Origin of the sequence: Paracidovorax cattleyae, assembly GCF_900104515.1 — a bacterium.
Lineage (GTDB): Bacteria > Pseudomonadota > Gammaproteobacteria > Burkholderiales > Burkholderiaceae_C > Paracidovorax > Paracidovorax cattleyae.
In genome coordinates this window covers 1-109,712 of record NZ_FNJL01000011.1, presented here as the reverse complement: position 1 = coordinate 109,712, position 109,712 = coordinate 1, and the positions used below count along the sequence as shown (strand labels likewise).

At 69.5% G+C, this 109,712-nt stretch carries 104 protein-coding genes, 1 tRNA gene, 1 pseudogene, 1 CRISPR repeat array and 1 riboswitch; of the genes and pseudogenes, 73 read left to right on the top strand and 33 right to left on the bottom strand.

Annotated features, from left to right (window positions below; translation table 11 throughout):
* Positions 1-54: 54 nt before the first annotated feature.
* On the bottom strand, positions 55-360 hold the full coding sequence (locus BLR05_RS11180; RefSeq protein WP_011794643.1) for a c-type cytochrome: 306 nt from the start codon (positions 358-360) through the stop codon (positions 55-57).
* A 117-nt stretch (positions 361-477) separates the two neighbouring features.
* Here BLR05_RS11180 and BLR05_RS11175 point away from each other — a divergent pair, with 117 nt between their 5' ends.
* Both BLR05_RS11175 and ilvD read left to right on the top strand, forming a co-directional pair.
* Positions 478-720 (top strand): TIGR04438 family Trp-rich protein, encoded by a 243-nt coding sequence (locus BLR05_RS11175; RefSeq protein ID WP_092834554.1) that lies wholly within the window; start codon positions 478-480, stop codon positions 718-720.
* Between the two features lie 137 nt (positions 721-857).
* Entirely contained in the window at positions 858-2,717 is a 1,860-nt protein-coding gene (ilvD, locus tag BLR05_RS11170) for a dihydroxy-acid dehydratase (RefSeq protein WP_092834553.1), read from the top strand.
* Positions 2,718-2,803: 86 nt separating this feature from the next.
* Here the strand turns inward: ilvD and bfr are convergent, their stop codons facing one another.
* Positions 2,804-3,283, bottom strand: coding sequence for a bacterioferritin (gene bfr, locus BLR05_RS11165; protein WP_026434451.1), 480 nt, complete (start codon positions 3,281-3,283; stop codon positions 2,804-2,806).
* A 215-nt stretch (positions 3,284-3,498) separates the two neighbouring features.
* On the opposite strand from bfr, the gene BLR05_RS11160 reads away from it, so the two are divergent.
* Both BLR05_RS11160 and BLR05_RS11155 read left to right on the top strand, forming a co-directional pair.
* On the top strand, positions 3,499-4,071 hold the full coding sequence (locus BLR05_RS11160; RefSeq protein ID WP_092834552.1) for a DUF3885 domain-containing protein: 573 nt from the start codon (positions 3,499-3,501) through the stop codon (positions 4,069-4,071).
* Entirely contained in the window at positions 4,055-4,477 is a 423-nt protein-coding gene (locus tag BLR05_RS11155; RefSeq protein WP_225979196.1) for a hypothetical protein, read from the top strand. Before BLR05_RS11160 ends, BLR05_RS11155 begins: the two co-directional genes overlap by 17 nt.
* Positions 4,478-4,504: 27 nt before the next feature.
* On the opposite strand, the gene BLR05_RS11150 is transcribed toward BLR05_RS11155, so the two are convergent.
* On the bottom strand, positions 4,505-6,682 hold the full coding sequence (locus tag BLR05_RS11150; RefSeq protein WP_092834551.1) for a TonB-dependent receptor: 2,178 nt from the start codon (positions 6,680-6,682) through the stop codon (positions 4,505-4,507).
* A 302-nt stretch (positions 6,683-6,984) separates the two neighbouring features.
* On the opposite strand from BLR05_RS11150, the gene lgt reads away from it, so the two are divergent.
* On the top strand, positions 6,985-7,812 hold the full coding sequence (gene lgt, locus BLR05_RS11145; RefSeq protein ID WP_092834550.1) for a prolipoprotein diacylglyceryl transferase: 828 nt from the start codon (positions 6,985-6,987) through the stop codon (positions 7,810-7,812).
* A 38-nt stretch (positions 7,813-7,850) separates the two neighbouring features.
* Here the strand turns inward: lgt and BLR05_RS11140 are convergent, their stop codons facing one another.
* Both BLR05_RS11140 and BLR05_RS11135 read right to left on the bottom strand, forming a co-directional pair.
* On the bottom strand, positions 7,851-9,017 hold the full coding sequence (locus BLR05_RS11140) for an MFS transporter (RefSeq protein WP_092834549.1): 1,167 nt from the start codon (positions 9,015-9,017) through the stop codon (positions 7,851-7,853).
* Positions 9,018-9,063: 46 nt separating this feature from the next.
* Positions 9,064-10,086, bottom strand: a complete 1,023-nt coding sequence (locus BLR05_RS11135) for a GlxA family transcriptional regulator (RefSeq protein WP_092834548.1) — start codon at positions 10,084-10,086, stop codon at positions 9,064-9,066.
* 190 nt (positions 10,087-10,276) lie between these two features.
* Here BLR05_RS11135 and BLR05_RS11130 point away from each other — a divergent pair, with 190 nt between their 5' ends.
* From BLR05_RS11130 to BLR05_RS11105, 6 genes are all read left to right on the top strand, one after another.
* Positions 10,277-10,966 (top strand): GntR family transcriptional regulator, encoded by a 690-nt coding sequence (locus BLR05_RS11130; protein ID WP_092834547.1) that lies wholly within the window; start codon positions 10,277-10,279, stop codon positions 10,964-10,966.
* Positions 10,963-12,456: a malonyl-CoA decarboxylase gene (locus tag BLR05_RS11125; RefSeq protein ID WP_092834546.1), complete on the top strand. Its 1,494-nt coding sequence runs from the start codon at positions 10,963-10,965 to the stop codon at positions 12,454-12,456. Before BLR05_RS11130 ends, BLR05_RS11125 begins: the two co-directional genes overlap by 4 nt.
* A 79-nt stretch (positions 12,457-12,535) precedes the next feature.
* Positions 12,536-13,549, top strand: a complete 1,014-nt coding sequence (locus tag BLR05_RS11120; RefSeq protein WP_092834545.1) for a Bug family tripartite tricarboxylate transporter substrate binding protein — start codon at positions 12,536-12,538, stop codon at positions 13,547-13,549.
* A 288-nt stretch (positions 13,550-13,837) separates the two neighbouring features.
* Positions 13,838-14,629: an enoyl-CoA hydratase/isomerase family protein gene (locus BLR05_RS11115; protein WP_092834544.1), complete on the top strand. Its 792-nt coding sequence runs from the start codon at positions 13,838-13,840 to the stop codon at positions 14,627-14,629.
* Positions 14,630-14,735: 106 nt separating this feature from the next.
* On the top strand, positions 14,736-16,355 hold the full coding sequence (locus BLR05_RS11110) for a malonate--CoA ligase (RefSeq protein ID WP_092834543.1): 1,620 nt from the start codon (positions 14,736-14,738) through the stop codon (positions 16,353-16,355).
* Between the two features lie 246 nt (positions 16,356-16,601).
* On the top strand, positions 16,602-17,387 hold the full coding sequence (locus tag BLR05_RS11105; protein WP_167361241.1) for a class I SAM-dependent methyltransferase: 786 nt from the start codon (positions 16,602-16,604) through the stop codon (positions 17,385-17,387).
* 33 nt (positions 17,388-17,420) lie between these two features.
* Here BLR05_RS11105 and BLR05_RS11100 read toward each other — a convergent pair whose 3' ends face one another.
* Positions 17,421-18,377 carry a LysR substrate-binding domain-containing protein gene (locus BLR05_RS11100; protein ID WP_092834542.1) on the bottom strand — a complete coding sequence of 319 codons (957 nt, stop codon included), beginning with the start codon at positions 18,375-18,377 and terminating at the stop codon, positions 17,421-17,423.
* A gap of 223 nt (positions 18,378-18,600) precedes the next feature.
* On the opposite strand from BLR05_RS11100, the gene BLR05_RS11095 reads away from it, so the two are divergent.
* From BLR05_RS11095 to BLR05_RS11070, 6 genes are all read left to right on the top strand, one after another.
* Positions 18,601-19,833 carry a metal-dependent hydrolase family protein gene (locus BLR05_RS11095; protein WP_092834541.1) on the top strand — a complete coding sequence of 411 codons (1,233 nt, stop codon included), beginning with the start codon at positions 18,601-18,603 and terminating at the stop codon, positions 19,831-19,833.
* Between the two features lie 33 nt (positions 19,834-19,866).
* Positions 19,867-21,087, top strand: a complete 1,221-nt coding sequence (locus tag BLR05_RS11090; protein ID WP_092834540.1) for an ABC transporter substrate-binding protein — start codon at positions 19,867-19,869, stop codon at positions 21,085-21,087.
* A 109-nt stretch (positions 21,088-21,196) separates the two neighbouring features.
* On the top strand, positions 21,197-22,072 hold the full coding sequence (locus BLR05_RS11085) for a branched-chain amino acid ABC transporter permease (protein ID WP_092834539.1): 876 nt from the start codon (positions 21,197-21,199) through the stop codon (positions 22,070-22,072).
* A gap of 19 nt (positions 22,073-22,091) precedes the next feature.
* Positions 22,092-22,973, top strand: coding sequence for a branched-chain amino acid ABC transporter permease (locus tag BLR05_RS11080; RefSeq protein WP_092834538.1), 882 nt, complete (start codon positions 22,092-22,094; stop codon positions 22,971-22,973).
* Positions 22,970-23,731: an ABC transporter ATP-binding protein gene (locus BLR05_RS11075; RefSeq protein WP_092834537.1), complete on the top strand. Its 762-nt coding sequence runs from the start codon at positions 22,970-22,972 to the stop codon at positions 23,729-23,731. Before BLR05_RS11080 ends, BLR05_RS11075 begins: the two co-directional genes overlap by 4 nt.
* Before the next feature lie 11 nt (positions 23,732-23,742).
* Positions 23,743-24,444, top strand: a complete 702-nt coding sequence (locus tag BLR05_RS11070) for an ABC transporter ATP-binding protein (protein ID WP_167361240.1) — start codon at positions 23,743-23,745, stop codon at positions 24,442-24,444.
* Positions 24,445-24,466: 22 nt separating this feature from the next.
* Here BLR05_RS11070 and BLR05_RS11065 read toward each other — a convergent pair whose 3' ends face one another.
* Positions 24,467-24,913: a universal stress protein gene (locus BLR05_RS11065; protein ID WP_092834535.1), complete on the bottom strand. Its 447-nt coding sequence runs from the start codon at positions 24,911-24,913 to the stop codon at positions 24,467-24,469.
* A gap of 137 nt (positions 24,914-25,050) precedes the next feature.
* Between BLR05_RS11065 and BLR05_RS11060 the strand changes: the two genes are divergently transcribed.
* The 9 genes from BLR05_RS11060 to BLR05_RS11020 all read left to right on the top strand — a co-directional run bounded on the left by BLR05_RS11060 (position 25,051) and on the right by BLR05_RS11020 (position 33,235).
* A complete protein-coding gene (locus BLR05_RS11060) occupies positions 25,051-27,510 on the top strand; it encodes a heavy metal translocating P-type ATPase (RefSeq protein WP_092834534.1) in 2,460 nt (819 codons plus the stop codon).
* Entirely contained in the window at positions 27,510-27,647 is a 138-nt protein-coding gene (ccoS, locus tag BLR05_RS11055) for a cbb3-type cytochrome oxidase assembly protein CcoS (RefSeq protein ID WP_092834533.1), read from the top strand. Before BLR05_RS11060 ends, ccoS begins: the two co-directional genes overlap by 1 nt.
* Before the next feature lie 65 nt (positions 27,648-27,712).
* Complete coding sequence (ccoN, locus tag BLR05_RS11050) at positions 27,713-29,152, top strand: cytochrome-c oxidase, cbb3-type subunit I (RefSeq protein WP_092834532.1); 1,440 nt, start codon at positions 27,713-27,715, stop codon at positions 29,150-29,152.
* 18 nt (positions 29,153-29,170) lie between these two features.
* Positions 29,171-29,800 (top strand): cytochrome-c oxidase, cbb3-type subunit II, encoded by a 630-nt coding sequence (gene ccoO / locus BLR05_RS11045; RefSeq protein ID WP_011794661.1) that lies wholly within the window; start codon positions 29,171-29,173, stop codon positions 29,798-29,800.
* A 12-nt stretch (positions 29,801-29,812) separates the two neighbouring features.
* Positions 29,813-29,992, top strand: a complete 180-nt coding sequence (locus BLR05_RS11040) for a CcoQ/FixQ family Cbb3-type cytochrome c oxidase assembly chaperone (RefSeq protein WP_013594007.1) — start codon at positions 29,813-29,815, stop codon at positions 29,990-29,992.
* The gene (ccoP, locus tag BLR05_RS11035; protein WP_092834531.1) at positions 29,985-30,920 is read left to right on the top strand and encodes a cytochrome-c oxidase, cbb3-type subunit III; all 936 of its coding nucleotides are present in this window, start codon (positions 29,985-29,987) and stop codon (positions 30,918-30,920) included. The genes BLR05_RS11040 and ccoP overlap by 8 nt, the downstream gene beginning before the upstream one ends.
* A 117-nt stretch (positions 30,921-31,037) precedes the next feature.
* A complete protein-coding gene (gene ccoG, locus BLR05_RS11030) occupies positions 31,038-32,486 on the top strand; it encodes a cytochrome c oxidase accessory protein CcoG (protein WP_092834530.1) in 1,449 nt (482 codons plus the stop codon).
* 91 nt (positions 32,487-32,577) lie between these two features.
* On the top strand, positions 32,578-32,862 hold the full coding sequence (locus tag BLR05_RS11025) for a FixH family protein (RefSeq protein WP_092834529.1): 285 nt from the start codon (positions 32,578-32,580) through the stop codon (positions 32,860-32,862).
* Between the two features lie 85 nt (positions 32,863-32,947).
* Positions 32,948-33,235, top strand: a complete 288-nt coding sequence (locus BLR05_RS11020; protein ID WP_092834606.1) for a hypothetical protein — start codon at positions 32,948-32,950, stop codon at positions 33,233-33,235.
* Positions 33,236-33,394: 159 nt separating this feature from the next.
* Here the strand turns inward: BLR05_RS11020 and fnr are convergent, their stop codons facing one another.
* Positions 33,395-34,114 (bottom strand): fumarate/nitrate reduction transcriptional regulator Fnr, encoded by a 720-nt coding sequence (fnr, locus tag BLR05_RS11015; RefSeq protein ID WP_092834528.1) that lies wholly within the window; start codon positions 34,112-34,114, stop codon positions 33,395-33,397.
* 217 nt (positions 34,115-34,331) lie between these two features.
* Between fnr and hemN the strand changes: the two genes are divergently transcribed.
* Genes hemN through BLR05_RS10995 form a run of 4 tightly spaced genes read left to right on the top strand, consistent with a single transcriptional unit; the run spans position 34,332 to position 40,004 of the window.
* Complete coding sequence (hemN, locus tag BLR05_RS11010; RefSeq protein WP_092834527.1) at positions 34,332-35,714, top strand: oxygen-independent coproporphyrinogen III oxidase; 1,383 nt, start codon at positions 34,332-34,334, stop codon at positions 35,712-35,714.
* A 31-nt stretch (positions 35,715-35,745) separates the two neighbouring features.
* Positions 35,746-36,531 carry a sulfite exporter TauE/SafE family protein gene (locus tag BLR05_RS11005; protein ID WP_092834526.1) on the top strand — a complete coding sequence of 262 codons (786 nt, stop codon included), beginning with the start codon at positions 35,746-35,748 and terminating at the stop codon, positions 36,529-36,531.
* A 51-nt stretch (positions 36,532-36,582) separates the two neighbouring features.
* Positions 36,583-37,938: a cyclic di-GMP phosphodiesterase gene (locus BLR05_RS11000; RefSeq protein ID WP_092834525.1), complete on the top strand. Its 1,356-nt coding sequence runs from the start codon at positions 36,583-36,585 to the stop codon at positions 37,936-37,938.
* A complete protein-coding gene (locus BLR05_RS10995) occupies positions 37,935-40,004 on the top strand; it encodes a putative bifunctional diguanylate cyclase/phosphodiesterase (protein WP_092834524.1) in 2,070 nt (689 codons plus the stop codon). Before BLR05_RS11000 ends, BLR05_RS10995 begins: the two co-directional genes overlap by 4 nt.
* A 292-nt stretch (positions 40,005-40,296) precedes the next feature.
* Here the strand turns inward: BLR05_RS10995 and BLR05_RS10990 are convergent, their stop codons facing one another.
* Positions 40,297-40,737, bottom strand: coding sequence for a cell division protein ZapA (locus tag BLR05_RS10990; RefSeq protein WP_092834523.1), 441 nt, complete (start codon positions 40,735-40,737; stop codon positions 40,297-40,299).
* A complete protein-coding gene (locus BLR05_RS10985; RefSeq protein WP_092834522.1) occupies positions 40,734-40,973 on the bottom strand; it encodes a DUF904 domain-containing protein in 240 nt (79 codons plus the stop codon). Before BLR05_RS10985 ends, BLR05_RS10990 begins: the two co-directional genes overlap by 4 nt.
* 49 nt (positions 40,974-41,022) lie before the next feature.
* A riboswitch (cobalamin riboswitch) is annotated at positions 41,023-41,284 on the top strand.
* A gap of 82 nt (positions 41,285-41,366) precedes the next feature.
* On the opposite strand from BLR05_RS10985, the gene BLR05_RS10980 reads away from it, so the two are divergent.
* From BLR05_RS10980 to BLR05_RS10935, 10 genes are read left to right on the top strand one after another with little or no spacing between them, the layout of a single operon-like run.
* Positions 41,367-43,241, top strand: coding sequence for a TonB-dependent receptor domain-containing protein (locus tag BLR05_RS10980; RefSeq protein WP_377777662.1), 1,875 nt, complete (start codon positions 41,367-41,369; stop codon positions 43,239-43,241).
* Positions 43,242-43,255: 14 nt separating this feature from the next.
* Positions 43,256-44,683, top strand: a complete 1,428-nt coding sequence (locus BLR05_RS10975; protein ID WP_092834604.1) for a cobyrinic acid a,c-diamide synthase CobB — start codon at positions 43,256-43,258, stop codon at positions 44,681-44,683.
* Positions 44,680-45,315 (top strand): bifunctional adenosylcobinamide kinase/adenosylcobinamide-phosphate guanylyltransferase, encoded by a 636-nt coding sequence (locus BLR05_RS10970; RefSeq protein ID WP_092834521.1) that lies wholly within the window; start codon positions 44,680-44,682, stop codon positions 45,313-45,315. The genes BLR05_RS10975 and BLR05_RS10970 overlap by 4 nt, the downstream gene beginning before the upstream one ends.
* Positions 45,312-46,274: an ABC transporter substrate-binding protein gene (locus tag BLR05_RS10965; protein WP_092834520.1), complete on the top strand. Its 963-nt coding sequence runs from the start codon at positions 45,312-45,314 to the stop codon at positions 46,272-46,274. The genes BLR05_RS10970 and BLR05_RS10965 overlap by 4 nt, the downstream gene beginning before the upstream one ends.
* Positions 46,271-47,305: a FecCD family ABC transporter permease gene (locus BLR05_RS10960; RefSeq protein WP_092834519.1), complete on the top strand. Its 1,035-nt coding sequence runs from the start codon at positions 46,271-46,273 to the stop codon at positions 47,303-47,305. The genes BLR05_RS10965 and BLR05_RS10960 overlap by 4 nt, the downstream gene beginning before the upstream one ends.
* Positions 47,306-47,309: 4 nt before the next feature.
* Positions 47,310-48,110 (top strand): ABC transporter ATP-binding protein, encoded by an 801-nt coding sequence (locus BLR05_RS10955; RefSeq protein WP_092834518.1) that lies wholly within the window; start codon positions 47,310-47,312, stop codon positions 48,108-48,110.
* A gap of 55 nt (positions 48,111-48,165) precedes the next feature.
* Complete coding sequence (cobO, locus tag BLR05_RS10950; RefSeq protein WP_092834517.1) at positions 48,166-48,735, top strand: cob(I)yrinic acid a,c-diamide adenosyltransferase; 570 nt, start codon at positions 48,166-48,168, stop codon at positions 48,733-48,735.
* A 24-nt stretch (positions 48,736-48,759) separates the two neighbouring features.
* Positions 48,760-49,521, top strand: a complete 762-nt coding sequence (bluB, locus tag BLR05_RS10945; RefSeq protein WP_092834516.1) for a 5,6-dimethylbenzimidazole synthase — start codon at positions 48,760-48,762, stop codon at positions 49,519-49,521.
* Complete coding sequence (cbiB, locus tag BLR05_RS10940) at positions 49,454-50,542, top strand: adenosylcobinamide-phosphate synthase CbiB (RefSeq protein ID WP_092834515.1); 1,089 nt, start codon at positions 49,454-49,456, stop codon at positions 50,540-50,542. Before bluB ends, cbiB begins: the two co-directional genes overlap by 68 nt.
* Positions 50,539-51,612, top strand: a complete 1,074-nt coding sequence (locus BLR05_RS10935) for an aminotransferase class I/II-fold pyridoxal phosphate-dependent enzyme (protein WP_092834514.1) — start codon at positions 50,539-50,541, stop codon at positions 51,610-51,612. Before cbiB ends, BLR05_RS10935 begins: the two co-directional genes overlap by 4 nt.
* Positions 51,613-51,648: 36 nt before the next feature.
* On the opposite strand, the gene BLR05_RS10930 is transcribed toward BLR05_RS10935, so the two are convergent.
* Positions 51,649-53,163, bottom strand: coding sequence for a phospholipase D-like domain-containing protein (locus tag BLR05_RS10930; RefSeq protein ID WP_244160085.1), 1,515 nt, complete (start codon positions 53,161-53,163; stop codon positions 51,649-51,651).
* 224 nt (positions 53,164-53,387) lie between these two features.
* Entirely contained in the window at positions 53,388-54,671 is a 1,284-nt protein-coding gene (locus BLR05_RS10925; protein ID WP_092834513.1) for a type III effector, read from the bottom strand.
* 335 nt (positions 54,672-55,006) lie between these two features.
* Between BLR05_RS10925 and BLR05_RS10920 the strand changes: the two genes are divergently transcribed.
* The 5 genes from BLR05_RS10920 (at position 55,007) to cobT (ending at position 60,003) form a co-directional block, all read left to right on the top strand.
* Positions 55,007-55,804 carry a HipA family kinase gene (locus tag BLR05_RS10920; RefSeq protein WP_092834512.1) on the top strand — a complete coding sequence of 266 codons (798 nt, stop codon included), beginning with the start codon at positions 55,007-55,009 and terminating at the stop codon, positions 55,802-55,804.
* Positions 55,791-56,177 carry a DUF3037 domain-containing protein gene (locus tag BLR05_RS10915; protein WP_092834511.1) on the top strand — a complete coding sequence of 129 codons (387 nt, stop codon included), beginning with the start codon at positions 55,791-55,793 and terminating at the stop codon, positions 56,175-56,177. Before BLR05_RS10920 ends, BLR05_RS10915 begins: the two co-directional genes overlap by 14 nt.
* A 171-nt stretch (positions 56,178-56,348) precedes the next feature.
* Positions 56,349-57,161, top strand: a complete 813-nt coding sequence (gene budC / locus BLR05_RS10910) for a meso-2,3-butanediol dehydrogenase (RefSeq protein WP_092834510.1) — start codon at positions 56,349-56,351, stop codon at positions 57,159-57,161.
* Positions 57,162-57,395: 234 nt separating this feature from the next.
* The gene (locus BLR05_RS10905) at positions 57,396-58,877 is read left to right on the top strand and encodes a cobyric acid synthase (RefSeq protein WP_092834602.1); all 1,482 of its coding nucleotides are present in this window, start codon (positions 57,396-57,398) and stop codon (positions 58,875-58,877) included.
* Positions 58,878-58,929: 52 nt separating this feature from the next.
* On the top strand, positions 58,930-60,003 hold the full coding sequence (gene cobT / locus BLR05_RS10900; protein ID WP_092834509.1) for a nicotinate-nucleotide--dimethylbenzimidazole phosphoribosyltransferase: 1,074 nt from the start codon (positions 58,930-58,932) through the stop codon (positions 60,001-60,003).
* On the opposite strand, the gene BLR05_RS10895 is transcribed toward cobT, so the two are convergent.
* Both BLR05_RS10895 and BLR05_RS10890 read right to left on the bottom strand, forming a co-directional pair.
* Complete coding sequence (locus tag BLR05_RS10895; protein ID WP_092834508.1) at positions 60,004-60,387, bottom strand: hypothetical protein; 384 nt, start codon at positions 60,385-60,387, stop codon at positions 60,004-60,006. It abuts the gene before it with no gap.
* Between the two features lie 16 nt (positions 60,388-60,403).
* The gene (locus BLR05_RS10890; protein ID WP_092834507.1) at positions 60,404-61,060 is read right to left on the bottom strand and encodes a hypothetical protein; all 657 of its coding nucleotides are present in this window, start codon (positions 61,058-61,060) and stop codon (positions 60,404-60,406) included.
* Between the two features lie 288 nt (positions 61,061-61,348).
* Here BLR05_RS10890 and BLR05_RS10885 point away from each other — a divergent pair, with 288 nt between their 5' ends.
* From BLR05_RS10885 to BLR05_RS10860, 6 genes are all read left to right on the top strand, one after another.
* Positions 61,349-62,428 (top strand): ABC transporter ATP-binding protein, encoded by a 1,080-nt coding sequence (locus BLR05_RS10885; RefSeq protein ID WP_092834506.1) that lies wholly within the window; start codon positions 61,349-61,351, stop codon positions 62,426-62,428.
* A gap of 62 nt (positions 62,429-62,490) precedes the next feature.
* Positions 62,491-63,777, top strand: a complete 1,287-nt coding sequence (locus tag BLR05_RS10880) for an ABC transporter substrate-binding protein (RefSeq protein ID WP_092834505.1) — start codon at positions 62,491-62,493, stop codon at positions 63,775-63,777.
* Positions 63,778-64,041: 264 nt separating this feature from the next.
* Positions 64,042-64,917, top strand: a complete 876-nt coding sequence (locus BLR05_RS10875; RefSeq protein ID WP_013594038.1) for an ABC transporter permease — start codon at positions 64,042-64,044, stop codon at positions 64,915-64,917.
* Positions 64,917-65,804 (top strand): ABC transporter permease, encoded by an 888-nt coding sequence (locus BLR05_RS10870; RefSeq protein ID WP_092834504.1) that lies wholly within the window; start codon positions 64,917-64,919, stop codon positions 65,802-65,804. The genes BLR05_RS10875 and BLR05_RS10870 overlap by 1 nt, the downstream gene beginning before the upstream one ends.
* Positions 65,801-66,619 (top strand): GntR family transcriptional regulator, encoded by an 819-nt coding sequence (locus BLR05_RS10865; RefSeq protein ID WP_092834503.1) that lies wholly within the window; start codon positions 65,801-65,803, stop codon positions 66,617-66,619. The genes BLR05_RS10870 and BLR05_RS10865 overlap by 4 nt, the downstream gene beginning before the upstream one ends.
* Entirely contained in the window at positions 66,616-67,395 is a 780-nt protein-coding gene (locus tag BLR05_RS10860) for an aspartate/glutamate racemase family protein (RefSeq protein WP_092834502.1), read from the top strand. Before BLR05_RS10865 ends, BLR05_RS10860 begins: the two co-directional genes overlap by 4 nt.
* A gap of 21 nt (positions 67,396-67,416) precedes the next feature.
* Here BLR05_RS10860 and BLR05_RS10855 read toward each other — a convergent pair whose 3' ends face one another.
* Both BLR05_RS10855 and BLR05_RS10850 read right to left on the bottom strand, forming a co-directional pair.
* Positions 67,417-68,058, bottom strand: coding sequence for a hypothetical protein (locus BLR05_RS10855; RefSeq protein ID WP_244160084.1), 642 nt, complete (start codon positions 68,056-68,058; stop codon positions 67,417-67,419).
* A gap of 106 nt (positions 68,059-68,164) precedes the next feature.
* A complete protein-coding gene (locus tag BLR05_RS10850; RefSeq protein WP_092834500.1) occupies positions 68,165-69,493 on the bottom strand; it encodes an MFS family transporter in 1,329 nt (442 codons plus the stop codon).
* 350 nt (positions 69,494-69,843) lie between these two features.
* Here BLR05_RS10850 and BLR05_RS10845 point away from each other — a divergent pair, with 350 nt between their 5' ends.
* The 3 genes from BLR05_RS10845 to xopE all read left to right on the top strand — a co-directional run bounded on the left by BLR05_RS10845 (position 69,844) and on the right by xopE (position 72,694).
* Positions 69,844-70,872 carry a YcjF family protein gene (locus BLR05_RS10845; protein WP_092834499.1) on the top strand — a complete coding sequence of 343 codons (1,029 nt, stop codon included), beginning with the start codon at positions 69,844-69,846 and terminating at the stop codon, positions 70,870-70,872.
* Positions 70,873-70,913: 41 nt separating this feature from the next.
* Complete coding sequence (locus BLR05_RS10840) at positions 70,914-71,432, top strand: GNAT family N-acetyltransferase (protein WP_225979205.1); 519 nt, start codon at positions 70,914-70,916, stop codon at positions 71,430-71,432.
* A 200-nt stretch (positions 71,433-71,632) separates the two neighbouring features.
* Complete coding sequence (gene xopE, locus BLR05_RS26765; protein ID WP_167361243.1) at positions 71,633-72,694, top strand: XopE/AvrPphe family type III secretion system effector; 1,062 nt, start codon at positions 71,633-71,635, stop codon at positions 72,692-72,694.
* Between the two features lie 123 nt (positions 72,695-72,817).
* Positions 72,818-73,116: a CRISPR direct-repeat array (repeat unit 32 nt; unit sequence GTTTCAATCCACGCGCCCGCACAGGGCGCGAC).
* Positions 73,117-73,340: 224 nt separating this feature from the next.
* Here xopE and nth read toward each other — a convergent pair.
* On the bottom strand, positions 73,341-73,979 hold the full coding sequence (gene nth / locus BLR05_RS10830; RefSeq protein ID WP_013594046.1) for an endonuclease III: 639 nt from the start codon (positions 73,977-73,979) through the stop codon (positions 73,341-73,343).
* A 126-nt stretch (positions 73,980-74,105) separates the two neighbouring features.
* Here nth and BLR05_RS10825 point away from each other — a divergent pair, with 126 nt between their 5' ends.
* The 4 genes from BLR05_RS10825 to BLR05_RS10810 all read left to right on the top strand — a co-directional run bounded on the left by BLR05_RS10825 (position 74,106) and on the right by BLR05_RS10810 (position 77,104).
* Complete coding sequence (locus BLR05_RS10825; RefSeq protein ID WP_092834497.1) at positions 74,106-75,302, top strand: aminotransferase-like domain-containing protein; 1,197 nt, start codon at positions 74,106-74,108, stop codon at positions 75,300-75,302.
* A 3-nt stretch (positions 75,303-75,305) separates the two neighbouring features.
* On the top strand, positions 75,306-75,530 hold the full coding sequence (locus tag BLR05_RS10820; RefSeq protein WP_092834496.1) for a SlyX family protein: 225 nt from the start codon (positions 75,306-75,308) through the stop codon (positions 75,528-75,530).
* A gap of 97 nt (positions 75,531-75,627) precedes the next feature.
* Positions 75,628-76,626: an aldo/keto reductase gene (locus BLR05_RS10815; protein ID WP_092834495.1), complete on the top strand. Its 999-nt coding sequence runs from the start codon at positions 75,628-75,630 to the stop codon at positions 76,624-76,626.
* 91 nt (positions 76,627-76,717) lie between these two features.
* Complete coding sequence (locus BLR05_RS10810) at positions 76,718-77,104, top strand: DUF6172 family protein (protein ID WP_092834494.1); 387 nt, start codon at positions 76,718-76,720, stop codon at positions 77,102-77,104.
* Positions 77,105-77,156: 52 nt separating this feature from the next.
* Here BLR05_RS10810 and BLR05_RS10805 read toward each other — a convergent pair whose 3' ends face one another.
* Positions 77,157-78,509, bottom strand: coding sequence for a DEAD/DEAH box helicase (locus BLR05_RS10805; protein WP_092834493.1), 1,353 nt, complete (start codon positions 78,507-78,509; stop codon positions 77,157-77,159).
* A gap of 194 nt (positions 78,510-78,703) precedes the next feature.
* Between BLR05_RS10805 and BLR05_RS10800 the strand changes: the two genes are divergently transcribed.
* Positions 78,704-79,069, top strand: a complete 366-nt coding sequence (locus tag BLR05_RS10800; RefSeq protein WP_092834492.1) for a translation initiation factor Sui1 — start codon at positions 78,704-78,706, stop codon at positions 79,067-79,069.
* A gap of 13 nt (positions 79,070-79,082) precedes the next feature.
* The gene (locus BLR05_RS10795; RefSeq protein WP_092834491.1) at positions 79,083-79,304 is read left to right on the top strand and encodes a DUF3820 family protein; all 222 of its coding nucleotides are present in this window, start codon (positions 79,083-79,085) and stop codon (positions 79,302-79,304) included.
* 27 nt (positions 79,305-79,331) lie between these two features.
* On the opposite strand, the gene BLR05_RS10790 is transcribed toward BLR05_RS10795, so the two are convergent.
* Positions 79,332-79,799 (bottom strand): group III truncated hemoglobin, encoded by a 468-nt coding sequence (locus BLR05_RS10790; RefSeq protein WP_244160082.1) that lies wholly within the window; start codon positions 79,797-79,799, stop codon positions 79,332-79,334.
* A gap of 240 nt (positions 79,800-80,039) precedes the next feature.
* Between BLR05_RS10790 and BLR05_RS10785 the strand changes: the two genes are divergently transcribed.
* Positions 80,040-81,029 carry an SMP-30/gluconolactonase/LRE family protein gene (locus BLR05_RS10785; RefSeq protein ID WP_208606003.1) on the top strand — a complete coding sequence of 330 codons (990 nt, stop codon included), beginning with the start codon at positions 80,040-80,042 and terminating at the stop codon, positions 81,027-81,029.
* Positions 81,030-81,070: 41 nt separating this feature from the next.
* Here the strand turns inward: BLR05_RS10785 and BLR05_RS10780 are convergent, their stop codons facing one another.
* The 5 genes from BLR05_RS10780 to BLR05_RS10760 all read right to left on the bottom strand — a co-directional run bounded on the left by BLR05_RS10780 (position 81,071) and on the right by BLR05_RS10760 (position 85,547).
* Positions 81,071-81,910, bottom strand: a complete 840-nt coding sequence (locus BLR05_RS10780; protein WP_092834490.1) for a VOC family protein — start codon at positions 81,908-81,910, stop codon at positions 81,071-81,073.
* A gap of 66 nt (positions 81,911-81,976) precedes the next feature.
* Complete coding sequence (locus BLR05_RS10775) at positions 81,977-82,423, bottom strand: cupin domain-containing protein (RefSeq protein ID WP_092834489.1); 447 nt, start codon at positions 82,421-82,423, stop codon at positions 81,977-81,979.
* Complete coding sequence (locus BLR05_RS10770) at positions 82,424-82,885, bottom strand: DoxX family membrane protein (protein WP_092834488.1); 462 nt, start codon at positions 82,883-82,885, stop codon at positions 82,424-82,426.
* Positions 82,882-84,441, bottom strand: a complete 1,560-nt coding sequence (locus tag BLR05_RS10765; RefSeq protein WP_092834487.1) for a GMC oxidoreductase — start codon at positions 84,439-84,441, stop codon at positions 82,882-82,884. Before BLR05_RS10765 ends, BLR05_RS10770 begins: the two co-directional genes overlap by 4 nt.
* A gap of 149 nt (positions 84,442-84,590) precedes the next feature.
* Positions 84,591-85,547, bottom strand: coding sequence for an HTH-type transcriptional regulator ArgP (locus BLR05_RS10760; RefSeq protein ID WP_092834486.1), 957 nt, complete (start codon positions 85,545-85,547; stop codon positions 84,591-84,593).
* Positions 85,548-85,617: 70 nt separating this feature from the next.
* Between BLR05_RS10760 and BLR05_RS10755 the strand changes: the two genes are divergently transcribed.
* On the top strand, positions 85,618-86,280 hold the full coding sequence (locus tag BLR05_RS10755) for a LysE/ArgO family amino acid transporter (protein ID WP_092834485.1): 663 nt from the start codon (positions 85,618-85,620) through the stop codon (positions 86,278-86,280).
* A gap of 295 nt (positions 86,281-86,575) precedes the next feature.
* On the opposite strand, the gene BLR05_RS10750 is transcribed toward BLR05_RS10755, so the two are convergent.
* On the bottom strand, positions 86,576-87,469 hold the full coding sequence (locus BLR05_RS10750; protein ID WP_092834484.1) for a LysR family transcriptional regulator: 894 nt from the start codon (positions 87,467-87,469) through the stop codon (positions 86,576-86,578).
* A 98-nt stretch (positions 87,470-87,567) separates the two neighbouring features.
* Between BLR05_RS10750 and BLR05_RS10745 the strand changes: the two genes are divergently transcribed.
* Positions 87,568-88,938, top strand: a complete 1,371-nt coding sequence (locus BLR05_RS10745; protein WP_092834483.1) for an MFS transporter — start codon at positions 87,568-87,570, stop codon at positions 88,936-88,938.
* Between the two features lie 12 nt (positions 88,939-88,950).
* Positions 88,951-89,686, top strand: a pseudogene (locus tag BLR05_RS27490) (LysR family transcriptional regulator); the annotation flags it as partial.
* A 210-nt stretch (positions 89,687-89,896) separates the two neighbouring features.
* Here the strand turns inward: BLR05_RS27490 and BLR05_RS10735 are convergent.
* The 5 genes from BLR05_RS10735 to mfd form a co-directional block, all read right to left on the bottom strand.
* On the bottom strand, positions 89,897-91,108 hold the full coding sequence (locus tag BLR05_RS10735) for a tyrosine-type recombinase/integrase (protein WP_092834598.1): 1,212 nt from the start codon (positions 91,106-91,108) through the stop codon (positions 89,897-89,899).
* Between the two features lie 245 nt (positions 91,109-91,353).
* The gene (locus tag BLR05_RS10730; RefSeq protein ID WP_092834482.1) at positions 91,354-92,142 is read right to left on the bottom strand and encodes a MetQ/NlpA family ABC transporter substrate-binding protein; all 789 of its coding nucleotides are present in this window, start codon (positions 92,140-92,142) and stop codon (positions 91,354-91,356) included.
* Positions 92,143-92,298: 156 nt separating this feature from the next.
* Complete coding sequence (gene serB / locus BLR05_RS10725) at positions 92,299-93,012, bottom strand: phosphoserine phosphatase SerB (RefSeq protein ID WP_092834481.1); 714 nt, start codon at positions 93,010-93,012, stop codon at positions 92,299-92,301.
* 98 nt (positions 93,013-93,110) lie between these two features.
* Positions 93,111-93,785, bottom strand: a complete 675-nt coding sequence (locus BLR05_RS10720) for a hypothetical protein (protein ID WP_092834480.1) — start codon at positions 93,783-93,785, stop codon at positions 93,111-93,113.
* A gap of 82 nt (positions 93,786-93,867) precedes the next feature.
* Positions 93,868-97,359 (bottom strand): transcription-repair coupling factor, encoded by a 3,492-nt coding sequence (gene mfd, locus BLR05_RS10715; RefSeq protein ID WP_092834479.1) that lies wholly within the window; start codon positions 97,357-97,359, stop codon positions 93,868-93,870.
* Between the two features lie 154 nt (positions 97,360-97,513).
* Between mfd and ispD the strand changes: the two genes are divergently transcribed.
* Together ispD and ispF are read left to right on the top strand one after the other, a co-directional pair.
* On the top strand, positions 97,514-98,338 hold the full coding sequence (gene ispD / locus BLR05_RS10710; RefSeq protein ID WP_208606002.1) for a 2-C-methyl-D-erythritol 4-phosphate cytidylyltransferase: 825 nt from the start codon (positions 97,514-97,516) through the stop codon (positions 98,336-98,338).
* Positions 98,339-98,359: 21 nt separating this feature from the next.
* Entirely contained in the window at positions 98,360-98,857 is a 498-nt protein-coding gene (ispF, locus tag BLR05_RS10705) for a 2-C-methyl-D-erythritol 2,4-cyclodiphosphate synthase (RefSeq protein WP_092834477.1), read from the top strand.
* Here the strand turns inward: ispF and BLR05_RS10700 are convergent.
* Both BLR05_RS10700 and ompR read right to left on the bottom strand, forming a co-directional pair.
* The gene (locus tag BLR05_RS10700) at positions 98,838-100,355 is read right to left on the bottom strand and encodes a sensor histidine kinase (RefSeq protein ID WP_092834476.1); all 1,518 of its coding nucleotides are present in this window, start codon (positions 100,353-100,355) and stop codon (positions 98,838-98,840) included. The genes ispF and BLR05_RS10700 overlap by 20 nt on opposite strands.
* A gap of 108 nt (positions 100,356-100,463) precedes the next feature.
* Positions 100,464-101,195 (bottom strand): osmolarity response regulator transcription factor OmpR, encoded by a 732-nt coding sequence (gene ompR / locus BLR05_RS10695; protein ID WP_011794721.1) that lies wholly within the window; start codon positions 101,193-101,195, stop codon positions 100,464-100,466.
* Positions 101,196-101,427: 232 nt separating this feature from the next.
* Between ompR and BLR05_RS10690 the strand changes: the two genes are divergently transcribed.
* Complete coding sequence (locus BLR05_RS10690) at positions 101,428-102,147, top strand: SIMPL domain-containing protein (protein WP_092834475.1); 720 nt, start codon at positions 101,428-101,430, stop codon at positions 102,145-102,147.
* 54 nt (positions 102,148-102,201) lie between these two features.
* On the opposite strand, the gene BLR05_RS10685 is transcribed toward BLR05_RS10690, so the two are convergent.
* On the bottom strand, positions 102,202-102,987 hold the full coding sequence (locus BLR05_RS10685; protein ID WP_092834474.1) for a 3-hydroxybutyrate dehydrogenase: 786 nt from the start codon (positions 102,985-102,987) through the stop codon (positions 102,202-102,204).
* A 69-nt stretch (positions 102,988-103,056) separates the two neighbouring features.
* Between BLR05_RS10685 and BLR05_RS10680 the strand changes: the two genes are divergently transcribed.
* The 6 genes from BLR05_RS10680 (at position 103,057) to BLR05_RS10655 (ending at position 109,597) form a co-directional block, all read left to right on the top strand.
* A complete protein-coding gene (locus tag BLR05_RS10680; RefSeq protein WP_092834473.1) occupies positions 103,057-104,028 on the top strand; it encodes an alpha/beta fold hydrolase in 972 nt (323 codons plus the stop codon).
* On the top strand, positions 104,025-106,286 hold the full coding sequence (locus tag BLR05_RS10675) for a RelA/SpoT family protein (protein ID WP_092834472.1): 2,262 nt from the start codon (positions 104,025-104,027) through the stop codon (positions 106,284-106,286). The genes BLR05_RS10680 and BLR05_RS10675 overlap by 4 nt, the downstream gene beginning before the upstream one ends.
* A gap of 78 nt (positions 106,287-106,364) precedes the next feature.
* Positions 106,365-106,441, top strand: a tRNA-Val gene (locus BLR05_RS10670).
* A 469-nt stretch (positions 106,442-106,910) separates the two neighbouring features.
* The gene (radC, locus tag BLR05_RS10665) at positions 106,911-107,447 is read left to right on the top strand and encodes a RadC family protein (protein WP_092834471.1); all 537 of its coding nucleotides are present in this window, start codon (positions 106,911-106,913) and stop codon (positions 107,445-107,447) included.
* A 437-nt stretch (positions 107,448-107,884) separates the two neighbouring features.
* On the top strand, positions 107,885-108,448 hold the full coding sequence (locus BLR05_RS10660) for a ParB/Srx family N-terminal domain-containing protein (protein ID WP_092834470.1): 564 nt from the start codon (positions 107,885-107,887) through the stop codon (positions 108,446-108,448).
* 177 nt (positions 108,449-108,625) lie between these two features.
* On the top strand, positions 108,626-109,597 hold the full coding sequence (locus BLR05_RS10655; RefSeq protein WP_107204746.1) for a HamA C-terminal domain-containing protein: 972 nt from the start codon (positions 108,626-108,628) through the stop codon (positions 109,595-109,597).
* The last annotated feature ends 115 nt before the right edge of the window (positions 109,598-109,712 follow it).

Here is a 109,712-nt window from a genome sequence, read left to right as displayed (position 1 = left end):
GAGGGCGGCAATCCGGCAGCCACCCTGCCGTGGCTGCCTGCCGCGGAAGACCGGTTACTTGAGCGACAGCACCCAGGCCGCCAGCTTCTTCGCGTCGGCCTCGTTCACCTGGGAGTTGGCCGGCATGGGCACCGGTCCCCACACGCCCGAGCCACCCTTCATGATCTTGGCGGCCAGCTTGTCCACGGCATCCTTCTGGCCGGCGTACTTGGCCGCCACGTCCTTGTAGGAAGGGCCCACGAGCTTCTTGTCCACGGCATGGCAGGCCATGCAGTTCTTGGCCGTGGCCAGGGCCTGGTCGGCCAGGGCCGGCGCGGCAGCGGAGAAGGCCAGCAGGAGGAGGGGGAGCGTGCGCTTCATGGGGGGCTTTCGTGTGGGTTAGTATGCGGCTCAATGAAATTGTAGTGGGCGGGGTTGACGTGCCATGGCGGCTTTACGCGGCCCACCCGCGCCCTCCCTGCCGGAGTTGCCACCATCATGTATACCCTGGCCCTCGGAATCCTGCTGGTCGTACTCAAGTACCTGGAGATCGGCCCGGTCGCCCAGTGGAGCTGGTGGTGGGTGCTGTCGCCGTTCGCCGTCACCGCGGCCTGGTGGGTCTGGGCGGATGCCACGGGCTATACCAAGCGCCGCGCCATGGAGAAGATCGACCGGCGCCGCCAGGACCGCATCGACCGGCACAAGGAAGCCATGGGCGTGAAGCCGCGCAAGCCCCGGTGAGTGCCGGGGCCGGCTCCGGGCGCCTGCCGTGACTGCCGCGGGGCCGCGATAGGCATGCCGCCCGGCGGGGGAAGGCACTGGAGGATAATTCCGCGTCGCCAGGCGACCGTCCCTCCAACCGCTTCCCCCGATCCACGATGCCCGCATACCGTTCCAAGACCTCCACCGCCGGACGCAACATGGCCGGTGCCCGCTCCCTGTGGCGCGCCACCGGCATGAAGGACGAAGACTTCAGCAAGCCGATCATCGCGGTGGTGAACTCGTTCACCCAGTTCGTGCCCGGCCACGTCCACCTGAAGGACCTGGGCCAGCTCGTGGCCCGCGAGATCGAGGCCGCCGGCGGCGTCGCCAAGGAATTCAACACCATCGCGGTCGATGACGGCATCGCCATGGGCCACGACGGCATGCTGTATTCGCTCCCCAGCCGCGACATCATCGCGGACTCGGTCGAGTACATGGTGAACGCGCACTGCGCCGATGCCATGGTCTGCATCTCCAACTGCGACAAGATCACGCCCGGCATGCTGATGGCCGCCATGCGCCTGAACATCCCGGTGGTGTTCGTCTCCGGCGGGCCCATGGAGGCGGGCAAGACGCGCCTGGCCAACCCCGTCACCAAGACCATCGAGTTCAAGAAGCTCGACCTGGTGGATGCGATGGTGATCGCCGCCGACGACAAGTATTCCGACGCCGACGTGGCCGAGGTGGAGCGCTCCGCCTGCCCTACCTGCGGTTCGTGCTCGGGCATGTTCACCGCCAATTCCATGAACTGCCTGACCGAGGCGCTGGGCCTGTCCCTGCCCGGCAACGGCACCGTGGTGGCCACGCATGCCGACCGCGAGCAGCTCTTCAAGCGCGCCGGCCGCCGCATCGTGGAGCTGGCCCGCCAGTACTACGAGCAGGACGACGAGCGCGTGCTGCCGCGCTCGGTGGGCTTCAATGCCTTCGAGAACGCGATGACGCTGGACATCGCCATGGGCGGTTCCACCAACACCATCCTGCACCTGCTGGCGATCGCCCGGGAAGCCGGCATCGACTTCACCATGGCCGACATCGACCGCCTCTCGCGCGTGGTGCCGCAGCTGTGCAAGGTGGCTCCCAACACCAACAAGTACCACATCGAGGACGTGCACCGCGCCGGCGGCATCATGGCCATCCTGGGCGAGCTGGACCGCGCGGGCCGCCTGCACACCGATGCACCCACGGTGCATGCCCCCACGCTGGGCGACGCGCTGGCGCAGTGGGACATCACCCGCACGCAGGACGACGCGGTGCGCACCTTCTACATGGCCGGCCCCGCCGGCGTGCCGACCCAGGTGGCCTTCAGCCAGAACACGCGCTGGCCCAGCCTGGACCTGGACCGCGCCGAGGGCTGCATCCGCTCCGTGGAGCATGCCTTCTCGAAGGAAGGGGGCCTCGCCGTGCTGCGCGGCAACATCGCGCTGGACGGCTGCGTGGTCAAGACGGCAGGCGTGGACGAATCCATCCACGTGTTCGAGGGCTCGGCCCACGTGACCGAGTCGCAGGACGAGGCGGTGGAGAACATCCTGGCCGACAAGGTCAAGGCCGGCGACATCGTCATCGTGCGCTACGAAGGCCCCAAGGGCGGCCCCGGCATGCAGGAAATGCTCTACCCGACCAGCTACATCAAGTCCAAGGGCCTGGGCAAGGCCTGCGCGCTGCTGACCGACGGGCGCTTCTCGGGCGGCACCTCGGGCCTGTCGATCGGCCACTGCTCGCCCGAGGCGGCGGCTGGCGGCGCCATCGGCCTGGTGCAGAACGGCGACCGCATCCGCATCGACATCCCCAACCGCACGATCGACGTGCTGGTCTCCGACGAGGAACTGGCCCGGCGCCGCGCCGAGCAGGATGCCAGGGGCTGGAAGCCCGCGAAGCCGCGCCCGCGCAAGGTGTCGGCGGCGCTCAAGGCCTATGCCAAGCTGGTGATGTCGGCCGACAAGGGCGCCGTGCGCGACCTGTCGCTGCTGGACGACTGAACGGCCGCCGTCTTGCGGGCAAAAAGAAAGCCGCACCGGCGACGGAGCGGCTTTTCATGGGCAGACCGTTGCGGGTGCGACCGGAATCAGGGCGTGCCGGAGGCAGTCTGCGACTGCAGGTAGTTCTGCAGGCCCACGCGGTCTATCAGGCCCAACTGCTTTTCCAGCCAGTAGGCGTGGTCCTCTTCCGTGTCCTTGAGCTGCGCGAGAAGGATGTCGCGGCTCACGTAGTCGCGCACGCCCTCGCACAGATGCACGCCCGTCTGCAGGGCGGCGCGCACCTCGTATTCGGTGTCCAGATCCTTGCGCAGCATCTCCGGCACCGTGGTGCCCGGCGTGAACTCGCGGGGGCGCATGTCGGGCAGGCCGCCCAGGAACAGGATGCGGCGCAGCAACGCATCGGCGTGCTGGGTCTCTTCCTCCATCTCGTGGTTCAGGCGCTCGTAGAGCTTCACGAAGCCCTGGTCCTCGTAGATCCGCGAATGGATGAAGTACTGGTCGCGCGCGGCCAGTTCGCCGCGCAGCAGATCCTTGAAGTAGTCGATGACCTGAGGATTGCCCTGCATGGTTTGCTCTTTTCCTTGTTCTTGTGAGGCAGGGAGTATCGCGCCGTTGCGTGGCTTTGTCGCACAAAGCCCCCGGGGCGGCAGTATGCATGCGTACGGGGATCAGAATCGTTCGCGTTGGAGGGGTTCATCGCATCATCGAGAGGGCCATCCTTTTTCCTCCGTTCCGGGATATCGGACAGGTCGCTTTCCGAAAATCACCGTCTTTTCAAAAAATGATCGTTGATCCGCTCTCCTGGTGGTTGTCCGCATTTCCGCACATTCCCCCGGTCGGGCACCTGCTGCGAGATGGCCTTGCCGCAAGGTGGGCACGTTTCCATTCGCTGCCCGGGTCAAGGCGGTATCCGGACGATGAGGCGGACTTTGCAGAACTGCTGATGCGGCACCTGGCTGTTGCGGGCGAGTTGTTTACATCCGGCGAGACGATCTATGTGTACCGATGCCATCAGGGAGAGCCCAGGTTGAAGGGCCGGAGCCGGCACCAGATCGCGGGGCGCCAGCTGAGGGACCGCGCCATCCGGTTTCCTGCTGTGGAGAGGCCGGTGCTCAACGGGGATTACTATTTTGTCCGCTCCCTGGCCACCGCATGGAAGCCCGACTTTTTCGAAGTGCTGATCCGAAAGGGCGCCCAATGGGAACTGGCGGGCATCACATTCGTTTCGCCGCGCAGCGGGAACCTGTACTGCCCCTACGATGGCGGCATGGACGTGTTCTGTTTTTCCGTGGAACCATCGCTGCTCGAAGAGCGGTACCGCACGTGGATGTCCGGGCATGCGAGCCGGCTCTGATCCCGCTGGCGCGCAGGTGGCCGGCAGGGTCTTCAGGGCCGTGGAGGCGTTCGCCGCGGCCGTGCCGATCACGATCGGATGGATGGCCCAGGCCTTTGCCGCTACCGCGCCGTATCCGCTGGACTGGCCCCATGCCCGGGAAACGCTTCTCTACCGCTCCTGCGGCTGCGCCGATGCCTGCTGGGTGGCCGAAGTCCGGGACGCCCGCACCCGGGCATTGAAGGCCCGCCTGCGGTGTGGTTGCGAGACGCTGCACTACCAGCCGGCTCCGCGTGCACCCGAGGCGACACTTCCCGGCGGTTGCGGGCCCATCAATGGCAGCAGCGACAAGCCCGCGGCGATCCGCGAGCGGCTGGAGCAGCTGCGGAGCAGTTCCGGCCCGCCGCAGCGGCCGGCATCGCCCTGAGGTGCCGTACCCGCGGAGTCCCACCGGTCAGAAATCCACTGCCGCCGACAGCATCAGGGTGCGTGGTGCGCCCACGGTCACGTAGTTGCTGACCACCCAGTAGTTCTTGTCGAACGCGTTTTCCAGGCTCGCGCGGAAGACCACGGGCTTGTTCGCGACCTTGGTTGCGTAGCGTGCGCCGATGTCCAGGCGCGTCCAGTTGCCGACGCGCAGGCGGTTGGCGGCGTCGGCATACACGGACGAGGTGTGGATCACGCGGCCGTTGAGAGAGAGGCCCGGCACCCAGGGCGTGTCCCAGTCGAGACCGAGGTTGAAGGTGCGGCCGGGCACGCCCGCGGCGTCGTTGCCCTGGTTGACGCCACCCGCGGTGCGCGTGAGCTGCGCATCGTTGAAGGCGGCGCTGGCCATCAGCCGCAGGCCGCGCTGCACCTCGCCATAGGCCGTCAGCTCCACGCCGCGGTTGCGCTGCTCGCCGCCGAAGCTGTAGATGTTGGTGACCGGGTCGGTGAAGGCACTGGGCCGCTTGATCTGGTAGATGGCGGCCTGGGTGGTCAGGCGGCCCCAGTCCACCTTCACGCCCACTTCGTGCTGCCTGGATTTCTGCGGCGCGAAGGTTTCGCCCGCGTTGGCGGTATCTACGCCGGCCGTGGCACCGCGCGTAAGGCCGGCGGTGTAGTTGGTGTAGAGCGAAATGTTCTTCGCGGGTTTGAACACGAGGCCGGCGAGCGGCGTGACGGCGCTCTTCCTGTAGTGGCTGGTGGCGGCGCCGCTCGCCGGGTTGAAGTTGTCCTGCTCCATGCTCTGGTCGCGCAGGCCCAGGGTGACGAGGAAACGATCGTTCGCGAACGACATCGTGTCGGCAATGGCGATGCTGTGCTGTTTCGTGACCGAGCTCTTGCCCGGCGCCCCGCGCGCCACGGTCATCGGGGGCAAGGGGGCGGGGTCGTACAGGCTGGAGGGCACCGTCCTGCCCGAAGTGGCGTAGAAGTAGCCGGTTTCCTGGTCGAGGTAGTTCACGCCCAGGGCCAGCGTGTGCTTGACGTCGCCCGTGGCGAAGCGGGTGCGCAGGCCGGCGTCCGCCGCCTTGGATTTCGTGTACTGGTCGTAGTAGGCGTTCGAAACGTTGAAGGCGCCCGCGGCGTTCGGGCGGCCGCTCGGGAAGGTCTGCTCGTAGTCGAGGTCGGTGTAGCCGATGCCGCCGTACACCGTGGTGCTGTCGGAAACGTCATGCTCCAGGCGCGACATCACGGTCTTCACGTTGTCCTGCAGCTTCGTGCCGGGGTAGAAGTTGAGGCGCGCGTCGGGCACGGCCGGCACCGCGGTCGCCGTGCCGGCGAAACTGGTCTGGGGCCGGAATTCCTTGGTTTCGCCGCGCGTGGCGAAGGCGTCCAGCGACCAGCGCGTGCGGGCGCCGGCATAGTCGAGGCCGATCGAGCCGAGGTTGAGGTTCTGCCTGCCGCCGTCGATGTTGCCCTCGCCGCCGCGCACGAGGCCGTTGACGCGCACACCCCACTGGTTGTCCTCGCCAAAGCGGCGGCCCACGTCGACGTGGGTGCCGAACTGGGCTTTGCCCATGTAGGTGCCGGTGACGCGGGTCAGCGGAATGTCGGAGGCGCGCTTGGTCACCACATTGATGCTGCCGCCGATGCTGCCATTAGGGCCGACGCCGTTGGCCAGCGCGCCCGGGCCCTTGAGCACTTCCACACGCTCGATCATCTCGAGCGGAACGCGCGTGGAGGGTGCCAGGCCGAACAGGCCGTTCATGCTGATGTCGCTGTTGGAGACGGTGAAACCGCGGATCTGGAAGTCGTCGCCGAAGCCGCCGCGCGAGGTGAGCGTGCGCACCGAGGCGTCGTTCATCACCACGTCCGCGACGCTGAGCGCCTGCTGGTTCTGAATCAGCTCCGAGGTGTAGTTGGTGGTGCTGAAGGGAACGTCCATGAGGTCGGTCGTGCCCAGGATCCCGAGGCTGCCGCCGCGAGCGAACTGGCCGCCCGCATAGGTTTTCTGCAGGCCGCCGATGGCTTCGGCCTGTTCGGAGACGACCACCTCCTCCAGCCGCCTGTCGCTGGTGGACTGGGCCGCGGCACCGACGGCCGCGACGGCGATCCCGGCACCCAGGCAGTGGCGCAGCAGGCGAGCGAGCGGGGTGGGCGTGAAATGGAAGGCGGTGCGGGAGGAGGCCGGGCGGCGCTGGATGGTCATGTGTTGCAGGGAAATGCTGGCGTGGAACGCGAGGGCTGGGCATGCCGGCGGCATGTCCGGAGACGGAGCGAGGCGGAAAGGAGTGCGACAGCTGCGTCCCGGTCCGGTGAGGCCTGAAACAGGCAGGAACGGATGCATGAATGAAGAAAAAAATGAGAATTGTTATCAATTATTTTCTGCATCCGGGCGCCGGGCTTCTTCCTTTCGGAAGATTCCATTTCCGGCTCGACCGTGGGCGGGCTCCGGTGGCAAGGACTGCGGAGCCTGCCGGGCCTGACGCGGCGGGCACAATACCGCCCACCATGCTCATGTACCCGCACATCGATCCCGTCGCCCTGCAGATCGGGCCGCTCGCCATCCACTGGTATGGCCTGACCTACCTGGCCGCGTTCGGCCTTTTCATGTTCCTGGGCACGCGCCGGCTGCGGCACGAGCCGTACGCCTCGCTCGCCGGCACGCAGGCCTGGACCCGCAAGGACGTGGAGGACATTCTCTTCCTGGGCGTGCTGGGGGTGGTGGCGGGCGGGCGCCTGGGCTATTGCCTGTTCTACAAGCCGGGCTACTACCTGTCGCACCCGCTGGAGATCTTCTACATCTGGCAGGGCGGCATGAGCTTCCACGGCGGGCTGCTGGGGGTGATCGCATCGATGGTGTGGTTCGCCCGCTCGCGCCACCGTTCCTGGCTGCAGGTGGCGGATTTCGTGGCGCCGTGCGTGCCGACGGGGCTCGCGGCCGGTCGCGTGGGCAACTTCATCAATGGCGAACTCTGGGGACGGTTCTGCGATCCGTCGCTGCCCTGGGGCATGGTGTTCCCGCAGAGCGGCTCCATGCTGCCGCGCCATCCCTCGCAGGTGTACCAGTTCCTGATGGAAGGGCTGCTGCTCTTCGTGCTGCTGTGGCTCTACGCCCGGCGCGAGCGCCGGCAGGGCGAGGTGGCGGCGGCGTTTCTCGTCGGGTACGGGTTCTTCCGCTTCATCGCGGAGTATTTCCGCGAGCCGGACGCGTTTCTCGGCATCCTGTCGCTGGGAATGAGCATGGGGCAGTGGCTCTGCGTGCCCATGGTGTTGGCCGGGGTGCTGCTGTGGGTGTGGGCGCGGCGGCAGCCGGCGCGCGTGGCGCCGGCGCACTAAAAGGATTCCGGGCCGGCCCGGCGCAGCCTGGCGGGCGCTCAGGCCGTGGGCGGCGTCCCGGTGCGGACCCACAGCATGGCGCAGGCCAGTGCCAGCAGGGGGAGGGCGGCCACGTTGATGGCCGTCCAGCCGATGCCTGCCAGCAGGACACCCGAGCCGAAGGACATGACCACCGCCGTGGCGCCGTTGCACAGCTCCATCAGCGCCTGCGCCGCGCCGCGTTCTTCCGGCGCATGGCTTTCGGCCAGCAGCGTGGTGCCGGCGATCACCATGAGGTTCCAGCCCAGGCCCAGCAGCAGCGAGCTGGCGAAGAAGTGCGCCATCTCCAGGCCCGATAGGGCCGTGCAGGCGCTGGCGGCCAGTATGGCGGTACCGGCCGCCGCCACGCGGCGCGCGCCGAATCGGTCCACCATCGGGCCGGCGAAAAAGGCCGGCAGGAACATGCCGATCACATGCCACTGGATCACGGTCGCCGCCGACGCTGTGGAAAAGCCGCAGCGGTCCATGGCCAGCGGCGTGGCATTCATCACCAGGATCATCAGGCCATGGCCGACGGCCGTCATCAGCACGGCGGCACGCAATGTCGGCCGTGCCAGCAGCGCGCGCAGGGCGCCCCGCGCGGGCCGGGGTGCCGCCACCGCGCCGCGGGGCAGCCGCGATACGGTGGCCACGCCCAGTGCCGCCAGCGCGGCGATCACCAGGTAGGCCCCCGCGAACGGCGTGGCCAGCGCGTCGCGCGACCACACCGCCAGAGGCGGTGCCAGCACCGCTGCGCAGACGCCGCCGCCCACCACCCAGGCTGCGGCGCGGCCCCGGCGCTGCGGCTCCACTGCCTCCAGCGCGGCGTGGCGGTAGAAGCCCGAGGATGCCTGGTACACGCCGATGCCCGTCGCGCCCAGGCACAGCAACGCGAAGCTGCCCTGCCGCAGCGCCAGCGCGCAGAGCAGACCACCCGCCATGCCCAGCGCCGCGCCCAGCATGAGCGCCGGCCGCCGCCCATGGCGCTGCATGGCGGCCGACAGCGGCATCACCGCCACCAGATTGCCCAGCACCAGCAGGGCCAGCGGCAGCGTGGCGAGCGCCGTCCACGGCGCCAGATGCAGGCCGGCCAGCGAGGTCAGCGTGATGCCGATGATGGAGCACGACCAGTAGAGCGCCTGCGCGGAAAACAGCAGGCGGAGGGTGGGATGGCGCAGGAGAAACATGGGTCGGTGCGGAAAAGGTCGTGGATCGATGGGGCGCGTGGCGGGGTCAGCCGGCATCGGCGCCGCCTGCCGGCCCGAAACGCTGCGCGAAAGCCTGCGGGCTGACCGAGAGATGGCGGTGGAATGCGCGCCGCAGGGTTTCCGGGTGCTGGAAGCCGCAGAGGCGGGCGACCGTGGTTACCGAGGCCTGCCCGTGCGACAGCAGGGCCGAGGCGGTTTCCACACGCACCCGTTCGACGTAGCGTGCCGGCGTGGTGCCCAGTTCGCGCTGGAACACCCGGGTGAGCGTGCGCGGGGCCATGCAGGAGCGCACCGCCAGCGCTTCCAGCGACATGTCCTCATCCAGGTGGCCGGGAATCCATTCCAGCAGCGGCGTGAGGCGGGGCGTGTGCTCCGCATCGGGTGCCACCAGGCGGCTGAACTGTGCCTGCCCGCCCGGCCGGCGCAGGTAGATCACCAGGCGGCGCGCCACGGCCAGTGCCAGGGCGCGGCCCAGGTCATGTTCCACCAGCGCCAGCGCCAGGTCGATGCCCGAGCTGACCCCCGCCGAGGTGAAGACGTGCGCGTCGCCGTGCACGCCGGTCGGGTCATAGGTGTGCAGCCGGTCGCCCTGCAGATCGATGCCGGGATGGCGTGCGCGGAATTCGGCCACGCGTTCCCAGTGCGTGGTAGCGGGACGGCTGTCCAGCAGGCCGGCCTGCGCCAGCAGCAGCGCGCCGGAGCACACCGAGCCGAGTCGTACCACCACCGGCTCCGCCCGCTGCAGCCAGCCCAGCAGGCCTGCGTTGTCCAACTGCCCGGCCACGCCCTGGCCCCCGGGCACGATCAACGTGTGAGTGCCGGACAGCGGTTCGTCGGCATAGGCTGCCTGCGCCAACGTCTCGAAGCCGGCCGAACAGGCCACCGGCCCGGGTGCCTCGGCCAGCAGGCGCAGCGTGTAGAGCGGCGCGCGCCCGTGGCGGACCAGCTCCTCGTTGGCGGAGGACATGACCTGCAGCGGACCGACCACATCCAGGCTCATGAAGCCAGGGTAGATCAGGCAGGAGAAGGTGAGGGGCGGATGGGGCATGCGGGCAGTGTCTGTGGAAGTATTTCTGGCCGCAATGACAATGTCCCCACCATTCCGGCCACACGGTGCATGCCCGCGGTGAGTTCAGGCAATACGGGCATTGACCTGGCTCTGTAATTATGAAAAATTACGTGAAATGACCGATGGGGCTCGCCTGCCGATCCATCCGCCATGCCACCTGAGGAACGCCATGCCCCCTGCGCTCGCCATCGTCCGGTCCCAGGCACCCTCGCTGCACGAGGAAGTTGCCGAGCGGCTGCGTGAGCAGATCTTCGCGGGGGCGCTGCCGCCGGGCAGCCTGCTCGACGAGGTGGCGCTGTGCGAGCGGCTGGCCATCTCGCGCACGCCGCTGCGCGAAGCCCTGAAGGTGCTGGTGGCAGAGGGCCTGCTGCGCCACGAGCCGCGCCGCGGCTGCTTCGTGGCCGAGGTGACGGAGCGGGACCTGGACGAGATCTTCCCCGTGATCGCGTTGCTGGAGGGCCGCGCCGCGCACGAGGCGACGCTGCGTGCCGGCATGGCCGACGTAGCCGTGCTGGAGGTGCTGCACGAGCGCCTGCAGGAACACGCGGCTGCCGGCCGGATTGCCGAGTACTACGCGGCCAACCATGCGATCCACGAAGCCATCATCGTGCTCGCCGACAACCGCTGGCTGGCCCAGGTGATCGGCGACCTGCGCAAGATCCTGCGCCTGGCGCGCCTGCAGCAGTTGCACGCGCCCGGCCGCCTGCAGCAGAGCCTGGCCGAACACCTGGCCGTCTTCGCGGCGCTGCGGCGCGGCGACGCCGAGGCTGCCGAGCAGGCCATGCGCAACCATCTTCTCGCGCAGCGCGTGGCGCTGCGCAACATTGCCCGCCACCATCACTCCAGGATCGCCCCATGAATGCCGCTTCCGAATGGATCACGCGCAGTGTCGCCCGCCTGCGCACCGAAGCCCCGCTCGCCGACATCGATGCCGCGGGCGCGGCAGGAGGCGGCCGCCCGCCCGCCGCTGCCGCCCCAGCCCCTGCGCCGGGCAAGGCATCGCCGCCGCGTTCCACGTCCGAGCGCCTGGCGGCCACGCTGCGGCGCGGGCAGGAGGCCCTGTCCCCGCGCGCGCTGCGCCGGCTGCTGGCCGACCTGCAGGCGGTCGCTGCGCCGCAGGCCAGCGAGGTGGAGGGCGGCCGGCAGGCCGAGGCCGTGGCCGCCTGGTATGCGGAGGCCAAGCCGCAAGAGCGCCGCGACATGTGGCTGCTGATGTGCGAGCAATTCGCGCCCGATGCCACGCGCTTCAAGTCGGCGCAGAAGCGCTATGAGGCCGCTGCCGGCACGGAGGACGAGGCGCATGCGGAGGTGCACCTGCGCCGCGCCCTGGTCTCGCCGCGCACGCGGCTGCTGCAGCGCTTCGCGGTGTTCCCGCAGGGCATGCGTTTCCTGGTGGACCTGCGCGCGGAACTGCTGCCGCAGCTCAAGGGCGACAAGCGGCTGCTGCCGCTGGACGCGGAACTCGAGCAGCTGTTCTCCACGTGGTTCGACGTGGCGTTCCTGGAGCTGCAGCGGCTATCGTGGGATTCCCCGGCCTCGCTGCTGGAAAAGCTCATCAAGTACGAGGCGGTGCACGACATCCGCAGCTGGGCGGACCTGAAGAACCGGGTAGGCAGCGACCGCCGCTGCTACGGCTTCTTCCATCCGCGGCTGCCGAACGAGCCGCTCATCTTCGTGGAGGTGGCGCTGGTCAACGAGATTTCGGACAGCATCACGCCGCTGCTGGATGAGGACGGGGCGGAAGTGGACATCGCACGCGCCAACACCGCGATCTTCTATTCGATCAGCAACACGCAGACAGGCCTGCGCGGCGTGAGCTTCGGCGACTCGCTCATCAAGCACGTGGTGGAGACGCTCTCGGCCGAGTTCCCGCGGCTGCGGATTTTCGCCACGCTCTCGCCGATTCCGGGTTTCCGCGCATGGTTCGGCAAGCACTGCGCGGGCATGCTGGAAGCCCTGGACGACAAGCGCCGCGCCGAGCTGGGCCGTGCGATCGGCGCGGAGCCGCCGCAGCCCGCGCAGGTGCTGGCCGCGGCGGAGAAGGCGCTGGAGCTGCCGGTGAAATCGCCCCTGCGCCTGTGGCTGCTGCAATGCGCGGCCCGCTACCTGGGGCGCGAGCTGCAGGACGGACGGCCCGTGGACGCGGTGGCGCGGTTCCACCTCGGCAACGGGGCGCGCGTGGAGCGGCTCAACTGGGCGGGGGACCCGTCGTCCAAGGGGCAGAAGCAGTCGTTCGGCCTCATGGTGAACTACCTCTACGACCTCAAGCGCATCGACAAGCACCGGGCGCTCCTGGCCCAGGGCCGGGTGCCGGTGTCGGGAGACATCGACAGCCTGGCCCGCGGATGAGCCCCGGGCCGGCCCTGCCGGCCCCGCCTTCGGATATCGGATCGACGAATCACCACAACGACGACAGGAGACAAGACCGATGCCAGTGAATCCTTTCCAGGCGCCCGCCTCGGCGCTGCCCCGGCGCGCCCTGCTGCGCGGGGCTGCCGCTTCGGGCCTCGCGCTCGCGGCCGGCCGCGCCCTCGCGAACGACCCCTGGCCGGCCAAGCCGGTCACGCTGGTGGTGCCGTTCCCCGCCGGCGGCGGCACCGATGCGTTCGCGCGCCCGCTGGCGGCGCAGTTTTCCAAGTCCACCGGCAAGACGCTGGTCATCGACAACCGCGGCGGTGCCGGCGGCACGGTGGGAGCGAGCTATGCGGCCAAGGCGGTGCCGGACGGCCATACGCTGTTCATGGGCGGTACGCACCACGTGATCGCACCGTCGATGTACCCGCGGCTCGACTACGACATCGAAAAGGATTTCGTCCCGCTGGCGCTGCTGGCCAACGTGCCGCAGGTGCTGGTGGTGAATCCGCGCAATGTGCCGTTCACGGCGTTCCCGGCCTTCCTCGACCATGTACGGCGCAACCCGGCCAAGCTCAACTACGCGTCGGCGGGATCGGGCACGTCCCATCACCTGGCGGGAGAGCTGTTCAAGCTGCAGTCCAATACCTTCATCACGCACATTCCGTACCGGGGCGCGGGGCCGGCGCTGCAGGACCTGATCGGCGGCAATGTGGACATGATGTTCGACGGATTGGGTTCTTCCGCTGCGCACATCAAGGGCGGGCGCATCCGTGCGCTGATGGTGTCGGGCAGGCAACGCAACCCGGCCTTCCCGGATGTGCCGTGCGCGGCCGAGGTGGGGCTGCCGGACTACACGGTGACCACGTGGTACGGTCTCTGGGCGCCCCGCGGCACGCCGCCGGACCTGCAGGCGCGCATCGTGGAAGAGGTGCGGCGCATCGGCGCGGCCGAGGAGATCAAGGCCGTGTGGGCCAAGAACGGCGCGGACTATGGCGGGCTCACGCAGGCGCAGTTCGGCGCGATGGTGGGGGCGGAGGTGAAGCGCTGGGCACAGGTCGTGAAGGCTTCTGGCGCGAAGCTGGAGTGAACCCCCCTGAGGCGCTGCGCGCCTTCCATGCAGCCGCCAGAGACGGCAGCCCTTCGGGCACGTCCAAGCCTGCGCAGGCAGGCTCGGAGCCGCGGCCCTCAGCCCCTTCTCGCGCTGCGCGCGGAAGGGGGGACGACGCCGGTGGCCCGGCGGAGCCGGTTCCACGGCGTCTGCTCGCCTTGGCCTGCTCCGCGGCCATCGGATCTGAGGCGCTGTGGTGGTTCAAGCGCCAGTGGGCGTACTGGCCTGGGATGATGGCGGTGGTTTCGCAAAACGAGGGGATATCGAATGGCGGGCGAGGTCGGGGTTGTGTGGCCGGAGGCCGCGGCGCAGGAAGGGCGCGGCATCGTGCGTGTCACGTTGCGGCATCCTGGGCGGCTCAATGCCATGTCGCGGGCGATGTGGCGGCAGTTGCGGGAGGTGTTCGAGGGCATACAGGCCCGTGCGGACGCGCGCTGCGTGCTGATCGAGGGGGCTGGCGATGCCTTCTGCGCCGGGGGCGACATTTCCGAATACCCGGTGTTCCGGTTCGATCCCGACAGCCTGCGCGACTTCCATGAACGCGATGTGTGGGGCGGGCTGTCGGCGATGCTGGCGTGCGACGTGCCGATCGTGGCCGCGATCCGCGGCGCCTGCATGGGCGCGGGGGTGGAGATCGCGGCCTGCTGCGACGTGCGGCTCGCCGCGGAATCCGCGCGCTTCGGTGCGCCGATCGCGCGATTGGGGTTTCCGATGGCGCCGCGCGAGGCCGCGCTGGTGGCGCAGGCCGTGGGCGACGCGCTGGCCCGCCGCATGCTGCTGGAGGCCGCCACGTTCGGTGCCGGGCCGCTGGCCGCGCAGGGTTTCCTGGCGGCCGTGGTGGCGGACGACGGACTGGCCGCGCAGGCGTGGGCGAGCGTGGAACGCATCGCGGCGCTCGCGCCCCGGGCGGCTCGGCTCAACAAGCAGACGCTGCGTGCGTGCCGGCAGGGCGGGTGCGGTGTGCCGCAGGCCTTGTCCGACCCGTATGCCTACGCGGCCGGCGCGGAGCACCGCGAGGGCATCGCGGCCTTCCTCGAGAAGCGGCCTCCGCAATTCTGAGAGAAGCGCCAGCCATGCTGCCCATCGCTACTGCACTCCACCGCCCTCCGGCATCCCCCCTTTCCCGTTGTCTTTCCTGATTCCTTTTCGTCGATCATTGCCAACCATGTCTTCCCAACCGCTCGCATCGCCTTCCCGCACGCCGGCCTCCGCGCCGGCCGCAGGCCACCAGAACCTCTACAGCGCCCTGCGCTCCGCGTTTCCGGCGGACCTGGACGGGATCGCCGTGGAGACCACGTCGCCCGAGGGCCTGCCCCTGCACTACAGCTGGGCGGACCTGGAGCACGCCAGCGCGCGCATCGCCAATCTGCTTGCCTCGCTGAAGCTGCCCGAGGGCAGCCGCATCGCCGTGCAGGTGGAGAAATCGGTCGAGGCCATGCTGCTGTACCTCGCGACGCTGCGCGCGGGTTTCGTGTTCCTGCCCCTCAATACCGCCTACCAGAGCGCGGAGATCGAGTATTTCATCGGCAATGCCGAGCCGGCGGTGGTGGTCTGCACGCCGGCGAATTTCGGCTGGGTCTCCAAGCTGGCCTTCACGGCCGGCACGGCGCACGTGTTCACGCTCGGCGATGACCGCTCGGGCACGCTGCTGGAGCGCGCGACGCACCACTCCAGCGTGCACGAGCCGGTGGCACGGTCGGCGGACGACCTCGCCGCCATCCTCTACACCAGCGGCACCACGGGGCGCAGCAAGGGCGCGATGCTCACGCACGGCAACCTGCTGTCGAACGCGCTGGTGCTCAAGGACTACTGGGGCTGGAAGCCCGGCGACGTGCTGATCCATGCGCTGCCTATCTTCCATGTGCACGGCCTGTTCGTGGCGATCCACGGGGCACTCATCAACGGCAGCCCGATGGTCTGGTTCGCGAAGTTCGACCCGAAGGCGGTGATCGCCGCGATGCCGCGCGCCACCGTGTTCATGGGCGTGCCCACGCTCTATGTGCGGCTGCTGGCCGAGCCCGCGCTGAACCGCGAGAGCACGGCCCGCATGCGCCTGTTCGTGGCCGGCTCCGCGCCGCTGCTGATCGAGACGTTCAAGGAGTGGCAGGACCGCACGGGCCACACCATCCTGGAGCGCTATGGCATGAGCGAGACCATCATGCTCACCAGCAATCCGTATGCGGCCGACGCGCGCCACGGCGGGCAGGAGGAGCGCCGCGGCGGCACCGTGGGCTTCCCGCTGCCGGGCGTGGGCCTGCGCGTGGTGGACGATGCGGGGCAGCCGGTGGCCACCGACGAGATCGGCCACATCCAGGTGCAGGGGCCCAACGTGTTCCAGGGCTACTGGCGCATGCCGGAGAAGACGCGGGAGGAGTTCGCCGTTGACGGGCAGGGCGGCCGCTGGTTCAAGACGGGCGACGTGGGCAAGATCGATGCGCGGGGCTACGTCCACATCGTGGGGCGCAGCAAGGATCTCATCATCTCCGGCGGCTACAACGTCTATCCGGCCGAGATCGAAGGCTTCATCAACGAGATGCCCGGCGTGGCCGAGAGCGCGCTGGTGGGCGTGCCGCACCCGGACTTCGGCGAGGTGGGCGTGGCGGTGGTGATTGCCAGGGCCGGTGGGCAACTCGATGGCGAGGCGATCATCGCCGCGCTCAAGGCACGCCTGGCGAACTTCAAGATTCCCAAGCGCTGCTTCGTGGCCGCCGAGCTGCCACGCAACACCATGGGCAAGGTGCAGAAGAACCTGCTGCGCGAGCAGTACAAGGCACTGTTCGGCTGAAGTCCGCACGGCCTCGGGGCCAGTGCGTGGCATCATTTCCGCGCCATGCCGGAAGCGCCGCCATCGCATGGCGTTCCAGCCTGTTCCGATGCCATGAAGATTGCCGAGCTCCTTTCCCTGATGCGCCTGCGGTCCAGGATGCGCCTGCGGCCCTGTCCCGTCTGCGGCTCTGCCGCGTCGCGCGAGCTTTTGCGCTACGACCGGTACCTCCTGCCAGGGCGTATCCGGGAGTGCGAGGGTTGCGGCATGATCTATTACGGGAACATGCTGCCGCCGCAGGAGCTCGAGGACTTCTACGTGTCGCTCTACGGCGCCTTGATGGGCTTCGAAGCGTCCGAACGCCAGGTCGCCGTCTATCGGCATGAAGCGCGCTTGCGCGTGCAACTGATGGCCGGCCACCTCGGTCCGCTGGACGACGTGCTGGAGATCGGCTCGGGCTATGGCTATTTCCTCGATGCCTGCCGGCAGGCGGGGGCCACGCGCCTGCGGGGCATCGAACCTTCCGCCGCCGGGGCCCGCCATGCCTCTTGCGTACTGGGCCTGCAGGATGCGGTGGTCCACGCTCCGCTCCTCGGTGCCGGCCGTCCGCCGATCGTTCCCAGGATCGTGGCGATGTTCCATGTGCTGGAGCATCTCGCCGATCCCGGGGCCGCTCTCGCGCTCCTGGCGGACTGGCTGCCCGACGGCGGCCACCTCGTCGTCGAGGTGCCGGATACCGCGGGCGACTGGTCGTCGCTGGGCATCGCCAACTTCCACCTGTCCCATGCGAGCTATTTCCGCGAAGAGACGCTCGCAGCGCTGTTGCACCGGCACGGATTCCGGCCCGGGCGCGTCGATCGCGAGGCCGGCGGCATCTACCCTGGCAATCTGCGCGTTTTCGCGGTGCGCGACAGCAGACTCGCCGTGGCCGTGCCGGACGCAAGACCGCCCTCGCTGGCAGGCCACGTGGCTCGGCTGGCGCGGCCCTGGTCGCTGAAGAATGGATACCCGCGCATGGCGGCGCGCCTGGTGCGGTCGCTGGCGCGGCGCTGAGGGCGGGGCTCCCGTCGGCGGGCCTCCTGCGATTCAGGGCGTGTCCGCAGAGCAGAAGATGCATCCGTCCGCAGGGGATGCGGTGCCATGCGCCGCGGGCGCGTGGCTGCAGCAGTGCTCCAGCCACGCGGCCACGAGCTTGTAGACCGACAGGTTGGTGCGGGCCGTGGGCGCACACAGGTAGTAGCCCAGGGGGCTTTCGAACCGGCGCCCTAGCGGCTCCACCAGCGAGCCGGCCTGCAGTTCGTCCTCCACCAGGCAGGTGGGCACGATGCCCACGCCGAAGCCGGACACCGCGGCGCGGATGATGAGCGAGTAGAGGTTGAAGCCCGGCCCGAAGCGGCTGCCGGCGGTGTCGCACTGGTGCGCCTCCATCCAGTCGTGCCAGGCCAGGGGAACCTCGATGTGCTGCAGCAGCGTGGCGTGCTGCAGGTCCTGCGGCGTGCGCAGGCGCAGGGTGTCGCGCAGCTGGGGGCTGCAGACGATGCTGGTCTCCTTGCCGATCAGGTAGCGGGCGTTGGCGCTGGGCCAGTTGCCGTAGCCGTACTGGATGGCGGCGTCGAATTCATGCGGTACCGCGAAATCGTGCGCATGCTGGTAGCGCACGAAGTTGAGCGCCACCTGGGGCAGGGTGCGCTTGAAGTGCCCCAGCCGCGGGAACAGCCACTGCGCCGCGAAGGTCGGCGGCACCGAGAAATTGAGCGCGCCGCCGCTGCCGCCGTACGACATGAGTTGCGCCGTCGCCGACTCCAGCGCCGCCATCGCGGGGCGGGTGGCGTTCAGGTAGGTGGCGCCGGCGTCCGTGAGCTCCAGGCCCCCCGCCTTGCGGATGAAAAGCTTCTGGCCCAGGTATTCCTCGAGCGAAGCGATGTGGCGGCTGATGGCGCTCTGGGTCACGCACAGCTCGCGCGCGGCCATGGTGAAGGCCTGGTGCTTTGCCGCGGAGTGGAAAGCGTTCAGTTCGGAAATGGTCGGGCAGAGGCGGCGCATAGGGGCTATGAGTGCTGCTCATGGGGTAGTGAGATTTTAGGCATTGCGGCATGGCCTGTTCTGGCCCGATAAATGCGTCCTGTGACAGCCGTGTGGCCCCTGCTGCTACCGGGATTTATCTCTTTGCACCGGACGGGTGCACGGCAACAGCGGGTGCCAGGCAGGTGCACGGTGCCATGAGTAATTGCGAAGCCGGCTCTTCCATTCAACGACGACACAACCCATGACTTCCCTCTGGATCGAAAACAGCCGCGTGCTGGACGTGCATGCGCTCACGCTGCGCTCCGGCGTCTCGGTGCTGGTGACGGACGGCCGCATCGCCGCGGTGGGCGAGCAGGTGCAGGCCCCCGAGAGCGCCCTGAAGATCGACGCGCGCGGCATGACGCTGATGCCGGGCCTGATCGATTGCCACGTGCACGTGGTGGCGTCTTCGTTCAACCTGGGCACGGTGGCGAAGATGCCGAACGTGTTCACCATGCTGAAATCGCTGCCGATCATGCAGGGCATGCTCGATCGCGGCTTCACCTCGGTGCGCGACGCGGGCGGGGCGGACTGGTCGCTGGCCGAAGCGGTGCGCACGGGACTGGTGCAGGGCCCTCGCATCTTCCCCTCGGGGAAGGCTTTGTCGCAGACCGGCGGCCATGCGGATTTCCGGCAGCGCAACGACGACCTGGATGTGTGCTCGTGCGCCTACAAGCTGGGCAACATCGGCCGCGTGGTCGATGGCGTGGATGCCTGCCGGCTCGCGGTGCGTGAGGAGATCCTGAAGGGCGCCACGCAGATCAAGGTCATGGCCTCGGGCGGCGTGGCCTCGCCCAACGACCCGATCGGCAACCTGGGCTACTCGGAGGCGGAGTTGCGCGCCATCGTCGAGGAGGCCGACAACGCCAATACCTACGTGATGGCCCATGCCTACACGCCGCGCGCCATCGCCCGCGCCGTGCGTTGCGGCGTGCGCACCATCGAGCACGGCAACCTGGTCGATGCGGCCACGGCCGACCTGATGGCGGAGGCGGGCGCCTTCATGGTGCCCACGCTCGTCACCTACGAGGGCCTGGCCAACGAGGGCGGGCGCTACGGCCTGCCGGCCGTGTCCATCGCCAAGATCGACACGGTGCGCGGCCAGGGCCGGCAGGCCATCGGCATCCTGGCGAAGGCCGGCGTGAAGATGGGCCTGGGCAGCGACCTGCTGGCCGAGACGCACTACCTGCAGTCCGACGAGCTGCGCCTGCGCGCCGAGATCCTGGGCAACGGCCCGGTGCTGCAGCAGGCCACGCTGATCGGCGCCGAGATCCTGGGCCAGCAGGGCCAGCTCGGCGAAATCACGCCGGGGGCCATCGCCGACCTGCTGCTGGTGGACGGCGATCCGCTCGCCGACATCGCCTGCCTGCTGGGGCAGGGCGAGCACATCCGCGCCATCGTCAAGGACGGTGCCGTCGTCAGGAACACCCTCTGATTTCCACCCTTTTCCCCCCGACCGGAGACCACCATGCAACGTAGAAACTTCGTGAAGCTCGGCGGCGCCGCGGCCGCCCTGCAATGCCTTCCCTCCATCGGCTTCAGCCAGCAGGGCGAGGTGTTCCGCATCGGGTCGCTCACGCCGATCACGGGCGCGGGCAGCCCCTACGGCCCGGGCATGCAGCAGGCCATCCGGCTGGCCGTCGATGAAGTGAATGCCGCAGGCGGCGCGGGCGGGCGCAAGCTGGAACTGTTCACCGAAGATTCGCAGACCAAGCCCGATGCCGCCGTGCTGGCGGCCAAGAAGCTCATCGAGGTGAACAAGGTGCAGGCGGTGCTGGGGACCTGGGCCTCGGGCGTGTCGCTGGCGGTGCTGCCGCTGACCGATGCGGCCGGCATCATCGAGATGAACGTGTCCGGCGCACCGGCCATTTCCACGCTCGACACCAAGGACCTCGTCTGGCGCTTCCAGGCGACCAACGACCGCTTCGGCGCGGCCTTCGCCGAGATCTGCGCCAAGCGCGGCTTCAAGCGGCCCGCCACCATGGCGTTCAACAACGCCTCGGGCCTGGGCAACGTGGAAGGCTTCACCAAGGTCTGGGAAAAGCGCGGCGGCAAGGTGGTGGCCCACGTCACCTACGAGCCCAGCCGTCCCAGCTACCGCAGCGAACTGCAGAAGATCCTGGCGGCCAGGCCCGACGTGATCGTGATGGGCTCGTACCTGCCCGACACCACCATCATCCTGCGCGAGTGGTTCCAGTCCGGTGCGGAAAACAAGTGGATCATCCCCGGCTGGGCCGCCAACCCCGATCTGGTGAAGGCCCTGGGCGCCGAGGTATGCGAGGGCATCATCTCGGTGGACACGGTCTCCAACGAGAAGAGCACCGCGTTCGCGCATTTCGACGCGGCCTACGCCAAGGCCACGGGAAAGTCCGCCGCCACCAACATCTACGCCGCCATGGCCTACGACATGGTGATCTCGCTGGCACTGGCGATGGAGGCCGCGGGCGCCAGGGCCACGGTGGAGCAGGTCAACGCGAAGATCCGCGATGTCTCCAACGCACCGGGCACCGCCGTCTATACCTTCGCGGAAGGCAAGGCGCAGCTCGCGAAGAAGGCCAAGGTGAATTACGAGGGCGCCTCCAGCAAGCTCGACTTCGACAAGTACGGCGATGCGACGCCGGACTTCGGCGTGTACGTGATCGAGAAGGGCCAGCTGGTGCGGCGCGACGTGGTGTCCATCACGATGTGACGGATGGCGGGCAGCGGGCGGCCCGGTGCCGCGCCGCTTCCCTGGTTTTGGCGAATCGCAGTGGCGGGCGGCCCCGGGCTCCGCCAGGGGCGATGCACGAGATGACGCAATGACCTGGATCGATTTCACGAACCTGTTGATCAATGGATTGATCGAGGGCCTGGTGGTGGCCCTGCCAGCGCTGGCCATGACCCTGGTGATGGGCGTCAACCGCTTTCCCAATGCCGCCACGGGCGACCTGATGACCACCGGTGCCTATGCCGCCGTGGCCGTGCAACTGCTGGGCGGCGTGCCGCTGTGGCTGGCGGCCATCGCCAGCGTGGCGGTGACGGCGGTGGTCTCGGCCGGCTCTTACCAGCTCATCTTCCGCAAGCTGGCCGGGCGGCCCATGGTGGCCTCCATGCTCGCGGCCATCGGCCTGGGCTTCCTGTTGCGCAGCCTGATCTCGTTCTTCGCGGGGCACGACCAGCGCACCTTCGAGCTGCCGCTCGTGCGCGCCTGGAACTTCGGCGGCATCCGCCTGCTGCCCGCCGACCTGCTGATCGCGGCCATCGCCGCTGCCTGCCTGGCGGTGGTGTTCGTACTCATCTACCGCACCAGTTTCGGCCGCCAGCTGCGCGCCGTGGCAGACAGCGCCGACCTGGCGCGTGCCAGCGGCATCCGTGCCGGCGGGCTGATGCTCAGCCTCTGGCTGCTGGTGGGCGCGCTCTCGTCCATCGGCGGCGTGCTGCTGGGCATGAAGGCCATCGTCACGCCCGAGATGGGCTGGGAGAGCCTGATTCCCGCGTTCGCCGCCATGGTGCTCGGCGGCATCGGCAGCCCGGTGGGCGCCGTGCTGGGCGCGCTGGTGCTGTGCGTGGTGCAGGAGCTGTCGGTGCCGCTGCTGGGGCCGTCGTACAAGCTCGTGCTGTCGTTCGTGGTGCTGGCGCTGGTGCTGCTGCTGCGGCCTGCCGGAATCATGGGCCGCGTGCAACTGGTGCGCTGACAAGGGAGCGAAGAAAGACATGGTTGCCTATCTCTGTGCCATCGGCATCGTGGCCCTCATCTATTGCCTGCTGGCGCTGGGCCTGAACCTGCAGTTCGGGCTGACGCGCCTGGTCAACTTCGGCGTAGTGGCGTTCTTCGCCGTCGGTGCCTATACCTCGGGCCTGCTGTCGCTGCATGGACTGCCGCTGCCGGCGTGCTTCGCTGCTGCCGGCCTGCTGTCGGGGCTGCTGGCCTTGCCGATCGGACTGCTGTCGCTCAGGCTGCGCGACGATTACCTCGCCATCGTCACGCTCGGCTTTTCCGAGGCGGTGCGCATCACGATCCAGCAGGAGAGCTGGCTCACGAACGGCGTGCAGGGCCTGCCGGGCCTGCCCAAGCTGTTCGCGGCCTGGGGGCCCGGGGCGTCCGACATGGCCATCTTCGCGGTGCTGGCCGCGATCGTGGGCCTGGTGTGCTGGGGCACGGTGCGCCTCGCGCGCAGCCCCTTCGGCCGGCTGCTGAAAGCCATCGGCGACGACGAGGCCGCGCTCTCCGCCCTCGGCAAGGACCCGGCGCGCTTCAAGGTGCAGGTGTTCATGCTGGGCGCGGCGCTGGCCGGCGTGGCGGGCGCGTTCTATGCGCATTTCATCACCTTCATCACGCCCGAGCAGTTCATTCCGCTCATCACCTTCTACGTCTGGATGGGGCTGGTCATGGGCGGCTCGGGCACGGTGCGCGGCGCCATGTTCGGCTCGCTGCTGCTGATGGTGTTCCTGGAGGGGTCGCGCTTCGCCAAGGACTGGGTGCCGGGCGTGTCGGAGGTCGGCATGGCCAGCCTGCGCCTGGCGGCCGTGGGCCTCGCGCTGATCCTGGTGACGCTCTACCGGCCCCATGGCCTGTTTGGAGGCAAGGGGAAATGAGCATGCTGCAAGTGGAGGCCGTGACGCGGCTGTTCGGTGGCTTCAAGGCGGTGGACCACGTGTCGCTGCGCCTGGCCGAGCGGGAGATCCTGGGCATTGCCGGCACCAACGGCGCCGGCAAGAGCACGCTGTTCGCCGCCATCGCGGGGCAGCAGCCGGCCGATGCCGGGCGCATCGCATTCGCGGGGCAGGACATTACCCGCCTGCCGCCGCACCGCCGCGCCCGCCTGGGGCTGGTGCGCACTTTCCAGATCCCGCGCGAGTTCAGGAGCCTGACGGTGCATGAGAACCTCATGGCCGCCGCCGCCAATCCGCAGGGCGAGCGGCTGCTGAACGCGTTCTTCCAGACGCGCGGCCTGCGCGAGCACGAGGCGCAGCTGGCAGCCAAGGCCGACGGCATCCTGCAGTTCCTGAACCTGGCGCGCGTGCGCGACGTGCCCGCCGGAGGGCTGTCGGGCGGGCAGAAGAAGCTGGTGGAGCTGGGCCGCGTGCTCATGCTGGACCCGCGCTGCATCCTGCTGGACGAGCCCTTCGCGGGCGTGAACCCGGTGCTGATCGACGAGATTTGCGAGCGCGTGCGCGAACTGCAGGGCCGCGGCATCGCCTTCATCGTCATCGAGCACCATCTGCAGGCACTCAAGGCGCTGTCGCACCGCATGATCGTGATGGACCGGGGCCGCATCCTGGCCGAAGGCGACCCGCACACCGTGCTGGACGACCCACGGGTGCAGGAAGCCTACATGGGAGGGGTGGTATGAACGGCGCAGCCATGAATCTGCTGCAGATCGCACAGCTGCGCGGCGGCTATTCCGAGGTGGACATCCTCCACGGCATCGACCTGGCCGTGGCGCCGGGGCAGATCGTGACCATCGCCGGCACCAACGGCGCCGGCAAGTCCACGCTGGTGAAGGCGCTGCTGGGACTGCTGCCGCGCGTGGCGGGCTCCATTCACCTGGAAGGGCGCGACATCGCCGGGCTGTCGGCCGAGGACCGCTTCGACGCGGGACTGGCCTACGTGCCCCAGGTGGCGAACGTGTTCCCCTCGCTCACCGTGCGCGAGAACCTGCAGGTGGTGCGTGGCGTGAAGCACCTGAAGCAGCGCATGGAGGAAGTGCTGGCGGACTTTCCCGCGCTGGTGGAGCGCCTGCCGCAGCCGGCCAGCAACCTCTCGGGCGGCGAGCGCCAGCAGCTGGCGTTCGCGCGCGCGCTGATGCCGTCGCCGCGCATCATGGTGCTGGACGAGCCCACGGCCGCGCTGGCGCCCTCGCTGGTCGGCAAGGTGTTCGACATGGTACGGCGCCTGCCGGCGGCGGGCGTGTCGGTGCTGATGGTGGAGCAGCGCGCCCGCCAGGCGCTGGCCATCAGCCAGCAGGGCTACATCCTGGACCAGGGGCGCTGCGTGCTGCACGGGCCTGCGCAGGGGCTGCTGGAAGACCAGCGCATGGCGCAGCTGTACCTGGGCAGCCACTGAGCCGCCGGCCCCGCGGCCTGCCTCAGCGCAGCACGAGCACCGGCACCCTGGAGTGCGTGAGCACGTGCTGCGTCTCGCTGCCCAGCAGCAGGCGCTTGATGCCCTTGCGGCCGTGCGAGGCCATCACGATGAGGTCGCAATCGTGCTTGGTGGCCGCGGCGATGATCGCCTCGGCGACGAGGTCCGACTTGGTCACCACGGGCTTGACCTTCACCCCCTGGGCATCGCCCAGCTGCCGGATGCCGTCCACCAGCGCCTGGGCGTTGGTGGCCCACTGGCTCTCGATGCGCCGCGCCTCGGCGGCATCCACCGGCGAGCCGCCCTCGAAGTAGCTGCGCGGGTAGCGCGGCACGACCTTGAGCGCGACCACGCGGCCGCCCGAGAGCCGGGCCAGGGACAGCCCGTGCTCGACGGCCTTGGCGGACAGGTCGGAGCCGTCGGTGGCGACGAGGATGCGGCGGTAGGACATCGTTGTTCTCCTGGAAAGGATGGGAGACGCCGGGGCCGGCACGGCCTCGGCGTATCTGCAGAGTAGGGCGAAGTGGTTGCCCGTGTCTTGACATGCGTCAACGCGGACCGGTGCCATGGAGCCTAGCCTCCGGGTCCATGATGTCCGATTCTTCCGTGCCGGTGGACGCCGCCGATTCCGCTGCCGAGCTGCTCGACGATCCGCAGGAGTGGCCCGCCTTCGGGCGGCCGGTGCGCACGCAGGCTACCGACGCGGCGGAGCCCGGGCATACCACCGAAGGACTGTGGGAGTCGCACGTGGTGCTCGGAGGCATGCATTGCGCGGCCTGCGCGCTCACGGTGGAGGATGCGTTGCGTGGCGTGCCCGGCGTGCTGCAGGCCGAGGTGAGCGCGGCCACGCACCGCGCGCGGGTGGTGTGGGATGCCCGGCGCGTACGCCCGTCGCGATGGATGGCCGCGGTGGCGCGCGCCGGCTATCCCGCCTTGCCGGCGATGGACGCGCTCGCCCGGGAACAGCGCCGGCGCGAGGGCCGCAAGGCCCTGTGGCGCTGGCTGGTGGCGGGCTTCTGCATGATGCAGGTGATGATGTACGCATGGCCTGCGTACGTGGCGCAGCCGGGAGACCTCACAGCCGAGATGGAGCGGCTGCTGCGCTGGGCCTCCTGGGTCATCACGCTGCCGATGATGATCTTCTCGTGCGGGCCGTTCTTCTCCAGCGCGCTGCGCGACCTGCGCCTGCGCCGCGTGAGCATGGACCTGCCGGTGGCGCTGGGCATGGGCATCACCTTCGTGGTGAGCACGGCGGGCACCTTCGACCCGGCCGGCGCTTTCGGCCGCGAGGTCTATTACGACTCGCTGACCATGTTCGTGTTCTTTCTGCTCACCGGCCGCTGGCTGGAGATGCGGCTGCGCGACCGCACGGCGGGCGCGCTGGAGGCAGTGATGAACCGCCTGCCCGACAGCGTGGAGCGGCGCGGCGCCGATAACGCGTTCGCGCGCGTGGCCGTGCGCCGGCTCGCGGTGGACGACGTGGTCCGCATCCTGCCGGGCGAGGCCTTCCCTGCCGATGGCCGCATCGAGCGCGGCAGCACGCAGGTGGACGAAGCCCTGCTCACGGGGGAATCGACCCCGCTGCCGCGCGCGGAAGGCGCGGCCGTGACGGCCGGCAGCTACAACCTGCGCGCGCCCGTGGAAGTGCGCGTGGAGCGCGTCGGTGGCGACACGCGCTTCGCCGAGATCGTCGCGCTGATGGAGGCCGCTTCGGCGCAGAAGCCGCGCCTGGCGCAGCTGGCCGACCGCATCGCACGGCCGTTCCTGGCCGGCGTGCTGGTGGCCGCGGGCCTGGCGGCGGCGTGGTGGTGGAAGGCCGACCCGGAACATGCACTCATGGTCGCGGTGGCGGTGCTCATCGTGACCTGCCCGTGCGCGCTCTCGCTCGCCACGCCGGTGGCCATGCTCACGGCGGCGGGTGCGCTCGCGCGGCAGGGCGTGCTGGTGCGCAACCTGCAGGGCCTGGAGGCGCTGGCGGCCGTGGACACGATCGTGTTCGACAAGACCGGCACGCTCACGCAGGACGGCATCCGGATCGCGGGCGTGCATCCGGCGCAGGGCTTCACGCAGGCGGATGCGCTGGCCCTGGCGGCGGCGCTGGCGCGGCACTCGCTGCACCCGCTCTCCCGCGCGCTGGTGGAGGCCGCCGGGCCGCCGGGAGAGCGCGCCGGTGCGCGCTGGCGCCTGAGCGACATGCGTGAGGTGGCGGGGCAGGGCCTGGCCGCCCGGGTGGATGACCTGCAGGGCCTGCGGGCGCCTGCCGTGCTGCGCCTGGGCCGGGCCGCTGGTGCCGGTGCAGCCGCCACACAGCGGGTGGCCCTGAGCGCGGAGCCTTTGCAGGTCGATTCCCTGGCCGACTCCCCGGTGGAGGGGGCGGCATCCGCCGGTGCGCCTCCGGCCGCGTGGCCAGCGGAGGTCGCGTGTTTCGAATGGCGGGAGGACCTGCGGCCCGACGCGGCCGGTGTCGTTGCCCGCCTGCGCGAGGCCGGCCTGTCGGTCGAGCTGCTGTCCGGCGACCGCGCCGACGCGGTGGCGCGCGTGGCCGCCAGCGCGGGTATCGATGTCGCGCGCGGCGATTGCTCCCCGCAGGACAAGCTCGACCGCATGCGCGCGCTGCAGGCCGCCGGCAGGCATGTGGCGATGGTGGGTGACGGACTCAACGACGGGCCGGTGCTCGCGGGCGCGCATGTGTCGTTCGCCTTCGGCCGGGCCGTGCCGCTCGCGCGGTCGCGTTCGGACTTCGTGGTGATGGGCGACCAGCTCGCCCTGGTGGAGCGCAGCGTGCGGCTCGCGCGGCGCACGTTGCGCGTGGTGCGGCAGAACCTGGCCTGGGCCGCGGCCTACAACGCGCTGTGCGTGCCGCTGGCCGTCGCCGGCTGGATGCCGGCCTGGCTCGCAGGGTTGGGCATGGCACTCAGTTCGCTGCTGGTGGTGGCGAACGCGGCGCGCCTCGCGCGGGGCGCGGGCGGCGATGCCGGTACGGCCGCCGTGGGCGCGGACGCAGCCCTGCCGCCCACCGCCGCGCCCCTGGCGCAGGGAGCCGCGTGATGGACATTCTGTACCTGCTGATTCCGCTGTCGGTCGCGCTCGTGCTGCTGATCCTGGTCGGGCTCTGGTGGGCCATCGACCGGGGGCAATTCGACAACGTCGAACAGGAAGGCGAACGCATTCTTCGGGACGATTGACGCTGGTCAAACGGTCCCGGGGCCCCCCTCGTCAGAATTTGTAAGCAAACCAAAAGAGGTGCCCGATGGATTCTTCTGTCTCGAATGCCGCGCACTACAACGACACGGTCGTGCGGCAGTTTTCAATCATGGCGGTGGTGTGGGGGGTGGTCGGCATGCTGGTGGGCGTGGTGATCGCCGCGCAGCTCGCCTGGCCCGAACTCAACTTCGGCATTCCGTGGCTCAGCTATGGCCGCCTGCGTCCGCTGCACACCAATGCCGTGATTTTCGCGTTCGGCGGCTGCGCGCTGTTCGCCACCAGCTACTACGTGGTGCAGCGCACGGGGCAGGTGCGCCTGTTCGCGGGCCGGCTCGCCTCCTTCACGTTCTGGGGCTGGCAGGCAGTGATCGTGGCCGCGGCCATCAGCCTGCCGCTGGGCTACACCACGGGCAAGGAATACGCCGAGCTCGAGTGGCCGATCGACATCCTGATCACGCTGGTGTGGGTGTCGTATGCCATCGTGTTCTTCGGCACCGTGGGCAAGCGCCGCGTGAAGCACATCTACGTGGCCAACTGGTTCTTCGGCGGCTTCATCCTCGCGGTGGCCCTGCTGCACGTGGTCAACAGCGCCGAAGTGCCCGCCGGCTGGATGAAGAGCTACTCCGCCTACGCGGGCGTGCAGGACGCGATGGTGCAGTGGTGGTACGGCCACAATGCCGTGGGCTTCTTCCTTACGGCCGGCTTCCTGGGAATGATGTACTACTTCATCCCGAAGCAGGCCGGCCGCCCGGTGTACAGCTACCGCCTGTCCATCGTGCACTTCTGGGCCCTGATCTTCACGTACATGTGGGCGGGCCCCCACCACCTGCACTACACCGCGCTGCCCGACTGGACGCAGTCCGTGGGCATGGTGTTCTCGCTGATCCTGCTGGCGCCCAGCTGGGGCGGGATGATCAACGGGATCATGACCCTCTCGGGCGCCTGGCACAAGCTGCGCGACGACCCCATCCTGCGCTTCCTGATCGTGTCGCTGTCGTTCTACGGCATGGCCACGTTCGAGGGCCCGATGATGTCCATCAAGACGGTGAACGCCCTGAGCCACTACACCGACTGGACCGTGGGCCACGTGCACGCCGGCGCCCTCGGCTGGGTGGGCCTGATCACGATGGGCTCGCTCTACTACCTCGTGCCGCGCCTGTTCGGCCGCGAGAAGATGCACTCCATCAAGGCGATCGAGCTGCACTTCTGGATGGCCACCATCGGCATCGTGCTCTACATCGCCGCCATGTGGATCGCCGGCGTGATGCAGGGCCTGATGTGGCGCGCGGTGAATGCCGACGGCACGCTCACCTACACCTTCGTCGAGGGTGTCAAGGCCACCTATCCCTTCTACGTCATCCGCTTCGCCGGCGGCCTGCTGTACCTCGCGGGCATGGTGGTGATGGCCTGGAACGTATGGAAGACCGCCATGGCCGGCCGCTCGGTCAAGGTGCAGATCCCGGCCGTGGCGCCTGCCCACGCCTGAACCCCAGGAGCGCTTTCCATGTCCGACAACACAACGACAAAAGCCGGCTTCTCCCACGAGAAGATCGAGACCAACAACTTCCTCATGATCGTGCTGATCGTGCTGGTGGTGGCCATCGGCGGCCTGGCGGAGATCGTGCCGCTGTTCTTCCAGAAGTCCACCACCGAGCCGGTCAACGGCGTGCAGCCCTACACGGCCACGCAGCTGCTGGGCCGCGACATCTACCTGCGCGAGGGCTGCTACAACTGCCACTCGCAGATGATCCGCCCGTTCCGCGCCGAGACGCTGCGCTATGGCCACTACTCCGTGGCCGGCGAGTTCGTCTATGACCACCCGTTCCAGTGGGGCAGCAAGCGCACGGGCCCCGACCTGCACCGCGTGGGCGGCAAGTACAGCGACGAGTGGCACCGCATCCACCTGAACAACCCGCGCGACGTGGTGCCGGAGTCCAACATGCCGGCCTACCCGTGGCTGGAGAAGACCGCGGTGGACCCGTCCGTCGCCGCGCCCCGCATGAAGGCGCTGCGCACCGTGGGCGTGCCCTACACCGACGAGCAGATCGCCGGCGCGGCCGAGGAGGTCAAGGGCAAGACCGAACTGGATGTGCTGGTGGCCTACCTGCAGGTCATGGGCCGCGCGCTCAAGTAAGGGGAGGACGCCATGGACATCACCACCGTCCGCATCGCCGCGACGCTGATCTCGTTCGCCCTGTTCCTCGGAATCCTGGCCTGGACGTTCTCCCGCGGCAACCGGTCCCGGTTCGAGGAGGCGGCGCAACTGCCGTTCACCGAGCCGGACGCTCCACTGAATTCTTTCGAGAACGAGAAGAACCATGAGTGACTTCACCCACAATTTCTGGTCGGTGTACGTCGTCGCACTGACCCTCGGCGGCATCGCCGGCTGTCTCATCCTGCTGTGGATCACCGCGCGCAAGAAGGTCGAGCCGCGCGCCGACAACACCACGGGCCACGTCTGGGACGGCGACCTCACCGAGATGGACAACCCGATGCCGCGCTGGTGGATGTGGCTGTTCGTCATCACCATCGTGTTCGGCCTGGGCTACTTGGCCGCCTATCCGGGCCTGGGCCGCTTCAGCGGCCATCTGGGCTGGTCGCAGCGCGGCGAGTACGAGAACGAAATGGCCAAGGCCCGCGCCGAGCTGGAGCCGCTCTATGCGCGCTTCGCCGCGATGAGCACCGAGCAGGCCGCCGCCAGCCCCGAGGCCATGGCCATCGGCGAGCGCCTGTTCATGAACAACTGCGCGCAGTGCCACGGCTCCGATGCGCGCGGCAGCAAGGGCTTCCCGAACCTGGCCGACAACGACTGGCTGCACGGCGGCGCGCCCGCCAACATCCGTGAGACGATCGAGAAGGGCCGCATCGGCACCATGCCCCCCATGGCGGCGGCCGTCGGCTCGGCCGAGGACGTGCGCAACCTCGCGCACTACGTGCTGAGCCTGTCGGGCAGTCCGCACGATTCGCTGCGCGCTTCGCTGGGCAAGTCCAAGTTCACGGTGTGCGCGGCCTGCCATGGCATGGACGGCAAGGGCAACACCGCGCTGGGCGCGCCCAACCTCACCGATGACATCTGGCTGCACGGCTGGGGCGAGGGCGCCATCACCGCCATGATCAACAACGGCAAGGTGAACCAGATGCCCGCCCAGGCCGGCAAGCTCACCGATGCGCAGATCGGCGTGCTGACCGCCTACGTCTGGGGCCTGTCCAACAAGCCGGGCGCGAACACCGCCGCGGCGGCCCCGGCGAACTGAACCTCGGGACCATATCCGGGGCGCCGCCGGCCGGCGCGCCGCCCCTTGCGGTCCCCAAGCGCAACGCCTGCTCCCACGACACGAGACAGCCGGCCCACCGAGCAAAGCAGAACCCACATGAAGCCCCCTGACGGACAGCCGCGCAAGGTCATTCCGATCGCCCCCGTTCCGGCGGACGGCGGATCGGCACAGGCCGAAGTCGTCTCCCTCTACGAAGCCCAGAAGAAGATCTACCCGAGGTCCATCGTCGGCGTGTTCGCACGCTGGCGGTGGGCCATGGTCGCTTTCACGCAGCTGGTGTTCTACGGGCTGCCGTGGCTGCAGTGGGGCGAGAGGCAGATGGTGCTGTTCGACCTCGGCGCGCGGCGCTTCTACCTCTTCGGCCTGGTGCTCTACCCGCAGGACTTCATCTACCTGACGGGCCTGCTCATCATCTCGGCGCTGTCGCTCTTCCTGTTCACCGCGGTGGCCGGGCGGCTCTGGTGCGGTTTCTCCTGCCCGCAGACCGTCTATACCGAGATGTTCATGTGGATCGAGCACAAGGTCGAGGGCGACCGGAGTGCGCGCCTGCGGCTGGACAACGGGCCCTGGACTTTCGAGAAGCTCCGCAAGAAGGGCCTCAAGCAATTCCTCTGGATCGCGGTGTCGGCCTGGACGGGGTTCACCTTCGTGGGCTACTTCGTGCCCATCCGCGAGCTGGGCACCGAGCTGATGGCGCTGCAAGGCTCCTGGCAGCTTTTCTGGGTGGCCTTCTACGGCTTCGCGACCTACGGCAACGCCGGCTTCCTGCGCGAGCAGGTCTGCAAGTACATGTGCCCCTATGCACGCTTCCAGAGCGCGATGTTCGACAAGGACACGCTCGTCGTCACGTACGACGAGGCGCGCGGCGAGCCTCGCGGTCCTCGCAACAAGTCGGTGGACCACCGCGCCAGGGGCCTGGGCGACTGCATCGATTGCACGCTGTGCGTGCAGGTCTGCCCGGTGGGCATCGACATCCGCAACGGCCTGCAGTACGAATGCATCGGCTGCGGCCTTTGCGTGGATGCGTGCAACACCGTGATGGACAAGATGAAGTACCCGCGCGGGTTGATCCGCTACTCCACGCAGAACGGCGTGGCGAACCGCTGGACGCAGTCGCAGATGCTGCGCCGCGTGCTGCGGCCGCGCGTGCTGATCTACACGGCCGTGCTGGTGGCGCTGTGCGTCGGCATGCTGGCGAGCCTGGCGCTGCGCACGCCGCTCAAGGTGGACGTGGTGCGCGACCGCGCGGCGCTGTCGCGCATCGTGGCGGGCGGCCGGCTGGAGAACGTGTACAGCCTGCAGATCATGAACGCCACCGAGGCGCCGCAGCGCTATCGCATTGCGGCGTCCGGCCTGGAAGGGCTGGCCGTCGCGTCGGAGGCCGAGGTGGACATCGGCGCGGCGCAGTCGCGCTGGGTGGCGGTGCGCCTGCAGATCCCGTACGGCTCGGCCGCGCCGGGATCGCATCCGGTGGCTTTCGAGATCGAAGCCCTCGAGACGAAGGCCCACGTGAAAGAGAAATCCATCTTCCTCGTGCCGCGCTGAAGCGGCGAGGGCGGTTGGTGTTATTCAGTATGGCAGGCCCCTGCAACCCTGTGGTGTGATGGGGCCGTGGTGACGAAGGAAGGAGTTCGGGATGGCGCAAAAAACGACGTCGGCCGCCGTGGCGGCCCAACCCTGGTGGAAGTTCGGCCACGTGTGGATGGTGATCGCCGGGCCTGCGATCGTGGTGGTGGCCGGCACGGCAACCGCATGGCTCGCCGTGCGGCAGCCCGATCCGGTGGTGGCGGAAGACTACTACCGCCAGGGCATCGAGATCAACCGCACGCTGGAGCGCGAACGCGCACGTGCCTCCGCCATGGAGCCGGCGATGAAGGCGCGCAACCACGCGGCCACGCCGGCCGGGGACCAGCCGCGCTGATCTCCAGGGCCCTGCCGGGCGGACTCCGGAGCCCGACGTGTTCCGTTCGTTTTCGACACCGATGACTGCAAAGGAGGAGATCGCGATGAGAACCCGACGCTGGATGTGGATCGCCTGGCCCGCCTTCCTGGTGGCCGGCCTGATCGAGATGGTGGTATTCGCCTTCGTGGACCCCGCTGCCCTGCACTGGTCCGACCAACCCCTCGCCCTCTCGCGCGAGGGCGTCTATACGGTGGCGTTCTTCGTGTTCTGGGCGCTGTGCATGCTCTCCAGCGCCCTCACCACGCTGTTGTCCATGTCGCCCTTCGAGCTCAACCGCTGCCCCGTGCCAGCGGGCGAGCGCCCGATGGAGTGCGGCAAGTTCATGCAGTGAGAGAGCGCACGGCCTCACTGATCAGAAGGCCGCGGAGCAGGCTAAGCCAGCAGACGCCGTGGAACCGGCTTCGCCGGGCCACCGGCGTCGTCCCCCTTCCCGCGTCGCGCAGCGATGCGAGAGAAGGGGGAAGCGGCGCCAGCCGCTCAGGGGGATGGTCTAGTTACAAGCCTGGCTATTGACGATCCGCTTGAGCGCATCCGGCTCGACGATGCGCACGTGCCGCTGCTTGACCTCGACGATGCCTTCCTCGACGAACTTGGAGAAGGTGCGGCTCACGGTCTCCAGCTTGAGGCCCAGGTAGCTGCCGATCTCCTCGCGGGTCATGCGCAGCACCAGTTCGGACTGCGAGAAGCCCCGCGCATGCAGGCGCTGCACGAGGTTGAGCAGGAACGCCGCGAGGCGCTCCTCCGCTCGCATGCTGCCCAGCAGCAGCATCACGCCGTGCTCGCGCACGATCTCGCGGCTCATGATCTTGTGGACGTGGTGCTGCAGCGCCGTGACCTCGCGCGACAGCTCCTCGATGCGTTCGAAGGGCATCACGCACACCTCGGCATCCTCCAGCGCGACGGCGTCGCAGGTGTGGTGGTCGCTGACGATGCCGTCGAGCCCGATGATCTCGCCGGCCATCTGGAAGCCCGTCACCTGGTCGCGCCCGTCCTCGGTGGCCACGCAGGTCTTGAAGAAGCCCGTGCGGATGGCGAAGAGCGACGTGAACGCCTCGCCGTTGCGGAACAGCGTGCCGCCACGCTTGACCTTGCGGCGCGTGGCGACGATGTCATCGATGCGCTGCAGCTGCTGCTCGCTCAGGCCCAGCGGCATGCAGAGTTCGCGCAGGTTGCAGTTCGAGCAGGCGACCTTGATGGTGTGCGGATTCATGGACGAGCAGCCTTCCCTTCTGTGTTGCTGTTTCTCTGTGCGTGCAGGCCGGCCACGGTGCGAACGCGTGGCAGGAGCGCAGGCGTGCAGCAAGAATGTGGCGGGCGGCTGTGATGCGTCAATTGTCGCAGCGCTGCGCGTCCAAATGCTTGACCGGCGTCAAGGACACGGGCGCGGGACATGGGGCACATTGTGAATCGATAAGGAATTCCGCACCATGAACGCTGTGACTCCCGAGCTTCTGCGCCGCTTCGACGTGCCGGGCCCCCGCTATACCTCGTACCCGACCGCGGACCGGTTCGTGGAAGCCTTCGGCGCGGACGAGTACGTGCTGGCGCTGCAGCAGCGCCGCCTCGGCTCGGCCGCCAAGTCCGTGCCCCTTTCGCTGTATGTGCACATCCCGTTCTGCGAATCGCTGTGCTACTACTGCGCGTGCAACAAGATCATCACGCGCCACCCCGAGCGCGCCGACGTGTATCTGCGCTACCTCAGCCGCGAGATCGACCTGCACATGGCGCACTGCGCACCCGGCCACGCCGTGAGCCAGCTGCACATCGGCGGTGGCAGCCCCACCTTCCTGGGCGACGATGCGCTGCAGGAGCTGATGAACATGCTGCGCCGCAGCTTCACGCTCGTGCCCGGGGGCGAGTACTCCATCGAGGTCGATCCGCGCACCGTGGATGCCGGGCGGCTCGCGCGGCTGGCGGAACTGGGCTTCAACCGGCTGAGCTTCGGCGTGCAGGATTTCGACCCGGCCGTGCAAAAGGCGGTGCACCGCGTGCAGCCGGCCGAGCAGGTGTTCGCGCTCGTGCAGGAGGCCCGCCGGATCGGCTTCGAGTCCGTCAACGTGGACCTGATCTACGGTCTGCCGCGGCAGACACCCGAGTCGTTCGACCGCACGCTGGCCCAGGTCTGCGAACTGCGGCCCGACCGCATCGCGCTCTATGCCTACGCCCACCTGCCGGAGCGCTTCAAGCCGCAGCGCCGCATTGTCTCCGCAGAGCTGCCGATGGCCTCGGCCAAGGTGTCCATGCTCGCGCAGTCGCTCAATGCCTTCCAGGAGGCAGGCTACGTGTACGTGGGCATGGACCACTTCGCGCTGCCCGGCGATGCGCTGGCCGTGGCCAAGCGCCAGGGCCGGCTGCACCGCAACTTCCAGGGCTACAGCACCCAGCCCGACTGCGACCTGATCGCGCTGGGCGTGTCCGCCATCGGCCGCATCGGAGCCACGTACAGCCAGAACGCCAAGACCCTGGACGAATATTACGACCTCATCAACCAGGGCCGGCTGCCGGTGGTGCGCGGCCTCGCGCTCACCCGGGATGACCTCGTGCGCCGCTCCGTCATCATGGCCCTCATGTGCCAGGGCGAGGTGCTGTTCGAGCCGATGGAGCAGTCGTGGCTGATCGATTTCCGGCGGTATTTCGCGGCGGAGCTCGAAGTGCTCGAAGGCATGGCCGGCGACGGGCTCGTCACGGTGGGGGAGGATGGCATCACCGTGACGGAGATGGGCTGGTTCTTCGTGCGCGGCGTGGCCATGGTGTTCGACCGGTACCTTCAGGCGGACCGCAACCGCGCGCGGTTCTCCCGGATCATCTGACGGCCGTCGTCTTCTTCCCGCAGGAGCCGCGATGCCCGACGCACTGATCTGGACGGCCTTCGCCATGGGGCTGGCAGGCGGCCCGCACTGCCTGGCGATGTGCGCGGCTCCCTGCGCCGCGATCATCGGCGGTTCTCCCGGTGCCGGCGCGCCTGCGCAGGGGCCGCTGCGCCGGTACGGCTCCGTGCCCGCCGCGGCGGGCGCGTCTGCGGCCTGCGCGGGGCCGGCGGCGGCCGGCCTGCTCCGCGGCGGCGGCACGGCACGCACCGCGGTTTTCCACCTCGCCCGGATGGCCGGGTACGGGCTGACCGGGGCCGCCGCGGCGCTGGCCATGGACCGCCTGGCCTGGCTCACCCAGCAGTCCGCGGCCCTGCGGCCGGCATGGACGCTGCTGCACGTGGGCATGCTGGCCTGGGGCATCCTGATGGCCCTGCAGGCGCGCCAGCCGCTCTGGGTAGAGCGCGCCGGCCGCGCGGTCTGGTCGCGTGTCGGCCCCGGCGTGCGCGCTCCAGGCGGGCTGGCCGTGGCCGGGCTGGCGTGGGCGCTGATGCCGTGCGGGCTGCTGTATTCGGCCCTGCTCGTGGCGGCCCTGGCCGGCAGCCCGGCGCAGGGCGCCGCCGCGATGGCCGCGTTCGGTGCGGGCGGCGCGCTCTGGCTGCTGGGAGGTGCCTGGGCCTGGCGCCGGCTCCGCTCCCGGGTGGACGCGGCGCGCGCCACCTGGGGAACGCGGTTCGCCGGGCTGCTGCTGGCGGCTGTGGCGGCCTGGGCGCTCTGGATGGACGTGGGGCGCCACGCGCTGGAGCCCTGGTGTCGCTGAAGCGGTACATTTCTCGCGGACTCGGAAACAGCTGCTCACGAACTGGTGATAATGGTTTCGAATGAGAGGCGCTACGCGCCTCTCTCCTTTCGTAACCTCCCCGTGAACTCCTCCCTCCTCATCGACGTCGCCCGGCTGCGCGTCGGCATGTACATCCAGCTGGAACTGGGATGGATGAACCATCCCTTCCCGGTGAGCAGCTTCCGCATCGCGTCGGGCGACCAGATCGCCACCCTGCAGTCCCTGGGACTGGAGCAGGTGCGCTGGGTGCCGGCCCGCAGCGATGCCGCGGTGCGCGAGGCGATGCAGGCGCCGGCGTCCGCGCCGCAGGGGGCCGCAGGCCCGGCGGAGCCGGCTCCGGTGTCAGAACCCGGCTCCGGCACCGCGGGCGCGGAGCCGGCGGGCGCCCTCCACGCACGCCTGGAGGCCCAGCGCCGCTCCCTGGCCCGCTGCGACGAGCAGTTCGCGCGGGCCACGCGGGTGTACGAGCGCCTGGCCCTGCACGTGGAGCAGGATCCGGCCGAGGCGCGCATGGCCACGGAGTCCCTGATCCGCGGCTGCGTGGACGAACTCATGGCCCATGGCGATTCGGCGGTCCGCCTGCTGTCCGAGCGTGCCGGTACGCGCGCCGCGCTGCATTCCGTCAATGTGGCGGTGCTCTCCCTGCTGCTGGGCAAGTCGCTGGGGATGCGCGGCGAAGGCCTCGGCGACCTGGGCATCGCGGCGCTGCTGCACGACCTCGGCAAGATATCGCTGCCGCCGCACGTCGCCCAGCCCAGTGCGGAACTGGGCCCGGCCGACCAGGCACTGTACGAGGCCCACGTGGGCGAATCCGTGGTGCTGGCCCAGCGCATGGGACTGGGCCGGACGGTGGTCTCGGCCATCGCCCAGCACCACGAGCGGGCCGACGGCAGCGGCTTTCCGCTCGGCCTGCAGGGCAGCGATCTGGGGCGGGCGGGCCAGGTGCTGGCGCTGGTGAACCACTATGACCGTCTGTGCAATCCGCTGCGCGGCGCGGCCCCGCTGACGCCGCACGAGGCCCTGTCCGTCCTGTTCGCGCAGCACAAGTCCCGTTTCGACGCCCAGGTGCTGCAATGCTTCATCCGGCTGATGGGGGTGTATCCCGCAGGGTCGATCGTGCAGCTCACCAACGAGCGCTACGCCATCGTGGTGGCGGTGGATTCGGCCCGGCCGCTGCGGCCGCAGGTCATCGTGCACGACGGCCGCGTGCCGCGCGACGAGGCGCTGGTGCTCGACCTGGAGCGCTCGCCGGACCTGGGCATCCGCCGCAGCCTGCGGGCCGCGCAGTTGCCGCGCGATGCACTCGATTACCTGTCGCCCCGCAAGCGCATCTGCTATTTCTTCGAGCGGGCGCTGATCCCCGGCGCGGACGAGGTGCCGCAGTGAGCCGCCCGGGCGTCGATGTCGCGTGGCGGTCGATGTTCGCGGGCCTGCGCGAAGCGCTCTGGCTGGTCGATGCCCAGTCGCTGAACGTGGTGCTGTGCAACCGGGCGGCGGCCGATCTGGCCGGCCTGCCGCAGGAGGCCATGGAAGGCCGGCCTGTGCACCTGCTGGCCTGCACGCCTGAGGATCTCGCGTTCTGGTCGCAGGAGCTGGCCGGGCTGCGGGCGGGCATCCATTCCCATTCGAGCATGCTGCGCGCCGACGGGTCCCTCGTTCCGGTGGACCGCCGCGTCGCCGCCGTCGAGTCGCCGCAGGGCATGCCCCTGCTGGTGCTGGGCATGCTGGACCGCAGCGAGCAGGCATCCATCCAGGGCGAGCTGGAGCGGCTGCTCTCGGAGCTGCGCGCCACGCTCGACTCCGCCGCCGACGGCATGCTGGTCTGCGACATGGGAGGGCGGGTGCGGGCCTTCAACCAGCGCCTGGCCTGGCTGTGGAACATGCCGGACGACCTGCTCGTACAGCGCGACGACGCGGCCGTGGAGGCGCACATGGCCGCCCAGGTCACGGACGCCGACGCCTACCGCGCGCGGCTGCTGGGCATCGCGCAGTTCCCGGAAGAGGAAACCCTGGACATCCTGCACCTGCGCACGGGCACCGTGATCGAGCGTCGCTCGGTGCCGCAGATGAGCCAGGGGCGGCCCATGGGCCGCGTGTATTCCTTTCGTGACCTCACCCTGCAGCATGCCGCGCAGAAGCGCATCGAGCAGCTGGCATACAGCGACGTGCTCACGGGCCTGCCCAACCGCCTGCTGCTGTCGCGCTGCGTCGCCTCGGCGCTGGAAACCGCGCGCGCGCAGGGCGGCGGCTTCGCCATCCTGTTCATCGATCTCGACCGCTTCAAGATCATCAACGATTCGCTGGGGCATCTCTTCGGCGACCGGGTGCTGCAGCTCGTGGCGCAGCGCCTGCAGGGCTGCCTGCGGCAGAGCGACATGCTGTGCCGGCTCGGCGGCGACGAGTTCGTCATCCACCTGGATGCCGGCGACGAGGCCGTGGCCGAGGCCGTGGCGCGCCGCATCCTGGAGGAGATGCGCCAGCCCTTCATCCTCGACGGCATGGGTTTTTCCATCCAGTGCAGCATCGGCATCGCGCTGCACCCGCGGGACGGGGAGACGCTGGACGACCTCATCAAGCAGGCGGACACCGCCATGTACCGGGTCAAGGAACGCGGCCGGGGCAGCTACGGGTTCTATCAGCCGCAGATGAATGCCGACATGCTTTCGCGCATGCAGCTGGAGCATGCGATGCGCCAGGCGCTGGACCGCGGCCATTTCGCCGTCCACTACCAGCCGCAGGTGGCGATGGCCTCGGGCCGGGTGATCGGCGCCGAGGCGCTGCTGCGCTGGAACGATCCCGGCCTGGGTGCGGTGTCGCCGGGCGTGTTCATTCCGCTGGCGGAGGAGTCGGGCTACATCGTGACCCTGGGCGCCTGGGTGCTGGAGCAGGCGATCCGCGAGGCCGCCGAATGGATGCGCGCCGGCACGCCCCTGGTGGTGGCGGTGAACGTGTCCGCGCTGGAATTCCGGCAGCCCGGCTTCGTGGAGCGACTGGTGGGGTTGCTGCGCAGCCACCGGTTGCCGGCGTCGCTGCTGGAACTGGAGCTGACCGAGACCATCCTGCTGCAGGACGCCCAGGAAATGGCGCAGCGCCTCGCGGCGCTGGCCGAGCTGGGCGTGGGCCTGTCGATCGACGATTTCGGCACCGGCTATTCGAGCCTGGCCTATCTCAAGAAGCTCCGCATCCACAAGCTCAAGATCGACCAGTCGTTCGTGCGCGGGCTGCCGGACGACGAAAGCGACCGGGCGATCATCGAGGCGATCGTGCACATCGGCCGGGCGCTGCGCATCCAGGTGGTGGCGGAAGGCGTCGAGACACCGCAGCAGCGCGAGGCGCTGCAGGCCATGCAGTGCCACTACTTCCAGGGCTTCCTGGTGGCGCCGGGACTGCCCGCGGAGGATTTCCGCGCCATGGTCTCGCGGGATGCCGGGGGCGGCTGCCACCCCGCATGAGCCCGCACCGGCGAACCGCCTTTGCGAGGCCGCAACGCAAAAGCGCCGCGGGGTGCCGCGGCGCTCGGGGGAAAAGGTGTCCGCAGTAGCCGCCGGACCGTCATCCTGAACCGGGGGTTCAGGGGGGCGAGGGCAGCCAGGCGTTGGGTTCATCTGACGCGAGATGATCACGCTCACCGGGCAATGTACCAAGCCCTTGCTCATGGAGCATTGGTTCAAGGAAATATAAAGCCCGGCGGCACTGCAGACGCCCCCATTGTAGGCTGGCAAATCCTCCTTTGGAAGTGCGGGGTCAGGCCAGCCGGCCGTCCTCGCCCAGCGCGTGGTCCAGGCGCCGCAGCAGCGCCTGCAGCGCGCCGCCGTCCGGTGCCTCGCCGTCGGCCAGCAGGCTGCGCTGGGCGGGCCCGGCGGGGTCCGGCGTGGCGGCGGCCGGCGTGGCCTGCCCATCGGCAGCGGCCTGCCCGTCCGCGGAGGGTGGGGTGCCCGCGGGTTCTTCCGCGGCCGGCGGTTCGGCGGGGGCCACCGCGGCGCGGGCCTGTTCGGCCAGCTCGAAGGCCAGATTCAGGGCCGCCAGCACGGCGATGCGCTCGCGCGCGCGCACCTTGCCGGCGTCGCGGATGCGGACCATGGCCGCGTCCACGCGTTCGACCGCCTGCAGCAGCCGTTCCTGCTGGCCTTCGGGGCAGGCGAGGCGGTAGCTCTGCTGCATGATCTGCACTTCGATCTGGTTCATTCGGCCTCCTTGGGCAGGTCGGTCGGGGCATCGGCCGGCGGGGGCGGCAGTTTCTCCAGCATCGCGTCGATGCGCGCGCGGGCCGTGTGGAGGCGCGACCGGAGCGAGTCGCGCTCCTGCGTGAGCGAGACCACCTGGCCGGTGAGGAGGGCGTTGGCGCGCTGTAGCTCGGCATGGCGCACGAGCAGCCGCTCCACGCGCTCGGTGATCTGGTCGAGGGGGGAGGGTGAATCCATGCACGGATTGTAGGGTTGGGGCCGTGCGGGTGAATATGTATCGAAACGTCCTAGAATCCGCTGCGTTGGTGCTTGCGGCCTGGTTCACAGGCCGCGGTTCAACGGGAAGCAGGGAGGCGCCGTCCGCCACGGACGCGCCGTGCCTGCGCTGCCCCCGCAACGGTCCGTGGAAGAAAGCTGCCGCTCCTTTCGGCGCAACGGCTTTCGCCGCCTCCTGCACAAAGCCACTGGGTGCCTTGAACAAGCGCCTGGGAAGGCGCAGGAGCGTGTCGTCCACCAGCCCGGATACCGGCCAACACGGAGGCCGCGCCCAGAGCCAACGGCCCTGGCGCGGCCGTGTCGCCCAATGCCGGCGGGGAGGCCGGCGCGGGTTCGTTTTCTCCGATCGCCTCCATGCATTCTCCGATTCCCCGGTTCCGCGGCGCCGCCGGCGCACGTACGGCTCCCATCCCCTTCCATGCACCCGCCGCGCTGCTCCTGCTCGCCTCGGGTCTGTCGCCGGCCCCGGCGGCGCACGCCGCCACCGGCGCCCCGATGGGCGAGGTCGTGGTGACCGCCAACCGCACGCCGCAGCCCCTGGCCGATCTCGTGGCCGATGTCTCCATCGTGGACCGCGACACCATCGAGGCCAGCGGCGCCACCGGGCTCGCCGATGTGCTGGCCCGCGTGCCGGGCATCGAGATTTCACGCAACGGCGGACCGGGCACGACGACCAGCGTCTATCTGCGCGGCGCGGAGCAGCGCTTCACCGCCGTCTATATCGATGGCGTGCGCGTGGATTCGCAGACCACGGGCGGCGCGCCCTGGGAAGCGATCCCGCTGGGCCTCATCGACCGCATCGAGGTGCTGCGCGGCCCCGCCGCCGCGGTGTACGGCTCGGACGCCGTGGGCGGCGTGATCCAGATCTTCACGCGCAAGGGAGAGGGCCCGGCGCAGCCCTACGTGGGCATCGGGGCCGGCAGCCACGGCACCTACAAGGCCGAGGCCGGCGTGAGCGGCTCGGCGGGCGAGGGCCGCGCGGTGGACTACGCGCTGGGCTTCGAGCGGGAGATCAGCGACGGCTTCAACGCCCGGCCCATCGCGGGCCAGAACCCCGACAAGGACGGCCTGCGCCGCTCCGCCGTGAACGCGCGCGTGGGCCTGCAGATCGATCCGCGCCAGCGCATCGAAGGCACGCTGCTGGGCGCCGACACCAACGCGGGCTACGACACCACGCCCCTGGGCAACGACGACCGCGCCCTGCACCGCATGCATGCGCTGGGGCTGAACTGGCGCGCGCAATGGAGCGACCGCTACACCACCCGCCTGTCGGTTACGGATTCGCGCGAGCGCTACGAGACGCGCCCCTCGCCCTATACCGCCGATACGCGCCTGCGCGGCTACCTGTTCCAGAACGAATGGCGCGAGGGGGCGCACCTCTTCACCGCCGCGCTGGAGCGCCGCGAGGACCAGCTGCGCAACGGAAGCCTCGACGGCGACCGCTCGCAGGACGCACTCGCGCTGGGCTACGGCTTCACCGCCGGCCCGCACGCGCTGCAGCTCAATGCCCGCCACGATTCCGACAGCGAGTTCGGCGGCCACAACACCGGCAGCATCGCCTATGGCTACGCGATCACGCCGCAGTGGCGAGCGACCGCCTCGGCAGGCACCTCCTTCCGCGCGCCCACGCTCTACCAGCGGTTCAGCCCCTACGGTGTCGCGTCGCTGAAGCCGGAAGAGGGCCGCAACGTGGAACTGGGCCTGCGCTGGGCGCAGGGCGGGAGCAGCGCGTCCGTGGTGGCCTACCGCAACCGCGTGAAGAACCTCATCGTGTTCGGCGCGGCAGGCCCCTGCCAGGACGAGTTCGGCTGCTATGCCAACGCGGGCCGGGCGAAGTACGAAGGCGTGACGCTGTCCGCGCAGCATGCCGTGGGCGGCGTGCAGCTGCGGGCCTCGGTCGATCTGCAGAACCATCGCGACGAGACCACCGGCCGCGAACTGCCGCGCCGCGCCCGGCGCCACGCCACCCTGGGCGCGGATACGCGCGTGGCCGGCTGGACAGTGGGCTCGGAAGTGCAGGCCTCGGGCCGCCGCTACGACAATGCCGCCAACACGGCGGTGCTGGGCGGCTACACGCTCGTCAACCTGTATGCCAGCACGCGTGTGGCGCAGGATACGACGCTGCTCGCGCGCGTGGACAACCTCGCCGACAGGAACTACCAGACCGCGCGCACCTACGCGCAGGCGGGCCGCACGTTCTACGTGGGCCTGAAGTGGGCGCCGCGTTGAGCAGGGCCGGGGACATGGCGGGCAGCGTCCGCTGCCCGGCGATCGCGATCGCCGCGCCGTCGTCGGGGCAGGGCAAGACCACCGTGACCGCCGCGCTGGCGCGCCTGCACGCGCGGCAGGGGCGGAGCGTGCGCGTGTTCAAGTGCGGGCCGGATTTTCTCGACCCCTGCTGGCTGGAGCAGGCCAGCGGCGCGCCGGTGCATGCCATCGATCTCTGGATGACGGGCGAGCAGGACGCGGCCGAGCGGCTGCACGCCGCCGCGCAGGAGGCCGACCTGATCCTGGTCGAGGGCGTGATGGGCCTGTTCGACGGCACGCCCAGCCTCGCGGACCTCGCGCAGCGCTTCGGCCTGCCGGTGCTGGCCGTCGTGGATGCCTCCGCCATGGCGGGCACCTTCGGCGCGCTGGCCTGGGGCCTGCGGCACTACCGCCCGGGCCTGCCCTGGGCGGGCGTGCTGGCCAACCGCGTGGGCAGCCCGCGCCATGCCGGCATGCTGCAGGAGAGCCTGGCGGACGCGGGCGACTGGATGGGCGCCCTGGCGCGTGTCGCCCCGCCCGCGGCGGGTGCACCCGGGGGCGCAGCGCCACCGGGGCGCCAGCGCGCCGGGCTGCTGCCCGAGAGGCACCTGGGCCTGGTGGCCGCGCACGAGCTGGCCGACGGCCTGGCGCGCATCGACCTTGCGGCCGACGCGCTGGCGCAGACCCCCCTGGGCCGCCTGTCGCCGCAGGACTGGCAGGAGCGGTTCTCCGTGGAGTTCGCCGCGCCCGCGCCGCGTGCCGCGGTGCCGCCCCTGCTGGCCGGCCGCACCGTGGCGGTGGCCGGTGATGCCGCGTTCTGCTTCGTCTACCGGGCCAACCTGCAGACACTGGAAGCCCTGGGCGCCCGCGTGCGGCGATTCTCGCCGCTGCGGGATGCGGAGCTGCCGGCCTGCGACGCGGTGTGGCTGCCTGGCGGCTATCCGGAACTGCACGCCGACCGCCTGGCCGCCAACACCGCCATGCAGCGCAGCCTGCGGGCCCACGTGGAGGCCGGCCGGCCGGTATGGGCAGAATGCGGCGGCATGATGGCGCTCTTCGAATCGATCACCCTCGCGGACGGCGAGCGCAAGCCGCTCTGGGGGCTGCTGCCGGGCCACGTGGCCATGCAGCGGCGGCTGGCCGCGCTGGGGCCACAGCAGCTGGACCTGGACGGCCATGTGCTGCGCGGCCACACCTTCCATTACTCGACCTGCGAGAGCAGCGCCCCCGTGCGTGCGCGCACCCGCCGTCCGGAGCCGGGCGAAGGCGGCGCGGGCGAGGTACTTTATCGGCAGGACAGCATCCACGCGAGCTATTTCCACGCCTGGTTCCCCTCCAGCCCGCGGGCGGTGGCGGCGCTGTTCGGCGCCGAAGACGCGCTGGCGGCGCCAGCGCCGGCGGTGGCTCCGGAGGCCGCGGCATGACGGCCCTGGCGGCCCCTTCCGTGGGCGATGGCATCGGCGACGGCATGCAGGGCGCGCCGATGGCGCTCGCGCGCAGCGAATTCATCCTGGGCGGGCAGAAGAGCGGCAAGTCGCGCCGAGCCGAGATGCTGGCGCGCACCTGGATGGAGGCCTCCGGCGCGCACCGCGCGGTGCTCATCGCTACGGGCCGGGCCTGGGACGACGAGATGCGCGAGCGCATCGCCTGCCACCAGCGCGAGCGCGCGGTGCGCGTGCCGGGCATGGAGACGGTGGAGGAGCCGCTGGACGTGGCCGGCGCGCTGGCGCGCTGCTCGCGGGCGGGGACGCTGGTGGTGGTCGATTGCCTCACGCTGTGGCTCACGCAGTGGCTGATGCCGCTGCCGGAGGCGCCGCCGCCGGGCGACTTCGAGCCCCAGTGCCGGGCCTTCCTGGAGGCCGTCCGTCAGGCTCCGGGGCCGGTGGTGGTGGTCGGCAACGAGATCGGACTGGGTGTCATCCCGCTGGGCCGCGAGGTGCGTGCCTTCGTGGATACGCTGGGCCGCCTCAACCAGCGCACTGCCGAGGCCTGCGCGCGCGTCACCCTCATGGCAGCCGGCCTGCCGCTCGCGCTGAAGGAGGCACCGCATCCATGAACCGGTGGCCTCGCGTCCTTACTTTCCTGCAGTGCCTGGGGGCGGCGGCCCTGCTGGCATGGTTTGCCGGCGCGCCGGGGCCGGCCCTGGCGCAGGTCCCGCCGACGCCCGCCGCCGCGGCTTCCTCTGTGCCGGACACTCCCGCGGGCGGCGTGGCGATCACCGACGGACGCGGGCGCCGCATCGCCTTCGCCCGGCCGCCGCAGCGCATCGTGAGCCTGCTGCCCTCGCTCACCGAATCGGTCTGCGCGCTGCAGCAGTGCGCGCGGCTGGTGGGCGTGGACCGTTACTCCAACTGGCCCGAATCCGTGCGCGCGCTGCCGCAGATGGGCGGCGGCATCGACCCGAACATCGAGGCCATCGCCGCCCGGCGGCCGGACGTGGTGCTGCTGGCGACCAGCTCGCGCGCGAGCGACCGGCTGGAGGCGCTGGGCATTCCCGTGGTGGCGCTCGAGCCCAAGACGCATGCCGATGTGCGCGAGGTGCTGCGCACCCTGGGCACGCTGCTGGCCGTGCCGCCGCAGCAGGGCGCAGACCGCGTGTGGCGAGAGATCGACGCGGGTGTGCAGGCGGCCGCGCAGTCGCTGCCGGAGCGCGCACGCGGCGTCCGGGTGTATTTCGAGGTGAGCCGGGGGCCGTACGCGGCCGGCACGTCGTCCTTCATCGGCGAGACGCTGGCCCGCCTGGGCGCGCGCAACGTGGTGCCGCCCGAGCTGGGGCCGTTCCCGCGGCTGAACCCGGAGTTCGTCGTGCGCGCCCAGCCGGACATCATCATGGTGGGCAACAGCAGCATGCAGGCCCTGGTGCCGTACCCGGGCTGGGACGGCCTGCGCGCCGTGCAGGGGCAGCGTGTCTGCGTGTTCTCCCCGCGCGAGGCCGACGTGGCGGTGCGCCCCGGCCCGCGCATGGCGGATGCCGCGCGCATCATGGCGCGCTGCCTCGCGGACAAGGCGCCATGAGGCCGGTGGACGACGGGGCCGGGGATGCCGGCGGCGCCCGCCGTGCGGCATGGCTGGCCGCGGGGCTGCTGCTGGCCGGCGCGGCCCTGCTGCTGCTGGGCGCGAGCGTGGGCAGCACCGGCATCGGACTGGCCTGGGGGCCGGATGCCGATCCCGTGGCGCGGCAGATCCTCTGGGACATCCGCCTGCCGCGTACCCTGGGCGCCTGGCTCGCCGGTGCGCTGCTCGGCCTGTCCGGCGCGGTGGCGCAGGGGCTGTTCCGCAATCCGCTGGCGGACCCGTACCTTTTGGGCAGCGCCTCGGGCGCGGCACTCGGCGGCGCGCTGGCCATGGCGCTGTTCGGGCTGTCGCCCGGCGCATCGCAGTGGCTCGCGCGGCTGGGCGTGACGGGCATGGCCTTTCTCGGCGCCGTGGCGGCCGTGCTGCTCACGCTGGTGCTGGCGCGCGGCGTGCAGCACACGCTGCGGCTGCTGCTGGCGGGCGTGATCGTGGGCGTGGTGCTCGGCGCCGCGCGCGACCTGGTGGAGCTGGCCTCGCCCGAGATCCTGCAGGCCATGCAGGCCTTCACCCTGGGCAGCACCAGTTTCGTGGGCTGGATCGCCTGCGGGCTGATGGCCGGGGCCTGGGCGCTCAGCGCCGGCACCGCCTCGGTGCTGGCACGCGCGCTGGACGGGCTGGTGCTGGGCGAGGCCACGGCGGCCAGCCTGGGCCTGCCGCTCGCGCCCATGCGCGCCGGGCTGGTGGCGGCGATGGCGCTGGCCACCGGCACCGCGGTGGCGCAGACGGGCCTGATCGCCTTCGTGGGCCTGGCCGCCCCGCACCTGGTGCGTTCCATCGTACCGACCACCCACCAGCGCCACGTGGTGCTCTCCAGCCTCATGGGCGCGGTGCTGCTGCTGGCCGCGGACATCCTCGCGCGCTGGATCGTCGCGCCGCAGGAGCTGCCCGTGGGCGTGCTCACCGCGGCCCTGGGCGGCAGCTACCTGCTGTGGCTCATGCACCGGCGCACGCAGCTGGGCCGGGGAGGCTGAACGCATGGATCGCTCCATCGCCCTGCAGGCGTCCGGCCTCTGCGCATCGTTCGGCGGCACGCCCGTGCTGCGCGGCGTGGACCTGCGGATTCCCGCCGGCTGCTGGACCAGCGTGGTCGGCCCGAACGGTGCCGGCAAATCGACCCTGCTCAAGGCCCTCGCGGGCCTGCTGCCGGGCGGCACCGTGAGCGGCCACATCGACTTGACGGGCCGCCCGCTGCCGCGCTGGGGCGCGCGGGAGCGTGCGCGCCAGCTCGCGTGGCTGGGGCAGGGCGAGGCCGGCTCCGATGGATTGCCCGCCTACGACATCGCCATGCTGGGCCGCCTGCCGCACCAGCCCTGGCTCGCGCCACCCAGCCCGGCGGACCATGCGGCCGTGCGCGCCGCGCTGGAGGCCACGCAGGCCTGGGCATGGCGCCACCGCCCGCTCTCCGAACTCTCCGGTGGCGAGCGCCAGCGCGTGCTGCTGGCCCGCGCGCTGGCCGTGCAGGCCCCCGTGCTGCTCATGGACGAGCCGCTCGCCCACCTCGACCCGCCCCACCAGGCCGACTGGCTGCAGACCGTGCGCGGCCTGGCGCGGCAGGGCTGCGCGGTGGTGAGCGTGCTGCACGAAGTGTCATTCGCGCTGCAGGCCGATGCGCTGGTCATCCTGGATGCAGGCCGGGTGCTGCACCATGGCCCGGGCGATGATCCCGCCACCCATGCGGCGCTGGAGGCGGTGTTCGGCCACCGCATCCGCGTGCGCGAGGTGGACGGCCTGCGCGTGGCGGTGCCATGCGTCGGTCCCGCCGCGCCAGGCGGCTGACACTGCTCCCCGATTCAGCCTTTCCTTTCTCCTTCCCTCATTCGTCTTTTTCCGCATGCAGATCGAATCTCCCCCCACCGAGCGCCGCTCGGACAAGCCGGACGGCGAGCGCCGCGGCCTCGTGCTGGTGCATACCGGCGACGGCAAGGGCAAGAGCACGGCGGCCTTCGGCCTCGCGCTGCGCGCGCACGGCCGCGGCAAGCCGGTGAAGATCTTCCAGTTCATGAAGGTGCCCAGCGCGCGCTTCGGCGAGCACCGCGTCTTCGAGCAGCTCGGCATTCCCATCGAGGGTCTGGGCGACGGCTTCAGCTGGAAGAGCCGCGACCTGGAGCATTCGGCTGCCCTGGCCCGCGCCGGCTGGGAGCGTGCCCGGGACGCCATCCTGGGCGGCGGGCATTTCCTGGTGGTGCTCGACGAGGTCACCTATCCCCTCATCTACGGCTGGGTGCCCCTGCAGGAGGTGCTGCAGGCCCTGCGCGAGCGGCCGCGCGACGTGCACGTGGTGCTGACGGGGCGCCGCTGCCCGCGGGAACTGATCGACTTGGCGGATACGGTCACCGAGATGGGCCTGGTCAAGCATGCGTTCCAGGCCGGGGTGCCGGCGCAGCGCGGCATCGAGGACTGACGCTTGCATACGGAAGGCAACGGCATGGCACCTGGCGAATCCGGTGCGGCCCCGGGCGAGGCCTACAGTGCCGCGGAGCGCGAGGCCATCTACCGCGCCATCCGCGAGCGGCGCGACATGCGCCACTTCGCGGGGGGGCACGTCGCGCCCGCCGTGCTCGAGCGCCTGCTGCGCGCCGCGCACGAGGGCCCCAGCGTGGGCTTCATGCAGCCCTGGCGTTTCATTCGCGTGTCCGATGTTGCGCTGCGGCGCCAGCTGCATGCCTGCGTCGATGCCGAGCGCCTGCGCACGGCGGAGGTGCTGGGCGGGAGCCCGGCGCAGGAGGGAGCGGCACCGCCGGTACAGGGTGCGGGGCGGCAGGAGGCGTTCCTGCGGCTCAAGCTGGAAGGCATCCTCGATGCGGCGGAGCTGATCGCGGTGGTGCTGGCGGACGGGCGGGACGCGCACGTGTTCGGCCGCCGCACCATGCCCCACATGGACGTGGCTTCGGTGGGCTGCGCCATCGAGAACCTCTGGCTGGCCGCGCGCGCCGAAGGGCTGGGGATGGGCTGGGTGTCGATCTTCGATCCTGCCGACGTCGCGCGCCTGCTGGGCCTGCCGCCCGGCGCCGAGCCGGTCGCGCTGCTCTGCCTGGGGCCGGTGCACGGCTTCTACCCGTCGCCCATGCTGGAGCGCGAGCGCTGGGCGCACCGCGCGCCACTGGCGTCGGTGGTGTTCGATGGGGCCTGGGGACGCCCGGCACCCTGGCTGTCGGGCGGCGAAAACCGGGGGGCCGAGGGTGGCTGACGGCGGCTCCGCGCTGTTGCAGGCCCTGCTGGCTGCGCTGCCCTGGGCCGCTGCCATCGCGGCCGCGCTGGCGATCGACCGCTGGTGGGGCGAGCCGCCGGTGGCCCTGCACCCGGTGGTCTGGATGGGGCGTGCGCTGCACTGGTGCGGCGAACGCATCGCGCCCGCGCAGCCGGTGGCCGACGATGCCCGGGCCTTCGTGCTGGGCGCTGCGGCCTGGCTGCTGATGGCCTCGGCGGTGGCCGGCGCCGCCGGGGCGCTGCAGCACGCGGCACTGCAGATGCCCGCGTGGCTGGCCGTGCCCGTGCTGGCATTGCTGCTCAAGCCCCTGCTGGCCTGGCGCATGCTGCGCGACGAGGTCGTGGCGGTGGAGGGTGCCCTGTCGCAATCGCTGGAGGCCGGGCGCGAGCGGCTGTCGCGCCTCGTGAGCCGCGATGTCCGCGCGCTGCAGGCCGTGCAGGTGCGCGAATCCGCCATCGAGTCGCTGGCCGAGAACCTGAACGATTCCGTGGTGGCGCCGCTCTTCTGGTTCGCGCTGCTGGGGCTGCCCGGCGCGGCGCTCTACCGCTTTGCCAACACCGCGGATGCCATGTGGGGCTACCCCGGCATGCGCGGCGGGCGTTACTGGCAGTGGGCCGGCAAGTGGGCGGCGCGTGCGGACGATGTGCTCTCGTGGGTGCCCGCGCGCATCACCGCGGTGCTGCTGGCGCTGTGCGGGCACCGCGTGCGCTGGGCCGCGGTGGCCCGGCAGGCGCGCAGGACGCCGTCGCCCAACAGCGGCTGGCCGATGGCCGCGATGGCGCTCGCGCTGGATGTGCGACTGTGCAAGCCGGGCGTGTACACCCTGCACCGCCGCGGCAGGGCCGCCGCCCCGCCGGACACCCACCGGGCCGCCGCGCTGGCCGCGCTGGCCGTGGCATGGTGCCTGCCGCTCGCCCTGGCCGCGCTGTGGGCGCTGGAGTGGCTGCGTGTCGTCCTGCATGTTGCCCTGCACGTCGCACTGGGAGGCGTACTGCCATGACGCGACAGGCGCTCAACGGCGGCACGGCCGCGCAGGGGTTGCCGGTGCATGGCGGCCCGGACGCCCTGGGCGTTCCGCTGCACGATTTTTCCACCAACGCGAACGCCTGCGGGCCCTGTCCGACCGCCCTGGCGGCCGTGCGCGAGGCTGACGCTGCACGCTATCCCGATCCGGCCTACACCGCGCTGCGCGAGGCCCTGAGCGCCTGGCACGGCGTGGCGCCCGAACGCATCGTGCCCGCCGCGAGCGCCAGCGAATTCATCCACCGTTTCACCGCGTGGGCCACACGGCAGGGCGTGGCCGGAGTGGTGGTGCCTGCGCAGGCCTATGGCGACTATGCGCGCGCGGCCCGGGCCTGGGGCCTTCCGCTACTGCCATCGTCGGGGCCGCGAGTGGAGGAGGGCGCGGAGAAGGATTCCGGAAAGGCCGTGCTGCACTGGGCCTGTGAACCCGGCAGTCCCCTCGGCACATCCGATCCCGCGCTGGAGGCATGGCGCGCGCTGGCATGCCATGGCGGCGGCGCCCCGGATGCCGGCCTGCGCATCGTCGATTGCGCCTATGCGCCGCTGCGGCTGGAGGCCACCGGCGGCCCGCTGCCCACGAACGCATGGCAGCTCTGGACGCCCAACAAGGCCCTGGGCCTCACGGGCGTGCGCGCTGCCTATGCCGTCGCCCCGGCCTGCGTGCCGCAGCAGTGCCTGGATGCGCTGCAGGCCCTGGCGCCCTCCTGGCCGATCGGGGCGCACGGGGTGGCGATGCTGTCGGCCTGGGTGGCGCTGGAGGTGCAGGACTGGCTCGCCGCGTCGCTCGACAGGCTGCGTGGCTGGAAGGCGGCCCAAATCCTCCTTTGCGAAGAACTTGGGTGGAATATCTGGCCGGGCAGCCTCTCCAACTATTTCGCCGCCATGCCGCCACCGGGCGATATGGCGGCGCGGCTGGCTGCACTGCGCGCTCAGGGCGTCAAGGTGCGGGATGCCGCTTCCTTCGGGCTGAATGGCTGGGTGCGGCTCGGCGTGCTGGATCTGCGCGCGCAGCAAGCCTTCGCGCGGGCCTGCCGTGGCATGGGCTGATCGGCAGGCGGGGATGCAGGCCTTTCGCCCGGCCCTTCAGCGATTGGGTCGGTAGTGATGCGCTTCGACGTCGCTGCCCTGGTAGATATCGTCGAACAGCGCGCGGCGCAACGTCGGATCCCTGGTCTCGAAGACCATCAGATTCTCATTGGATCGGTAATGCGATTGCCCATCCAGGTTGTAGGAGCCCGTCATGGCGATGCAGGAGCCGTCACTGCGGGTGAGAAGATAGTTCTTGGCGTGCAGCACCGCTTCGCTGCGCAGGTTGATCTGCAGTTCGTGCGCCAGCGCCTCGCCAGGAGCATAGTGCTTGACCGTGAGATGGCCTGCAGGCGGGTTCGCCTTGCCTCCGTAGAGTCTGCGTGCCGCGAAATCCACCAGGCCCCTGCTGGAACGGTCCACCAGGATGTTGACGTTGCATCCCCTGGAGAGCGCGTCGCCGATGAGGCGCAAGGCTTCCGTGCCCAGCTTTTTCCCGGCAATGTCCAGCGTATCGCCCGGCCCCGCGCTACTGAAGATCTTCGCCAGAGCGAAGCCGATCGGCTTGCCTTCCATCCTGCCCCCTTCCGAGAACATGTTCCGGTATCCGTTCGATGGATTCTGCAGCCATAGCACCTTCTGCCGGTCCCCCGTGAACGCGATGCCTGCCCTGGCGAGCGCTGCGTGCATCGGGTGCTGGCCTGCGTTACCGGTTTCCGGATCGCAAGGCGGGCGCATGGCGATGTCCCTCAGCGTGTGCAGCGCCGCGACGGGGTGCTTCACAGAGTCCATGACGGCAAGCCCGTCGTGGCAGACCAGGCGCGCGCAGCGCACCGCGTGCTCTCCAATCAGCTCATCGAGGAAATAGTTGCGCTGGCTCTCGGCAAGACGGGCCGACAGGGCGATGCAGCCGCCGTCCATCCATCCGTCCTTGGTTTTGTTGGCGATGCTCGCGCCCAGGGTGGCGGCCACACCGCGGTCGTTGATGCAGAACTTGTTGTGGTGGGAGCCGGCGGCGCCCCTGGCCTTGGCTGCCACGAAATACACGCGGGCACGCACCGTGCCGATCTTCAATCCGTCGTCCGCCTGCGTGGCGTTGTAGGCCCGGACCACCGAAGGCCATGTGATGGTGCCCGGAACCCGGCTTTCGTTGCGCAGCGACATGTTGGCCGTCACGTTCTGTCCCACGACTGCCGCGATCGCGGCATTCCGTTGCAGTTTGTTGTCGTTGTACAGCAGCACGAAGGTGAAGTCCGGGTCGTGCTGCCGCCGTGCCAGCGCCTCCATCATGGCGAACGTGGTGCCGGAGACGCGGCCGGGTACATGGTCCTTGGTCGGATGGATGCTGAAGGAGGTCATGATGGCCAGCCGGTCCGCCGATTCGATGGTCAGCTGGATCAGCCGCTTCTGCCGGTCCTCGCTGGATGGCACGGTGTCCAGGACGAGCGCGGAATCGTCCACGTGGCAAAAGCGTGCCGGCCACCGCTGGCTCAGTTCCGCCTGCAGGTCGGCGACCAGATTCCGCGAGCCGGATGCGCCGGAGGCGGTCGCCTGGAATGCCCGGGCGCGCATGCCCGTCGGGGCCACGTGCCTCGCGGCATCTGCTGCCGTGGCCGTCGGCGGGGCGAACCTGGCGTTCCTGGGCGGTGCGGGAGCGTCGCAGGTCCTATCCATGCCGAACGGGAAACATGCAGCCCGCACCACGGGACCGGTTCTGCCACGGTCGCCGTTCCGGGGATTGCGCTCCGGAGCAGCACGCGGCCGGGGTGCAAGGGTTTCGCGGACCGAAGATGCCCTCACGATGGATCCTCCGTCCGAGCATCCTTCAGGGGATCCCAGAGGTTGATGCGATGCCCTGAACCCAATCCGAAGATACTCGCGGCGGCCGCTTTCCCGGCCCGTGCGCCGGGCGTGCTGCGCGAGTGGTTGTCCATGGCACGCTGCAGCAAGGACGCCGCGCCTGAATTGCAGTTTCCCACCTTGCCGGACGCATGGGGCGGAAGGCGCTGGAAGCGTGGCGTGGCCTCCGCCAGCCGATGGCGCTGTGGCGAGTCCGCCCGGGGCTGCATGGATTCCGGAGGAAAGCCCGATCCGTCGCGACCCATCCACTCGTCCTGGTAGAGCCGGTGCAGCAGGAACTGCCGCCTGGCATCTTGGAGGTCTGTATGGTGCACGCCCTCGATCCGGCGCATGTACACCTTGCGCGCGAACCCTTCCGGCGGGTGTTCGAATGCGCGGATGTCCTTTTCCGGTGCCGAGGGCCTGGGAGTGCGGTGGTCGCTCGTCGTTTTCGGCCACAACTCCATGGTGTCCATCGGAAGCAGCCGGCAGATCGAGGCGACTTCCCTGCGGACTGCGGCAGGGTCCAAGGCGTCACCGCGTGCGGACCGGTAGCCGTTGAAGAATTCCTCGCGGCTTGCGAACCGTCGCCCAGCCAGTTGCGCGACGGTGGCGCGGACCGCCTCGGGAAAGCGTGCAGCTCCGGCCTTTCCCATCCCGGACAGCAGGTGCTTCAGGAGGGGCCGGTCCAGCAGGACCGGACCGCGGACAGAGTCTCCTCCGACGCCGTAGAGCACGGCGCCGCTCTTGCGCCCCTTGCCGGGATCGCCTGCCACGACATATCCGTGCGTGGGCAGGAAATAGCCGTCCGTGTTGCGGTTGAGGTAGTGGACGGGTACAGGACGCAGCGTGTCCTTTCCCCGGTTGCGCATCTCTTCGAGTACCGCGGCGAAGGCTTCCCGTTCCCGGCCCTCGGGAATCCGGGACGCGCGCGGGGGGCGCCGCACGTTGATGACGGCGCCGCGCTCGTCCATGCGCAGGTCCATCGTGGCGACCTGGTCCTTGACTCTCCGGGTATTGCGCACCCAGCCGTCCCCCAGCGGCAGCGTGGATGCGCCGGGCTGGCCGTCCGCATCGGCCATGAAGCGGATGAAGTCTGCCGCCCGGTCGCGTGTCGTGCGGAGCCCCAGCAGGGACAGGGCCTTGTGAAGGCACCGGTCTGCAGTGGTTTCGGCCTGCGTCCAGCCGCGGCGCGATCGTTCCCGCGCGACTTCCGGTTGGAGGGCAGCCTCCCGGGCCACGGGGCAGGACGGTTGTCGTGTGCCCGCATTGCGTGGCGGCAGGCCTTCGGGACGAGGGAATCCGGGAGATGATTCGGTGCAGGGGCGGGACGAACGGCTCGTCGGCGTGTCGCAGTGCGCAAAGGCTGCACGGACAGCGTCAGGACGATGGGCGGAAATGGATGGTAGAGGCATCGGATACGCTCGCTGGCGGGCAATGGATGGCCAGCGTGAAAATTCCGAATATGCGCAAACATGCGCAGCGCATCCGGTGCAGGCGCGAAAAATCGCTCCCGCCGGCGAAGAGTGCACTAACATGGCCGCCCTTTCCCATCTCTTGTCGTGAAAGCCCCGCCGTGCGTTCCATCACCGTAAGCCGCTACGTCACGCCGCTGCGCGAGGGCGGCTCCATGCCGGCCGTCGTCGAGGGCGACGACCTCGGCGTCTATGTCCTCAAGTTCCGCGGTGCCGGGCAGGGCGTGCGCGCGCTCATGGCCGAGATCATCGCCGGCGGCATCGCCCGGGCGCTGGAACTGCCGGTGCCCGAGATCGTGCTCGCCCAGCTCGACCCGGCGCTTGCGCAGACCGAGCCCGACCCCGAGATCCAGGACCTGATCCGCGCGAGCGCGGGGTTGAACGTGGCGCTCGACTATCTGTCCGGCGCGGTCAACTTCGATCCGGCGGTGGACCGCGTCACGCCCGATTTCGCCTCGCGCCTCGTCTGGTTCGACGCACTGGTGGGCAACGTGGACCGCACCGCGCGCAATACCAACCTGCTGGTGTGGCACCGCAACCCGTGGCTGATCGACCATGGCGCATCGCTCACCTTCCACCATGCCTGGAACGGCACGGTGGCGCAGCCCGCCCGGCCGTTCGCGCCGATCGCCGACCACGTGCTGCTGCCCCTGGCTACGGAACTGGCGGCGGTGGATGCCGGGCTGGCGGCGCGCCTCACCCCGCCATGCCTGCAGGCGGTGCTGGCCGAGGTGCCCGAGCTGTTCCTGGCGCAGGCGGCCGAGGGCCACGGGGACGGGCAGGGCGATGGGGCGCTCGCCGATCCGGCGGCACACCGGCAAGCCTACGTCGATTACTTCCTGGCACGGCTCGCGGGCCGGCAGGCCTGGCTGCAGGGGGCGATCGATGCACGCGGCTGATGTCTATGACTACGCCGTCGTGCGCGTGGTGCCGCGCGTGGAGCGCGAGGAGTTCATCAATGCCGGCGTGATCCTCTCGTGCCAGCGGTCCGGCTTCCTGCAGGCCGCGACCGCGCTCGACGAGGCACGACTGCTCGCGCTCGATCCTCAGGCGGACATGGACACGGTGCGGCGCCACCTGCGTGCCATCGTGGCCATCTGTGCGGGCGACGCGGGCTGCGGCCCGATCGCGGCTCTGCCCTACCGGGCGCGCTTCCACTGGCTCACTGCGCGGCGCAGCGCCATCATCCAGACCTCGCCCGTGCATACCGGGCGCTGCACGGACGCCGCGATGGCGCTGGAGCACATCATGGACCGCATGGTCCGGCGCTGAAGAGCCCGGCGGCCTTTCCATACGCGGGCGCGCGCGGCCGGGTCGCTGCCGGGTCCGCTGGCGGGATGCCCTCCGACAGGCATACGGCGCCGAAGGCGCACGGACGCGGGGGCGGGCCGCGCGAAGAATGGACGTTTGCTTTCCACGCAGACCCCACGAAAGGAACGTCCCATGGCATCCCCATCTTCGCAGTCCAGTTCCGCCAACCCCTCCGACTCGTCCCGGCGCTTCGCCGGCAAGGTCGTGATCGTCACCGGGGCAGGCTCCGGCATCGGCGCCGCCACCGCGCGCCGCTTCTCGCAGGAAGGGGCGATGGTCGCCATCGCCGACCTGAGCGACGACAAGCTCGCCGCCACGCGCGCCGACCTGCCGGCCGACCGCACGCTCGCGCACCCGGCCGATGTCTCGAAGTTCGAAGACGTGCAGGCCCTGGTGGACGCCACGGTCCAGCGCTTCGGCCACCTCGACGTCATGGTGAACAACGCCGGCATCGCCGTGCAGGGCAAGGTCACCGAGGCCAGCCTGGACGACTGGCAGCGCATCCTCGCCACCAACGTCTCCGGCGTGTTCCATGGCGCGCGCGCCGCCATGCCGCACCTGCTGAAGACCCGGGGCTGCATCGTCAACACCTCGTCGGTCTCGGGCCTGGGCGGCGACTGGGACATGAGCTTCTACAACACCTCCAAGGGCGCCGTCTCCAACTTCACCCGCGCGCTGGCGCTGGACCACGGCAAGGACGGCGTGCGCGTAAACGCCGTGGCGCCCAGCCTTACCTTCACGGGCATGACGGAGGACATCAAGAGCGATCCCCAACTGCTCGCCAAGTTCGCCGAACGCATCCCCCTGGGCCGCGGCGCCGAGCCCGGGGAGATCGCCTCCGTGATCGCGTTCCTCGCGAGCCCGGACGCCGGCTTCGTCACCGGCGTGGTGCTGCCGGTGGATGGCGGCGTGTCGGCATCGAACGGGCAGCCGCCGCAGGGGTGAGCGGCCGGCCGGGCCGGCCAATCCGCTTTGAGGCACCGCGGCGCAGGGGACAATAGGCATATTGCGCGATCCGGGCGGCCACCTGCCCGGACGGGCCCCCCCTGCTAGCTGCCGTGCCGTGATCCCCACCCCATACCATCCCCGTCCCGCATCCGAACGGCTACGCCGGGTCGCGAGCGCTGCGTGCCGTCCATCTTCCCGCGCAGGGGCCGCCTGCACGGCGCCGGAGGCTGCATGACCGCCCGCTGCATCATGGTGCTCGGCACCTCCAGCGGCGCCGGCAAGAGCTGGCTCGCCACCGCGCTGTGCCGCTGGTTCAGCGACCAGGGCCTGCGCGTGGCGCCGTTCAAGGCGCAGAACATGAGCAACAACGCGCGCGTGGTCGCGGCGCCGGGCGGCGGGCAGGGCGAAATCGGCAGCGCGCAGTATTTCCAGGCGCTGGCCGCGCGCGCCGAGCCCGAGGTGCGCATGAACCCGGTGCTGCTCAAGCCCGAGGCCGATACGCGCAGCCAGGTGGTCCTGATGGGGCAGGTGAGCGAAGAACTCACGCGCATGCCCTGGCGCGGCCGCAGCGTGCACGTCTGGCCGCACGTGGCTGCGGCGCTCGATGCGCTGCGGGCCGAGAACGACGTCGTGGTGATCGAGGGCGCGGGCTCGCCGGCCGAGATCAACCTGCACGCCAACGACATCGTCAACATGCGCGTGGCACGGCACGCAGCCGCGCACGCGCTGCTGGTGACCGACATCGACCGCGGCGGCGCCTTCGCCCACCTCTACGGCACCTGGGCGCTGTTGCCCGAAGAAGAGCGCGCGCTGATCCAGGGCTTCGTGCTCAACAAATTCCGTGGCGATGCCGCGCTGCTCGCGCCCGCGCCGGACATGCTGCGCGAGCGCACGGGCGTGCCCACGGTGGCCACCATCCCCATGCAGTGGCGCCACGGCCTGCCGGAAGAGGACGGCGTGTTCGACGACGCCGGCCACGCGCGCGCGGGCGCCGGCGGCGCGGTGCACACCACGGTGGCGGTGGTGGCGTACCCGCGCATCAGCAACCTCGACGAATTCCAGCCGCTCAAGGGCGTGCCGGGCCTGCGGCTCGTGTGGGCGCGCAGCCCGGCCGAGGTGGCCGGCGCCGACTGGATCGTGCTGCCCGGCTCCAAGGCGACCGCGGCCGACCTGGCCTGGCTGCGCGCCCAGGGCCTGGATGCCGCCATCGCCGCCCACGCCGCTCGCGGCGGCCGCGTGCTGGGCATCTGCGGCGGGCTGCAGATGCTGGGCGAGGCGCTGATCGACACCCATGGCGTGGACGGCAATGCGCCCGGCCTGGGCCTGCTGCCGCTGGCCACCGCGTTCGAGCCGGCCAAGACCGTGCGCCGCACGCGCACCGCCTTCGGTGTGTTGCAGGGCGCCTGGAGCGCGCTCTCGGGCGTGGCCGTGCAGGGCTACGAGATCCACCACGGCCGCACGGCGCAGCACCCGGCCATGGCCGCGGCCGGCGACGTGGCGCATGAAGCCATCCCCGGCCTGGCGTGGCAGAACGCGCGCGGCAACGTGCTGGGCCTGTACCTGCACGGCCTGTTCGAGGATGCGGCCGCGCTGCGTGCGCTTTTCGGCGCGGATGTGCCGACGCTGGACGCGGTGTTCGGCCGGCTGGCGCGCGGCGTGGACGAATGGTTCGACCCCGCCTGGCGCGCGGCGCAGCGCGCCGGCCGACGATGATCGCGGCACCGCGCCCGGCCGCGGTGCGTTTCCTGGAAACCGAAAGCCATCCATGACCACGAATAACCCCAACTCGGCCAGCGCCACGGCGCAGCCCCAGGATGCCGCCCTGGCCGCGCGCCTGCGCCACTTCATGGACCACAAGACCAAGCCGCTGGGCGCGCTCGGCCGGCTCGAAGCGCTGGCCGTGCGCATCGGCTGCATCCTCGGCAGCGAATCGCCGGAGCTGCGCGCGCCGCAGATGCTGGTCTGCGCGGCGGACCATGGCATCGCCGCGCGCGGCGTCTCGGCCTATCCCAGCGAAGTCACCGCCCAGATGGTGGAGAACTTCCTGGCGGGCGGCGCGGCGGTGAGCGTGCTCGCGCGCCAGCACGGCCTGGCGCTCACCGTGGCCGACTGCGGCGTGGCGGCACCCGTCCCGCCGCGCGACGGCGCCCCGGGCATGCCGCGCCTGCTGAGCCATTGCCGGGTGGCGGCCGGCACCGCCGATGCGTCGGTGGGCCCTGCGATGACGGCGCAGCAGTGCGCGCAGGCCCTGGAGAACGGCCGCTCCATCGTCCGCTCCCTGCCGGGCAATGCGCTGCTGCTGGGCGAAATGGGGATTGGCAACACCTCGGTGGCCAGCCTGCTGCTCGCGCACCTGTGCGGCATCGCGCTGGAGGACTGCACCGGGGCCGGTACGGGGCTGGACGCCAACGGCATCGCGCGCAAGCGGGCCGTGCTGCGGCAGGCGCTGGAGGCCAATGCCGCAGCCACCGCGCCGCTCGACGCGCTGGCCGCCCTGGGCGGGCTGGAGGTGGCGACCCTGGCGGGCGCCGTGCTGCAGGCCGTGGCGGAGTGCCGCGTCGTCGTGGTCGATGGCTTCATCACCAGCGCCGCGGTGCTGGTGGCCAGCCGGATCGATCCGGCCGTGCTGGATTGCTGCGTGTTCTCGCACCGCTCCGGCGAACCGGGGCATGCGCACCTGCTCGCCGCGCTGGGCGCCGAGCCGCTGCTGGATCTGGGCCTGCGCCTGGGCGAGGGCTCGGGCGCGGCGCTGGCGTGGCCGCTGCTGGTTTCCGCCTGCGCGATCCTGCGCGAGATGGCGAGCTTCGAGCAGGCCGGCGTCTCGCGCCAGCGCGACTGATCAGGCGGTGGCGCCGGCCTCGCGGCCGGCCATCTCCTGCAGCAGCGCCACCAGCGGGTCGTCCGGCAGGGGCTGGTGCGTTTCGGGCCGGCGCGGGTCCCAGCCGGGGTTGTGACGGTTGAGCCAGGCCCCGGCGACGAACTGGCGCGCGAATTCCCGGCGGGCTTCCTCGCCGGGCGCCTCGGCCGAAGCGGGGGCTCCATCGTCCTGCGCGGACAGCAGTGCCTGCTCCACCTCCGCCACGGCCTGGCTGAAATCCCGCAGCACGTAACGCGCGAGCAGCGCCCGTGCGTCGAAGGGCTCGCCGGGGCTGTCCGGCGGCATCACGAAAGCGGGGAGGGCGGCGCGGGCCGGGGCATCCGGCGCGGTGGTGGTGGCGTCCATGGGGCGGGGCCTTTCCTCAGAGGAAGTGGGGGAAGCTCACGAAAGTGCTGAATGCGGAGAACGGGTTCAGCCGGTGCGAGAAGTAATCCAGCGCCGCCATGGGCGACATCAGCGTGGACTGCAGCATCGACGCGCCGTAGATGAAGGAGTTGAGCGACCGCCCGCCCGACGCCCCCACGCCGTGCGCTGGCGCCTGGTAGTGGAAGGCGCTGCTCTGCTGCGCCAGGTGGTGCGGGTTGAATTGCTGGAACGCCGGGAGCGCATGGCCCGCCGCGGGGTAGGGCGCGGGGCCCCCGTAGCTCCCGTGACCCATCCCGTAGTGCGGCGCGGCGTAGGCGGGCGGTTGGAAGGCCTGGAAGTGCATCGGCGGCGGCATGTGCGCGGGCGGCTGCAGGTGGGCGGTATGCCCGAAGCCATGCGCCGGCCCGTGCAGGCCTGCTCCGGGGTGGAAGCCCCTGCTGGCATGCCCGTGCGGCGCCATGCCGGGCAGCGCGGAGCGGGGCGGCATGCCGGCGCCGCCGTGCGCGGCCTGCATGCCGCCGCGTCCGAACAGGCTGGTGCTGCTGGACAGCACGGAACGCGGGCGCTCGGGCGCGGATTCGGGGGCGAAGGTGGGGTGGCGTGCCGCAGCAGGCGCCACGCCGGCGGAATGTCTGAACCGGACATCGGTCATCGAAGGCTCCAATCGGGTTTGCAGGAGCGGTACGCCGCCCCCGCTGTACTGTTGGGCGCCATGATCGTCCCGCGACCCTGCCCGCCGGGTTCCCGATCCGAAGCCGCGTGCCACCCCGCGAAGCGGCGGGGTGCCTCCGCCTGGCGCCGTTTCCGCCTGTTCCTGCCCATTCCCGGTGCGTCCCCCGCCACCCTGGTGCGTGGCATGCAGTTGGGCGGCGTGAATTGTATACAAAACGGTGCGCAAACCGTATGCGGCGCTGGCATGCGGATTGCGTACTGCCAGCGCATGGACGCCTCCACCCTTGCTCCGGCACCCGCCGCCATCGAGATCGTCGCGCTGACCAAGCGCTATGCCTCCGGCCAGCCCGCGGTCGATGGCATCGACCTGCGCATCGCGAGCGGCAGCTACTGCTGCCTGCTGGGCCCCTCGGGCTGCGGCAAGAGCACCACGCTGCGCATGATCGCCGGGCACGAATCGGTCACCAGCGGCGACGTGCTGCTGGACAACCGCAACATCACCGACCTGCCCGCCGCCGCGCGCGGCACGGCCATGATGTTCCAGAGCTTCGCCCTGTTCCCGCACCTCACGGCGCTGGACAACGTGGCTTTCAGCCTCAAGATGAAAGGCATGGGCCGTGCGGATCGCCACCGGCGTGCGCAGGACCTGCTGGAGCGCGTGGCCATGGGCCACCTGGCGCAGCGCAAGCCGGGCGAACTCTCCGGCGGGCAGCAGCAGCGGGTGGCGCTGGCGCGCGCGCTCATCACCGAGCCGCGCGTGCTGCTGCTCGACGAGCCCCTGTCCGCGCTCGACCCCTTCCTGCGCGTGCAGATGCGCGCGGAACTGCGGCGCTGGCAGAAGGAACTGGGCCTGACCTTCATCCACGTCACGCACTCGCAGGAAGAGGCCATGGCGCTGGCCGACACCATGGTGGTGATGAACCACGGCCGCATCGAGCAGGCCGGCTCCCCGCACGACATCTACAACCGCCCGGCCAGCGAATTCGTCGCGCGCTTCATGGGGGGACACAACGTGCTGTCCACCCCCGCGGGCTTCGTGGGCGTGCGCACCGACCGCATCCGCGTCGACCCGCCCGGCACGCCGCTGCCCGAAGGCGGCATGCACCTCGCGGCCCGCGTGACGGACGTCGAATACCAGGGCACGCACGTGCTCATCGGCCTGCGGGACGAGGTTCCGCCCGCGCTGCCGGGCGCCGCCGCGCAGGCTGGTCCTGCCACCGCGACCGCTGCCTATTCGGCCATGGTGCCCGAGCAGGCCTTCGCCGCGCGCCCCTGGCAGGTGGGCGATGCGGCCCTGCTGCACTGGACCGCCGACATCGCCCACCCGCTGGGCCCCGCGCCGCACTGACCGGCCGGCCCGCCTTCCCCTTCTGCATTCCCTGTCCCCGTCCCCAACCAAGGAGCTGATCCATGTCCGACGTGATTTCCGATTCCCCGTCCTCCGCCGATGGCCCGGCGCTGCGCCGTCGCACGCTGCTGCAGGGCACGGCGGGTATCCTCGCCGCGGGCGTGTTCCCGGCCATCCATGCGCAGGAGAAGATCGTGCTGCGCTACCTCGGCACGGCGGTGAACCAGGACAAGGCCATCGCCGAGAAGTTCAAGGCCGACACCGGCATCGAGATCCAGTACGTGGCCGTCACCACCGACGACGTCACCAAGCGCGCCGTGACCGCGCCCAACAGCTTCGACCTGATCGATACCGAATACTTCTCGCTCAAGAAGATCGTGCCCACGGGCAATCTCAAGGGCATCGACACCAAGCGCATCAAGAACGCCGGCAAGATCACCACGCTCTTCACGCAGGGCACGGTCGCCGGCAAGGCCGTGGGCGACCAGGGCACGGCCCCCAAGAAGGTGATGTTCCTCGAAGGCGAGAAGAGCAAGGTTTTCGCGAAATCGCCCACGCAGTTCATGTCGCTGATCCCCACCGTGTACAACGCCGACACGCTGGGCATCCGGCCCGACCTCATCAAGCGCCCCATCTCCTCCTGGGCCGAGCTGCTGAACCCCGAGTTCAAGGGCAAGGCCGCCATCCTCAACATTCCCTCGATCGGCATCATGGACGCAGCCATGGTGGTGGAGGCCATGGGCCTCTACAAGTACCCCGACAAGGGCAACATGACGAAGAAGGAGATCGACCTCACGATCAAGACGCTCATCGAGGCCAAGAAGGCCGGCCAGTTCCGCGCGCTGTGGAAGGACTTCAACGAGAGCGTCAACCTCATGGCCTCCGGCGAGGTGGTCATCCAGTCCATGTGGAGCCCCGCCGTCACCGCCGTGCGCACCAAGGGCATCGCCTGCAACTTCCAGCCGCTCAAGGAAGGCTACCGCGCCTGGGCGGCCGGCTTCGGCGTGCCTGCGGCGCTCTCGGGCCGCAAGCTCGACGGCGCCTACGAGTTCATCAACTGGTTCCTCGACGGCTGGGCCGGCGCCTACCTGAACCGCCAGGGCTACTACAGCGCCGTGCTCGACACTGCCAAGGCCAGGATGGAGCCTTACGAATGGGCCTACTGGATGGAGGGCAAGCCCGCCGAGAAGGACATCCTGAGCCCGCAGGGCCAGGTGCTCGCCAAGGCCGGCACCGTGCGCGACGGCGGCAGCTACGAGGCCCGCATGGGCGCCATCGCCTGCTGGAACGCGGTGATGGACGAGAACAACTACATGGTCCAGAAGTGGAACGAGTTCGTTGCGGCATAGGGCAGGGCGCTACCCCCTGAGCGGCTGACGCCGCTTCCCCCTTCTCTCGCCGCGCTGGGCGCGGCGGGAAGGGGGACCACGCCGGTGGCCGGGCGAAGCCCGTTCCACGGCGTGTGCTGGTATGGCCTGCTCCGCGGCCTTCTGATGGGTGAGGCTCTGCCTTTCCGGAGGGCGCGCCGGGTGCCGCGGTCTTGGGATGTTCCTGTTTCTTCTCTGTTCTGGGGTCCTATGGGCACTGCCGTTTCTCCTCCTCCTGCGGCCCGCATGCCGGCGAAGCAGGGTGTTGCCGCCTGGTGGCAGGCGGCGCCGCTCACGCTGGTGTTCGTGCTGTTCTTCCTGGTGCCGCTGGGGCTGGTGCTGATGGTGAGCTTCTGGGATTTCAGCGAGTACGAGCTGCTGCCCGGGTTCACGTTCAAGAACTACGTGTCCATCTTCGAAGGGTGCGGCAACCTGGGGCAGCTGTGCGTCACGCTCGGCACCTACCTCTCCACGCTCAAGTTCAGCCTGCTGGTGTGGGGCATCACGCTGGTGCTGGGGTTCGCGGTGGCGTATTTCCTGGCGTTCCACGTGCGGTCGGCGGGGCTGCAGACGCTGCTGTTCGTACTCTGCACCATCCCGTTCTGGACGTCGAACGTGATCCGCATGATCTCCTGGGTGCCGCTGCTCGGGCGCAACGGGCTGGTGAACCAGACGCTGATGCAGATGCGCCTGATCGATTCGCCCATCGAGTGGCTGCTGTTCTCGGATTTCTCGGTGGTGCTCGCATTCGTGCACCTCTACACCATGTTCATGATCGTGCCCATCTTCAACAGCATGATGCGCATCGACCGCAGCCTGATCGAGGCAGCGGGCGACGCGGGCGCGAGCGGCTGGCAGACGCTGTGGAACGTGGTCGTGCCGCTGTCGCGCACCGGCATCGTCATCGGATCGATCTTCGTCATCACCATCGTCATGGGCGACTTCGTCACCATCGGCGTGATGGGCGGGCAGCAGATCGCTTCGGTGGGCAAGATCATCCAGGTGCAGACCTCGTACCTGCAGTTCCCGCTCGCCGCCGCCAACGCGGTGATCCTGCTGGCGATCGTGCTGATGATCATCTGGGGCCTCACCCGCCTCGTGGACCTGCGCAAGGAGCTGTGATGCCCCGTCCCCGCGAACCCCGCCCGGCCAGCTTCTGGCCGCTCGCCTGCGTCTTCGCCCTGTTCGTGCTGTTCATGTACGGGCCGATGCTGGTGATCTTCATCCTGAGCTTCCAGGGCCCCGAGGGCGGCCTCACGTTCCCGCTGCGCGGGCTGTCGCTGCACTGGTTCCGCCAGCTCGCCGAAGGCCTCGGCGTGGTGGACATCGGCGCTGCGCTGCGCCGCTCGCTGGCCCTGGGCCTGGCCGTGATGGCCTGCACCGTGGCGTTCTCGGTGCTGGCGGGCCTGGCTTTCCGCAAGCGCCTCGCGGGCGGCAACCTGCTGTTCCTCATGGTGGTGGCCAGCCTCATCATGCCGTCCATCATCGTGTCGCTCGGCATCGGGCTGGAGTTCCGGCTCATCGACACCGGCGCCAAGGCCGTGCTGGAACGCCTGGGCTGGCAGGAGGCGCTGGAGGGCTACGGCACCTCCCTGGGCCTCTTCACCTCCGCCCTGGGCGCGCACCTCACCTGGACGCTGCCCTTCGGCCTGCTCATCATGTTCGCGGTGTTCAACCGCTTCAATCCCGCCTACGAAGAGGCCGCGCGCGACCTGGGCGCCACGCCCTGGCAGGGCTTCCGGTACGTGGTGCTACCGCTCATCGCGCCCTCGGTGGTGGGCATCGGCATGTTCGGATTCACGCTGAGCTGGGACGAGATCGCCCGCACCTCCCAGGCCATCGGCGACGTGAACACGCTGCCGCTCGAACTGCAGGGCCTCACCACCACCGTCACCACCCCCGCCATCTACGCGCTGGGCACGGTGACCACCGTGGTCTCGTTCGCAGTCATGGGCGCGGCGCTCTCGCTGGCCTGGATGCTGCGGCGGCGCGGAGGGCGCGCCCGATGAGCACCGGCCTGCCGCCACGGCGGCGCAGCTCCGGCGGCGCGGCCCGCGCCAGAACCGCACCGCGTCCGGCCAGGCCGTGGCCGGCCGGCGAGGAACCCGGCGCGGAGACCGGCAGCGGCGCCGAGGGGCTGAGCGACCAGCAGATGTACGAACGCATGGTCTCCGCCATCCTGGACCACCGCCTGCCGCCCGGCACCAAGCTCGTGGAAGACAAGCTGGCTCTGGCCTTCGGCGTCTCGCGCACCCGCGTGCGGCCGGTGCTCGTGCGCCTGGCCGGCGAGCAGGTGGTCACGCTCACGCCGCGGCGCGGCGCCTCCATCGCCCGCCCCACGGTGGACGAAGCCCGCGAGGTGTTCGAGGCCCGCCGCCTCATCGAGCCACGCCTCGTCGCGCTCTTCGTGCAGCGCGCCGCGCCTGCCGACGTGGCGCGCCTCGTGGACACCGTGGCGCAGGAAGAGGCGGCACGCCGTGGCGGCGACATGCGCCGCGCCATCCGCCTCTCGGGCGACTTCCACCTGCACATCGCCCAGGCGGCCGGGCATGCCACCCTGGGCCGCATCCTCAGCGAACTCGTGTCGCGCACCTCGCTCGTGCTCATGGCCTACAGCCCCAGCCATGCCCAGGCGCGCGAGGAGGCCACCGCCTGCGGCTGCCGCGAGCACCGCGCGCTCATCGACGCCATCCGCCTGCGCGACGCTGCGGAGGCCGGCCGGCGCATCCTGGACCACCTCGCGCGCATCGAGTCGCAACTGGCATTCGAGCCGCCGGACGCCGGTGCCCCGGACCTCGTGGAACTGCTCGGGGGCGGCGCATGAGCGGCGCTTCCCCTGCGCCGCAGGGCCGCACACGCACGCTGCTGGTCGTCAATCCCAATACCTCCACCGCCGTCAGCACGCTGCTGCAGCACCACGTGCAGGCCGCCGCCGGCCTCCATGCGGCCGTGCGCACCGTGACCGCACGCTTCGGCGCGCCCTACATTGCCTGCGAGGCCAGTTATGCCGTGGCCGGCCATGCGGTCCTGGATGCCTGGGCCGAAGCCCTCGCGGCACCACAGCCTGCGCCCGGCGCCGTGCTGATCGGCTGCTTCGGCGACCCGGGCCTGTTCGCGCTCCGGGAGTGCAGCCCGGTCCCGGTCACCGGGCTGGCCGAGGCCTCGTTCCTGGCGGCCGCGCGCCATGGCCGCTTCGGCGTCGTCACGGGCGGGGAGCGCTGGGAGGGCATGCTGCTGCGGCTCGCGCAGGCGCTGGGCCATGCGGACCGGCTGGCCGGTGTGCGCACCGTGGCCCCTTCCGGCGCGGAACTGGCAGCCGATCCTGCGGGTGCCCGGGCCCTGCTCGCCCGGGCCTGCCAGGCCATGGCGCGCGAGCCCGGCGTGCAGGCCGTGGTGCTGGGCGGGGCAGGGCTCGCGGGCATGGCGAAGGCCGTGCAGCCCCAGGTGGACGTGCCCGTCATCGACAGCGTGGAGGCCGGCGCGTGGTGGGCCCTGCAGGCACCACCGCCAGCAGGGCGCAGTGCACCCGGCTGCGACGTGGCATGGCAGAACGTGTCGGAAGCTCTGCGGCGGATGGGCACGGGCCGGTCCGGCGATTGACGCCCGGGCCGGCACGCCCGTTCAGCGCCCGGAGGCGTACCACTGCAGCGGTTCGCAGGGCGCGGACCTGTCGCCCGTCCGGATGAACGCGCGCAGGCAGCCCGCATTGCGCTCGATCCGCGCGCGCTCGTCGTGCGGGAGGGATCCCAGGACGGAGTCGGCGGCGAGCGACGACTCATAGAAGCGCACCGCATGCCGCACATCCGCGCGCACGGCGGCATCCGCGCGGGGTTGCCGGGCGTGCATCTGCGCCAGCATGCGGATCTCGGCGTCGGCATACCCCGCCAGCGCCTCGGGCGCAGGATAGCGGACCATGCTCTTTCCGAAGAGCTTGAAGGCAGCCGGCCAGTTCTGGCGCTGCATCTGCCGTTCACCCTGCCGCCGCAGCTGTTCCGCCGCTTTCATCGACGCGGCGTCGGGCGACAGCCGCAAATGCTGCACGACGGTGCGCGCGTCCGCCGCTTCCTGCTCCGTGAGCATCCGGTAGGGCTCCACGGAGGCGGCTGCACAGGCCGCGGCGCAGCAGAGGCCGGCGCACCACAGTGACCGGGCCCATCGCCGCGCCGTGGTCCGCCCGCCGGCACACGCCGGACGTTCCCTGCCCGATTCCACCGCAAACCTGCCGCCTGCGCGCAGGGCATCGGCATACTGCTGTTCTGCCATTTCTCCCTCTCCAGAACCTTGTAGTGAGGGACATTGGAACAGCAGGGGCGGGCATGGACAAGCGCCCGGCCTTAATGCCACGCCAAGGATCTTCTTGGCGGATCGATCAATGGTCGTGGTGCAGATAGCTCGCCTGCCGCGGCAGCCGCAGGCTCACCAGGAAGGCCACGACCATCATCGCCGTCACGTACCAGAAGAACGCCGACTCGTGCCCCAGCGACTTCAGGCCCAGCGCCACGTACTCCGCCGAGCCGCCGAAGATCGCGTTGGCCACCGCGTAGGCCAGGCCCACGCCCAGCGCGCGCACTTCGGGCGGGAACATCTCCGCCTTCACGATGCCGCTGATCGAGGTGTAGAAGCTCACGATGGCCAGCGCCACCACGATCAGCGCGAAGGCCGCCACGGGGCTTGTCACGTGCTGCAGCGCCGTGAGGATCGGCACCGTGCCGATGGCGCCCAGTGCGCCGAACAGCAGCATGTTGCTGCGGCGGCCGATGCGGTCCGACAGCGCGCCGAAAACGGGCTGCATGCACATGTAGAGGAACAGCGCGCCGGTCATCACGTAGCTGGTCGTCTTGATCGGCAGGCCCACGGTGTTCACGAGGTACTTCTGCATGTAGGTCGTGAAGGTGTAGAAGATCAGCGAGCCGCCGGCCGTGTAGCCCAGCACCGTGAAGAAGGCGGCCTTGTGGTGGCGGAACAGGCCGCCGATGGTGCCGGCGTCGTCCTTCTGCTTGTTCTCGTCGCTCTGCGTCTCGTGCAGCGTGCGGCGCAGCATCAGCGCGACCACCGCGGAGATGGCGCCGATCACGAACGGGATGCGCCAGCCCCAGGCCTTGAGCTCGGCATCGGACAGCAGCGTCTCCAGGATCACGATCACCAGCACCGCCAGCAGCTGCCCGCCGATCAGCGTCACGTACTGGAACGACGAGAAGAATCCGCGCTGGCCGCGCAGCGCCACCTCGCTCATGTAGGTGGCCGTGGTGCCGTACTCGCCACCCACCGACAGGCCCTGGAACAGCCGGCACACCAGCAGCAGGAAGGGCGCCCAGGCCCCGATGGCCGCATACGTGGGCAGGCAGGCGATCACCAGCGAGCCCGCGCACATCATGGTGACCGAGATCAGCATCGAGGTCTTGCGGCCGTAGCGGTCCGCGATGCGGCCGAACAGCCACCCGCCGATGGGCCGCATGAGGAAGCCCGCGGCGAACACGCCCGCCGTGTTCAGCAACTGGGCAGTGGGGTCCGACTTCGGGAAGAACGCCGGCGCGAAATACAGCGCCGCGAACGCATACACATAGAAATCGAACCATTCCACGAGATTGCCCGACGAGGCCGCCATGATCGAGAAGACCCGGTGGCGTTTCTCTTCGGCCGTGTAGGCGCGGGGTTCGGGGTGCGGCGTGCCGGCCGCGGGAGAGGTGTGCGTGCTCATGGAGAAGATGCCTTTCTGGCCGCGCGCGCCGCAGGGCCGGCACGCAGAGTGTGTGATGTTGTTTCTGGCCGGCAGGTATTGTGCGAGCGATGCGGAAGGCTTGATGTCAGTCAACCGCCCATGCGTTCCGGCCCGGCCGCTGCGCACTGCGGTGCTACTGTTTGAGTAGCGTAAATCCGCGTGGATGCAAGGGATTCCGGCCTACGCTGTTTCGGCGCAGGCTGCCTGCGGAGGGAACCAACGGCACCGGATACGCTCTGTCGGGCAGGTTGCCGTGGCTCCGCCGTCGCGTGCCGCGGCGGCCTTCGCACCCATCCACCACCCACCGTCACCGACAAGGATCCCTTCGCATGCAGCCTGAACAGACCCGCGCCGTCATGACCCTGGCCCTGATGGCCGCCTTCGCCGACGACCACAAGGACGAACGCGAGCGGGAGCACATCCGCGAACTGGCCCAGTCCCTGGGCGCCGCCAGCGGGGCCGATCTGATGAAGACCTGCCAGGACGTGCTGCTCGGCCGTGCGCGCCTGGAAGACGCCGTCGCCGCGCTCGAAACGCCCGCGCAGCGCCTGCTGGCCTTCGAGATGGCGGTGGGCGTGTGCGATGCCGACGGCGTCTGCAATGCCCAGGAAAAAGCGTTCCTGGAACGGCTGCGCGCGGCCCTGGCCATCGCCCCATCCGATGCAGGCGCCGTCACCGAGCAGGCCGACGCCCTGGCCGGAGCGCCTGTGCGGGCCGCGCCCGTGGAGGGCGAGGACGTGCCCCCGGCCGCACTGGCCGTCGCCGCGGCGCCCGTGGCCTCCGGCGCGGCGGCCGCATCCGCGCAAGGCGGTACGGGCACCCCCGGCCTGCGCGCGGCGTCGGTGAGCGATGCGGAGATCGACTCCATGGTGCTCAACGCCGCCATTCTGAACGGCGCGCTGGAACTGCTGCCGCAATCCCTCGCCTCCATGGCCATCATCCCGCTGCAGACGCGGCTGGTCTATCGCATCGGCAAGGTCCATGGCTACGAGCTCGACAAGGGCCACATCACCGATTTCCTGGCCACCGTGGGCGTGGGCCTCACCTCGCAGTACGTCGAGCAGTTCGGCCGCAAGCTGGTCGGCGGCCTGCTGGGCAAGGTGATGGGTGGCCTGGGCCGCGCCGTGGGCAGCGCCGCCACCGGGTCCGCGTTCTCCTTCGCCACCACCTACGCCCTGGGCAAGGTCGCGCAGCGCTATTACGCCGGCGGGCGTACCCTGGGCACGGACGCGCTCAAGTCCGCCTTCGCGCGCACGGCCGAAGAGGCCAAAGGCCTGCAGCAGCGCTATGCGCCGCAGATCCAGGAGCGCGCCCGCGGCCTGGACGTGGGCAAGCTGCTGAAGGAACTGCGGGCCTGATGGCGGCGGCCGCAGCTCCGCACCATGTGCCTCCGCACGCCGTGCGGATCCGTCATGCCACGCTGCAGGATGCGGCGCACCTGCTGGCCATCGAGCAATCCGCGGCCGGATTGTTCCGTGGCGCGGCCGGCCTGGAAGGGCTGGCCGACGGCCCCGGCATGGCGCAGCCGGAACACGAGCGGCTCATCCTGCAGGGCGCCGTCTGGGTGGCCGAGGCAGCGCCCGGCCAACTGGTCGGCTTTCTGGACGCCGAGGCCTTCGGACAGGAACTGCATCTCTGGGAACTGTCGGTGCACGCGGACTGGCAGCGCATGGGCATCGGCACCAGGCTCATCCAGGCCGCGCAGGCGCATGCCGCGGCGCAGGGCCTGGTGGCGCTGACGCTGACCACCTTCGCCGACCTGCCGTGGAGCGCGCCGGCCTATGCGAGGCTGGGGTTCCGCCCGATCTCGCCGCCCGGGCCGCGGCTGCAGTGGGTGATGGATGTGGAGGCGACCCATGGGTTGCCGATGGGGCGGCGGGTGGCGATGCGGATGGGGGTCGATCGGCCTTTGATTTGAGAGCCCCGCATGCAGGGCTGGGCACTCTTGCGCACCGCATCGCCGATTGGATTGCCACAACCGCCGATTTCGCCCATCTGGTTCAAGCTTCGTGTAGTCAGGATAGCGGTCCTGCAGGAATGGCAAATACTCAAGGGAATCCTGCACGGCTTCGTTTGGAAGTCGCTGCAATACAAGTTGGGACTGGAGTAGAAAAGAAAATGGGATGCGTCTCGTCAAAAAGCAATTTCGCCTCATCACCGACCACCACACATCGCCATGGTTTTGGGCCCTCGGAGCAGCCAGCAGCGGGTGGTATCTCAAGAGGGCATGCTTCATCACACCTGTCGGGTTTGCCCCGGCGCAACCGGGCCGGGGCAGGGCAACTGCCCTTGCAGCCGCACCAGATTCAGCAGGTGGCCTATCAGCTCGGCATGCGTCTCAACGGCTCGCCCATCGACAGCGCCAGAGACCGGCAGAGACTGGCCGATGCTACTGAAACGGTGCATGAAACACGGCTCGCTTTGACGCGTGGCCGTGGCAATGTGGATAGCGATCTGCGACTCAGCGGCGGACTTAGCGCTTCCTACACCGCTGTGTCCTATTGCCTGGGTGAAGGCGATGACGACGTACTGGCGGGCAGCGCGTTGGCCATGGGTGCAGGCAACTGCGACCACAATGGGGCGATCAACGCCCGCCGGCATGCGATTCGCATGGAAGATGGCGGACACATGATGACCGTGCGCGACATGGAAGAGGCACATGTCTATGCGCTCTACCAGCCGCCCGCGAGAGGAACCGGCGCGCATCACGGAGCGCCGCCCATGGTGGTCCTCGACTCGTGGGGCGATGGTCCGGCGGTGCTGCTGCGGGATTCGCACTGGGCCGAAGGCTACGGGCAGAATACTGCGGTGCTCGAACACTTCGACAAACCCGCTGCCACCCACGCGCGGGCGCGGATGGAGGCCGTCAGGGCGCAGATCGAGGACCCGCGAACCTCGCTGTATGCCACGGCGCAGCAATGGGAAGCCGAATGTCTTCGCAATCCGACACCCGGCGCCATCTTCACTACGATGCCGGTTATTGATCCTGCCTTGGCCGAGAGTACGCGGCAGGAGCTTGCACAGTACTCTCCTCGAACCCAGCATGCGCTTGCAGCCGATGCTGCGCAGCAGGCCTACGGAATGAGCGAAGGACCTGCCAGCACGCCGCAGCTGACGGAAGCGATCCTGGAAGACGCCATGCGCCTGGATTCACTGGACCGTCCGGCGTTGCAGTACTGAGGCCAGTTTCCCGACAGGAAATCCTGTTTTGGAAACTGGCTGGTAGGGGGCGTGGCGCAATGCTCGCGCCCGCCGGAGCGCACGCGACCCGGTGCGCCGGTTCGATGCGTCGGCCTTCGTGCTGTTTCAATCCACGCGCCCGCACAGGGCGTGACGTGGCGCTCTGCAAGCCCCGCGTGCTCATGCTCGAGTTTCAATCCACGCGCCCGCACAGGGCGCGACTGCGTGGGCGCGGTGTGCCCCTGGTGTGGGAGTGGGTTTCAATCCACGCGCCCGCACAGGGCGCGACAAGAGGCGCGCGGCGGCTTTCACAAGGAACAGCACGTTTCAATCCACGCGCCCGCACAGGGCGCGACTCAAAAAAAGACAGTGCGCGTGTTGTAGGTGCGGGTTTCAATCCACGCGCCCGCACAGGGCGCGACGGCACCTTTATAAACCCGCGCCACCCCAGCCATTTTCCGCATACATCCGCGAACCCGCCCCAATCGACCCGCCGCTCGCGCTTCCCGTCCCCCACCCAGGAAAAACTCCCTTTGCCCTCAACCACTTGCCCCCGCGCGAACCCCAGGCGGACAAGCCGGTCACTCGGGGTGCGCAACGCCCGGCAACAAGAAAAAGGAAAGGGAGGGAGCGAAAGGGCCCGCCCTCAGGGCGCCGGCGTCTTCGGCTGGTAATCGCACCACGGCGCCACCACGCATTCCCAGCAGCGCGGCTTTCTCGCCTGGCATACATAGCGGCCCAGCAGGATGAGCCAGTGGTGCGAATCCACGGCATATTCGGCGGGCACGCGTTTGAGCAGCTGCATTTCCACGGCCAGCGGGTTCTTGCCGGGGGCGAGGCCCGTGCGGTTGCTCACGCGGAAGATGTGCGTGTCCACCGCCATGGTGGGCTGGCCGAAGGCCACGTTCAACACCACGTTGGCGGTCTTGCGGCCCACGCCGGGCAGGGCTTCCAGTTCTTCGCGCGTGCGCGGCACGATGCCGCCGTGGCGCTCCACCAGGATGCGGCAGGTCTCCATCAGGTGGCGGGCCTTGCTGCGGTACAGGCCGATGGTCTTGATGTAGCCTTCCAGCCCTTCCAGCCCCAGGTCGAGGATGGCCTGCGGCGTGCCCGCCACCGGGAACAGCTTGCGGGTGGCCTTGTTCACGCCCACGTCGGTGGCCTGGGCCGACAGCAGCACGGCGGCCAGCAGCTCGAAGACGGTGGTGTATTCCAGTTCGGTGTTGGGCTGGGGATTGGCGGCCTTCAGCGCGGCGAAGAAGGGTTCGATCTGCGCGGTCTTCATGGTGGTGTGGGGCGTCGTTCTCAATGCGGTTCGCCCGTGCATTGTCCCGCAGTGCACCGCACGCATGAAACATGCGCGGCCATTGGCGACAATGGGGGTCTTTCGCCACCACACCGTGAACACGCCATGCAATTCGCAGACCGCCTGAACAACGTCGAAACCTCTGCCATCCGGGAGCTGTTCAAGCTGCTGGGCAAGCCCGGAATCATCAGCTTCGCCGGTGGCTTTCCCGACAGCGCGATGTTCGACGTCGAGGGCATCCGCGAGGCGAGCGAGCGGGCGCTGAGCGAAGAGCCCGGCACGGCGCTGCAGTACGGCGCGACCGAGGGCTACAACCCGCTGCGCGAACAGCTCTCGGCCTTCATGGCCTCCAAGGGCGCGCAGGGCGTGCGGCCCGAGGACCTGATCGTCACCACCGGCAGCCAGCAGGCGCTGGACCTGCTGGGCAAGACCCTCATCAGCCCCGGCGACAAGGTGATCGTGGAAGGCCCCACCTTCCTGGCCACCATCCAGTGCTTCCGCCTCTATGGCGCCGAGCTGGTGAGCGCGCCCGTGGACGGCCACGGCGTCGATGCCGACGCGCTCGAGCGGCTCATCGTCGAGCACCGCCCCAGGTTCGTCTATCTCATTCCCACCTTCGGCAATCCCAGCGGGGCGCTGCTGTCGCTGGAGCGTCGCCGCAAGATCCTGGAGCTGGCAGTGCGCCACCAGGTGCTGGTCGTCGAGGACGATCCCTATGGCGACCTGTATTTCGGCGAGGCGCCGCCGCCCAGCCTGCTCGCATTGTCGGCCACGGTGCCCGGCAGCCGCGAACTGCTGGCGCACTGCGGCAGCCTCAGCAAGGTGCTGAGCCCCGGCCTGCGCGTGGGCTGGCTGATCGCGCCTGCCGAACTGCTGGCCAAGGCCACCATGTGCAAGCAGTTCAGCGACGCGCACACCAGCACCTTCGCGCAGGCCACGGCCGCGCAGTACCTGCGTTCGGGCCGCATGCCGGCCACGCTGGCGAAGGTGCGCTCCGTCTATGCCGGGCGCGCGGGCGCCATGGGCGATGCGCTGCGCCGCGAGCTGGGCGAGGCGATCAACTTCGTGCAGCCGCAGGGCGGCCTGTTCGTGTGGGCGCGGCTCACGGGGGCGGGCGGCGCGGTGGCCGACGGCAACGTGCTGGCCAAGCTGGCCATCGACCAGGGCGTGGCCTTCGTGCCGGGCACACCGTTCTTCTGCGCGAACCCCGACCATGCCACGCTGCGCCTGTCGTTCGCGACGGCCGACGTGGACAGGATCCGCGAAGGCGTGGCGCGCCTCGGCCAGGCCCTGCGAGGCTGAGCCATGCCGGACACCGACCGCACCCCATCCGAGCGCCTCGACGAGCTGGAGATCAAGGCCAGCTACGCCGAGGACCTGCTGGACCAGCTCAACGTCACCGTCTATCGCCAGCAGCAGCAGATCGATGCGCTGCAGCGCGCCCTGGCGGCGCTGCGGCAGCAACTGCCCGAGCCGGGCGACGCCCCGCACGGCGGCAGCCTGCGCGACGACATCCCGCCGCATTACTGACCCCCGGCATCCGCCGCGGCGGCCTTGCACCGGGCCGTGGCGGTGGATGCGCTGCCTCCTCCCGTTCCCGCTTCCTTCGCCCTGAAAGGCCCGTTCCATGCAATACCGCCGCCTCGGCCGCAGCAACCTGCAGGTCTCCGCCCTCTGCCTGGGCACCATGATGTTCGGCGACCAGACCGGCCGCGAAGAGGCCGCGGCCATCGTGGCCGATGCGCGGGAGCGCGGCGTGAATTTCATCGACACGGCGGACGTCTATACCAGGGGCGCTTCCGAGTCGATGCTGGGCGACCTGCTGGCGGGCCAGCGGCACGAATGGGTGCTGGCCACCAAGCTGGGCAACCGGATGTCCGACCGCGTGAACGAGAGCCAGTATTCCCGCAGCTGGATGCTGCGCGAGGTGGAGTCCAGCCTCTCTCGCCTGCGCACCGACCATGTGGACATCCTCTACCTGCACCGCGATTTCCTGGGCATGGACCTCGAGGAGCCGCTCTTCGCCCTCGATGCACTGCTGCGCGCGGGCAAGATCCGCTACTGGGGCGTCTCCAACTTCCGCGCCTGGCGCATCGCCGAGCTGGTGCACGGCGCCGCGCGCATCGGCATGCCCGGCCCCGTGGTCTGCCAGCCCTACTACAACCTGCTCAACCGCATGCCGGAGGTCGAGATCCTGCCGGCCTGCGCGCACCACGGCCTGGGCGTGGTGCCCTACAGCCCCATCGCACGCGGCGTGCTCACCGGCAAGTACCTGCCGGGCGAGGCGCCCCCGCCGGGCACACGCGCGGGGCGGGGCGACAGGCGCATCGCCGAAACCGAATTCCGCCACGAATCGCTGGTGATGGCCCAGGAACTGAAGCGGCATGCCGAGGCCCGCGGCGTGACGCTGGCCCAGTTCGCCACCGCCTGGGTCCTGGCGCACCGGGCGGTCAGCGCCGTCATCGCGGGCCCCCGCACCCTGGCCCAGTGGCAGGACTACGCCCCTGCGCTCGAATACACCGTCACGCCGGAGGACGAAGCCCTGGTGGACGACATGGTGGCGCCGGGCCATCCTTCCACGCCGGGCTACAGCGACCCGGCCTATCCCTCTCCGCCGCGCGTCTAGGCCTGATCGAGGCCGCCGCGGAGCGGGTCCATCCGTCGCATGTTGCTATTGAAATCATAGTGCGCAGGCACGGGCAGGTTACGATGGGCGCATGCGAAAGACCTATGTGCTCCATATCGACGGCAAGAACCGCGACCGGCTGCTGGACGCGGCCCGCCACGACATCCACCGCTACCTGCGCCGCGAGCGCCGCCGTGCGCTGCCCGAGGGCGCACGCTTCTGGGACTTCGACTGCCGCTTCGGCCGCTCGCAGGACGATGCGCACAGCGTGCAGGTGGAAGACATCACCCGCCTGATCGACGGCGTGGCGCAGTCCGGCGACACGCAGTTCTACGTGGAAATCGTCACCAGGCCCGGCGAAGGCATGCCCCGCAAGCCGGCCGCGCGCCCGGCTGACTCCGGCGGCGACGGCCCGCATGCCGAAGATGGTGACGGCGCCGACGGCGGCGCGGATGGCGGAGGCGACGGCGGGGACTGACGCCATCTGACGGGTTGCCTGCCGGCACCGCCCGCTGGCCTGTCCGCCAGCCTCAATCCGCCGTGGGTTTCCCGGTGCCGCCGGCCTGCGCGGCGGCGGCCGCAGCAGCAGCCCGCAGCTTGTCCTTCTTGCTCGGGCGCCGGCCCTTGATGCCGCCCGTGCCCGGCGGCAGCTTGCCCGGGCGCGCAGGCGCGTCCTCCTGGGTGCCGGCCTCCTGCGCAACGGGCGCGAGCGCCACCTCGAATCCCGCGACCTGTTCCACCGGCAGCGCCTGCAGGCCGTGGCGTCGGGCGAGCAGCCGCCAGTGGGGCGCGGCCTCGGGCGTGACGAAGCTCACTGCCACGCCGCTGGCGCCGGCCCGCCCCGTGCGGCCGATGCGGTGTACGTAGTCTGCCGCGGCGCGGGGCAGGTCGTAGTTCACGACAGCCGGCAGCCCGGCGATGTCGATGCCGCGCGCGGCCAGGTCGGTGGTCACCAGCACCTGCCAGCGCTCGTCGCGGAACTCCTGCAGCACCTGCCGGCGCGTGCCCTGGCTCAGCCCGCCGTGGAAGGGCGATGCGTAGATGCCGGACTGGTAGAGCTTTTCCGCCACATGCTCGGCCGCGTACTGGGTGGCGACGAACACCAGCACCCGCGTCCAGCCGACATCCTGGGTGAGCAATTGCTTCAGCAACTGGGTGCGGCGCGATGCTTCCACCGCGATGGCGCGCCGGGCGATGTCGGGCGCCGTGCCGGGCGCCGTGCCGGGCGCCTCGGCGATCTCGATGCGCAGCGGGTTGCGCAGCAGGTCCTCGGCCAGCCGTGCCACGCCCGGCTCGAAGGTGGCGGAAAACAGCAGGTTCTGGCGCTGTGCCGGCAGCAATGCGAGCACGCGCTGCAGCTCCTCGGCGAATCCCAGGTCCAGCAGCCGGTCGGCCTCGTCCAGCACCAGCGCCTGCACCTGCGAGAGCGACAGGGCGTTGTGCCCCACGAGGTCCAGCAGCCGGCCCGGCGTGGCCACCACCGCGTCCGCACCGCCGCGCAGTGCCATCAGCTGCGGGTTGATGGATACCCCGCCGAACGCGATCGCGATCTTCAGCCGCGGCCCGGGCAGATGGCCCGCCAGGTCGCGCAGCACCTCGCCCACCTGCGCGGCCAGCTCGCGCGTGGGCACCAGCACCAGGGCGCGCGGGCGCCGCGGCCCGGGGCGGGCGCCGGCCTGCTGCGCTTGCGGCAGGAGCTGCTGCAGCAGCGGCAGGCCGAAGGCGGCCGTCTTGCCGGAGCCGGTCTGCGCGCGGCCCAGCACGTCGCCCCCGTTCAGCACGGCGGGGATGGCCTGCGCCTGGATGGGCGTGGGCGTGTCGAAACCCAGCGCCCCGGCGGCATGGACGAGGGCGGGCGAGAGGCCGAGGGCGGCAAAAGGCATGGCAGGCAGGAGGGCAGGGGCCGGGCATGGAAGACGCCGCGGCCATGGACACAACAACGGAAAACGCGAGGGAGCGCGAGGGTGCTCCCCGCGGATTGTGCGGCACCGCTGCATGCCCGGGATAATCGCGCCATGCCCATTCCTGCCGCGACCTCCGATTCCCACCCTGCCGCCGGCCTCCACCGGAGGCTTCCATGCGCCTGAGCGACCTGGGCGGCCTCGTCTATTCCACCGAATCCGGCCGCATGTGCCCCGCGTGCCGCCAGCCGGTCGCGCAATGCACCTGCGCCGCCGCGCGCGCGGCCGCGGTGCCGGCGGGCGACGGTATCGTGCGCGTCTCGCGCGAGACCAAGGGCCGGGGCGGCAAGGCGGTGACCGTGGTGAAGGGCATGGCGCTGCCCGCGGCCGAACTGGCCCAGTTGGGCAGGCAGCTCAAGGCGGCCTGCGGCACGGGCGGCACCGCCAAGGACGGCGTGATCGAGGTGCAGGGCGACCATGTGGAGCGCGTCATGCAGGCGCTCCAGGCGCTGGGCCACCAAGTCAGGCGCGCGGGCGGTTGAGGGGAGGGCGGCCATGGACCCGGCACAGCTGGAGCGGCTCGTCACGGTGGTCATGCCCTACGGCAGGCACAAGGGCACGGCGATCGCCGACCTGCCCGGCAACTACCTCAACTGGTTCGCCCGCGAGGGCTTCCCGCCCGGCGACATCGGCCGCCTGCTGGCGCTGATGCACGAGATCGACCACAACGGCCTGTCGGACCTCCTGGCACCGCTGCGCGCGGCCCGCAAGGGTTGACCGGGAGGCGGGCCGGCCCGGGTGGCCTCAGTGCCCGTGGCCGGCGGTTTCCGCGAAATCCGGCAGCCGTCCCACCAGCACACGGAACAGGTTGCGCGCCACGCCGTGCGCGGCCTGCTGCAGGTCATGGGCGACGTCCGGCGCGAAGCGGCGCTCCGTGTGCTGCTTCCACAGCCCCACCCACGCCGCGAAGTGTGCGGGCGCCACGCCCTGCAGGGCCCCATGGCGCTGCTGCACATTGCCGCGGTAGCTCCGCGCGCCCAGCGCCACCGTGGCCCAGAAATCCACCATGCGCGCGAGGTGCGGCTCCCACCGGTCCTGCAGCGCCTCCTCGAAGACCGGTCCGAGCAGTGGATGGGCGCGCACGTCCGCATAGAACCCGTGGACCAGCGCGGCGATGGCGTGGTGGTCCAGCGGGGCTGGCGAGAGCTGCGTGCCGGGGGCCGTGGCGGGGGAGGGGGAGGGGGAGGGGGGAAACTGGTGCGGATCGGGCATGGCAAGAAATCCGTCGTCCTGCGCGGTGCGGAGCGTTGCACGGATTGTGGCAGGCAGGCAGCCAGCGCTGCGCATCGGCATCTGCATCCCTGTGCGCGTTCGCTCACGCCGCAGGACCGTGCCGACGCGTGCAAGCGGCATGCACCTGCGAACCCCCGTGTCCGCGGCTTCCCGGCGGACCGCCGTTCCTTGCGTATCCTGGCGCACCGGCCCGCGGACCAGCCGGAGGAAGGAACCGACGTGAACCCTGCGATCCAGAACCTGCTGCCCGGCCGCCTGCTGCGCCGCCCGGGCAGGCCGATGGCCGATCCGGATTTCCCGGGCGTCCGCATCGAGGCCCCACGCCTCGCGGATGTGCTCGTGCCCGACGCGCCGCTGTGGGTGCTGCACGAGGGCGCCATTCACGCCGAAGGCCCGGCATGGCAGGCATCGCACCGGCGCCTGCTGTTCTCCGACGTGCCCAACCGGCGCATCAATGCCTGGTACGAGGAGGACGGCCGGGTGGACGCGCTGATCGACCCGGCCTGGTTCCCGAACGGCAACACCGTGGCGGCGGACGGCAGGGTTTACCACTGCGAGCACGGGCGACGCTGCATCAGCCGCTCCGCACCCGATCTGCGTGGCGAGCCGGAGCCGATCGTGACGCACTACGAGGGCCGGCGGCTCAACGCCCCGAACGACGTGGCCATCGCACCCGACGGATCGGTGTGGTTCACCGACCCGGTCTTCGGCATCGTGATGCCTGCACAGGGCGCGCTCGCCGAGCCCGAACTGGCGCACCGCAGCCTCTACCGCTTCGATCCCGCCACCGGCGCTCTCGCGCGCATGGCCGACTTCGAGCAGCCGAACGGCGTGGCGCTCGCGCCCGATGGGCGCACGGTGTACGTGACCGACACATCGAGGGCGCTGGGCGAGGCCCCCGGCGGTTCCCCGGGAAGCCGGCACGATGTCGAGGCCTTCACCGTCGGCGCCGACGGCGCGCTCGCCGGCCGGCGCTTCTTCTGCTCGCCCGCGCAGGGCAACCCCGACGGCCTGGCGGTGGACGGCCGTGGCTGGGTCTGGTGCAGCGCGGCGGACGGCGTGCACATCTGGTCGGCGGAGCAGGAGTACCTCGGGGCGATTCCCATCGCGGAGACGGTATGCAACGTCTGCTTCGGCGGCAGCAGCGGCCGGCGGCTCTTCATCGCGGCATCCACGCGGCTGCTCGCGATCGACCTGCGCGAGGGCTGAAAGCCTGGGAGTTCCGCACCCGCCGCCTCGGGGGCGACGGACTACGCGCCGGCTTCCGCCGCGCCATCGACCTGGTGGATATGCCCGTCCGGATCGCGCAGCAGCGCGGGTGCGGAGCCCTGCCAGACGATGCGGGTCGCGGCCACGTCGTGGATCGCCCAGGAATCCGCCGGCGCGCCCCGTGGATGCCGGTAGTGCAGCAGTTCGACATGCGGCCCCGGCCCCGCGGGATGCATCGGCACCACGTCCACGCGCACATCGTCCAGGCCGTCGAGCGCGGCCTGCGTCGGGCCGTGGTTGAGCGTGGCGCCGCCTTCTGCCAGGCCGTGGGCGCGGTAGAACGCGCGGGACCGCTCTGCATCCGCCACTGCGACCGCGCTGTGGTCGATGCCGAGGATGCCGTGGCCCCGCCACCCGCGGCTTTCGCCGTCCGGAAACTGAATCAGTTCCAGCGGATGCCCTTCCGGGTCGCGGAACTTGACCGCAATGACTCCGCCCGTGGAGGCGGGCAGCGTGACCGGACCGGCGCGGCTGATCGGCGTGGCGCCTGCCGCCTGCACGCGCTCCCAGGCGGCAGCGATGCCATCGGCCGCCAGCGCGAAATGCTGGAAGCAGCGCGACGCGGCGTCCGTGCCGTCCGGGTAGGGCCGACCGGGCCGGTCGTACTGGTCGATCCACAAGCGCGCCGCGCCCAGGCGCATCGCATGCCGCACGCCGCCGCCCACGAGACCGAGCCGCGTCGCCTCGTCGGCCGCGATCGGCTGAGGTGCTGATGCTTCCTGGATAAAGCCCAGCGCCTTGTAGAACCGCACCAAGGCCGCACTATCGCGGGCCACCAGGCAAAAGGCAGCGATGCGGTTCAGTGCTATCTCATGCTGCATGGCGTCGGGTCGCGTTGCCTGCATCGGATTGCGCACCGTGGTCGCGCAATGGCGGCATACCCGGACTCAGCTCAGCTCGCATGGGTGGCGCACCGGCGCGCGGTGCAGTTGCACCGTCATCAGGCAGCAGGGCTCGTCGCCCACGGTGCCGGAACGGTGGCCCTTCCTGCCATCGACCTCGGCGCAACCCTGGTCGCCCCCGAACGAGAACTCGCCCGGGCCCTGCTCGATGCGCGTGCCGTCCATGGCTTCGATCCACCAGCGGCCCGAGAGCACGACGATCCATTGCGGGGCCGGGTTCTCGTGCCACTCGCCCACCCAGCCGACCGGCTGCACCGTGAAGACGACGGTCGAATCGCCGCGCTCCATGGAGTTGTTCCACTGCGGATCGGCGGCGCCGACGCGATGCAACTCGTAGCCGGTGAGCGCGCAGGCCTGGAAGCGGCTGACGCCATCGGCATCGGTGTAGAGGTGCTGGTAGGGCACGGACGGGCGGGGGCCGGGATCGGACATTCAGGGGCTCCGGTAGGGTTGGCTCGAAGCGAAGGGCGCATCGAGGAAGGGCTGCAGGCCGGAACCGTCGGTGCCGACCACCAGCAGCAGGAAGCCGGCGCCCAGCGCCAGGTTCTTGAGGAAATCCCAGAACAGCCCGCGCGCCTTGCCGTCGGGGTTCGACCCAAAGTCGCCGGGCTTCCAGAACGGCTTGAACAGCACCGCGGTCGCAAAGCAGTAGCCCGCGATCACGCAGGCCGCGGCCCGGTCGGACACGCCGGTGACCACGCCCAGGCTGCACACCACCTCGATCGCCAGGCCGGCCAGGATGACGGCGCGCGCCAGCCAGCGCGGCTTGAACACCTCCTGCGCCTGCCCCACCGCATGGCCGAAGCCCAGCACCTTGTCGAGCGCGCTGAAGGGCAGGAAGATCAGCACCATCACGCAGCGCACGAGGAAGGTCACCACGATGGCGGCGGTCACAGGCGCCCCTTCAGGATGTCGGCCACGCGCAGCGCGTTCGCGATGATGGTGAGCGTGGGATTCACCGCGCCGATCGAGGGGAAGAAGCTCGCGTCGGTCACGTAGAGGTTGTCCACCTCGTGGGCGCGGCAGTCGAGGTCCAGCACCGAGGTCGCCGGGTCGGTGCCGAAGCGGCAGGTGCCGGCCTGGTGCGCGGTGCCGGACAGCGGGATGTCCTTGCCAAGGTAGAGCGAACGCTCCACCAGCACCGCGGGCCAGCCGATCGCATCCAGCACCTGCTTGAGCTTGGCCTGCAGGCGCTTGAGCGCCTCCGCATTGGTCGCGCGCACGTCGAGGTGCACCTTGCCGTCCCGGTAGTACACGCGGTTCTCGGGGACCGGCAGGTCCTCGGCCTGCAGCCAGAAGTCCATCGAATGCCGGGCCATTTCCTCGAACGGCATCTCGGGCAGGTGCTTCATCAGCCCGGGCAGCGGCGCCTCGCCCTTGATCTGGTCCGCGTGGCTGGTCGCGCACATCTGGATCAGGCCCAGCGGATGCTCCCAGTCGTCGCTGCCGAAGTAGAAGTCGCCGAGCGCGAGCGTCTTCTGGAAGACGGTCTCGTTGACCTCCTTCATCACCGCCATCACGATCGACATCTCGTGGCGCATGTAGTTGCGGCCGACCTGGTCCGAGCCGTTGGCGAGGCCCCTCGGGTGCCGCTCGTTCGCCGAGCGCAGCAAGAGCAGGGCGGACGACAGCGCGCCGCAGGCCACCACCACCGTGCCGGCGGTGTAGCGTTCCTCGCGGCCGCCGCGTTCGACCACCACGCCCTCCACCCGCCGGCCGCCGGCATCCGTTTCCAGGCGCGAGGCGTAGGCGCCTGTCAGCAGCGTGACGTTCGGGTGGTCGCGCAGCATCGGATCGACGCACATCACCTGGGCATCGGCCTTGCCATTGAGCAGGCAGGGAAAGCCGTCGAAGTAAGAGCAGCGCATGCAGGTGCTCGTCGGCGTGGCGAAGCCGTCTTCCTTCTGGTCGAGCAGGATGCCGAGCGGCAGGTGGAAGGGGTGCAGGCCGATGCCGCGCAGCCTGTCGTCCAGTTGCGCGATCCTGGGCTCATGCTGTACGGGCGGGAACGGGTAGGGCGTGGTGCCCGGGTCGAGCGGGTCGTCCCCGCGCAGGCCGTGCACGTGGAACAGCGCCTCGGCCTCGTCGTACCAGGGCGCGAAATCGGCATAGGCCAGCGGCCAGGCCGGCGAAATGCCGCCGTGGTGGCGCACCTCGCCGAAATCCCGCTCGCGCAGCCGCAGCAGCGCGGCACCGTACACCTTCGAATTGCCGCCCACGCAGTAATGGAGTTGCGGAGCGAAACGGTGGCCGTCCCGGTCGATCCAGGATTCGCGCGCCTGGTAGCGCCCCTCCACGAACACGGCCTGTGCGCTCCAGTTGGCTTCTTCGCGCCGCAGGTAGTCGCCGCGCTCCAGGATCAGGATGCGCTTGCCGGTCGGCGCGAGCCGGTGCGCGAGGCTCGCGCCGCCGGGGCCGCTGCCGATGACGATCAGGTCGTAGTGGGACATCAGGCGGGTTCTTTCATCGCACCGGAAAGGGGCCGTATTCATGGTAGCCCGGCAGCGGGGCTTCCAATGCGCGCCATGGCCCCATTCCCGCCATGCGGGGCGCTTTTGCGGTGGGGTCCTACAGGCCGCTACCGGGGTGGTGGCGCGCGCTACTTCTTCGCGGGCTTGCGCGAAACGCCTGCGCGCCGCTTGCCGCGGCCGGTGCCCAGCCAGTCGTGCGCGGCGGCCATGACGCACTGCGTGAGCCGCTCCAGCCCCGCCTGGGCCGAGCGCGGATGGGCCCAGTAGAGCGCCACATCCATGCCGGTGCCCGGCAGCATCTCCACCAGCGTGCCGTCCGCGAGCTGCCGCTCGATCAGCACCGTGGGGTGCATGCCCCAGCCGATGCCCATCTCGCAGCTGCGCAGGAAGCCCTGGTTGGACGGCAGGAAGTGCCGCGGCGGATGGCGGCGCGAGCCGAGGCCCTGGCGCTGCAGCCACTGGTCCTGCAGGCGGTCGTTGCGGCTGTACACCATCATCGGCGCCTGCGCGATGGTGTCCTGGGTCACCCCGCCCGCGTCCGGCCCGAAGTGGCGGCGCACGAAGGCCGGGCTGGCCGCCGCCACGTAGTGCATGGAGCCCAGCGGCCAGGTGTTGCAGCCTGCGATGGTGCCGGCGGTGGCCGTCACGGCGGCGATCACCTCGCCTTCGCGCAGCCGCTGCGCGGTGTGCTCCTGGTCGTCGATGCGCACGTCCAGCTGCTCGTTGCCGCCTTCGGCGAACGCCGCCATCGCGTCCATGAACCAGGTGGACAGCGAATCGTCGTTCACCGCCAGCCTGACCGTGGGTGCGGAGGCATGGGCGTCAGGCACCAGCGCGGGGTGGGCCCGGCGCAGCTCGTTCTCCAGCAGGGCCACCTGCTCCAGGTGCAGGCACAGCCGGCGTCCGGCCTCGGTGCCCGTGCAGGGCGTGCCGCGCTGCACCAGCACCTGCCCTGCACGCTCTTCCAGCTGCTTGACGCGCTGCGAGACGGCCGAGGGCGTGACGTGCAGGCGCCGCGCCGCACGCTCGAAACTGCCCTCGCGCACCACGGCCGCGAGGGCTTCGAGTCCGGCGTAGTCCAGCATGAAGTAATGCTTAATGATGGTTAGAGTTTTTAAGTTTACATAATTTTTACGCCCGCCCAGAATCTGCCGCATGTGGGCACTTCTTCCTTCCTCTTCGTTGTTCTCCGGCGGGGCCGCGTCCGCCGCCTGGCTGGCCGGCTTCACGGTCTGCATGTCCCTGATCGTTTCCATCGGCGCGCAGAACGCCTATGTGCTGCGCCAGGCGGTCGCCGGGCGGCACGTGCGGGCCTGCGTGGCGCTGTGCGTGCTGGCCGACGCGGTGCTGATCGGCGCCGGCGTGGCCGGCATGGCGCGGTTGCTGGAGAGCGCCCCCGGCCTCGCACACGTGCTCACCCTGGGCGGTGCCGTATTCCTGCTGGCCTACGGACTGTTCGCATGGCACCGGGCCCTGTTCGGTACCGGCGCCGGCCTGCGCACCGACGGCGACCGCACCCGTCAGGGGCTGCTGGGTGTGCTGGGCACGCTGGCCGCGATCACGCTGCTCAACCCGCATGTGTACCTGGACACCGTGGTGCTCGTGGGCTCCATCGGCGCCCGGCAGGAGGGCGGCCTCAAGTGGGTCTTCGTGGCCGGCGCGGCGTCGGCCAGCCTGCTGTGGTTCTTGATGCTCGCCTTCGCCGGGCGGCAGCTGCAGGGCGTGTTCGCGAAGCCGGTGGCCTGGCGCCTGCTGGACGGGCTCACGGGCGCGATCATGCTCACGCTGTCGTTCTGGCTTTGGCAGGGGCTGGAATGAAAAATGTCCGCTGTCAAGTTTTTTGAAAAGCTAAGCAGCGGTGAAAAGGTCTGACGGGGCAACAGGTTAGGACAGATTGCAGCCTTTGTTTGCTGCCCCCGCTTTTCGAGCTAAGTGCGGCATAGGTGCCTCGCGGTGGCAAGCTCAGGGGCATTGCGGCGCGCGAGGCCCCACCATCGTAGCCTTGGTGCCTGCTCTGCGTGACCGTCCTACGTGCAGGTGTCTTGCTTCGCCCGTGATCCCCGTCATCTAAACCACGCTGTTCGTCTGGCAATACCGTTGCCAACTCATCGGATCAAGGCAATGGCACAGCAGCCAGTGTTTCCAGGCTAAGTCCCGGTTTCTGCGTGACAGCTTTGGCCGCAAAGTCCATCACGGCACGGACTGGCGCGGAACGGCGCAAATCGCGGTGCACGACCAGCCAGATGTCGCGCGAGAATGTCGGGCCTTTGTGTTCCAGGCGTACCAAGCCGGGGTCTTCATCACCCAGAAAACATGGCAGACCAGCAACACCGGCTCCGGTACGCGCCGCCGCCAGGTGGCTGCTGATATCGCTCAGTTCACAGCCAACGGTTCGGTTGCCGGCAATCCCCAGCAGCCATTGTTGCTGGGGCATATCGGCGAACTGCGCATCATAGGCAACAAAGGTCCAGTCTTCAGGGGAGCGCATCGCCACATACTCCGGGGCGGCATACAAGGCAAACGGCATTTGCCCGAGCTTGCGGACCACGCTGCTCGACTCCTTGGGACGTACCAGCCGCAAGGCCACATCCGCCTCCCGCCGAATGAGCGAAACCTGCTGCGCCTGTGCCGAAATGGAAAGCTGGATGCCCGGATACTCGGCGCGGAAATCCACGAGCCGGCGCGCCAGCAGGTGCGCCACCAGTACCGGCGGCGCACTGAGCGTCACTTTTCCAGCGAGTGGCTCCAGGCTGGCATGCACCAGTCGTTCCACGGCAAAAGCCGAAGTTTCCATGGCTTTGGCTTGCTCATAGACCTGTATGCCCATGGGCGTGAGTCGGCAGGAGCGAGGCAAGCGCTCAACCAGCGGAACCTGCAACTCCGTTTCCAGCGCTGTCAGGCGACGACTCACGGTAGCGTGATCCACCCGCAGCGACCGGGCGGCACCCGACAGCGTGCCGATACGAGCGACCGCTAGGAAATGTCGGAAGTTCTCCCAGTCGAACATATGTGCGTTTTCTCCAGTATGTAGTGCAATTTTGGAGAATTTACGCAGACATGTCCTAACCCTAACATGCGAATCATCTGTTTCTATTGGGTGTTTCTGTGCCTTCCTCATTTCCTTCTGCACGCGGTACGCTGCTGGCGGCCGCGCTAGGCTTTGTGGTCGTCCTGCTGGACGTCAGCGTCGTCAATGTCGCCCTGGATGCCTTGCGCCGGGAGTTCGCCACCGACGTAGCTGGCCTGCAATGGGTCATCAATGCCTATACGCTGGTCTTTGCAGCACTGCTGCTGACGAGCGGTGCACTCGGTGATCGCTTTGGCGCGCGGCACGTCTTTCTTGTGGGATTCGTCGTGTTTACGCTCGCATCTGCTGCGTGCGGCTTGAGCGGTAATCTGCCGATCCTGATTGCCGCCAGACTGATCCAGGGACTGGGGGCTGCGCTGCTGGTGCCGAATTCGCTAGCCATGCTGCAGCACGCATTCCCGGATCGTGAGCAGCGCAGCCGTGCAGTGGGCTGGTGGGGCGCGTTTGGCGGTATGTCGCTGGCAGCAGGCCCGGTGTTAGGCGGAATACTGGTGACGCACCTGGGCTGGCGCAGCATTTTCCTGATCAACCTTCCCATCGGTCTGATCGGTATCTACCTGACGCTGCGCTACGTGGCGCCCCATGACGACAGCCATCGGCGTAGCCTCGACTGGGCCGGCCAGGGAGCGGCCATCTTGGCGCTGGCCGCGTTGACCATGGCATTGACGGAGGCCGCACCGCTTGGCTGGGGACATGGCTTGGTTCGAGGGGGTTTCCTGCTTGCTATGGCCGCAACCCTCGGTTTCATTTGGATCGAAGCACGTAGTCATTCTCCGATGTTGCCATTGGAACTGTTCCGCATTCCGACGTTTACCGTGGCCTCAGTCGCTGGCGTGGTGGTGAATTTTTCCTATTACGGGTTGATCTTCGTGTTCAGTCTGTTCTTCCAGATTCAGCAGCAGCTTTCACCACAGTTGACGGGATTGGCCTTTCTTCCCATGACCGTCGTGCTGATGGCAGTCAATGTGCTGGCTGGGCGATTGATCATGCGTATGGGGGCTCGCCTGTTGATGGTGTTTGGATTGACGCTTGCGGCCTCCGGCTACCTGCTGCTGATGCCGGTCAGTGTGGATGGCAGCTATTGGCTTCTGGTTGTTCCAATGCTGCTGGCGGCTAGCGGCACTGCGTTGATGGTGCCGACCATGACTAACGCGACACTTTCGTCGGTGGATGCGTCACGCGCCGGCATCGCGTCTGGGGTGCTCAATTCCGCGCGCCAGGTTGGGGGCATGTTGGGTGTGGCCGTCTTTGGCTATCTGGTTCGGGACACTGCACTAGAGCCATTCATGCGTGGCATGCATGTGTCTATCGGCATTTCCGTGGTACTTCTTCTGTTGGGCAGTGTCTTGTGCTGGCTGGGCATTCAGCCGGATCGTGCCAAGGCATGACGAAGCAAAGGCATGGAATTTCGACACCTCCGATGCTTTCAGGCTGTGGCCGAAGAACTCCACTTCGCCCGCGCCGCCGAGCGGCTGCACATCGAGCAGTCGCCGCTGTCGCGCGCCATCAAGGAACTGGAAGAAGACCTCGGCACACGCCTGTTTATCCGCAACTCGCGCAACACGCACCTGTCGCGTACCGGGCAAGTGTTCAAGGAGCACGTCCCGCGTATCTTCACCGCCTTGCAGCAGGCCCGCGAGGGTGTCAAGGCCGTCGCCGCCGGCTACGACGGTCAACTGCGCGTGGCGTTGTCCGACCGCATCACGCCGCCGCGCCTGAGTGCCTTCGTGATGCAGTGCCGCGGGGACGATCCCGAGGTCGATATCCACCTGATCGAAGTGCCACTGTCGCAGCAGATCAGAGGGCTGCGCGATGACCTCCACGACGTGGGGTTTGCACAGTCCGATGAAGTGGGCGACGGCCTGGAGTGATCCGCTGGTGGTGGCCGTCCCCGTGCGCCACCCCCTGCTGACCCACAAGCGCATTCCGCTGGAGGACGTGCTGCGTTATCCGCTGGTGATGTGTGACCCGCACGTCTGCGAAGGCTACTGCCACCAGATCGCGCGCATCCTGCGCGCCGTGGACATCGAACCACTGGTGGCCGAAGAAGTCGCCTCGCTCGACCTGATGCTGACCTTGGTGTCAGCCGGCTATGCCCTGGCGCTGGTCGGCGCATCGCAGATCGCCGCCTGCCGTTCGCAGTACAGTGCGAATGCACGCACAATGACCGTCCGATGGCACGTTGCAATGCAGGGTCGCGGCCTCATCGGGTGCGGTCGCAGTGCACACCACCATGCATCCGGCTGGCGTGTTTTTAACATGGAGCCACCCCTGTTTTACGCACGTTTGCGTGCGCAAAACAGGGGCGGAATTTGGGCCGTTGGCATGCAGACGGGGATGGCTAGATTAGGTGGCAGTGGTGTGTTCCTGCACGACGGGCTGCTGGCCCTGGATGACGGTTTTGCGGCGCTTTGCCACCAGTTCGGCCGCCTGGCGCACCGGGTCATCCTCGGTGTGGACGTAACGCATGAACATCGCCACGGTCTTGTGCGCCGTCAGCGCCATGCCGACCTTGACCGGGATGCCCGAATTGGCAATGTCGGTGGTCGAACGATGGCGGATGCCGTGCGTGCCGACGTGCGCTGCGCCGGCTGCTTTGAGCGTACGGCTCCAGCCGTTGTAATACTCGCCCGTGGTCAGGTGCTGGCCCGGATGACTTGGGGACGGCAGCACATGCGGACAACCATCCTGGCGCGGTGTCGTCGACAGCAGCCGATAGGCTTCCTCGCTCATGGGCTTGGACGTGCCACCGGTCTTGCTGTCGGGCCAGACGACGCGCCGGTTCTCGAAGTCCACCCACGCCCATTGAAGCGTGATGATTTCGCCGCGCCGACCCGCGAACTCGAATTGCAGCCGGATTGCCAGGGGAATGACATATTGCTCCAATCCCTGCGCTTCGATCCGGTCGAGATGGCGAAACAGCTTGCCCATGTCCTCGTCGCTGATGAGGTGGGTCGCCTTACCGTTGGGGAACATCTGAACGTGGCGGCACGGATTGGTGCCGTCAGGCCGGTAGCCCCACACTTCGGCCAGATTGAACATGCGGCGCATGACGCTGAACGTGCGGTTCGCGTCGGCGGGCTTGTGCGCCATCTTCATCATCATCGCCGCCACGTCCGGGCGCTTCACGTCCTGAACCTTCATGCGGCCCAGTAGCGGGATGATGTTGCGGTCAAGGAAGCTCTGGTAGCCCTCCTGCGTGCTGGGCTTGTTGCGCACCTGGGAGTAGTCCTCCATGAACTTCACGCACAATTCCTTGACCGTGGGCGCTTTGCGGGCGGTGGCTTTGTCTGCGGCAGGGTCGCCGCCCCGGCGCACCTGAGACAGCCAGTCCTGCGCCAGCGAACGGGCCTGCTCGACGGTCAGTTCTCCGTACTGGCCCAAGGCGGGCTTGCGGCGCTCGCCCGCGTTCGTGCGGTACTGGAGCATGAACACCTTGCGCCCTGCGGGTGTAATCTTGCACAAGAAACCAGGCACCAGCGTATCCCGGAGTTCGACGGCCTGCGCCTGGGCTTGCGCCGCATCGACGGTGGACTTGGTGAGCTTGAGTTTTGCCACGATGACTCCTCGGAAAGCCACGAATCCCAGGAGCCTCATAGGGGCCTTCAACGGGAAAGTCGGGGCAGGTTTCGGAAAGCACCGGCATAGCATGGGCGCACCTAAGCCATTGATAAACTGCTGTATCAGGCTTTGGCGCAGTCCAGCGAAATGCGGCACGGGAGTCATGGTGAAATGAAAAAGGGCGCCGCGGATGCGGCGCCCTGTTCGGTTGGCAGGCGCGGAGAGCGCCGGAGGCCGTGCAATCAGAATGCCGGCACGATGGCGCCCTGGTACTTGTCCTGGATGAACTTCTTCACTTCGGGCGTGTGCAGCGCCTTCACCAGCTTGGCGATCGCCGGGTCGTTGGCGCGGTCGGCGCGCGCGGCGATCAGGTTGGCGTAGGGCGAATCGCTGCCTTCGATGAACAGCGCGTCCTTCGTCGGGTTCAGCTTGGCCTCGATCGCGTAGTTGGTGTTGATCAGGGCCAGGTCCACGTCCGGCAGCGCGCGGGGCAGCAGGGCGGCTTCCAGTTCACGGACCTTGAGCTTCTTCGGGTTCTTCACGATGTCGATCGGCGTGGCCGTGATGCTCTTCGGGTCCTTGAGCGTGATGAGGCCCTGCTTCTGCAGCAGGATCAGCGCGCGGCCCGTGTTCGACGGGTCGTTGGGGATGGCGATGGTGGCGCCGTCCTTGAGTTCGCTCACGGACTTGATCTTCTTCGAATAGGCGCCGAAGGGCTCCACGTGGACCTTGCCGTCCGGCACCGCCACGATGCTGCTCTTGCGGTCCTTGTTGTAGCTGTCCAGGTAGGGCTGGTGCTGGAAGAAGTTGGCGTCGAGCTGTTTGTCTTCCACCGCGGCATTGGGCTGGATGTAGTCGCTGAATTCGCGCACCTGCAGGTCCACGCCCTGGGCCTTGAGCTGCGGCTTCACGAAGTTCAGGATCTCGGCGTGCGGCACGGCGGAGGCCGCCACCTTGAGGACGGTGTCGGCGGCGTGGGCGGACACGGCGAGCGCGGTGAGGGCCAGGGCGGAGAGGGCTTTCTTCAGCATCGGAACAAGGGCTTTCTTCGGTGGTTGGTGGGGCGCCACGGCCACGCCGGGGCTGTCACCCATGGGCCCGGAGTCTAGGCAGGTTCCCGCGGCGCCACCACGTTTTTATCGTCATACCCATATAACGCGGCCGATGCTTATGCATTGCCGAATGATTCAGCGCAGCACTTCGAGCAGCCGGTCGAGGCCCCCTTCGTTGATCGCCACCCTGGCCTGTGCGCGCACGGCGGGCTTCGCATGGAAGGCCACGGACAGGCCGGCCACGCCCATCATGGGCAGGTCGTTGGCGCCGTCGCCCACCGCGATCGCCTGCGACGGGTCGATGCCCATCAGCGAGGCCACTTCCAGCAGCGTGCGGCGCTTCTCGGCGCCGTCGCAGATGTCGCCCCAGGGCTGATCGACCATGCGGCCCGTAAGGCGGCCGTCCTCGATCTGCAGCACGTTGGCACGCGAGAGGTCGATGCCCAGTCCGGCGCGCACCCGGTCCGAGAAGAACGTGAAGCCGCCCGACACCAGCAGCGTGGCGAGGCCCGCGGCCTTGGCGGCAGTGATGAGTTCCTTCGCGCCAGGATTGAAGCGCAGGCGCTCGCGGAAGACCTGTTCCATGTGCTCCACGCCCACGCCGCGCAGCAGCGCCACGCGCTGGCGCAGGCTCTCCTTGTAATCGGTGATCAGGCCCTGCATGGCGGCCTCGGTGATGGCGGCCACTTCCGCCTTGCGCCCGGCGGCGTCCGCGATCTCGTCCACGCACTCGATGTTGATCAGCGTGGAGTCCATGTCGAAGGCGATGAGCTTGAAATCCGCAAGGCGGAGGGGCGGCTGGATGCCCTGGATGGTGAGGCCGGGGGCGAATTCGGAGGCGTGGGACATGGAGGAACGGCGAAAAGGACTGTGGGGAAGGGTTCCGGCCGCGCCGGAAAAGCCGGCATCTTAGAGCCTGCCGCCACGGTGCCTGTGGCCTGCCTGCCTCAGCGCTGCAGGTACAGCCGGTCCGACCACGTGGCCAGCCACTCGGGCCGGAAGGCCACGAAGACCGAACACAGCATGCCGGTGACGACCGCGTCGCCCCAGGCCATGAGCCAGCGCGCAACCATTGTCAGCTCGGGCCCCACGCCGGGCAGGCCGTGCCCGGCCCAATGTGCGAGGCTGCCCGCGGCGAACATGCACAGCGCCGTGCCCAGAAAGGCGCGGCCCAGCAGGTAGACGAACAGGTGGGTGCCGGTCAGCCGCCGCAGCAGCGCGCCGAGCAGCAGCGCGAAGGTGGCGGGCACCACGCCCTGCCAGGCCGCCATGCCCACGGCCTCGCTCCAGGAGAGCGTAGGCGAGAGCAGCGCGACGCCGGCCGCGACGGCCACGAGCGCCGGCACCGCCAGCGGCCAGCCCACCATCAGCACGACGAGGCAGGCGCCCGACATCTGCAACTGCAGCGGCATGGCGTGCAGCGTGGGCAGGGCCCATATCCAGGGCAGGACCACCAGCGTGGCCAGCAGCGGCGTGAGCAGGGGCGATGCCTGCCGCCCGCTGGGTGCGTCCCCGGACCCCTCCGTCGCGCGGGAGGCAGTCCCGGCCGCCAGCAGGCGCCACGGGCGGGTGGCGGCCGCGGCGGCGAGGGCGATCAGGACGATGGCGGCTTCGAGGGGCATGGGGCATCCATAGGCGGCTCCGGCAACCGGCGATCCCGGTGTCCCTGCGGTCCGCGGCGGCCCTGCCCCCGCTCGGGCAGCGTCAGGCCGGAGCGCCCTGCGCGGCCCCCAGCGGCTGGCCCAGGCTGCGCAGCACGTCGCGCACCATCTGCGCCCGGTCCTTCGCGTCCGGCAGTTCGCGCTCGATGCGCAGCTTTTCGTTGCCCGCGAGCTTGATGTGCCTATTCTTCTGGATCAGGTGGATGATCTGCATCGGGTCCACCGGCGGCTGGGGCCGGAACGTGATGTTCGTCACGCCCGGCGCCGCATCCACCTTGATGACCCCGTAGGGCTGCGACAGCACGCGCAGCCGGTGCACGTCGATCAGCGTCTGCACCTGCGGCGGCAGCTTGCCGAAGCGGTCCACGATCTCTTCGAGCAGGGCGTCGATCTGGTCCGCGGTCTTCGCGGTGGCGAGCTTCTTGTAGAACGACAGGCGCAGGTGGACGTCGCCGCAGTAGTCGTCGGGCAGCAGCGCGGGCGCATGCAGGTTGATGTCCGTGGTGACCGACAGCGGCGCGAGCAGGTCGGGCTCCTTGCCGGCCTTGAGCGACTTCACGGCCTCGGACAGCATCTCGTTGTAGAGCTGGAAGCCCACCTCCAGCATGTTGCCGCTCTGGTTCTCGCCCAGCACCTCGCCTGCGCCGCGGATCTCCAGGTCGTGCATGGCGAGGTAGAAGCCCGAGCCCAGTTCCTCCATCTGCTGGATGGCGTCCAGCCGCTGGGCGGCCTGCTTGGTCAGACCGTCCACGTCCGGCACCATCAGGTACGCATAGGCCTGGTGGTGGCTGCGGCCCACGCGGCCGCGCAGCTGGTGCAGCTGCGCCAGGCCGAACTTGTCGGCGCGGCTCATGATGATGGTGTTGGCCGTGGGCACGTCGATGCCGGTTTCGATGATGGTCGAGCACAGCAGGATGTTGTAGCGCTGCGCCACGAAGTCGCGCATCACCTTCTCCAGCTCGCGCTCGGGCATCTGGCCGTGGGCCACGGCGATGCGCGCCTCGGGCAATATCTCCTCGAGCTTCTGGCGCCGGTTCTCGATCGTCTCGACCTCGTTGTGCAGGAAGTAGCACTGGCCGCCGCGCTTCAGTTCGCGCAGCACCGCCTCGCGGATCACGCCCATGCCCTCGTTGCGCACGAAGGTCTTGATCGCCAGGCGCCGCTGCGGCGCGGTGGCGATCACCGACAGGTCGCGCAGGCCTTCCAGCGCCATGCCCAGCGTGCGCGGGATGGGCGTGGCGGTGAGCGTGAGCACGTCCACCTCGGCGCGCAGCTGCTTCATCTGCTCCTTGTGGCGCACCCCGAAGCGGTGCTCCTCGTCGATGATGAGCAGGCCCAGGTTGTGGAACTTCGTCGATTCGGAAAGCAGCTTGTGCGTGCCCACCACGATGTCCACCGTGCCGTCGCCGATGCCCTTGATGGCCGCGGTGATCTCCTTGCCGGAGCGGAAGCGCGAGACCTCCGCGATCTTCACCGGCCACTTGGAGAAGCGGTCCACCAGCGTCTGGTAGTGCTGTTCGGCCAGCAGCGTGGTCGGCGCGAGGAACGCCACCTGCTTGCCGCCCGTAACGGCCACGAAGGCCGCGCGCAGCGCCACCTCGGTCTTGCCGAAGCCCACGTCGCCGCAGACGAGCCGGTCCATGGGGCGGGGCGAGATCATGTCCTGGATCACCGCGTGGATGGCGGCGTTCTGGTCGGCCGTTTCCTCGAAGCCGAAATCGTTGGCGAACTGCTCGTAGTCCTGCGGGCTGTAGCGGAAGGCGTGGCCCTCGCGCGCTGCGCGGCGGGCATAGATGTTGAGCAGCTCGGCCGCGGAATCTCGCACCTGCTCGGCGGCCTTGCGCTTGGCTTTTTCCCACTGGCCGCTGCCCAGCTTGTGCAGGGGTGCCTCGTCGGCGGACACGCCCGTGTAGCGGCTGATGAGCTGCAACTGGCTCACCGGCACGTAGAGCACGGCCTTGTCGGCGTATTCGAGGTGCAGGAACTCCTGCATCGCGGGCGTGCCGTCGGGGTTCTTCTGGCCCACGTCCATGTGGATCAGCCCGCGGTAGCGGCCGATGCCGTGAGCGCTGTGCACCACCGGGTCGCCCAGCGTGAGTTCCGACAGGTCCTTGATGAGCGCCTCGACATCGCTCACCTGCTCCTGCTTCTTGCGCCGGCGCGTGGTGGTGCCGGTCGCGAACAGCTCGGTCTCGGTGACGACATCGATGCCTTCTTCGATCCAGGCGAAGCCCGTGGCCAGGCCGGCGGTGGCGATGCCCACCCGCTCGCCGGCCTGGCCCTGGAACTCGGCCAGCGAATCGAAGGCCGGCGGGTTCAGCTGCGAGGCGCGCAGGAAGTCCAGCAGGCTCTCGCGCCGGCCGTCGCTCTCGGCCAGCAGCAGCACCCGGTGCTGCGTGTTGCGGATGTGGGCGCGCAGGCGCGCCAGCGGATCCTCTGCGCCGCGCACCACCGACAGGTCGCCCAGCTTCTGGAAGTGCGGGTTGCCCTCCACGTCCTCCACGCCCGGCCGCAGCGCAAGCTGCGCATGCGCGTTGGCCCGGGTGTAGAACTGCTCGATGCCCAGGAACAGCGATTCGGGCGGCAGCGCGGGCCGGTCCGGGTCGCCCTGCACCAGGCGGAAGCGTTCCTTCGTGTCCTGCCAGAAGCGCTGGAAGGCCGGCTCCAGGTCGCCGTGCAATACCACCGTGGCGTCCTCTCCCAGATAGTCGAACACGGTGGCCGTCTCGTCGAAGAAGAGCGGCAGGTAGTACTCGATGCCGGCGGTGGCCACGCCGTTGCCCATGTCCTTGTAGATGCGGCTCTTGGTCGGGTCGCCCTCCAGCAGTTCGCGCCAGCGGCTGCGGAACTTGGCCCGGGCCGCGTCGTCCATGGGGAACTCGCGGCCGGGCAGCAGGCGCACCTCGGGAACGGGGTAGAGGCTGCGCTGCGTATCGGGATCGAAGGTGCGGATGGAGTCGATCTCGTCGTCGAACAGGTCCACCCGGTAGGGCACGGGCGAGCCCATGGGGAAGAGGTCGATCAGGCCGCCGCGCACCGCGTATTCGCCCGGGCCCACCACCTGCGAGACGTGGCTGTAGCCGGCCAGCGTGAGCTGGGCGCGGAACTTCGCCTCGTCCAGCTTCTGCCTGACTTTGAAGTGGAAGGTATAGGCCGCGAGGAACGAGGGTGGCGCAAGGCGGTAGAGCGCCGTGGTGGCCGGCACCAGCACCACGTCGGCGCCGGTGTCCCGGTCCTTCTGGCTGATGCGCCAGAGCGTGGCCAGGCGTTCGCTGATCAGGTCCTGGTGGGGCGAGAACGTGTCGTAGGGCAGCGTTTCCCAGTCGGGGAACAGCGCGCAGCGCAGCTCGGGCGCGAAGAACGCCATCTCGTCGATCAGGCGCTGCGCGTCGGTGGCATCGGCCGTGACGATGGCGGTGGTGCGCCGGGCGGCCTTCTCGCGCTCCGCGACGCGCGCGAGCAGCAGGGCGTCCGCGCTGCCCACGGGGCGCGGCATGGTGAAACGTTTGCCGGGGATGAGTTTGGGGAGGTCCATGGGAAGCGGGGACTGGCAGGGCGCACGGGAGCGCCGCGGGCCGCGCGCGGTGCGGCGCGGCCATGCAGGCATTCTAGGGCGGCGGCCATTCCGGCGGGGCGCCCGGGGCATGCCGGCCGGCCAGGGCGCGCTGCGCTCCTACAATGGCCGCCCCATGAGCGACCTGCTGCCGCCCCGACCGACCCTTCCGCCACCGGCCGCGCCGGGCCGTTTCTGGGCCCTGCTGCCCTGCGCGGGCACGGGCGCCCGCGCCGTGGCGCCGGGCGCCGCGGCCGGCGTGCCCAAGCAGTACCAGGCGGTGGCCGGGCTGCCGCTCGTGCTGCATACGCTGGCGGCATTCGCGGGCGTGCGGCGCCTGCTGGGCACGCTGGTGGCCGTGGCGCCCGGCGACGCATTCTTCGACGCCCACCCCTCGGACCTGCATTTCGCCGTCGCCTGCGGCGGCGCCACGCGCGCCGACACCGTGCTCGGCGGCTTGCGCGCGCTGCGCGAGCGCGGCGCGGAGGAGGGCGACTGGGTGCTGGTGCACGACGCGGCGCGCTGCCTGGTGACCACCGCGCAGATCGACGCCCTCATCGATGCCTGCGAGCACGACAGCGTGGGTGGCCTGCTGGCCCACAAGCTGGCCGACACGCTCAAGACCGCCAGCGGGGGGCCGGGCGGCGTGCGCGTCGCCTCCACGGTGGACCGCAGCGACAAATGGCTCGCCCAGACCCCGCAGATGTTCCGCCTGGGCACCCTCGAATCCGCGCTCGTGCGGTACGGCGCGCAGGCCACCGACGAGGCCAGCGCCATGGAGGCCATGGGCCTGCACCCGCGCCTCGTGCCGGGCGGCGCGCAGAACTTCAAGGTCACCTACCCGGACGACTTCGCCCTGGCCGAGGCCGTGCTGGCGCAACGCCTGCTGCCGGCCACCCTGGAACGCTTCGGCGGGCCGCTCGCCCAGGGCGCGCCGCTGCCGGGCAAGACTTTCTTCTGATTGACAAAGGCGCGACTGCCCATGACGCTTCCCCCATTCCGCATCGGCGAGGGCTGGGACATCCATGCCCTGGTGCCGGGCCGCCGCCTGGTGATCGGCGGCGTGGACATCCCCCACACCATGGGCCTGCTCGGGCATTCCGATGCCGACGTGCTGCTGCACGCCGTGACCGACGCGCTGCTGGGCGCCGCGGGCCTGGGCGACATCGGCAGCCATTTCCCGGACACGGACGAGCGCTTCAAGGGCGCCGATTCGATGGTCCTGCTGGTGGAGGCCGCGCGGCGCGTGCGCGAGCGCGGCCACGAGATCGGCAACATCGACAGCACCGTGATCGCCCAGGCCCCGCGCCTCGCGCCGCACATCCCGGCCATGTGCGAAGGCATCGCCCGGTCGCTGGGCCTGCAGCCCGATCAGGTGAACGTAAAGGCCAAGACCGCCGAGCGCATGGGCCCCGTGGGGCAGGGCCTGGCCATGGAGGCGCGCGCGGCGGTGCTGCTGTTCAGGCCCGCGCCGGCTTGACGGGCTTGCCGCCCTTGGCGGCATCGGGCGGCAGCTGGCGCTTGATCTGCGGGCGCTGCAGCCGCTGCTTGGGGTCCTTGCCGGCCGGCAACTGCGAGGCGCGCTGCAGCTGGATGTGGGCCACCAGTCCGCCGGAGCCGGAGTTGGCGAGCGCGAAGATGCCGCCCATGCGCTGCACGGTCTTGTCCACGATGGCCAGGCCCAGGCCCGCGCCCGCGGCCGCCGTGCGCGCGGAATTGCCGCGGAAGAAAGGCTTGGTCAGGTTGCTCAGCTGGTCGGGCGGCACGCCCGGGCCGTGGTCGCGCACCTTCACCAGCACCCATTTCTCGCGCCCCTTGGCGGCGATCTCCACGGAGGCCGTGCCGCTCTCGGGCGTCTTGCCATAGCGGCGGGCATTCTCCAGCAGGTTGGAGATCACGCGCGCCAGCTCCACCTCGTCGGCCAGCACGATCAGGTCTTCCGGCACGCTCATGGAGATCTGCAGTTCGCGGTGGTCCTGCACCGCATAGACGCAGGACGACACGACCCCGTGCAGGTTCACCGGCGTGAGCGTGACGTGGTCCGGCCGCGCGTAGTCCAGGAACTTGTCGATGGTGGCGTCGAGCTGCACGATGTCGGCCACCATGTGCTCGCGGGCCACGTCGTCGATGACGCTCATCTCGGTTTCCAGCCGCAGCCGCGCCAGCGGCGTGCGCAGGTCGTGCGAGATGCCGGCCAGCATTACCGCCCGGTCCTGCTCGAGCTTCGCCAGCTTCTGCGCCATGCGGTTGAAGCCGATGTTCACCTCGCGGATCTCGCTGGTGACCACTTCCTCGTCGAGCTGGCTGGCCGCGAAGTCGCCGTCGCGCACGCGGTTGGCGGCGTAGGAAAGCTGCTTGAGCGGCCGGTTGATGAGCCGCGCGATCGCCGCGGCGCCCGCCAGCGACAGGGCGCCCGCGGTGATGAGCCAGATCAGCCAGGTCTTGCCGCCCGCCGTGCTCAGGCGCGAACGGTCCATCAGGAGCCAGTTGGGATCGCCGTTGATGGTGAAGCCCACCCACAGGCCGCTCTCGCCGTTCACGTTGCCGGCCACGATGGTGCCCGGGCCGAGGCGCTCGGTGAGCTCTTCGGTCAGGCGCACGCCCAGCGCGGTGTCGTCCACGAGGTCGAAGCGGTCGCTGGGCTCGCGGGGCAGGATGCGCACGCCCTCCTGGTCCGCCATGGTCTTGATGAGCGAGACGCGGGCGATGGCGTCCGCATGCACCAGCGCGGCCCGGCTCAGGTTCACGAGGGAGGCGATCTGCTGCGCGGTCTGCAGGGTGCGGGGCTCGAACTCGAGCGCACGCAGCGTCTGCAGCCAGGCCAGGATACTGCCCACCAGCAGCAGGGCGAGCAGGAAGAAGGTGCGCCAGAAAAGGTTCAGGCCGACGCGCGTGCGCTGGGACGCACGCCGGTTCGGCGTCGTCTCCAGTGGCGCAGGGCTGGTGGCGTCCGTGGACGCATCATGGGAGGCGCTCATGTCAGGTCAGGAGAAGAGCCGGGCCGCTGCAGGCCGTGAAAGGGCCGCGGGCACCGGGCTGCTCAGGGTGCCGGCGCGGTGCCCGCGCGTGGGGTTGTCGGCCGTGGATCAGCTCGCTCCATCCGGCACGAACACATAGCCCACGCCCCAGACGGTCTGGATGTAGCGGGGAGCGGCGGCGTCCACCTCGACCAGCTTGCGCAGGCGCGAGACCTGCACGTCCAGGCTGCGGTCGAAGGGCTCGAACTCGCGGCCGCGGGCCAGCAGGGCCAGCTTCTCGCGCGAAAGCGGCTGGCGCGGATGGCGCACCAGCGCCTTGAGCATGGCGAATTCACCGGTGGTGAGGGGCAGTTCCTCGCCGTTCTTCTGCAGGGCGCGCGTGCCCAGGTCGAAGGTGAAGGGGCCGAAGGTCACGACCTCGTTGTCGCCCGAGGGAGCACCGGGGGCCTCCTGCGGCGGGCGGCGGCGCAGCACGGCATGGATGCGCGCCAGCAGTTCGCGGGGGTTGAAGGGCTTGCCCAGGTAGTCGTCGGCACCCACTTCCAGGCCCACGATGCGGTCCACGTCCTCGCCCTTGGCGGTGAGCATGATGATCGGGGTGCGGTCGTTGGCCGCGCGCAGGCGGCGGCAGATGGAGAGCCCGTCCTCGCCGGGCATCATGAGATCCAGAACGATCAGTTCGACCGTCTCGCGCAGCAGGATGCGGTTGAGCGCCTTGCCGTCTTCCGCCACCATGACTTCGAAGCCTTCCTGGGTCAGATAGCGGCGCAGCAAATCACGGATGCGCGCGTCGTCGTCCACCACGAGGATCTTGTCGGTACGGTTGGTTGTAGAGGCCATGAGTTTCCCGGGTCCTATTTGTAACAGAGCCGATTCTGACCACCTTGCCGGCCGAAGTTCGCGTTTTTCCGGCGGGTCTGACCAAGTGTTACAAATTTTGCGGCGTCTATCAGCGGGGTTGTCCGGGCTTCATCTTTGGCGCCCGTGCAGTGCGTTACCGTGGGCGGCCGACCCCGGACGCGAAGCGCCGAACGGGTTTTCACACGATTTTTTCCATACAGGGAGTCCCTTCATGAAATTCCTCGCCCCCCTGGCCGCCGCCTGCGCCATCGCCGCCGTGTCGGGCACGGCATTTGCCCAGAACGCGGCCACGCCGGCGCCCCAAAACGTGCTGCAGCTCGCTGCAAGCGGCTCGGTGGATGTCCAGCAGGACCTGATGGTGCTGAACCTTGCCGCCACCCGCGAGGGAACCGATGCCGCCACCGTGCAGACCCAATTGCGCCAGGTGGTGGACGCGGCTCTCGCCGAGGCCAAACGCGATGCGAAGCCGGAGCAGATGGAGGTGCGCACCGGCCAGTTCGGCATTTCCCCTCGCTACAACAAGGACGGCAAGGTCACAGGGTGGCAGGGCCGGGCCGAACTGGTGCTAGAGGGACGTGACTTCGCCCGCATCACCACCACGGCCGGCCGCATCCAGTCCATGACCATCAGCCAGCTGGGGTTCGGTTTGTCCAAGGAGGCCCGTGCCCGCGTGCAAGGCGAGGCCCAGACCCGGGCCATCGAGGAGTTCAAGAACCGCGCGGCCTCGCTGGCCAAGGATTTCGGCTTCTCGGCCTATTCGCTGCGCGAGGTGTCGGTCAATGGTGACGAGATGGCCCCCGCGCCGCGCATGCAGGCGATGGCGATGAAATCCTCCGTCACCTTCATGGGATCGCTGGATTCGGGCGTGCCGGTCGAGGCCGGCAAGACCCAGGTGGTGGTCCAAGTCTCCGGCTCGGTGCAACTACGCTGACCGGCGCGCCCGTGCCCAGCGGCCGGGCGCGCACCAGGGGAGGGCGGCCGCGGGTTACTGCGCCGCCCAGCCCCCGTCCATGTTCCAGGCCACGCCGCGCACGTTGTTCGCGGCGGGCGAGCAGAAGAACACCGCCAGCTCGCCCAGCTCCTCGGGCGCGGTGAACTGCATCGAGGGCTCCTTCTCGCCCAGCAGCTGGCGCGTGGCCTCCTCGTTCCCGAGGCCGTGTTCGGCGGCCCTGGCATCCACCTGCTTCTGCACCAGCGGCGTGAGCACCCAGCCCGGGCAGATGGCGTTGCAGGTCACGCCCGTGGTGGCGTTCTCCAGCGCCGTCACCTTGGTGAGGCCCACGATGCCGTGCTTGGCGGCCACGTAGGCCGATTTCTGCGCCGATCCCACCAGGCCGTGTACCGAGGCCACGTTGACGATGCGGCCCCAGTTCACGGCCTGCATGGCCGGCAGCGCGAGGCGCGAGGTGTGGAAGGCGCTGCTGAGGTTGATGGCCAGGATCGCGTCCCACTTCTCCACCGGGAAATCCTCCACGCGCGCGACGTGCTGGATGCCCGCGTTGTTCACGAGGATGTCCACCCGGCCGAACTGGGCCGCCGCGTAATGCATCATGTCCTCGATCTCCGGCACGCTGCCCATGTCCGCGCCGTGGTAGGCCACCTGCGCGCCCGCCGCGTGCCCGGCCGCCAGCACCTCCGCCCTGGGGCCGTCCACGTCGCCGAAGCCGTTCAGGACGATGTTCGCGCCTTCGCGCGCCAGGGCCTTGGCGATGCCCAGCCCGATGCCGCTGGTGGAACCCGTCACGAGCGCAGTCTTGCCAGTGAGAAGCATGCCGGTCTCTCCGAATGAATTAGGATGAACGAAGGGCCATTATCGAGCGGCCCAGAGACGATTGCCCCCATGACAGAGCCTACGCTGAACTACGTACATTGCCCCGGTGCCGCGGCATCCCCCGGGGGCGCATCCAGGGAGGGCGAGGGCGGGCACCGCATGGCGTACTGGGAGTGGAACGGCACGGGCGACCCTGCGCATCCCCACGTGGTCGTCTGCGTGCACGGCCTCACGCGGCAGGGCCGCGACTTCGACGTGCTGGCCCGCCGCCTCGCGCGGCATGCACGCATCGTCTGCCCGGACGTGGCCGGCCGCGGCCGCAGCGACTGGCTGGCCGATGCCTCGCACTACCAGATCCCCGTCTATGCGGCCGACATGCTCGCACTGCTGGCGCAGGTGCATGCGCGGGCGCCCGTGGGCGTGCTCGACTGGGTGGGCACCAGCATGGGCGGGCTCATCGGCATGGCGCTGTGCGGCCAGCCGGAGCTGCCGCTGCCCGCGCCGGTGCGCCGGCTGGTGCTCAACGATGTCGGTCCCACGCTGGAATGGCCGGCGTTGCAGCGCATCGGGCAGTACGTGGGCCGGGTGGTGGAGTTCTCCAGCGCCGCGGCGGCGGTGGAGGGGCTGCGCGTGGTGTCCACGGGCTTCGGGCCTCATACCGCCGAGGAGTGGCGGGCGCTGTCCGAGCCGCTGCTGCGCCCGCAGCCGGACGGCTCCGTGCGCCTGCACTACGACCCCGCCATCGCCGGGAACTTCCGGCACCTCACGCCCGAGTCCGCGCGTGCCGGCGATGCCCAGCTCTGGCAGTTCTACGACGCGATCCGCGCGCAGACCCTGGTGCTGCGCGGCGCCGAATCCGACCTGCTGCTGCCCGGCACCGCGCAGGCCATGGCGCAGCGCGGTCCGCGGGCGCGCGTGGTCGAATGGCCCGGCGTGGGCCATGCGCCCACCCTGGTGGCCGCAGAGCAGGTGGACTTGGTGGAGCAATTCCTGTTCGGTGCCGGGCACGGTGGCGCGGGAGCGCCGGAGGCCCGCCCATGAAAAGCGTCGCCGCGCCCCAACATCCGCACGGCATGGCCGGCCAGGAGGCCGTGCCCCAGCTCATCGCCGCCACCTCCCTCGCATTGCCGGAGCAGGCCGGCGCCCTGGCGCGCGCCCGGGCTTTCGCCGAGCCGCTGCTTTCCGCCGAGACCCTGGAGACGGGCGAGAACACCTTCGCCCACGCGGAGGCCGTGGCTGCCATCCTCAAGGCCATCGGCGGCTCCGAGGCCATGCAGGCCGCCAGCTATCTCGTGCATGCCTGCTCGCACCTGAACAAGCCCGAGGAGGTCATCGCCAAGGCCTTCGGCCAGAATTTCGCCACGCTCGCCGTCGAAACCACCAAGCTCATGCGCGTGCAGGAGCAGGCGCGCGCGGCCCAGCTCGCCGGCCATGCGGTGGACGACCCCGTCACCCACACCGAGAACGTCCGCAAGATGCTGCTGGCCTTCTCGCGCGACCTGCGCGTGGTCATGCTGCGCCTGGCCTCGCGGCTGCAGACGCTGCGCTTCTACGCCGCCACCAAGCGGCCCGTCTCGCCCGCCATCGCCCGCGAGGCGCTGCAGGTCTTCGCGCCGCTCGCCAACCGCCTGGGCATCTGGCAGATGAAGTGGGAACTGGAAGACCTGTCCTTCCGCTTCCTGGAGCCCGACACCTACAAGCAGATCGCCCGCCTGCTCGACGAGAAGCGCGCCGGGCGCGAGGTGTACATGGAGCAATTGCGCGGCCGGCTCGAGTCCGAACTGCGCGCGCGCAGCATCAGCGCCACCGTGCAGGGCCGGCCCAAGCACATCTACAGCATCGTCAAGAAGATGCGCGGCAAGTCGCTGGACTTCGACCAGGTGTTCGACATCCGCGCGCTGCGCGTGGTCGTGCCCTCGGTGAAGGATTGCTACGCCGCCCTGTCGTGGGTGCATTCGCACTTCAAGCCGATCGACGCGGAGTTCGACGACTACATCGCCAAACCCAAGCCCAACGGCTACCAGTCGCTGCACACCGTGGTGCGCGACGAAGCCGGCAAGGCCATCGAGATCCAGATCCGCACCCAGGCCATGCACGACCATGCCGAGCATGGCGTGGCCGCGCACTGGGCCTACAAGGAAGCCGGCACCAAGGGCTACGGCGGGGTGTCCGCCAGCAGCGAGTACGACGCCAAGATCGCCGTGCTGCGGCAGTTGCTGGCGTGGGAGCGCGACATGTCCGGCGCGGTGCAGCACCGCGGCCTGTTCGAGGACCGCATCTATGTGCTGACGCCGAACGCCGAGGTGGTGGAACTGCCCCAGGGCGCCACGCCGGTGGACTTCGCCTACGCGGTGCACACTAGCGTGGGGCACCGCTGCCGCGGTGCGCGCGTGGACGGCGCCATGGTCACGCTCAACACGCCGCTGCAGAACGGCCAGACGGTGGAGATCACCACGGTGAAGGAGGGCCGGCCCTCGCGCGACTGGCTCAACCCCGAACTGGGCTATCTCACCAGCCACCGCGCCCGCGCCAAGGTGCGCGCCTGGTTCAACGCCCAGGCCACGCACGAGACCGTGGCGCGCGGCCGCGAGGCCGTCGAAAAGCTGCTGCAGCGCGAGGGCAAGACCGCCATCCGGCTGGAAGACCTGGCCGTGCAGCTCGGCTTCAAGACTGCCGATGCGCTCTTCGAGGTGGTGGGCAAGGACGAATTCTCCCTGCGCACGATCGAGACCCTGCTGCGCCCGCCCGAGCCCGTGCTGCAGCCCGACGACTACCTGCTGCTCAAGAAGTCGCGCACGCAAGAGACCGCGCCGAAGGGCGGCGTGCTGGTGGTGGGCATCGACTCCCTCATGACCCAGCTGGCCAAGTGCTGCCGTCCCGCACCGCCGGACCCGATCCGCGGCTTCGTCACGCGCGGCAAGGGCGTGAGCGTGCACCGCGCGGACTGCAGCAACTTCCGGGAGATGGCCGCCCGCAGCGCCGAGCGCGTGATCGACGTCGAATGGGGCAGCGCCGGCGGATCCGGCGGCGGGGCCCAGGGCGGCGGGCAGGGCGGCCAACCTGCCGCCCTCTACCCTGTGGACGTGGCCGTCGAGGCCGCCGACCGCCAGGGCCTGCTGCGCGACATCTCCGAAGTCTTCGCGCGCGAGAAGACCAACGTCATCGGCGTGCAGACCCAGTCGGTGAAGGGCACGGCGTGGATGACGTTCACCGTGGAGGTGTCGGACTCGGGGCGCCTGAACAAGGTGCTCTCCATCGTTGCCGCCGTGCAGGGGGTGCGCTCCGCGCGGCGGCGGTGAGGTGGGGGCAGCGAGATTTCGCCGCTTTGTCCGGTGGCCGGTTTTTTGCTGCTATACTCTCGTTTCTCGAATACACACAGGCGCGTAGCTCAGCTGGTTAGAGCACCACCTTGACATGGTGGGGGTCGTTGGTTCGAGTCCAATCGCGCCTACCAAGATTTGGTAGAAAAATGCAAGCTAAACCAGGGCTTGCAGCAGAAGTGCCCGCTAACAAGCGGGCATTTTTGTTTTTCCGTACGGAAAAAGTACGGAAAAGAAAGATGCCTCGTAAGAGGCTTTTTTTCGTCCTCAGGGCACCCCATCTTGGTTTTGCTGGGCATCTCCAAGCTTCGCTGGGCCGCGCTGTACGTGCTTCGCATCGAGCCGTTTGAACGTCTCGACCCTACGGCTCCCATCGCTGATGCCTCCGTGGCTGTGCCACTGCGCGCTGCGCTTGCCCGGTGCTGGTGGAGTGGCTTGGGGCTGGCTTGCTGTTCCCTTCATCCTTGCACACCGTTCTCGCGGTCGAGGTCTGCGCGCAGCTGGTGCGCTTGCGTCCTGGCGGCCGTCGTTGAACCCTGACAGCTGCGCTGCGGCGTGCCGGTTCCGGTCTCGGGCAATCCCGCCCGATCACTGGAGTTGGCCATGGCGCACGATCTGTTCTCTTCCCTCGATTCCTTCGCTTCTGCTTCCGTTGCCGATGCGGCCCTGATGGTCCGCGACGTGGCGGGCGACTACCGGCTGGCCGATGCCGATGAGGTGCTGCTGGCAGCGCAACGCCTGTTGGCATCCCGGGTGCGTGGGGCCGACATGCTGAACTCGCCGGCGGTGGTGAAGGACTTCCTGCGGGCACGGCTGTCGCATCTGCCGCACGAGGTGTTCGCTGTGGTGCATCTGGACTCGCAACTGCGGGTCGTCGACTACGTGGAGATGTTCCGTGGGACCGTGGCCCAGACATCGGTGTATCCGCGGGAGGTGGTCAAGGATGCGCTGTTGAAGAGCAGTTCGGCCGTCCTGCTGGTGCACAACCATCCTTCGGGCCTGGCGGATCCGTCCCGGGCCGACGAGGTCCTGACGCAGACGCTCAAGGCGGCGCTGCAACTGGTAGACGTCCGGGTGCTGGATCACCTGATCGTCGCGGGCACGACGGTGCTGAGCTTCGCCGAGCGCGGGCTGCTCTGACGCAAAGGGCCGCTGGCCCTTTGCTTTGTTCCGTCCTGCCAGCGCGCTGCGCGCGTGCATTCGGCTTGCGGCCCAGGTGGCTGATCTCTTTCGATCCTGTTCTCTCCGGTGGCGCTGCGCGGTGCTCTGCGCCACCTGCGCGCCGCACTGGCGGCTTGCCTGGCCTCTGCGGGTGCTTCTCCCGTCAAGGGCCGCTACGGCGCCCGTGTCCTCGGCTGCGCCTGCGGGCCGCACTAGCGCCTTCGCTTCCTCCCTTGACGGCGCACCCGCGCCGGCCCCAGCCGGCCCTCATGGCCGCGAAAGCGCTTCGCGGCCCCTGCGGAGCTCGAACTTCCAAGGAGATAGCCCATGCCCAGACCACCGTAGCCCGTCCCCGTGCGTCGTCGTTCCGATTCCTTCATCGATCAACGTCCCCGAACGGGACAGGAGCTTTTCACATGAACATCGTTTCCCAATTCGAAGTCCGGGCCTTGCATGCCGTGGCTGCCGCTGCGGCTGTCGCCGCCGCTGGCTCCACCGTGGATGCCACGGTCACCGTGCCGGAAGTGGCGCCGTACGAACTGCTCATGGTGCCGCTGTCGCGGCTGCGCACCTCGGCCCGCAATGTCCGCAAGGGCGGCGGCACGGCCATTGCCGAGCTGGCCGCGTCCATTGGTCGGGTGGGGCTGCTGCAGAACCTCACCGTGGCGGCTTCGCCGGAAGGCGAGCAGTTCGAGGTGGTTGCGGGCCGGCGGCGTCTGGCTGCGCTCAAGCTCTTGGTCAAGCGCCGCAAGTTGGCCAAGGACCATCCTGTGCCGTGCCTGCTGGTGCCGGATGCCTCGGCCCGCGCTGTCAGCCTGACGGAGAACGTCCAGCGCAAAGCCATTTCACCGGTGGACGAACTCTTTGACGGGATGCGCTGGTGGCGGACCAAGTGCACAAGATCCTGCGTCGCTTATGCTTCAATTACCGCCTGCTCAAGCCTTGGGGCTGTGAGCACGATTAGAAGCCGCCTGTGCTAGGGGCCTTCGAGAAGAAAGCGGCAATCACGGCCAATGCCGGTGCTGGATTTAGAGTTCGGCGTCCGTTTGTATATGAGCGGATGCGCAATTAAGGTGTTGGCCTCCAAGCAGACGGAAAGACTATAAAAGCGACCAGCAATAGTGCCTATACAGGCGCAGCAAACTTGAGGAGGCTCGGTGACTGAGGCTCATTTAGAGGTGTTCAGGGCTCTCCTGGACCCGATCGACGGCTTTGATAATGTGGTGGGATCGGTGGCAGCGGACCCGCCGCTGACGGAGCCAAGGCTGCTCTTCCTGAGAATGCATGTTGACGAGCCCGAAGTCCACTCCCTGGTGGAGCTCTTGACCGCACTATTGGTGGACTACGTTGTCCCTCTGGCAAAGCGCCAGAAAGCCAACGCGACGGGTGTGGCATCCAGAACTGGCGGGAGCACCTTCGCACATGGTCGTCTGACGCTTGAGGCCCGCCGAATCCTGGTGAAGTTTGAGGACGAGACCAAATCGCGTTATGGCGAGTTGGGTGAGCTGCTTTCTTATGCGATCGCCGTTCACTACCTAGGCGCCGCGCAGATTGGCTCAAGGATGGCGCTCAAGACGTCGGCCGGGATGCCAGTTCATGGCGTAGACGGACTGCACGTGCTAGCCAACGAGGACGGCACGGTCACCTTCTTCCTCTTGGAGTCCAAGCTGGTTCCATCGGCCGCCGATGCGTCGAGGGACATGGTGGCTTCTGTCGCTGAGTACCGCGCGAGCCGAGGACGCAAGCTGAATGAGTTGCGACTGGCCTCGGATTTCTCCAACTTTGAAGTGCTCCATGGCGAACAAAGGGAGGCGGCGAAGTCTTTCTTCAATGACTACGCGGGAGGTGGCAACCACCTTCTAAGGCGAGATGTCCACGTGGGAAGTCTTGTATACGAGGAAGAGGCCTACAGTGAGAAGATTCCGTTGGATCGGACCAAGGGAATCACCATTCACGAGGATTACTTCAAGGCGCTATACGCCGGCAAGCACCAGCGATTCAAGGAAAACCTGCAGCGTCAAGCGAAGGCCAAAGGCCTCGAACTTGGACATTGTGAGGTGTTCATGATCGCGGTTCCCAATATCGATGAACTAAAGCGCCTGTTCGCTCAACTTAATCCCCGAGCATGACTAGCTTTGCCACTGAAGTGTCTAGAGGGTGTTATGAACTTCCCGCTGCGGCCAGCACCCGCGCGGCGGCGGGCAACATGAGCACTGCAAACACCAGGAAATGCAGTCCGCTGAG

What these genes read in the sequence shown, in the direction of transcription:
- BLR05_RS11180 (WP_011794643.1), bottom strand. Translation starts at nt 360, where the DNA reads ATGAAGCGCACGCTCCCCCTCCTCCTGCTGGCCTTCTCCGCTGCCGCG.
- BLR05_RS11175 (WP_092834554.1), top strand. Translation starts at nt 478, where the DNA reads ATGTATACCCTGGCCCTCGGAATCCTGCTGGTCGTACTCAAGTACCTG.
- ilvD (WP_092834553.1), top strand. Translation starts at nt 858, where the DNA reads ATGCCCGCATACCGTTCCAAGACCTCCACCGCCGGACGCAACATGGCC.
- bfr (WP_026434451.1), bottom strand. Translation starts at nt 3,283, where the DNA reads ATGCAGGGCAATCCTCAGGTCATCGACTACTTCAAGGATCTGCTGCGC.
- BLR05_RS11160 (WP_092834552.1), top strand. Translation starts at nt 3,499, where the DNA reads ATGATCGTTGATCCGCTCTCCTGGTGGTTGTCCGCATTTCCGCACATT.
- BLR05_RS11155 (WP_225979196.1), top strand. Translation starts at nt 4,055, where the DNA reads ATGCGAGCCGGCTCTGATCCCGCTGGCGCGCAGGTGGCCGGCAGGGTC.
- BLR05_RS11150 (WP_092834551.1), bottom strand. Translation starts at nt 6,682, where the DNA reads ATGACCATCCAGCGCCGCCCGGCCTCCTCCCGCACCGCCTTCCATTTC.
- lgt (WP_092834550.1), top strand. Translation starts at nt 6,985, where the DNA reads ATGCTCATGTACCCGCACATCGATCCCGTCGCCCTGCAGATCGGGCCG.
- BLR05_RS11140 (WP_092834549.1), bottom strand. Translation starts at nt 9,017, where the DNA reads ATGTTTCTCCTGCGCCATCCCACCCTCCGCCTGCTGTTTTCCGCGCAG.
- BLR05_RS11135 (WP_092834548.1), bottom strand. Translation starts at nt 10,086, where the DNA reads ATGCCCCATCCGCCCCTCACCTTCTCCTGCCTGATCTACCCTGGCTTC.
- BLR05_RS11130 (WP_092834547.1), top strand. Translation starts at nt 10,277, where the DNA reads ATGCCCCCTGCGCTCGCCATCGTCCGGTCCCAGGCACCCTCGCTGCAC.
- BLR05_RS11125 (WP_092834546.1), top strand. Translation starts at nt 10,963, where the DNA reads ATGAATGCCGCTTCCGAATGGATCACGCGCAGTGTCGCCCGCCTGCGC.
- BLR05_RS11120 (WP_092834545.1), top strand. Translation starts at nt 12,536, where the DNA reads ATGCCAGTGAATCCTTTCCAGGCGCCCGCCTCGGCGCTGCCCCGGCGC.
- BLR05_RS11115 (WP_092834544.1), top strand. Translation starts at nt 13,838, where the DNA reads ATGGCGGGCGAGGTCGGGGTTGTGTGGCCGGAGGCCGCGGCGCAGGAA.
- BLR05_RS11110 (WP_092834543.1), top strand. Translation starts at nt 14,736, where the DNA reads ATGTCTTCCCAACCGCTCGCATCGCCTTCCCGCACGCCGGCCTCCGCG.
- BLR05_RS11105 (WP_167361241.1), top strand. Translation starts at nt 16,602, where the DNA reads ATGATCTATTACGGGAACATGCTGCCGCCGCAGGAGCTCGAGGACTTC.
- BLR05_RS11100 (WP_092834542.1), bottom strand. Translation starts at nt 18,377, where the DNA reads ATGCGCCGCCTCTGCCCGACCATTTCCGAACTGAACGCTTTCCACTCC.
- BLR05_RS11095 (WP_092834541.1), top strand. Translation starts at nt 18,601, where the DNA reads ATGACTTCCCTCTGGATCGAAAACAGCCGCGTGCTGGACGTGCATGCG.
- BLR05_RS11090 (WP_092834540.1), top strand. Translation starts at nt 19,867, where the DNA reads ATGCAACGTAGAAACTTCGTGAAGCTCGGCGGCGCCGCGGCCGCCCTG.
- BLR05_RS11085 (WP_092834539.1), top strand. Translation starts at nt 21,197, where the DNA reads ATGACCTGGATCGATTTCACGAACCTGTTGATCAATGGATTGATCGAG.
- BLR05_RS11080 (WP_092834538.1), top strand. Translation starts at nt 22,092, where the DNA reads ATGGTTGCCTATCTCTGTGCCATCGGCATCGTGGCCCTCATCTATTGC.
- BLR05_RS11075 (WP_092834537.1), top strand. Translation starts at nt 22,970, where the DNA reads ATGAGCATGCTGCAAGTGGAGGCCGTGACGCGGCTGTTCGGTGGCTTC.
- BLR05_RS11070 (WP_167361240.1), top strand. Translation starts at nt 23,743, where the DNA reads ATGAATCTGCTGCAGATCGCACAGCTGCGCGGCGGCTATTCCGAGGTG.
- BLR05_RS11065 (WP_092834535.1), bottom strand. Translation starts at nt 24,913, where the DNA reads ATGTCCTACCGCCGCATCCTCGTCGCCACCGACGGCTCCGACCTGTCC.
- BLR05_RS11060 (WP_092834534.1), top strand. Translation starts at nt 25,051, where the DNA reads ATGATGTCCGATTCTTCCGTGCCGGTGGACGCCGCCGATTCCGCTGCC.
- ccoS (WP_092834533.1), top strand. Translation starts at nt 27,510, where the DNA reads ATGGACATTCTGTACCTGCTGATTCCGCTGTCGGTCGCGCTCGTGCTG.
- ccoN (WP_092834532.1), top strand. Translation starts at nt 27,713, where the DNA reads ATGGATTCTTCTGTCTCGAATGCCGCGCACTACAACGACACGGTCGTG.
- ccoO (WP_011794661.1), top strand. Translation starts at nt 29,171, where the DNA reads ATGTCCGACAACACAACGACAAAAGCCGGCTTCTCCCACGAGAAGATC.
- BLR05_RS11040 (WP_013594007.1), top strand. Translation starts at nt 29,813, where the DNA reads ATGGACATCACCACCGTCCGCATCGCCGCGACGCTGATCTCGTTCGCC.
- ccoP (WP_092834531.1), top strand. Translation starts at nt 29,985, where the DNA reads ATGAGTGACTTCACCCACAATTTCTGGTCGGTGTACGTCGTCGCACTG.
- ccoG (WP_092834530.1), top strand. Translation starts at nt 31,038, where the DNA reads ATGAAGCCCCCTGACGGACAGCCGCGCAAGGTCATTCCGATCGCCCCC.
- BLR05_RS11025 (WP_092834529.1), top strand. Translation starts at nt 32,578, where the DNA reads ATGGCGCAAAAAACGACGTCGGCCGCCGTGGCGGCCCAACCCTGGTGG.
- BLR05_RS11020 (WP_092834606.1), top strand. Translation starts at nt 32,948, where the DNA reads ATGAGAACCCGACGCTGGATGTGGATCGCCTGGCCCGCCTTCCTGGTG.
- fnr (WP_092834528.1), bottom strand. Translation starts at nt 34,114, where the DNA reads ATGAATCCGCACACCATCAAGGTCGCCTGCTCGAACTGCAACCTGCGC.
- hemN (WP_092834527.1), top strand. Translation starts at nt 34,332, where the DNA reads ATGAACGCTGTGACTCCCGAGCTTCTGCGCCGCTTCGACGTGCCGGGC.
- BLR05_RS11005 (WP_092834526.1), top strand. Translation starts at nt 35,746, where the DNA reads ATGCCCGACGCACTGATCTGGACGGCCTTCGCCATGGGGCTGGCAGGC.
- BLR05_RS11000 (WP_092834525.1), top strand. Translation starts at nt 36,583, where the DNA reads ATGGTTTCGAATGAGAGGCGCTACGCGCCTCTCTCCTTTCGTAACCTC.
- BLR05_RS10990 (WP_092834523.1), bottom strand. Translation starts at nt 40,737, where the DNA reads ATGAACCAGATCGAAGTGCAGATCATGCAGCAGAGCTACCGCCTCGCC.
- BLR05_RS10985 (WP_092834522.1), bottom strand. Translation starts at nt 40,973, where the DNA reads ATGGATTCACCCTCCCCCCTCGACCAGATCACCGAGCGCGTGGAGCGG.
- BLR05_RS10980 (WP_377777662.1), top strand. Translation starts at nt 41,367, where the DNA reads ATGCATTCTCCGATTCCCCGGTTCCGCGGCGCCGCCGGCGCACGTACG.
- BLR05_RS10975 (WP_092834604.1), top strand. Translation starts at nt 43,256, where the DNA reads ATGGCGGGCAGCGTCCGCTGCCCGGCGATCGCGATCGCCGCGCCGTCG.
- BLR05_RS10970 (WP_092834521.1), top strand. Translation starts at nt 44,680, where the DNA reads ATGACGGCCCTGGCGGCCCCTTCCGTGGGCGATGGCATCGGCGACGGC.
- BLR05_RS10965 (WP_092834520.1), top strand. Translation starts at nt 45,312, where the DNA reads ATGAACCGGTGGCCTCGCGTCCTTACTTTCCTGCAGTGCCTGGGGGCG.
- BLR05_RS10960 (WP_092834519.1), top strand. Translation starts at nt 46,271, where the DNA reads ATGAGGCCGGTGGACGACGGGGCCGGGGATGCCGGCGGCGCCCGCCGT.
- BLR05_RS10955 (WP_092834518.1), top strand. Translation starts at nt 47,310, where the DNA reads ATGGATCGCTCCATCGCCCTGCAGGCGTCCGGCCTCTGCGCATCGTTC.
- cobO (WP_092834517.1), top strand. Translation starts at nt 48,166, where the DNA reads ATGCAGATCGAATCTCCCCCCACCGAGCGCCGCTCGGACAAGCCGGAC.
- bluB (WP_092834516.1), top strand. Translation starts at nt 48,760, where the DNA reads ATGGCACCTGGCGAATCCGGTGCGGCCCCGGGCGAGGCCTACAGTGCC.
- cbiB (WP_092834515.1), top strand. Translation starts at nt 49,454, where the DNA reads ATGGGGCCTGGGGACGCCCGGCACCCTGGCTGTCGGGCGGCGAAAACC.
- BLR05_RS10935 (WP_092834514.1), top strand. Translation starts at nt 50,539, where the DNA reads ATGACGCGACAGGCGCTCAACGGCGGCACGGCCGCGCAGGGGTTGCCG.
- BLR05_RS10930 (WP_244160085.1), bottom strand. Translation starts at nt 53,163, where the DNA reads ATGCGCGCCCGGGCATTCCAGGCGACCGCCTCCGGCGCATCCGGCTCG.
- BLR05_RS10915 (WP_092834511.1), top strand. Translation starts at nt 55,791, where the DNA reads ATGCACGCGGCTGATGTCTATGACTACGCCGTCGTGCGCGTGGTGCCG.
- budC (WP_092834510.1), top strand. Translation starts at nt 56,349, where the DNA reads ATGGCATCCCCATCTTCGCAGTCCAGTTCCGCCAACCCCTCCGACTCG.
- BLR05_RS10905 (WP_092834602.1), top strand. Translation starts at nt 57,396, where the DNA reads ATGACCGCCCGCTGCATCATGGTGCTCGGCACCTCCAGCGGCGCCGGC.
- cobT (WP_092834509.1), top strand. Translation starts at nt 58,930, where the DNA reads ATGACCACGAATAACCCCAACTCGGCCAGCGCCACGGCGCAGCCCCAG.
- BLR05_RS10895 (WP_092834508.1), bottom strand. Translation starts at nt 60,387, where the DNA reads ATGGACGCCACCACCACCGCGCCGGATGCCCCGGCCCGCGCCGCCCTC.
- BLR05_RS10890 (WP_092834507.1), bottom strand. Translation starts at nt 61,060, where the DNA reads ATGACCGATGTCCGGTTCAGACATTCCGCCGGCGTGGCGCCTGCTGCG.
- BLR05_RS10885 (WP_092834506.1), top strand. Translation starts at nt 61,349, where the DNA reads ATGGACGCCTCCACCCTTGCTCCGGCACCCGCCGCCATCGAGATCGTC.
- BLR05_RS10880 (WP_092834505.1), top strand. Translation starts at nt 62,491, where the DNA reads ATGTCCGACGTGATTTCCGATTCCCCGTCCTCCGCCGATGGCCCGGCG.
- BLR05_RS10875 (WP_013594038.1), top strand. Translation starts at nt 64,042, where the DNA reads ATGCCGGCGAAGCAGGGTGTTGCCGCCTGGTGGCAGGCGGCGCCGCTC.
- BLR05_RS10870 (WP_092834504.1), top strand. Translation starts at nt 64,917, where the DNA reads ATGCCCCGTCCCCGCGAACCCCGCCCGGCCAGCTTCTGGCCGCTCGCC.
- BLR05_RS10865 (WP_092834503.1), top strand. Translation starts at nt 65,801, where the DNA reads ATGAGCACCGGCCTGCCGCCACGGCGGCGCAGCTCCGGCGGCGCGGCC.
- BLR05_RS10860 (WP_092834502.1), top strand. Translation starts at nt 66,616, where the DNA reads ATGAGCGGCGCTTCCCCTGCGCCGCAGGGCCGCACACGCACGCTGCTG.
- BLR05_RS10855 (WP_244160084.1), bottom strand. Translation starts at nt 68,058, where the DNA reads ATGGCAGAACAGCAGTATGCCGATGCCCTGCGCGCAGGCGGCAGGTTT.
- BLR05_RS10850 (WP_092834500.1), bottom strand. Translation starts at nt 69,493, where the DNA reads ATGAGCACGCACACCTCTCCCGCGGCCGGCACGCCGCACCCCGAACCC.
- BLR05_RS10845 (WP_092834499.1), top strand. Translation starts at nt 69,844, where the DNA reads ATGCAGCCTGAACAGACCCGCGCCGTCATGACCCTGGCCCTGATGGCC.
- xopE (WP_167361243.1), top strand. Translation starts at nt 71,633, where the DNA reads ATGGGATGCGTCTCGTCAAAAAGCAATTTCGCCTCATCACCGACCACC.
- nth (WP_013594046.1), bottom strand. Translation starts at nt 73,979, where the DNA reads ATGAAGACCGCGCAGATCGAACCCTTCTTCGCCGCGCTGAAGGCCGCC.
- BLR05_RS10825 (WP_092834497.1), top strand. Translation starts at nt 74,106, where the DNA reads ATGCAATTCGCAGACCGCCTGAACAACGTCGAAACCTCTGCCATCCGG.
- BLR05_RS10820 (WP_092834496.1), top strand. Translation starts at nt 75,306, where the DNA reads ATGCCGGACACCGACCGCACCCCATCCGAGCGCCTCGACGAGCTGGAG.
- BLR05_RS10815 (WP_092834495.1), top strand. Translation starts at nt 75,628, where the DNA reads ATGCAATACCGCCGCCTCGGCCGCAGCAACCTGCAGGTCTCCGCCCTC.
- BLR05_RS10810 (WP_092834494.1), top strand. Translation starts at nt 76,718, where the DNA reads ATGCGAAAGACCTATGTGCTCCATATCGACGGCAAGAACCGCGACCGG.
- BLR05_RS10805 (WP_092834493.1), bottom strand. Translation starts at nt 78,509, where the DNA reads ATGCCTTTTGCCGCCCTCGGCCTCTCGCCCGCCCTCGTCCATGCCGCC.
- BLR05_RS10800 (WP_092834492.1), top strand. Translation starts at nt 78,704, where the DNA reads ATGCGCCTGAGCGACCTGGGCGGCCTCGTCTATTCCACCGAATCCGGC.
- BLR05_RS10795 (WP_092834491.1), top strand. Translation starts at nt 79,083, where the DNA reads ATGGACCCGGCACAGCTGGAGCGGCTCGTCACGGTGGTCATGCCCTAC.
- BLR05_RS10790 (WP_244160082.1), bottom strand. Translation starts at nt 79,799, where the DNA reads ATGCCCGATCCGCACCAGTTTCCCCCCTCCCCCTCCCCCTCCCCCGCC.
- BLR05_RS10780 (WP_092834490.1), bottom strand. Translation starts at nt 81,910, where the DNA reads ATGCAGCATGAGATAGCACTGAACCGCATCGCTGCCTTTTGCCTGGTG.
- BLR05_RS10775 (WP_092834489.1), bottom strand. Translation starts at nt 82,423, where the DNA reads ATGTCCGATCCCGGCCCCCGCCCGTCCGTGCCCTACCAGCACCTCTAC.
- BLR05_RS10765 (WP_092834487.1), bottom strand. Translation starts at nt 84,441, where the DNA reads ATGTCCCACTACGACCTGATCGTCATCGGCAGCGGCCCCGGCGGCGCG.
- BLR05_RS10760 (WP_092834486.1), bottom strand. Translation starts at nt 85,547, where the DNA reads ATGCTGGACTACGCCGGACTCGAAGCCCTCGCGGCCGTGGTGCGCGAG.
- BLR05_RS10755 (WP_092834485.1), top strand. Translation starts at nt 85,618, where the DNA reads ATGTGGGCACTTCTTCCTTCCTCTTCGTTGTTCTCCGGCGGGGCCGCG.
- BLR05_RS10750 (WP_092834484.1), bottom strand. Translation starts at nt 87,469, where the DNA reads ATGTTCGACTGGGAGAACTTCCGACATTTCCTAGCGGTCGCTCGTATC.
- BLR05_RS10730 (WP_092834482.1), bottom strand. Translation starts at nt 92,142, where the DNA reads ATGCTGAAGAAAGCCCTCTCCGCCCTGGCCCTCACCGCGCTCGCCGTG.
- serB (WP_092834481.1), bottom strand. Translation starts at nt 93,012, where the DNA reads ATGTCCCACGCCTCCGAATTCGCCCCCGGCCTCACCATCCAGGGCATC.
- BLR05_RS10720 (WP_092834480.1), bottom strand. Translation starts at nt 93,785, where the DNA reads ATGCCCCTCGAAGCCGCCATCGTCCTGATCGCCCTCGCCGCCGCGGCC.
- mfd (WP_092834479.1), bottom strand. Translation starts at nt 97,359, where the DNA reads ATGGACCTCCCCAAACTCATCCCCGGCAAACGTTTCACCATGCCGCGC.
- ispD (WP_208606002.1), top strand. Translation starts at nt 97,514, where the DNA reads ATGAGCGACCTGCTGCCGCCCCGACCGACCCTTCCGCCACCGGCCGCG.
- ispF (WP_092834477.1), top strand. Translation starts at nt 98,360, where the DNA reads ATGACGCTTCCCCCATTCCGCATCGGCGAGGGCTGGGACATCCATGCC.
- BLR05_RS10700 (WP_092834476.1), bottom strand. Translation starts at nt 100,355, where the DNA reads ATGAGCGCCTCCCATGATGCGTCCACGGACGCCACCAGCCCTGCGCCA.
- ompR (WP_011794721.1), bottom strand. Translation starts at nt 101,195, where the DNA reads ATGGCCTCTACAACCAACCGTACCGACAAGATCCTCGTGGTGGACGAC.
- BLR05_RS10690 (WP_092834475.1), top strand. Translation starts at nt 101,428, where the DNA reads ATGAAATTCCTCGCCCCCCTGGCCGCCGCCTGCGCCATCGCCGCCGTG.
- BLR05_RS10685 (WP_092834474.1), bottom strand. Translation starts at nt 102,987, where the DNA reads ATGCTTCTCACTGGCAAGACTGCGCTCGTGACGGGTTCCACCAGCGGC.
- BLR05_RS10680 (WP_092834473.1), top strand. Translation starts at nt 103,057, where the DNA reads ATGACAGAGCCTACGCTGAACTACGTACATTGCCCCGGTGCCGCGGCA.
- BLR05_RS10675 (WP_092834472.1), top strand. Translation starts at nt 104,025, where the DNA reads ATGAAAAGCGTCGCCGCGCCCCAACATCCGCACGGCATGGCCGGCCAG.
- radC (WP_092834471.1), top strand. Translation starts at nt 106,911, where the DNA reads ATGGCGCACGATCTGTTCTCTTCCCTCGATTCCTTCGCTTCTGCTTCC.
- BLR05_RS10660 (WP_092834470.1), top strand. Translation starts at nt 107,885, where the DNA reads ATGAACATCGTTTCCCAATTCGAAGTCCGGGCCTTGCATGCCGTGGCT.